The following is a 112,212-nucleotide window of genomic DNA, read 5'->3' on the forward strand; positions in this document are numbered from 1 at the left end:
CGATGTCGTGCCCTCGACCCTTCTGGCGTTTGCCGGCGGGGCGAGCCCGTTTGCGGTGTCGGGGGTGCCGGTGGACCGGGATGCGCTGGTGGCGGAAGCGGGGCTTTCCTGGCAGGCGAGCCGGAGCGTGAGCCTGGGGGCGAGCTATGCCGGCCAGATCGGCGCGAGGGCACAGGAGCATTCCCTCAAGGGCAACCTCACCTGGACCTTCGATACGCGATAAGGGGACGGCGTCAGGACGCCGCCTCCTCCGTCCGGCTGATCAGCTCTCCGGCAACGTCGCCGATCTTCGGCGCTTCCTCCTTGATGAAAGGCAGCGGACGGCAGACCGAGAGGGCAGCGAGGCCGAAGCGGGCGGTCATGAGGCCGTTCAATACCCCTTCCCCGAGTTTCGCCGAAATGCGGGCCGCGAGGCCAAGCCCGAGAACCTGCTGCAGAACGCTGTCGCCCACCGCCATCCCGCCGGTGACCGCCAGGTGATTGAAGGCGGCTTTGGCCAACCGCAGGAAGCCGAAGAAGCCGGGTCTCCCGCCGTAGATGCGGGCAAGTGTCCGCAGCAGCCGCACGGCCGCGAAGATCACGAAGGCGACATCGACGATGGCGCGGGGGCTCACCGCAGTGACAAGGGAAACCTGCTTGGCCGCTCCTGCGATGGCGCGCTTTGCCTGAGCGTCGAGCGGCGCCAGAAGTTCGCGCTCCGCCATGGCCAAGCGATCATCGGCGTCGATGATCTCCTCCATGACGTTCATGAGCCGGGCGCTGCCCTGGACGGCGCCCGCCCGCCTTCCATAGAGGTTCAGAAGGTCCGATACGATTGCCTTGGCGCCCTTGTGATCCTTCACGGCGAGCGCATCGATGGCGGCTTCACGCAGGCGCTCGATGGCCTGTTCGCGCCAGATCCCCCTCACCTCCCGGCCGATCAGCGCCAGGAAGGCGAGTACGGCGAGAACCGCAAGGCCAAGGGCGATCCACCCGAGCCAGGGAGCGACCGCGTAAAGATCGACGATGAGCTTCTCGACAGCCAGCCCCAGACCGAGAACCAAGAGGCCCGACAACGCCGAAAGCAAGATGCCCAGCCATGGGGCACGACGCTTCTCGCCCATCGGCACGACGACGTGATCGGCGGCCTCGATGGCATCGAAGGGCTCATCCGTCACCACGACGGAGCCGTCGGCGACATTCGGATCGTCCAAACGGAAGGCGCGGGGTTGGCGGCTCATGCGAAGCGGTCTCCCAGCAGGAATTCGAGGGCCCGGTCGAGGCGGATATGCGGCAGCTTTCCCATCCGCCCGGCTGCGTCGACCGGGACCTTGGGGGGCCGGAAGCGAGGAAACCGGAGCGAACCGGGAGGCACCGCTCCCTGAAACACCGCCTCGGCGGCCTCGGGTAGTTCGCCAGGAAAGATCGCCGCCTCCGCTTCTCCGTCAAAGATCTCGTCACCGACCCGCTCGCCGGCCTCCGGTACTCCGGCGACCGCCCGCAGGGTCTCGCGCCCTTCCCGGATGGTCGTCTCGCGGGTGGCGCGTACGGAGGCCAGCGCCACCGTTCCGACCCTCGCTCCCGCGGCCTCGGTTCGCTTGGCGGCGCGATTGACCAGAAGACGGAGGATCGCGTCGAGCCGGTCGTGATCCGTGTGGTGAAGATGGTCGGCCTTTGTGGCGGCGAAGAGCACCCTGTCGGCCCGCGGCGAGAACAGCCGCGACAACAGCGTATTGCGCCCGATGCGGAAGGCCATGAGCACTTGGTCGAGCGCCTCCTCGAGCTCCGCAAGGGCAACGGGTCCCGCATCGATGGCGGCCAGGACGTCGACAAGGACGATCTGCCGGTCGATCCGCTGAAAATGCTCGCGGAAGAAAGGCTTGACCACATGCGCCTTGTAGGCCTCGAAGCGACGTTCCATCAAAGCCGCAAAGCTGCCGGGCGTAAGGGACTGACCCGCCGGCAGATCGAGCGGCGCGAAGGTCAGCGCAGGAGATCCTGCCAGATCGCCGGGCATCAAAAAGCGCCCGGGAGGCGTCGTCGCCACGGCCTCCTCGCTGGAGCGGAGAGACAGAAGATAGTTCTTGAATGCCTCGCTCGCCTTGGCCGCCTGCATTTCATCGGCGCTGCCCGCGGGGTCGAACTCCCGCAGAGCCGCATGCCAGGGCGCCGCAACCGCGCTGCGATCCCGCCGACGGCTGGCCTCCACCGTCTGGCGAGACCATTCCGCGTAATCCGCATCGAGGAGCGCCAGGTCGAGAAGCCACTCACCCGGGTAATCCACGATGTCGAGGGTGAGAGAGGCGGGTCCGGTGCGCCAGCCGGACTTGCGTTCATATTCCACATCGACCCGCAACTCGCTGATGCGATTGGTGGATTGGGGCCAGCGCCGGGCGTCCGTCAGCGCGGCCATGTGCTCCTCGAACGGGAAGCGCGGGATCGTATCGTCCGGCTGATGGGCCAGATGCGCCTGCCGGATCCGTCCTTCGGCGGAGGCCCGAAAGGCGGGAAGGTTCGTGCCGCGCGTCAGGTGATGCACGAGAGCCGTGGTGAAGACGGTCTTGCCGGAGCGGGCAAGGCCGGTCACCCCGAGCCGGAGGGAGGGTTGCACAAGCTGGCCCGAAGCCTCCCAGAGAGACTGCGCCGCCGATCCCGCCCGGGACGCGAAGTTGGTAAGCACTGACACGAAAGCCCGACCTTTGCTTTAGACGCCTATGAGATGGGTTCGGCCGTCCGAATTGCAAAGCGGACAGGGATCTTTTCATACAAGGGATGACAGAGCTTCAGCTTCGCCTAAGAAGGCCGGCAAATCGCCGGATCCTACATCGCCCAGGCAATTACTGGGGCAGGCCGTCCTCCGCTGCCGCACGCTTCGCCACTGCCTGCTCTCGGAGGCGGGCGACGGCTGCTTCAACGAGCTCGGGACTGGCGCGGAGCATCCCGAGTTCGACCGCCGACATGGCCAGCATGATCGCCGGCAGATTGGCGGATGGCATTCCGTCGGGCGAGAAGAGCTTCAGGTCGTCCGTCGGCCCCAGCCCGAGATCCGCCACCATGCGGGCCGCGTAGTTGCGCAGCCGCTGCTCATCGGGCGCGCAGGCGGTACTCGCTGCTTTCGGCGCGGCGGCCGCGGGCTTTGCCGCCTGTGGAGCGGATGCCGCCCTTTGCGGCGGCGGCTTCTGCTGAACCGATCGGACCAGCGGCTCCGGCTTGCGGGCGGGTTTTCCTCTTTCGCCCATTCCGGCGGCAATGTCCGGGACTCGGTATTCCGGCACGCGTGAGGGCGCGCTCTTCAGGGGAATGACGATGGAAACCCGGCCCGGCTTGCCGGCCTTGCCTTGCGCCGTCAGCTTGACGCCTCGATGGGATGCCAGCCAGCGGGCCCGCACCGTGCCGCCGATGCCCCGGACGGCGAGCACCGCGAGACCTCCGATTCCCGTCGCCACGTTGCATTCCGCGGGAGCCCAGCGCCGGACGATGTCGAGGGCGGATTTGCGGTTGAAATCCAGGTAATAGCGGCGCAGCAGCTGCGCCGCCGCATCCGCCCCCTGGTCGGCGGAGGCGAAACCCACATGGCCCTCGCTGTCCTTCCCGATCTCGCCGTTCCAACGGGCACTTTTGATGCACCAGTAATTGTTGAGCTTGACGCAGCGGGTCACGAGGGGCCTGTCGGCTTTCAGAAGGGCCGCGAGCACGGCCACCGGCTTGGGCTCCAAATCGTCAACGGTCTCTGTGCGCCAGTTCGTGACCTCGCGCGCTTCCGCAAGATACTGCGCCGCCACGTCCTGACGGCTGCCCGCAAGGCCGGCCAGCACCTCGCGGCCAATTTCCAGCTTTTCCGTCAAAACAGCGCTGCCTGCGAGGTACAGCGCCATCAAAGTGTGAGGCAACATGGTCCGGGCGGGCCCTATCGAGGTGGAAAATCACCTTGGGATACATGGTGCAGAACGACCTGAATCAAGGAAGGTTCAGTCGAACGCGGGCCCCGACGCCCGGCATTCCGCCAAGCGTCCTTTTCAGTCATCCTCGCCGGCGCCCAGGGATTTGGGCGTCACGAAGCGCTCGAGACAGCCGCCCCGTGCCTTCACCTGCTCCCAGTTGTCATCCTTGAAATCGATGACCGCCAGCCCGGCGGTGGGGTATTTTCCGGCCAATCGGTTGCAATGCTCCGGCGTTCCGTCGCCGATGAGCATCTTCGCCAGATCCTCGAAGCCCGGATTGTGGCCGATCATCAGAACGACGCGCATGTCCGGGTTGATCTCCTGGAGCACCGTGAGAAGGCGCCCCGCCGGCGCCTCATAGATGCGGGGTTCATGGCGGCATTCGATCGGGCCGAGGGCGGGCTGAACCAGATCCCACGTCTCTTCCGTCCGTCGCGCAGGCGAGATCAGCACGAGATCCGGAACCAACCCTTCTTCCTTGAGATAGTCCCCCATGAGCACGGCGGCCTTCCGCCCACGGGGCGAAAGGGGGCGTTCCACGTCGAGGACGCCTGCCGGCCAGGAAGATTTCGCGTGCCGGAGAAGCAGGAGGCGCCGCATCGCTCAGCGCCCTTCCCGGCGGGCCAGAAACGCCAGCTTTTCAAACAGACTGACATCCTGCTCGTTTTTCAGGAGCGCCCCGTGAAGAGGCGGGATGAGCTTGCGGGTATCCCGCTCCCGCAATTGCTCGGAACCGATGTCCTCCGACATCAGGAGCTTGAGCCAATCGAGGAGTTCCGAGGTCGAAGGCTTCTTCCGAAGGCCGGGGGTATCCCGAACGTCAAAGAAAATCCGCAACGCCTCCTCGGTGAGGCGGCGCTTGATGCCCGGGTAGTGAACCTCGACGATGCGGGCCATCGTATCCTCGTCCGGAAACCGGATGTAATGGAAGAAGCAGCGCCGCAGGAATGCGTCGGGCAATTCCTTCTCATTGTTGGACGTGATGATGACGATGGGCCGGCGATCCGCCCGTACCGTCTCCCCGGTCTCGTAGACATGGAACTCCATGCGATCGAGTTCGAGCAGGAGGTCGTTCGGAAACTCGATATCGGCCTTGTCGATTTCGTCGATCAGGAGCACCGGCCGGACGGCGGAGGTGAAAGCTTCCCAGAGCTTCCCGCGCTTGATGTAATGCCGGATGTCGGACACGCGCGGATCGCCGAGCTGGCTGTCGCGCAGGCGCGACACCGCATCATACTCATAGAGCCCCTGCTGGGCCTTGGTTGTCGACTTGATATGCCATGTGAGGAGCGGCGCTCTCAGGGATTTGGCGATCTCCTCGGCCAGGACCGATTTTCCCGTGCCCGGCTCTCCCTTCACCAGGAGCGGCCGTTCGAGCACGATGGCGGCGTTGACCGCAACAGTCAGATCCTCCGTCGCCACGTAGGTATCGGTGCCTGTGAAACGCGCCATATGCCTCCCCTGTCGTTGCCGGACCGGCCGTGAGACAGACCCTATGTCCTGACGTCACCTTTCGGCAACCGTCCTCATAGGGTAAGTCGAACACAAAGGAGAGGACTCACATCATGCCCTATAATCGTTACCACAAGGATCGCATCGGCAATCACAAGCTCAAGCCCGAGACCCTGATGCTCGGCTACGGCTACGATCCGAGCCTCTCCGAAGGTGCGGTGAAGCCGCCGGTCTTCCTGACCTCCACCTTCGTGTTCACCAGCGCTGAGCACGGCAAGGAGTTCTTCGATTACGTGGCCGGGCGCCGGGAGCCGCCGAAGGGTGAAGCCGCCGGTCTCGTATATTCTCGCTTCAACCATCCGAACTCGGAAATCGTGGAAGATCGCCTCGCCATTTTCGAGGAAACGGAAGCCGGCCTGCTCTTTTCATCCGGCATGTCGGCGATCTCCACCACGATCCTGGCTTTTGCCCGCCCCGGCGATGTGATCCTCCATTCGCAGCCCCTTTACGGCGGCACGGAGACACTGATCGCCAAAACGCTGGCGAATCTGGGGATCCACTCCGTCGGCTTCGGCGATGGCGTGGATGAGGCGAGCGTCCGGGCGGCCGCCGAGCAGGCGCAAGCCAAGGGACGCGTTTCGGTGATCCTGATCGAGTCGCCTTCGAACCCCCTCAACACGCTCGTGGACGTCGCTCTTATTCGGCGTGTCGCCGACGAGATCGCGGCAGCGCAGAACAACCACCGTCCAGTGATCCTCTGCGACAACACCCTCCTCGGGCCGCTCTACCAGAAGCCGATCCAGCACGGGGCCGATATCTCCCTGTATTCGCTCACGAAATATGTCGGCGGCCATTCCGATCTGATCGCCGGCGCCGCGCTCGGCTCCAAGGAGCTGATGAAGCCGGTGCGCCTCCTGCGCTCCGCCATAGGGACGCAGCTCGATCCGCATTCCTGCTGGATGATCGGCCGCTCCCTGGAGACTTTGGCCCTGCGGATGAACGCGGCGAACCGGAACGGGGAGATCGTGGCCAAGTTCCTGAGCGAGCATCCGAAGATCACGAAGGTCCATCATCTCGCCTATCTTCCGGAAACCTCCCCCGTGAAGCGCGTCTATGAGGCACAATGCACGGCGCCGGGCTCCACCTTCTCCTTCGACGTGGCAGGCGGAGAGGCGGAAGCCTTCAAGGTTCTCAACGCCCTTCAGGTCTTCAAGCTCGCCGTGAGCCTCGGCGGCACCGAATCGCTGATCTCCCATCCGGCCTCGACGACGCATTCCGGCGTGCCGAAGGAAACCCGCGATCGCCTCGGGGTCAGCGATGCGACGATTCGCGTCTCGATCGGTATCGAGCACCCGGATGATCTGGTGGCGGATCTGGCGCAGGCCCTCGCAACCCTCGGATAAGGCAGGACCCTTAATCCACGGGCAGAGGGCTGCCCTGAACAGGATGCGCGCAATTCGGACGCAACGTCCCGATGTGTGCGCATCTTTCCCTTGCGCAGAGACCACCCTTCCCACCATGATGCATGGAATCGGACGGAGATAATGGCAGCTGCGATAAATCTGCAATCTTATCAGGAACCTATCCTCTTCCTTGCAACGGCAGCTATCGTCGTCCCGCTCTTTCATCGGCTGAGGATCAGCCCCGTGCTCGGCTACCTGGCCGCGGGAGCGCTGCTGGGTCCGTTCGGGCTGGGGCGACTTGTCCCTGACCATCCTTGGATCAACTGGATCACCTTCACCAATCCGGAAGGCACGTCGCACATCGCCGAATTCGGCGTGGTGTTTCTTCTCTTCACCATCGGGATCGAGCTGTCCTGGCAACGCCTGCGCACCTTGCGGCGGCTCGTCTTCGGCTTTGGCTCCCTCCAGGTGATCCTGTGCGCGGCAATCCTCGGGATCCTGGCGCTGCACCTTGTGGAGACGATCAGCGGAGCGGTGTTGGTCGGCCTTGCCTTCGCCTTGTCTTCCACCGCCATCGTCATTCCGGTCATTGCGGAGCAGAAGCGCCTCAGCACGGTTGTCGGGCGCGCCAGCTTCTCGGCGCTGCTGTTCCAGGATCTTGCCGTCGCCCCGATCCTGTTCACTATCGCGGTTCTCGATACGGGAAAGCCGGAAGTCACCACGGCGTCTTTCGCCTGGGCTCTGCTGCAGACATTTCTGGCCCTTGGCGGCATCATCGGCCTCGGACGCCTCGTCCTGCGCCCTTTCTTCCAACTCGTGTCCGCGACGAAGAGCCCCGAACTTTTCATGGCCGCGAGCCTTCTGGTGGTTCTCGTGACCAGTCTCGTGGCGGCGGCCAGCGGATTGTCGATGGCCCTCGGGGCCTTTATCGCCGGCGTCCTTCTCTCGGAGACCGAATACCGCCGGGCCGTCGACGTGACGATCCAGCCGTTCAAAGGCCTCCTGCTCGGGGTCTTCTTCGTCTCGGTCGGGATGAGCCTCGACCCGCTCCGGCTCCTACAGGCCCCCATCCTGATCCTGACGGCCGCTGCCGTTACGGTGGTGGTGAAGAGCCTGATCATCACCGCGCTCGGGCGCCCGTTCGGCTTGAGCGCGTCCGATGCGGCGGAAACCGGTCTTCTTCTTGGTCCGAGCGGGGAATTCGGACTCGTCATTATCGGCAGCGCCGTCGGCGCGGGACTGCTTCCGCCGCTCATCGGCCAGAATCTCCTCGTCGCGACAACGCTGACGATGGTGGCCATTCCGCTTCTCGCCCGCCTCGGAAGACGGCTGAGCCGGCGCCTCGAACAGCGCCAGCCGGCGGACCCGTCCCTCGCCGTCATGCCGACCCAGGACGAGGTCGCCCGCGTGATCGTGGCCGGATACGGCCGGGTGGGACAGCTGGTCGGGGACATGCTCGAGCGGCACAAGGTGCCCTATCTGGCGATCGACATGGACCCGATGAGGGTCGCCACGGAGCGCCGCGCCGGGAAACCGGTCTATTTCGGGGACGGCTCCTATCCGGAGCTTCTTCGGGCCTGCGGCATCGAACGGGCGCGCGCTCTGGTGATCACCCTCGATACGCCAAGCGCGATCGAAGGGGTCGTGGCGGCTGCCCGGAAGGAGCGCGCGGACCTTACCATCGTGTCCCGCGCGCGGGATGCCAAGCACGCGGCGGAGCTCTACAAGCAGGGCGTCGATGACGCGGTTCCGGAAACCATCGAAGCCTCGCTGCAGTTGAGCGAAGCCGTGCTGACGGATATCGGTGTCCCGATGGGCCTCGTGATCGCCTCCATTCACCAGCGCCGGGACGAGTTCCGGGTCCTGCTCAAGGAGAGCAGCTCCAACCGGGCCTCGGACAGGAATGAATTTCGCGCTCGCAGAACGATCGGAAAGTCGGTTGTGCCGTCACCCAGAAGCAAGGCGGATGGCGAGGTCGAGCCGATGTCGAAGACCGGCTCCTGATCTGCCGGTGAACCCATGACGTCGCTGGCGCCCGCCGGAGATTGATCCAATGTTCCTGACCTTCTTTACCGAGCTGCGCGCCGCCAAGATCCCCGTTTCCTTGAGGGAATATCTCGGGTTTCTCGAAGCCCTCGAGCAGGATCTCGCCGACAAGAAGGTGGAGGAGTTCTACTACCTGTCCCGTGCCTGCCTGGTGAAGGATGAGCGCCATTTCGACCGGTTCGACCAGGTGTTCGGCCGTGTCTTCAAGGGACTAGAAACCCTCGGCCAGAGCGCCGAGGAGGTCGAGATCCCGGAGGAATGGCTCCGCAAGCTCGCGGAGCGCTATCTCACGGACGAGGAAAAACGCCAGATCGATGCTCTCGGGTGGGACAAGCTCTGGGAGACTCTTCAACAGCGCCTGCGGGAGCAGCGGGGCCGTCACCAGGGCGGCAACAAGTGGATCGGCACGGCCGGCACCTCTCCCTACGGCGCCTACGGTTACAATCCGGAAGGCATCCGCATCGGCCAGAAGGGGAACCGGAATTTCAGCGCCGTAAAGGTATGGGACAAGCGGGAGTTCAAGGATTTCGACGACGGCGTCGAACTCGGGGTCCGGAACATGCGCATCGCGCTGCGCCGCCTGCGCCGCTTCGCCCGCACGGGCGCCGTCGAGGAATTGGATCTCGATGAAACGATCCATGAGACCGCCCACAAGGGATACCTGGATGTGCGCCTGCGACCGGAGCGGCGCAACGCCGTCAAGGTCCTGCTCTTCCTCGATGTCGGCGGGTCCATGGACTGGCATATCGAGATTGCGGAAGAACTCTTCTCGGCGGCGAGGCTGGAGTTCAAGCACTTCGAGCACTTCTACTTCCACAACTGCGTCTACGAGGCGGTGTGGAAGGAGAACCGACGCCGCTTCGACGAAAAGATCGCGACCCTCGACATCATCCGAACCTATCCGTCCGATTATCGGGTCGTCTTTGTGGGCGATGCTTCCATGAGCCCCTATGAGATCAAGGTGGCGGGGGGCTCGGTGGAGCACTGGAACGAGGAGGCCGGACAGGTTTGGCTCGAACGGCTCCTTCACCACTTTCCCCGGGCGATCTGGCTGAATCCCGTGCCGCAATCGCGCTGGGGCTACACGCAATCCGTCACTCTCCTGCGCCAGATCTTTTCCGACCGCATGTATCCGCTGACTCTCGAAGGGATCGACCAGGCAATGCGGGAACTGGTACGCTGACCCATGACGAAAATTTACGAGCATAGCCCCCGGCCTGTAGGCGGGCCGATCATCTTCACCCTCAAGGGCGACAAACTGGTGGTGGATTCCGGCCGCAAGGTCCGCGAGGTCCAGCTGGGCGCGGTGGAGGCCGTTCGCATCACCTATGAGCCGGGGCGCTTCGCCCAGAAGGTTTTTCGGACCCGCATCCGGATGAAGGACGGAAAAACCTTCACGTTCTCATCCCTCACCTGGCGGAGCCTCGTGGAAGCGAAGGCTCAGCCGGAAGAATACCGGAATTTCGCCAGGACATTGTTCGCGGCCATCGCCGACGCCAACCCGAATGCGCGGTTTCTCGCCGGAAAGAGCCGGCCGGTCTGGCTCGCGACGGTCGGGCTGACAAGCGTCTCGCTCCTCGGGATGGCCTATCTGATCTGGCGCGCTCTTCAGATGAACGTGACAGGCGTTGCCCTGCTCGGCGGATTGCTGGCTCTTGTCGGCATCTGGCAGCTTGAGCCGATGATCCGGCTCAACAAGCCGAGGCCGTTCAGGCCCGATGCTCCGCCGGAGGAGCTGCTCCCCTCCACGCCTTGAGACCCTCTCGGGGCGCAATAGGATGGGCCCGGACGCAGGCAACGAGAGCGTCCGGGATTCGTCGTCCTTCAGGCTCTCACCACCAGAACCGAGCACTTGGCATGCCGCACGATCGTGGAGGCGTTGGAGCCGAGCAGGTACGTCGCCATGCTCGGACGATGAGAACCGATCACGATGAGGTCGGCTCCCGTATTCTCGGCCTCGTTCAGGACCTCGGCATAGGTGGAGCCGAGGCGAACGACCGCTGAAACCCGCTCGGCCGGCAGCTCCACGGTCGCCGCCAGGTCCGCGAGCTTCTTCTCCGCATCGCCCTGCTGCTCCTCGTCGAAGGTGGGCGGCATGAATTCCATATAGGTGACCGGAACAATCGACCGGATATAGACGAGTCGGATGGTGCCGCCGGAAACCGTTGCGATTTCAACGGCTTTGGCGATGGCCGGCTTCGCGGCATCGACTTCCGCGAGATCTACCGGAACGAGAATTGTCTTGTACATGGCTGTCCTCACATGCCGCGCGAATCCAGGGATTATCCCTCTTCACCAAACGTCATGACTGATAGGAATTCTTAGCCCAAGCTTCGCTGCGGCCAAAGGAGAACCTTGGCCGGGAGACGATGCTCTCTCTCAGCCCTGGCGCGTGGGCGTGCGCACCACGAGACCATCGAGTTCCGGCCGGACACGGATCTGGCAGGACAGGCGGGAATTAGGACGCACGTCATAGGCGAAATCGAGCATGTCCTCTTCCATCGGCTGCGGTGTGCCGGTCGCCTCCTCCCATTCCTCGTCCACATAGACGTGGCAGGTGGCGCAGGAGCAGGCCCCGCCGCACTCGGCCTCGATGCCCGGAATGCCGTTTCGAACCGCGGTCTCCATCACCGTGGAACCCTCTTCGGCATCGACGGTACGGGCGGTGCCCTCGAAATCGATGAACGTGATCTTCACCATTGCAGACCTCTGACTGACGGCGCATACTTAATCCAGCGTCAGAAGAAAAACGAGAGACCTGAACGGGAACCCTGCCGTTTTCCTGCCGCATTTGGCATGGCGTTGCTGGTTACCGAGCCGTTAACGACGTTCGCAAGAGGCAGGGGACATCGGGTTTCCATCCCCCGGCCCCGCCGCTAGACTTACTTGGTAAATGGCAGGTTACCGAACGTAAGACTCAAAAAGGGTTTTGCGGCTCGGACGAAGTCGGCTCGTGTGCGTTATCGACGTATTCCGGCGGCTTCAACGACCATCTGTTGCGTCACGAGGGCGATCATGGCGACCGAAAAGAAGAAGATTAAAGACCCGGCAGAGGCGGCTCTGTCCGCCGTCGAACAGGCATTGAACCTGGATGACGCGCTGCCGACGATGTCCTCATCATCGCCCCTGCCGGATCGGCGCGACGATACGGTCGCACAGGAGGAGCCCCGGCTTCCCGATATCGACGATCATGATTTCACGAAGGGTCCGTTCGCCAGCCTCGACGAGGAGACGGACGACCATACCGACACGCGTCACGCCCGGTTCGACGAGGCGGCCCGCTCCGGTTTCATCGCCCCCGACCGGAATGCCGTGGCCAACGACGATCGCCAGAATGTCGGCGTGATGCTGCAGGCCCTCCAGGTTCGGCCTTCCCGTCGCGCCTATGTGATCGCGACGCTCGCCTCGCTGCTCTGGCTCGGCGGAGCAGCCTACCTGGTTTACTCGCAGGGCATCACGACACCGGAACAGCTTCTGGCGACCTACAGCGTAGCGCAGTTGACGGTGGCCGGCATGGTGCTGGCTGCGCCCGTCATTCTTTTCTTCATCGCCGCCATGCTCACCGTCAGGTCTCAGGAGATGAAGCAGGTTGCCCGCGCCGTCGGCGAGGTCGCCGTGCGTCTCGCCCAGCCTGAAAGCTTCTCGACGGACGCCGTTCTCTCCGTGTCTCAGGCCGTCCGCCGCGAGGTCGCCGCCGTGGGCGACGGAGTCGAGCGCGCCCTTGCCCGGGCAGGCGAACTGGAAACCCTCGTGCGCAGCGAGATCTCGACCCTTGAGCGCGCCTATTCCGACAACGAGATCCGCATTCGCTCCTTGATCGATGAGCTGGTGACGCAGCGCGAAGCGATCGTGACCAACGCAGAGCGCGTCCGCAGCGCGATTACCGGCTCGCATCAGAACCTGACCCAGGATCTCGATGCCGCGGCCGAGCGTGTGGTCTCTTCCGTGAACGGCGCTGGCGAGCGCGTCACCTCCTCGCTCCAGGAGCGCGGCGAACAAATCACCCAGGCCCTTGGACGCGCCGGCGAGCGGGTCGTCGAGGAAATGGCCAACCGGGGCGTCGAACTGGTCGATCGCCTGTCCGGCACCAGCGAGGACATCAAGTCCGGCATCGCCGATGTCGGCTCGCGCATCACGGGCGCTTTGGAAAACAAGGCCCAGGACATCACCGGTGCCTTCGAGCGCACCGGCGACGTGCTGACACGCCATCTCCAGGAAGGCGCGAGCCAGGTGACCCGCACCCTCGCGGAGACCGGCCGCGGTGTGATCGAGGCGTTGGCCCAACAGGGCAACGATGTCCGCGAAGCCTTCGAGCAGACCGCCCGGACCCTGGAAGACAGCTTTGCCCAACGGGGCTCGGAGATCACCGAGAAACTGGCTGCGACCGGCGGCGTCATCGCCGACGACATCTCGGCCCGCACGGCGGACATGCGTGATCAGATCGCCTCGGCGGGAACGGCCGTCGGCGAGGAGATCGTCCTGCGCGGCAGCACGGTCCGTGACGAGCTGGCGTCCACGGGCGCGTCCATCGTCGAGCAGCTCGCCACGCACGGCTCCGCCCTGCGGACCGAATTCGCCACGACGGCGACGACCTTCCTCGAAGACATGGCCGCGCGGGGCCACACCTTGCGTGAGCAGCTGGCCTCCACCGGCACCGAAGTCGTGGATGAGATCGTCGTGCGCGGCAACGAGTTCCGCGAGCGTCTTGCGACGACGGCGGCGGATGTCACCCGCGAAATCTCCGTGCGCGGCGGCGAAGTCCGCGAGCAGCTCGAAGGGGCCGTACGGCTGGCCGACGAAGCCATCGGAACCCGCGTCGAGGATCTGGCCACCCGCCTCGAAGCGGCGAGCCTGCGCGTCAGCGAGACGGTCACCACCCACGGCGATACGTTGGAGACGACCCTCACGGCAACCGGCGAGCGCATCGCGGCGCTCATGGGCGAGCGCGTGGGCGCCTTCCAGTCCGAATTCGAGAACCGGGGACAGGAATTTTCGGGAATCCTCAGCCGCCATGCGGAAGAGGCGCAGACACGCCTTGCGGGAACCGGCAAGGACATCGTCCTCGCCATCGCCACGCAGGGCGCTCGCGTGAACGAGGCTTTGAACCGCACCGCCGAGACGCTGGCGCAGACCGTCGACGTCCGTGGGCGCGAGATGGAGGAGACCCTTGGCTCCCGCCTCGCCGCCTTCGAGGATGTGATGAGCCGCGGCGGCGACGTGGCCGAACGCATTTCCCGCGATGTGGGCAGCCTGACGGAAACGATCAGCGGCCGCTTCGAGGAGATGGATCGTCTCATCACCGTCCAGGGCAGGACGCTGGCGGAGTCCTTCTCCGAGCGCGCCCGCGAAGCGACCGGCAGCATCGAAGCGCAGCTCACTGCTCTCGAAGAGCATGCGGCACGCCGGACGACGGAAATCACGGCCAATTTCGACACCATCGTCGAGCGTGTGGACCAGACCCTCAGCGCCCGCTCGTCGGCTCTCAACGAGGCGCTGGTGGTGCGCACGGGCGAGATGGCCCGCGTCATGGCCGAAGGTGGCCGCGACGTCGCCAACGCCCTGCAGGCCCGCATGGACGAAATCGGTCAGGCGATCGCCGCCCGCAGCGGCGCCATTGCCGAAACGCTCACGAGCAAGGCCGACCAGATCAGCGAGGCTCTCGGCAACCGTACCGCCGAGATCAATGAGACCTTGGGCAGCCGCGCCGCCGAGATCAACGAAACCCTGGGCAGCCGTGCGATCGAGATCAACGAAACCCTCGGCACGCGTGCCGCGGAGATCGCCACGACCCTCGACGAGCGGGTGTCCGTCTTCGAGGAGCGCGTCGTCAACCGCCTCTCCGGCGTGGCGGAAGCCATCGAGGACAAGGGCGAAGCCGTCCTCGGGTCGCTCGGCAACCGTATCGGGGAGATCCGCGAAATCTTCGACACGCAAGGCACCTCGCTGGTCGAGAGCCTTGGCCAGCACGGCAGCACGATCGGCGGCGAAATCGCCGCGATCAGCCAGACGGCTCTGCGCGATCTCGAAGAACGCAGCAACACGGTTATCAACAGCCTGCAGGACCGCAGCTCCTCCATGCTGGCGGCCTTCCAAGAGCGCAGCATGGAGCTGACCTCGTCCTACATGCAGTCGACGGAGGCCATGAGAGCCGCCATCGACGAAGGGGCCGAGCGCGCCGTCACCACCCTCGTGGATACCAACGAGCGGCTGCGTGGCGACCTGTCGGACGTCCTTGCCCGACTGCAGGATACGAACCGTCTCTTGCAGCAAGTGGCGGCCAGCGCCAGCGGCAATCTCGGCGCCGTCGAGGACGGCCTTGCCGGCCGCATTCAGCAGATCGAAGGCCTCCTTTCCGAAATCGCGACTCAGACCGGACGTGCATCCGATCAGGTGGCCGATCAGGTCGATGCGCTCCGGTCGGTCTCGTCCGGCGCGATCCAGCAGGCGACCGAACTCGCCCACGCCCTCGAGGAACGTGGCCGCTCTCTCACGGAGGGTGTCCGCGAACAGCTTCAGACCATCAACGATGCAGCCTCGGCTCTGGAACGTGCGGAAGCCCGCATCAACTCCGCCCTCTCCGGCCGCGAGCAGACCCTCAACGATCTGCTCGAGCGCATCAGCGCCCGCTCCGGAGAGCTCGAAACCGTTACAAGCTCCTTCTCCAGCTTGGTGGAGGGTTCGCTTCGGACGGCGGAGGAGCGCGCTCGTCAGGTCGGTTCGGTTCTCGCCGAAACCGCCCAGTCGACCACCCGGGTCATCGGCGAGCAGTTCGAGCGCATTCGGACCTCCTCCGGTGCCGAAGGCGAGCGGACGGCTGCAGCCCTCCGGTCCGCTTACGAGCAGGCCGCCTCCGAAATGGCGGAGGCGCTCAACGCGGCCACCGCGAAATTCCGCGACACCATGGGTGAGCTTCGCGGCATGACGGGCCAAATCCAGCGTGAGCTCGAGACCACCCGAGCCGAATTGCGCCGCGGCGTCGTCGAGCTGCCGCAGGAGACCCAGGAAACCACGGCTCAGATGCGCCGGGTCGTTGCGGACCAGATCAAGGCTCTGAATGAGCTGTCGGCCCTGGTTTCGCGCTCGACCCGCGTGGTCGATGCGGCTCCGGCCGCGCAGCCCCGCCGCGTCAACGAAGCCTCTGTCGCCGCAATGGCAGCAGCGGTGGAGCAGCGTCCGACACCGGCTCCGGCCCCCACGCCGGCTCCGGCTCCGACTCCCACGGTTGCCCGCCAACCAGAACCGAAGCCTGCTCCGGCAGCGGCGGCGCCCCCGGCCCCATCGGCCGCGCCTCAGGCTGCGCCCGCTCCTCGCCCGGCCCAGCCCACGGCGGAGCGCCCCGTCCAGCGGGAAGCCGGCCGTGGCGGCGGATGGCTCTCGGACCTTCTCAACCGCGCGTCGCGGGATGACGAAGGGGCCGCTGCCCGTAACGGTCGCCCCGACCGCTCGCGGGTCAACAGCCTCGAATCCCTCGACTCGATCTCGGTTGATATCGCCCGGATGATCGATCACGACGCGGCGGTCGATTTGTGGGACCGTTATCGTCGGGGCGAGCACAACGTGTTCACCCGCAGGCTCTATACCATTCAGGGCCAGCAGACCTTCGACGAGATCCGCCGCAAGTACCAGCGCGACCCGGAATTCAAGCAGACCGTGGACCGGTATGTGGAGGAGTTCGAGCGCCTGCTCGCCGAGGTCTCGCGGGATGACCGCGACTCCATGCTGACCAAGACCTACCTCACGTCCGAAACCGGAAAGGTCTACACGATGCTGGCCCATGCCAGCGGCCGGTTCGGCTAACCGGCGCTTCCAGTTAGGATTGATGAAAACGCGGCCGATCCGGCCGCGTTTTTTATTGCCTGGACGGCCACCGAACCTGCCTTCCATGACCTCGGACGTAATCGACCCGGCCCTTGGGCTCCCGCAAGGTGGTCTCACCCAGTCGTTGGGATCGTCCATGAAGGAGACTGAAAATGACCGATACCGCCACCATCGCCGACCGCTACATTGCCGTCTGGAACGAGCTGGATCAGGGCCGCCGCCGTCAGCTCCTCACCCAGATCTGGACGGAGGACGGCAGCTACCGGGACCCTCTGATGGCAGGCAAGGGACATGACCAGATCGACACCCTGATCGCAGCGGTTCATGCCCAGTTCCCCGGCTTCCGGTTCTCGCTGCTGGGGCAACCCGACGGCTACGGCGACCAGATCCGCTTTTCGTGGGCGCTCGGACCTGCGGGTGCCGACGGGATCGTCAAGGGAACGGACTTTGCCACCCTCGAAGGCGGGCGCCTCAAGGCGGTGACGGGATTTCTCGATCAGGTTCCCGACGCCGTCCCGGCCTCGTGAGGATCGTGGCGGGGAGACGTTCCACCGGACGCCCCCCGCTTCGACCGTCATCTTTGCGGATGGCGGATCGGAGGAACACCGGGCAACCGAGGTCCCTGCATCGGGAGCCCGGGATGATCAGGCTGGAGGCTGATTGCCGTTCTGATTGGGCTCCTCGCGCCGGGGCAGCGGGCTGGCGCTGACCCAGCGGACGACGTCGAGCATCACACCGGACAAGGCCTCGTCCAGGGCGCGGGCGGCGTTCGGCGCATCGATGGCGGCGACCGGCGCCTGCCCCCGGAAAATACGGCCGAACAGAATGCGACCGGTCGCATCGTTCACGATCTTGACGGCGATTTCCACCACCGCCTGATTGTCGGGTGTCGCAACTTCGAACCTGCGGAGCTCGGATACGAGCTGCACATCCCCCACCGCACCACTGCTTGGCCGGGACACGCCCCGGAGCTGGGAGGCGTTCTCGAAGGTGTTGATCAGCTTCGTCTGGATGAGCCGCGGGAGGTTATCGGCCCACTGGCCGCCGTTCAGGAACGTAATCGCCCCGGACGCATCCTTCACGATGATCTGCTGGGTCGAAAGAGCCTGAAGGGCGGCAGGCTCGTTGACCAGAAGCTGAACGCCCGCGGCTCCCCGGATCCGGGATGTCGGCGCGGAAAGATCATAGGTCGTAGGGGCCGCTCCCGAGGAGCAGGCCGCAGTCAACCCTGCGAGAACCAGCGCCGGAGAAAGGCGCAGGAGCCGTCGGACCCGATCGGAAGAGGTGGGAAACACGGAGGACCTACACATACTGGTTCAGAGTTTAACGGCGGCCATTGTATTCGGGCAGATTGGAACGACCACCGAAGATAAACTGCTGTGGATTACGTTCGATGCTGCGGACGGCACGGCTGATATCGTTGAGCGTTCTCCGCCCTTCCACGGCCAGAGCCTCGTATTCCCGAAGGCCCGAATCGGTGAAGCGCCCGAGGCCGGACAGGACCCCGGTCGTGCGCTCGTTGAGATTGTCCGCCAGGACGCGCACGGAATTCGCGGCCTCCTTGATCGAGTCGAATGCGCTCTTGCCCTCTTCGCCGGAAGCGGAGCCGAGGAATTTCTGCGCTCCCTCGAGGACCGCATCGATCCGATCGGCCGACTTGTTGAGCTTCTCGGTGATGGAGCGGGCTTCCTGGATCGCCTTGTCGATATCGGGGCTGCGCTTGCTGAGCGTCTGGGTGAACACATCCACGTTGTCCACCGTGCGCCCGACCTTGGACGGATCGATCGCCTTCGTGAGCTTGGTGATGTCGTCGAGGGCCGTGTCCAGCTTCGGCGCGGCGTCGTTGAGCCGTGACACGAGGCTTGCGGCGTCCCTCAGGGCATCGTTGATGTCCTTGCGGCTGTCGGCCAGGCCTTGCGTGAAGTTGTCCACATTCTCGACGATCTTCGCGACGCGCTGCCGGTCGACCGCCTTCACGACCTCGTCGAGGTTCGTCGCCAGGGTTTCGAGCTTCTCGGCGAGAGGTCCGACCTTCTCGGCCGCCTGGCCGACCTGGGCCAGGAAGCGGTCGATCCCCTCCGCGTTCTCGCCCAGCGCCTGCGAGAAGCGTTCGACGTTCTGCACGGTCCGGTTGATCGACCCCTCGTTGTCCGAGATGACCCGGCCGACCCGCTCGAGCACATCGTCGGCGCGCCGGGCGATGTTGCGGGCGGTTTCGATCAGGTCCTGGAAGTCGGAGCGATCGGCGAAGATCGTCGGCAAGGGCTGCCCCGGCCCGGCCACGAGCTTGGGGGAATTGGGCTCGCCGCCCGACAAGGCGATGGTGGCGACGCCGGTGAGGCCCTGGTACTCCAGGCGGGCCCGGGTATCGGTGCGGACGGGCGTGTTGTTGTCGATCTGCGTGATGGCGACGACCCGGCGCGGATCTTCCGGCAGCAGGCTGATATCGGTGACCTCGCCCACCCTCAGGCCGTTGAAGGAGACCGTGGACCCCTTCGACAGGCCGGAGACCGAGCCGGAGAAGACGATCCGGATGGCCTGGCGTGTCTGTCCCCGGTCCCCACCGGAGAACCAGTAGACGAAGCCGAATCCCGCCGCGATCACCGCCAGCGTGAACAACCCGATCAATGCGTAATTCGCACGCGTTTCCATCACAAACCTTACGCGCCGCCGGCCATGACCGCGCGAGCCCGTTTCCCATGAAAATAGGCGCGGAGCCAAGGATGATCCGATGCAAGCATCGCCTCTATGGGTCCTTCCGCCAGGATTTTGCCGTCGCCGAGGGCTGCGATTCGGTCGCAGACCGTGTGAAGGCTGTCGAGATCATGGGTTACCATGAATACCGTAAGCCCTAAAGTGCGCTGTAACGTGGCAATGAGTTCATCGAACTCGCCGGCGCCGATGGGGTCGAGGCCGGAGGTCGGCTCATCGAGAAACACGATGTCCGGGTCGAGCGCGAGCGCCCGAGCCAGAGCCGCCCGCTTGATCATGCCGCCGGACAGCTCGGACGGGAGCTTGTCGGCCGCATCGGGCTTGAGACCCACCATTTCGATCTTGAGCATCGCAAGCTCGTCCAGAAGGCGGTCCGACAGGTTCAGGAACTCGCGCATCGGGACCTGGACGTTCTGCTTCACCGTGAGGGCGGAGAACAAGGCCCCCTGCTGAAACAGCACTCCCCAGCGCCGTTCCAGGAGCCGCCGTTCCGAGGGGGACAGCTCGTCGAGATTCTGCCCCAGCACCTCGATCGTCCCCGCCCGCTTCGGCACGAGACCGAGGATCGTGCGGGTCAGCACCGACTTGCCCTGTCCCGAAGCGCCGACGAAACCGAGGATTTCTCCCCGGTAGATGTCGAGATCCATATCCTTGAGAATGGTTTTCTCGCCGAAGCCGACCTCCACGTCGCGGACGCTGATGACCACTTCGCGGTTCTGGGCGGCGGGGTGGCGATTGTCGGACATCATCAGTACCTGATCGCCGCGAAGAACATGGCAAAAAGGCCATCGAGAACGATGACCATGAAGATCGCCTTCACGACCGAGGATGTCACATGCCGTCCGAGCGACTCGGCGGATCCCTCGACGGCGACGCCCTCCAGGGTGGCGATGATGCCGATCACCAGGGCCATGAAAGGCGCCTTGATGAGCCCCACGAAGAAGGTGTTCAGCGCAAGGGCGGCCTTCAGGCGGGATAGATAGACATCGGGGCTGATGTCGCCATAGATCCAGGCCGTGAGCCCGCCTCCGGACAAGGCCGCGATCGACGAGATGAAGGTCAGGAGCGGCAGCCCGATCACCAGGGCGAGGATGCGCGGGACGATCAGCACCTCGATCGGATCGAGGCCCATGACCCGCAGGGCGTCGATTTCCTCCCGCATCTTCATGGAGCCGATCTCGGCCGTGAACGCCGAGCCGGAGCGGCCCGCTACCATGATCGAGGTCAGGAGGACCCCAAGCTCACGCAGAACCAGGATTCCGATGAGATCGACGACGAAAGGCGTCGCGCCGAAACGCTGGAGCTGGAATATGCCCTGCTGGGAGATGATGCAGCCGACGAGGAACGAGATCAGGACGATGATCGGGACGCCCCGATAGGCGATCTGCTCCAACTGGTTGACGACCGCCGTGCCACGGAACCGCTTCGGGTTGAGAATGACGCGCAGGAGCGCCGAGACGAGTTCGCCCAGAAAGGCCACTCCGCCGACGAGATCACGCCCGGCCTCATGAACCGTTTTGCCCACATCGACCAGGAAATCGATGACCTTGGAGCGCTTGACGACCTTCTGCTCCTGGAACCCGCGATAGGCCACTTCGTCGAGAAGAATCTGCTGCTCGGGGGATGCATTGGCGAAATCGGCCGCGAGGCCGCGCTCGCCCAGCTCGTGCCGGGTGCGGTCCAAGACCCATGCCCCAAGGGTATCGAGGCGACCCACGCGGCCGAGATCGATGATCATGCGATGCTGATCCGCGCCGCCCGTGATTTCGGCGGCCAGCGATTCCACGCGCTCGGAGTTCTCGGCGATCCAGTGACCGGCGAGCCTCGCCGTCACCTTATCCCCAGCTCCCTCGATTTCCACTTGCGGCTCTTGAGCCAAGATGCTCTGCGCCACGACGATCCTTCCGGCATTGATTCCGTTTGGTGATAGCGTGTCGCCAAGGCACAAGTCGAGCCGAAGTTGTCAGAAGAGGCCAGAATGCGTCAGTTGACCGTCACCATCGACAGATTTCCCATCGCCGGAACGTTCACCATCGCCCGCGGATCGCGGACGGAAGCCGTCGTGGTCACCGCGACGATCCGGGAGGACGGCGCAACGGGACATGGAGAATGCGTGCCTTATGCGCGCTATGGGGAAACGGTCGAGGGCGTGGCCGAGGCCATTGCGGCGCTGGCCCCCCGGATCGCGGAGGGGCTGACCCGGGAAGCCCTTCAGGACGCCATGCCGCCCGGCGCGGCCCGGAACGCTCTCGATTGCGCCCTTTGGGATCTCGATGCCAAGCGCTCGGGCATCCGCGCCCACCTTACCGCAGGGGTCGATCGCTGGCCTCCGGCCACCACCGCGTACACGATCAGCCTCGGCACGCCGGATGTCATGGCCGAAGCGGCCGCGAAGGCTTCGGACCGGCCGATCCTGAAGGTGAAGTTCGGAGGCCCCGGGGGCGATCTGGAGCGGATTGCGGCAGTCCGCAGGGCCGCCCCTGACGCGACCCTGATCGCCGATGCCAATGAAGGTTGGACCGAGGACAACCTCGCTCAGCATTTCGCCGCCTGTGCGGAGGCGGGCTTTGCCCTGGTGGAGCAGCCATTGCCGGCCAAGAACGATGGCTTCCTCGGCAAAATCTCCCGTCCCGTGGCGATCTGTGCCGACGAGAGCGTTCATGATCGCGCAAGCCTCGACCGCCTCGTCGGGCTCTACGACGCCGTCAATATCAAGCTCGACAAGACCGGCGGCCTCACGGAGGCTCTTGCGCTCGCCGATGCGGCGGAAGCGCGAGGCTTTTCCCTCATGATCGGCTGCATGGTCGGGACGTCGCTGGCCATGGCGCCCGCCATGGTGCTGGCTCCCCGCGCCCGTTTCGTGGATCTCGACGGCCCGCTCCTGCTCGCGAAGGACCGGGAGCCGGGCCTTCGCTTCGACGGAAGCATCATTTATCCGCCCGAACCGGCCCTCTGGGGCTGAGACTTGAGCATCCGCCACGCAATGAAGGTGAGGATGAAGCCGGCGGCGCCTAAAGGCGCCATGGCGGCGAAGACGGCCGCTCCGGCTTCCTTGTAGATCACGCCGCTCGCGATGGTGGATGCCGCCGTAAAGAGGGCGGCGAGCGATCCGTAGATCCCCTGTGCCCTCCCCCTGGCATTGAGCGGCGCCAAAGCGGTGAGCGCCGCCATCGCCCCGATATGCGATGCCCCGAAGGTGAGGCTGTGGAGGGTTTGAAGCCCCAAAGTCACGGCCGCATTCGGATGAAGGGACAGCATGGTGAAGCGGAAAACCGCGGCGGACGAGCCGAGCAGGATCAACCCGAGGCCGGAGCCCCGGCCGACGGCGTTGCCGAGAACCATGAAAACCACGATTTCCGCGATCACGCCGGCGGCCCAGAAGTAGCCGATGACGGAGTCGGCGAAGCCCTGCGACTGCCAGTAGATGCTCGCAAAAGCATTGAGGGCCCCGTGGGTGCCCTGCGTCATGGCCGCGCCGATGAGGACGATCCACAGCACTGGCGGCAGTTTTTTCGATTGAGGGCCCGCATCCCCGGCTTTGAGCGGAAGGTCGGGTCCTTGCCGGGGCACGGCGATGAGCGTCGCCGAGATCCCGAGAACGGGGATCAGGGTCAGGGCCACGAGGACGATATTGGCGCCGAACGCGCCGACCAGATACCCGGCCACGATGTTGGCGATGAAAAACGAAATCGAGCCCCAGCCCCGGAGCCGGCCGTAGTGCAGCCGCGGATCGCGCTGGACGGCAGCGGTCGTGACAAGGTCGTTCCCCGGAATGACGGCCGCCTGGGCAACGGCCACCAAGCCGACCAAGGCGACGATAGCGATCTCGTTGGGAGCGAACATCAACAGGGGAAAGCCCACCATCTGGCCGACGTGGCTGGCCAGGAGCAACCTCCGTGGGCCGAAGGAGCGATCCGCAAGGCTCAGCAGCGGCGCGGTCGCGACGATCCTGACGATGATCGGAATAGCGACGACGATGCCGATGACCGCCGGACTGAGAGCCTTGCTCTGCAGCCAGATCGGAAAGAACGGCAGATAGAAGCCGTGACTGAAGAAGCTCGCCGCATGGAGAGCCGACAGCCGAATGGCGCTCGCCGATAAGGGAGACATCAGCGGGACGGGTCGGCAAGGATGCCGAAAAGGAAGGAAAAGGTCGCGGTCACGGCGTAAGGTCGTTGATAACGTTAGGGAAGGCCTTGAGCTGGCTCAAGCTTTCGAAACACTGGGTCCATCGGGAATCGGGGGCCTAGGGCACGATGAAATCCACCATGCCGGATGGCGAGGCGCACGTCACGTTCAGTTCTGTGGATTACGAGGCGATCGAGGCTGCCGTTCTGGAAACCTCCCGCGGCCGCTGGTTCCTGCGTGAGTACGCCCGGCGCAACCGGAATGCCGATACGCAGGCGGTTCTCGCCGCCATCGCCGGCCTCGAGAAGAGGATGGCGGACGAGCAAACCGCCCGCACGATGGATCAGATCCGGGCGAGCCTTCTCGACATGGCAGGGGCCATCGAGGACACTAAGGCCGAGATCGGTCCAGACCGGAATCCAGGTCCCGCCGCCGAGGCGCCGGATACAGGGGCTGCGGAGCGGCGGATCGCGCGCATCCTGGAGACCTTGCGCTATCTGGAACAACGCATTCAAGCCATGATGACCCTCTGCGAGCCGCCTTTGGAGGCGGGCCTCGGCCATCCCGGGCCCGATGGCGGAACCGGCATGACGCAGGCGGATCTTCGGCCCGGACTCCTTAATTGAAGATCGTCGGCCCGGCGGTCTATCTGGCAGGGCTTGCGTCGCAGGCTCCCTCGATATTCGAGAAGAACTGACGGGCGCTTTCCCGCCACGTGAAGGTTTCGCCATAGGCGCGGCATCGGTCCCGGGGAATATCGAGGGCGGCAAGCGCCGCCTCCCGCAGGTCGTGGCTCAGAACCCCGCACCCCGACGAGCCGACCACATCGAGAGGTCCCGTCACCGGATAGGCCGCGATCGGCAGGCCCGACGCCAGAGCCTCGAGCAGGACAATTCCAAACGTGTCTGTCAGGCTCGGAAAGACGAAGACGTCGGCCGACGCATAGATGCGGGCAAGAGCCTCCCCGGTGAGCGGACCGAGGAACCGCGCATCCGGGTAGGCCTGCTCCAGTTCTGTACGGGAAGGCCCGTCACCCACTACGACCTTGGTGCCCGGCAGCCGGAGCGACAGAAACGCCCCAAGATTCTTCTCGACGGCCACGCGCCCGACAAACAGGAAGATCGGCCCTTGGAAATCGAGAACCCGCTCCTTTCGCGGCCGGAAGAGCCGGGTATCCACCCCGCGCGTCCAACGGCGAATGTTCCGGAACCCGTGGCCCTTCAGTTCCGCCTCCAGGGAGGGGGTGCTGACCATGATGGCCCGACCGCTGTTGTGGAACCGGCGCAAGGCTCCGTAGACGAGACCGGGCGGAACGGGAAATCTCGCGCAGACATATTCCGGAAAGCGCGTGTGATAGCTGGTGGTGAACGCCCTTCCCTGCCGCCGGCAATACCCGTGGACGGCGAGCCCGATCGGCCCCTCGGTGGCGATATGAATATGAGTGGGGTTAGCCTGCTCCAGAAGGCTCGCCACGCGGCCCCGCCGCGCCACGGACAGGCGGATTTCCGGATAGGTCGGCATGGGAAAGGAACGGAAACTCTCCGGGGTCAGGAACGAGACCTCGGCTCCATGGGCCGGCGCCTCGGACGCCATGTATTCGAGAGAGCGAACGACGCCATTGATTTGAGGCTTCCAAGCATCCGTGGCGATGAGAAGGCGCATCAGGCCGCCCTGACGCGTAAGGAATCCGGCTCTGCGAACAGAGGAATATCCTGCTTCTGCAGCTCGGCCCAGCGGATCATCTGGAGCGATCCGTCATAATGCTCCACGATGGCGGTGCACGACTCGACCCAGTCCCCCGTATTCACGTAGCGCACGCCGTCGAGGTCATGCATGGCGGCATGGTGAATATGCCCGCAGATGACGCCGTCCGCCTCCTGCCGTTTGGCCTCCGCGGCCAGCAGCTCCTCGAACCGGCTGATATAGTTCACCGCATTCTTGACCTTCAGTTTGGCCCAGGAGGACAGCGACCAGTAGGTCAGCCCGAGCTTCCGGCGGGCGACGTTGAGATAGGTGTTCACCATCAGCGCCACCGTGTAGGCGCCATCGCCGAGAAGCGCGAGCCAGCGGGCGTGGCGCACCACGAGATCGAACTGGTCGCCGTGGATTACGAGAAAGCGCTTGCCGTCGGCGGTCTCGTGAAGCGCCGAGTCGGCAAGCTCGATGCCGCCGAGATGGACGCCCAGATAATCGCGCAGGAACTCGTCGTGGTTGCCGGGGATATAGACCAGGCGCGTCCCCTTCCGCACCTTGCGCAGGAGTTTCTGCACCACATCGTTGTGCGCCTGCGGCCAGTACCAGCCCGACTTCAGGCGCCAACCGTCGACGATGTCGCCCACGAGATAGATGGTATCGGCATCGTACATCTTCAGGAAGCCGAGCAGCTGTCCTGCCTGACAGCCCTTGGTGCCGAGATGAAGGTCCGACAAGAACAACGTCCGTACGCGGATGAGACCAAGGTCCTGGGCCATGCTGCACCCTTTCCGAAGGTTAGGGCACAGAGGAACGGATTCGCGTCTCAGCTCCATGACGGGCAGCTTGCAAAATTGTGACAGAGACCGGCCGAACCATGCATGCGGCGCAGGGATTTTCCGCACAAGAGGGGTTCACGCGGCCCGCCGCCCGTGATTGGTTGGCATTCTGCCGCAGCAACTCGAACTCATGAAGCCCCTCCCGCCGTGAAACCTCTCCTGGGGATTTCCCTCAAAATCCTCTCCGCTTTCGTCTTCACCCTCATGTCGGCAGGCCTGAAGACCCTATCGAGCGTCTACCCGGTCGGCGAGCTGGTTTTCTTCCGGTGCTTCTTTGCCCTTATCCCGCTTTTGACCTGGCTGGCCTGGCAGGGGGATCTGATCAACGCTGTCCGGACCGAGCACGTGGCGGGCCATTTCCTGCGCGGACTGATCGGGACGTCGAGCATGTATCTGGGCTTTGCGGCCCTCGCCTATCTGCCCCTGCACGATACCATCGCCATCGGATATGCCTCCCCGCTGATCGTGGTCATCCTCGCCGCCCTCCTCTTGAAGGAAAAGGTCCGCGCCTATCGCTGGACCGCCGTCGGAATCGGGTTCGTCGGGGTGCTGATCATGCTGTCTCCCTTTCTGAAGCTCGGCTCCTTTTCAGGAGGCCTCGGGGCCGGATCGAGCATCGGGGCCTTCTTCTCCCTCATGGGGGCCGTTTGTTCGGCGGGAGCCACGATCCAGGTCCGCCGTCTCACCCAGACGGAACGGACCGGCGCCATCGTGTTCTATTTCTTCATCCTCGCTTCCGGATTGTCGCTTCTCACCATCCCGCTCGGCTGGGTGGTCCCGTCCCTGTCCGATCTTCTGCTTTTCATCCTTGTGGGAATCCTCGGCGGGATCGGTCAGATTCTTCTCACCCAAAGCTACCGCTTCGCCGACACCTCCATCCTTGCGCCCTTCGAATACACCACAATGATCTGGGCGCTCCTGCTCGGATGGTTCGTGTTCGGAGACCTTCCGACGGCTGCGGTCATGTCCGGAGCGGCCATCGTCGCCGGAACCGGGCTTTTCATCGTGTGGCGGGAGCGAAAGCTCGGCCTCGAGCGCGCCAAGGCCCTCGAGACCGCCGCTCAGCGGCCGGGGGGCTAGGCCTGAAGCCAGAATGGTCGGGAAGCCCCGCGAAAAGCGGCCTTCGCGGTCCCCCACGCTTGACCCGTCCCTCATGTTCCCCCACAACCGTTTTGAGGAACGAACGTTCGATCTTTCAGAACTGAGGACGGGTTTAGATGGGCGTCGAAGGCAAGGAGCGTCACCGGGAGCTGGAAACCGGCGCACAGGTCATTTCCGGCCATTTGGGGAAGACGATCCAGCGGCTGCGCAAGGCGTACAACCTGTCTCTTTCGGAACTCGCCGAGCAATCCGGCGTGGCGAAATCCATCATCAGCCAGATCGAACGGAACGAGACGAACCCGACGCTGGCCACGATCTGGCGCCTGAGTCAGGCTCTCGACGTCTCGATCGAGCGCGTTCTGGCCACCAGCGACGAAGAGCCGTTCATCGAGAAATCGACCCGCGCCGACACCCCGATCCTCGTGTCCGAGGACGGGAAGGTGCGCCTTGCGATCATCGGCTGGCTCAAGACCATCGAGTGGCTGCAATGGTACGATGTGCAGGCCGAGCCCGGCGGCGTGCTCGACTCCGACGGTCACCAGCGCGGCTCGATCGAATGCCTTTCCGTAATCGACGGTGAATTCGAGGTTGAGGTCGGGGACGTGGTCCAGCGGGCGAAAGCGGGCGAAACCCTGCGCTATCGTTGCGACCGGCGTCACACGGTGCGAGCGGTCGGGAATACCCCCGCGCACGCCACGATGGTCTGCATCCTCAAGGCTGCCGTGATGGATTGACCCGGCCAGGGTCGCATCACCCCCACCAAGCGCTCACTGCGGCTTCTTGTAACCCACCTTCGGCGGCAGGGACAGGATGTACTCAGCCATGGCCCGGCGGTCGGCTTCCGGCAGCTGGGCCGTGTTGTGAACCACGGACGCCATCGGTCCGCTCACCGTGTCGAAGGTCGGCGTCTCGCCGGTCGTGAGAAGCGTGACGACCTCTTCGGGGGACCATCCGCCGATGCCCGTCGGGCCGGGCGTGATGTTGGGGACGATGCCCCTGCCCTCCGGATCGGGCCCACCGGCGAAGCGCCGCTCGGGAATGATGGCGCCCATCATGTTCCGCTCACTGTGGCATTCGGCGCAATGTCCGAGGCCCTCGACGAGATAGGCGCCCCGGTTCCATTCAACGGATCGGTCAGGGTCAGGCATGAAGACGTGCCCGTCGAGAAAAGCCAGCTTCCAAAGGCCGACACCGCGGCGGATATTGAAGGGAAACGGCAGGTCATGGGGAGACGCTTTGCCTTCGATGGCAGGCAGGGTTTGGAGAAACGCGAACAGATCTCCCAGATCGGCCGCCGTCATCCGCTGATAGGACGTGTAGGGAAAAGCCGGATAATAGTGCTGCCCGTCCGGCGACACACCTTCATGCATGGCGCGGACGAAATCGGCCTGGCTCCAGCTGCCGATGCCATCGCGCTTGTGCGGCGAGATATTCGGGACATGGAAGGTGCCGAAAGGCGACTTGAGGGCATAGCCGCCGCCAAGACGCATCTTGTCGTCCTGCCCAGGAGTGGCGTGGCAGGATGAACATCCTCCGGCGAAAAAGACGATACGGCCCTTCTCCGGGTCGGACTTTCGGGCAACTTCCGCCGACGCGTCCGAACCTGTCGCCAGCTCGCCGTGCACAACCTGCCATGCGGTCGGTGATGTGAGAGCCATGAATGCGACAAGCCCAAGCAGCAGGAGACCAAACAGCACGGCAAGCGCTTTGCGCATTCTCATCCACCCTCCGAAAAAACGGGCGGCCCGAACCGCCGCCCGCATTGTTCAGCTTAAATGTCTCCGTCCGCAAGGCAGACGGGGCGCGGTCCTAGCCGACCGGCTGGCGGAACGTCTTGTGGCAGGTGCCGCAGTTCTGAAGCACCTTCGGCATCTCCGCCTTGAAGGTGGCCTCGTCCTTGATGGTGGTGAGAGCCGTCTGCGAGTCCTGGTCGAACTTGGCGAAAAGCGCATCGAACTCGCTCTTCTTCTCCCAGACCGCCGGCGTGGCCTTGGTATTGCCGTCCTTGGAATTGGCCGGGAACAGGTCCGGCTCACCCTTGGCGCTGCGGGAGAAGGTTTGCAGGGCAGCCTGGACTTTGGCCAGATCGAAAGGCGCCTGGTCCTTCAGCATGGCGCCGATCCCGCGCGAGTGCTCGCCATTGTCCTTCATCAGCTTCTGCCGCTGCGCAATGACATCCGTCTGCGCAAGCGCCGCCGTCACCCCAAGCGCCAGGATGCTGGCCGCGATAAAACTACGCTTCATATGGAATTCCCTCTTGAGCCCGTGAACCGGTTCTTATGATTCCTCACCGGCCATGCGGCATTAGCGCATGGTCGGCGCCTGTCGGGCAACCGGGCGCAACAACACAACTCTGTGAGGAACAGCGAACCCGTTCGCCCTATTCGACAGGTTCTCCGGCGGTGATCCAGTCCTTGAATCCGCCTTTATAATGCTCCCGGAGATCCCGTCCCGCCGCCTGGGCGAACTCGATCGCCCGCAGGGACCGCACACCCGCCGCGCAGGAAAAAACGATTCTCTTGTCCGCAGGCAGGGACTCGGCGTCGAAGGTGGAGAGCGGATGAGACACCGCGCCCGGAATGTGCCCGGCCGCGAATTCCTGCGGCTCCCTCACATCCACAAGGAGGATGGAGCCGTCGCTCAATCCCTTCTTGATGTCATCCCGGTTCAAATCGATGACCGGCACCGGACCATTCATGCATAAGCCTCCGTGCTGCTGCCCGATCATACCGGCATCGCACGGAGGCAGGCAATCCGCCCGTCAGGCCAGGTCCGGAATGCGCAGAACCCAGCCCGGCTGGATCATGTCGGGGTCCTTCACGGGCGGCGAATTGGCCTTGACGATCTCCGTGTACTTGGCTCCCTTCCCCTTGCCGTAGTGCTTCTCGGCGATGGCCCAGAGGGTGTCGCCCTTCTGGACCGTGTACATGGTCGACTGCTTCGCCGGCTGCTGGACCTGAAGTTCGGACGTGTCGACTTCGGCCACCCCATAGGTGTTGCCGAGGGACAGGATGATCTTTTCGGCCTCTTCCTGGCTGACGGCCTGTCCCGAGACCTTCACCTTGTCGCCTTGAACGTCGATGCCGAGCTTGTCGGCGTCGAAGCCATGGCCCTGCACCTCCTTCTTGAGAGCCTCGGTCGTCGCCGCCTGGGCACTTCCGCCGAACAGCTTGGCGCCCGCCTCCTTGATGAATTTGAATAGACCCATGACACATCTCCTCCGCTGGTCGGCGTCGTCGCGCCGCCCCGGTTGAAAGACGCCGAAGCCCGCTTACGGTTCCGCTTAGGCCAGGGACGAGAACACATCGGCCAGGGACGGAAGCCGATCCTTCAGGCGCAGGAGCGCGATCCGCTCGATCTCGACGACCGCGGTGTCGAACTCCCGGTCCGCGTCATGATCGAGCCTTTCCTCGAAGGCTGCCAGGATCTCTTCCTTGGAGCGCCCCTTGACCGCCATGATGAACGGGAAGCCGAACATCTGCCTGTAACGGTCGTTCAGGGCCAGAAAGCGGTTCCGCTCCTCCTCGGTGAGGCTGTCGAGCCCCGCGGAGGCCTGCTCGCCGCGGGAATCCGAGGTCAGGTCGGCGAGCTTCAACCGCCCGGCGAGGTCGGGATGGGAGCGGATCAAGGCGAGCTTCTGCTCGCGGCTCGCCTGCGACAACACGTGAACCATCGTCGCGTGCAGCCCCTCCGCCGTATCCTGCGCAGGGGAAAATCCTTCGTCATAGGCCCGCTCGGCAATCCACGGGGAGTGCTCGAACACATCCCCGAAGAGCTGCACGAACATGGCCTTGGTCATGGTGCTGGGCCTGACATCCGCCGGCCGATGGTGGCGGATCCAATGCCGGGCGATGTCGACGCGCCGGGCAACCCAGACATCGTCATGGGAGAGAACATAATCGAGAAAGCGCTCCAGTGCCGCTGCTCGCCCCGGCCTGCCGGCAAGACGGCAATGAAGCCCGACGGACATCATCTTGGGCGCGGTTTCCCCTTCGGCATAAAGGGTATCGAACGTGTCCTTCAGGTAGGTGAAGAATTGATCACCGGAATTGAATCCCTGCGGGGTGGCGAAGCGCATGTCGTTGGCGTCGAGCGTGTAGGGCACGATCAGCAGCGGCCCTTTCGTCCCTTGTTCCCAATAGGGAAGATCGTCGGCATAGGAGTCCGCGCTGTAGAGGAAGCCGCCTTCTTCCGCCACGAGGCGGTTGGTATGCTCCGAAGTGCGTCCCGTGTACCAGCCGAGCGGTCGTTCGCCCGCGGCCTGCGTATGAATGCGGATGGCCTCGCGCATGTGGGCCCGCTCCTCGTCCGAGGAAAAATCCCGATAGTCGATCCACTTCAGGCCGTGACTGGCGATTTCCCAATCGGCCTCCTTCATGGCGGCGACGGCCTCCGGATTGCGCATCAGCGCAGTGGCGACCCCATAAACGGTCACCGGCAGGCCGCGCTCGGTGAAAAGGCGCCAAAGACGCCAGAAACCGGCCCGCGAGCCGTACTCGTAGATCGACTCCATGCTCATGTGCCGCTGTCCGGGCCAAGGCGCGGCGCCGACGATCTCGGACAGAAACGCCTCCGACGCCCTATCGCCATGGAGGATGTTGTTCTCCCCGCCCTCTTCATAGTTGACGACGAACTGAACGGCGATCCGCGCGCCGTTCGGCCAGCGGGGGTTCGGCGGATTTCGGCCATAGCCGACAAGGTCGCGGGGATAGGACGTCTCGGCCATGGTCAGCTGCCTCGGTAGGTGGAATAGCTCCAGGGCGAAACCAGGAGCGGCACATGGTAGTGGCCATCCGGCTCGGCAATCGCGAAGCGGATGGGAACGACATCGAGAAAGGGCGGATCGGCGGTTGCGGTCGCGAGAGCGCGGAAATACGGCCCCACGTGGAACACCAGCTCATAGGTGCCGATCCGGAAGGATTCGCCGAGGAGCAGGGGCTGATCGGTGCGGCCATCCGCATTGGTCAGCGTCCGCGCGACCGGATGGCGCGCGTCGCCTTCCAGCAAAAAGAGTTCCAAGGCGACGCCGCGCGCCGGGCGGCCGTTGGCGGTGTCGAGGACGTGGGTGGACAATCGTCCCATGAGAAGACCTTTTGACGAGGGCCGCGCCTGCGGCATCGGTGAATTGTCGGGCCCCGGGTGTCGGCGTCAAGCGCGAGGAACGGCGGACGCCTGCAGGTGCAGCGCCCCGCGCCCTCTTCCTGTTGAAAAAGCGGCCGGGCGGGCCTTTCGCAAATCCGGCCGCCGCCCTAGGCTACGGCCCGTGTCAGTATGAAGGGGCCGCATGATCGACCCGCAGATCTCCGAATGGATCAGCCAGCTTCTCCGCTGGGTCCACGTCATCACGGCCATCGCCTGGATCGGCTCGTCCTTCTACTTCATCCATCTGGATCTCAGCCTGAAGAAGCGCGACGGTCTGGCGCCCGGAGTCGGCGGCGAGGCATGGCAAGTCCATGGCGGCGGCTTCTACAACATGCGCAAGTATCTGGTCGCGCCGCCGGAGATGCCGAAGGAACTGACCTGGTTCAAATGGGAAAGCTATTCCACCTGGATCACCGGCTTTTTTCTGCTCGTCTGGGTCTATTACCTGCACGCGGATCTCTACACCGTGGATCCGGCCGTGCGGGCTCTTGCTTCCTGGCAGGTGCCTCTCATCGGCATCGGCGGCATCGCCTTGAGCTGGCTCGTCTATGAAGGCCTGTGCCGCTCGCCGCTCGGCCGAAACGACGTGGCGCTGGGATGTTTCCTCTTCCTCTACATCCTTGTCGCCGCGTTCGTGTTCAGACACCTTTTCAGCGGACGGGCGGCGTTTCTGCACACCGGTGCAATGATCGCGACATGGATGTCGGCGAGCGTCTTTTTCGTGATCATCCCCAACCAGAGAAAAGTCGTTGCCGATCTCCTGGCCGGGCGTTCGCCGGATCCCGCCCTCGGCAAACAGGCGAAGCAGCGCTCGACGCACAACAACTACCTGACGCTGCCCGTTCTGTTCCTGATGCTGTCGAACCACTATCCTCTCGCCTGGTCTTCGCGATATGCGGTCGGCATCGTCGGCTGCATCCTGATCGCCGGGGCGATCGTGCGCCACTTCTTCAATTCCCAGCATGCCGGCAAAGGGTCGCCCTGGTGGACCTGGGCCGTCGCCGCGGCCGCGATCGTTGTGGCGATCTGGCTCTCGATCATCGGCAAGCCCGGGAACGAGAACACGGCGGACATTCAGAACGGGGCGACTTCCGCGACCCTCGCCGCCGCCTTCGACGACGCCGTTCTGGCCGTTCAATCACGCTGTTCCATGTGCCATGCGGCGGAGCCCGCCTGGGACGGTATTTCCATCGCCCCGAAGGGCGTTCGCCTCGACACGCCGGAGAACATCCTGCGCCACGCCGATCTGATCCGCGTCCAGGCCGTGCTGACTCACGCCATGCCCCCGAACAACATCACGGAGATGACCCTCGAGGAGCGCAAGGTCGTGGCCACGTGGCTCGCGCAGAAGGACGCCGCCGTCCGTTAGGCGCGTCCGCACGACATCACGCCCGGGGCACCACCCTCGCCTTTGGGAAATGCTGTTCTATAACCTTCCAAAAATAGGAGAGGACGTGACCGAACTGACCCTCGAAATCGCGCAGTCCATCGTATCGGCCGCGCTCAAGACCGCCAGGGCGAAATCTTTCAAGCCTTTAGCCATTGTGGTGTATGATGAAAGAGGAGCCCTGAAGGCCCTTGCCTCCGAGGATGGGACAAGCCTCAAGCGCGCGGAGATCGCCATGGGCAAGGCCTACGGCGCTTTGGCCATGGGCGTAGGATCCAGGGCGCTGCACAAGATGGCGACGGACAGGCCCTATTTCGTGGCGGCCGCAAGTCACGTGGTGGGCGGCCAGCTCGTTCCGGTCCCCGGCGGGGTCTTGATCAAGGATTCCCAGGGGCGGGTCCTGGGAGCCGTCGGAGTGTCGGGAGACACGTCCGACAATGACGAAATTGCCGCCGCCGCAGGCATCGAGGCGACGGGCCTGACGTTCGACGCCGGGGCTTGAGGGCCTTAATCCTCCTCTAAGCCATTGTCCGGATTGAATATTTTTTTGCCTCTGGACAGAAATGGTTGATTGAACAACAAATGAGTCAAGGTCACTGTCCTAATTGACCGTGATCGAAGCCTTCAAAAACCCTGGAAACACCAGAAAGGGAACGCGTTCATGTTATGGATCAAACAAGCGGCGCTCGCCGCCGTTGCCACAGCCGCCCTGTTGGGACCGGCCTCCGCGGAAGTCGTCTACAACCGCGCCAATTCCGGCGAGCCGGAAACGCTCGACACGCACAAGACCTCCACCGTCCAGGAATCCCACATCCTGCGCGACATGCTGGAAGGCCTCGTGACCTACAGCGCCGAGGGCAAGGCCATTCCCGGTCAGGCAGCCAAATGGGAAGTCGGTGACGACGGCAAGACCTACCGCTTCACCCTGCGCGACGGCCTCAAGTGGTCGAACGGCGATCCGGTGAAGGCTGCGGACTTCGTGTATTCCTACCGCCGCATCATGAATCCGGAAACGGGCGCGAAATACGCGAACATTCTTTATCCGATCCTGAACGCCGAGAAGATCAACAAGGGTCAGGCGAAGATCGAGGAACTCGGCGTCAAGGCGATCGACGACAAGACGCTGGAAATCAGGCTCGAGCAGCCGACCCCCTATTTCATCGAGCTTCTGACGCACCAGACGAGCCTTCCGGTTCATCAGGCGTCGGTGGAGAAGTTCGGCAAGGACTTCGTGAAGCCCGGCAACATGGTGACGAACGGCGCCTACAAGCTCGCCGAGTTCGTCCCGAATTCGCACATCAAACTCGTCAAGAACGAGAACTACTACGACGCCAAGAACGTCAAGATCGACACCGTGATGTTCTATCCGACGCCCGACTTCGCCGCGATGGTGCGTCGCTACGAGGCCGGCGAGCTCGACACGACCGACGACGTGCCGGCCGACCAGATGAAGTCGCTCAAGGAGCGCTTCAAGGATCAGGTGAGGCTCGGGCCGTATCTCGGGACGTGGTTCCTGGTGGTGAATACGTCGAAGGCGCCGTTCAACGACGTGCGCGTCCGCCAGGCCCTTTCCATGATGGTCGACCGTGAATTCGTGGCCGAGCAGATCTGGGGCCAGACCATGCAGCCGGGCTATTCGTTCATGCCTCCGGGCGTGGGCAACTACGGCGAGCCGGCCTACATGGACTACAAGGACATGTCGCCGATCGACCGCGAGGAGAAGGCCAAGGCGCTCCTCAAGGAAGCGGGATTCGGTCCCGGCAAGCCGCTGAAGGTGGAAATCCGCTACAACACCACCGACAACAACCGGAATACGGTTGTGGCCATCGCCGAGCAGTTCAAGCCGGCCGGCATCGAAACGTCCTTCATCAACACCGATGGCAAGACGCACTTCGCCCACCTGCGTGACGGCGGCGATTTCGACCTTGCCCGCTACGGCTGGATTGCGGACTATTCGGACCCGAACAACTTCCTGTTCCTGCTCAAGAGCGACAACAAGGGCTTCAACTACGGAAAGTACAACAATCCGGAGTTCGACAAGCTTCTCGAGCAGGCCGCCGCCGAGATGGATCTCACCAAGCGCGCGGAAATCTTCAAGAAGGCCGAGGCCATCTTGATGAAGGATATGCCGTGGATCCCGATCATGTACTACGGCAAGAGCAACCTGATTTCGCCCAAGATTCATGGGTTTGTGCAGAACACGCGCGGCGTCTATCCGTCGCGCTTCCTGTCCAAGGATCAATAATTAAGGCGAGGGAGCGGTCCCATACGGGGCCGCTCCTTTTCTATTCTCAGGTTTCTCACCAGGAGAAAGCATCTTGCTCTCCTTTATCATGCGCCGTTTTCTGACGGCCATTCCGACCTTACTGGTCATCGTGACGATCTCGTTCTTCCTGATCCGGCTGGCTCCCGGCGGCCCGTTCGACCTCGAGCGCCCCCTCGAAGCCAAGGTGATGGAAAACCTCAACCGGATCTATCAGCTCGATAAGCCGCTGATTCAGCAGTACTGGCTGTACCTCTCCGCCGTCATGCACGGGGATTTCGGGCCCTCCTTCATCCTGCGCGATTTCTCGGTTGGTGAGCTCTTCGCCCGGGGCCTGCCCATTTCGATGACCCTCGGCGCCCTGGCGATCACGCTCGCGATCCTGGTGGGCGGCACCCTCGGAACGATCGCGGCCCTGCGTCAGAACAGCCTTGCCGATTATATCGTGACCGGCCTCGGCGCCATGGGCCTGACGATCCCGAACTTCGTGGTGGCGCCGGTTCTGCAGATCGTTCTCGGTCTTGCCCTTGCCTGGCTTCCCGTGGCCGGTTGGGCCGACGGGTCCCCGCGCAACCTCGTCATGCCGGTAATCGTGCTGGCCCTTCCGCAGATCGCGGTCGTGGCCCGCATGACCCGCGCGGCGATGATCGAGAACCTGCGCTCGAACCACATCCGGACCCTGCGCTCCCTCGGGCTGCCCTGGCACGTAATCGTAACCCATGCCCTGCGCGGCGCCTCGCTGCCCGTGATCTCCTATCTCGGGCCGGCGGCCGCGGCCCTGCTGACCGGTTCCGTCGTGGTCGAGACGATCTTCGGCCTTCCCGGCATCGGACGCTACTTCGTCGAGGGCGCGCTGAACCGCGACTACACGCTCGTCATGGGGACGGTCGTGGTCGTGGCCGTGTTCGTGCTCATCTTCAACCTCGTGGTCGACATTCTCTACGCCGTCGTCGATCCGCGCATTCGTTTTGATTGAGGGCCGTCATGGCTGAAGGCGCCGCACTTCCCATCGAAACCCTTGCCGATCCCGTATCCGGACGTTCCCTCTGGGTCGAAGCCAGGGGCCGTCTGCTCAACAACAAGGCCGCCGTGGCCAGCATCGTGCTGCTGGGGTTCATCGCCATCGCCTGCATCTTCGGGCCGCTCGTCACCGGGCACCCGTTCGATCAGGTCTATCCCGACTACGTGAAGGTTCCGGCAAGCCTGGAAGCCTATCCGAAGGCGGACCAGATCACGCCGCAGATCGAGCGCATCGGCGCCCGCGTCCGGGGCAAGCCCGAGAACATCCAGGTGAAGGGAGACAACGTCACCGTGACCCTGGTGGGGCAGCGGCCCATCGACGAGCGGCTTCTCGCCTATTTCGAGCGCTCCGACATGTTCGGCGCCGCCAAGATCGCCGAGAAGACGGATGAAGGCAAACGCATCGTCGTCGACGTGCCTTTGAAGAAAAAGTACTTCCTCTTCGGGACCGACACGAACGGCCGCGATCTTCTCACCCGCACGATGAAGGCCGGTCAGATCTCGCTGGCCATCGGTCTCCTCGCCACCTTCGTGGCCATCCTGATCGGCGTCGCCTACGGCGCGACCTCCGGCTATCTCGGAGGCCGGGCCGACCTGATCATGATGCGCGTGGTGGACGTGATCTACTCGCTCCCATTCATCTTCTTCGTGATCATGCTGGTCGTCTTCTTCGGCCGCAACTTCATCCTGATGTTCATCGCCGTCGGCGCGGTGGAATGGCTGGACATGGCGCGCATCGTCCGTGGCCAGACCCTTTCCATCAAACGCCAGGAATACGTGCAGGCGGCCGAAGCGCTGGGGGTCGAGACGAAGGGCATCATCCGCCGTCACGTCATCCCGAACACCCTCGGTCCCGTGGTCGTCTACATGACCCTTCTGGTTCCGAAGGTGATCCTCCTGGAGAGCTTCCTGTCCTTCCTGGGACTTGGCGTTCAGGAGCCCAACACCAGCCTCGGGGTGCTCATCTCGGAAGGCGCGAAGAACATCCAGGGCGCCACCTGGATGTTGCTCTATCCGTCCCTGACCCTGATCGCGATCCTGTTCTGCCTCAACTTCATCGGTGACGGCTTGCGCGACGCCCTCGACCCGAAGGATCGTTAAGATGGCTGATCCCGTTCTGACAGTTCGAAACCTGAATGTTCGCTTCCGGACCGGAGACGGCATTCTTCACGCCGTCAAGGGCATCGATCTCGACGTGAATGCGGGCGAGACCGTCGCCATCGTCGGAGAATCGGGTTCGGGCAAGAGCCAGACCATGATGTCCGTCATGGGCCTCCTCGCCTCGAACGGCTGGGCCGAAGGGTCCGTAAAGTACAGGGGCGACGAGCTCGTCGGGCTTTCTCCCGACAAGCTCAACCGGTACCGTGGCTCCAAGCTGACGATGATCTTTCAGGAGCCGATGACGTCGCTCGATCCGCTCTACCGGATCGGCGAACAGCTGGCCCTGCCGCTCACGACGCATGGCGGACTGAGCAAGGCGGAGGCCCGTCGTCGCGCCATCGAGCTTCTCGAACTCGTGCGGATCCCCGATCCGCAACGGCGCATCGACTCCTACCCCCATGAAATGTCCGGCGGCCAGCGCCAGCGCGTCATGATCGCCATGGCCCTCGCCAACAATCCGGACGTCCTGATCGCCGACGAGCCGACGACCGCTCTCGACGTGACGGTCCAGGCCCGGATCCTGGAGCTTCTGGCCGACCTGCAGAAGCGGCTGGGCATGTCGATCGTCTTCATCACCCATGACCTCGGCATCGTCCGCCGCTTCGCCGACCGCACTTATGTGATGAAGCGCGGCGAGGTCGTCGAAAGCGGCGCCACGTCGGACATCTTCGCGGCTCCGAAGCATCCCTATACGCAGATGCTGATCGATGCGGAGCCGAGGGGCACGAAGGAGCCTGCTCCGGCCGGGTCTCCCCTCGTTCTCGACGCAAGGGACGTGAAGGTTTCCTTCGTTCTGAAATCCAACCTGTTCGGCCAGCCCACCCACGTGCTCAACGCGGTTGACGGCGTGAGCCTCTCCGTACGTGCCGGCGAGACCGTCGGCGTGGTCGGCGAGTCGGGCTCCGGCAAGTCCACCCTGGGGCGTGCCGTGCTGCGGTTGCAGTCGGCCAGCGGCATGGTGCGGTTCGAGGACCGCAATCTGATGCCGCTCGACCGCGCGGGCATGCGTCCCTTGCGCCGTCACCTGCAGCTGGTGTTCCAGGATCCTTTCGGCTCCCTTTCCCCGCGCATGACGGCGGGCGAAATCGTGACCGAAGGACTTTTGGTCCACGAGCCCCGTATCTCCCGTCGGGATCGGGACCGGCGCGCCGCGCAGGCTTTCGAGGAGGTGCGGCTGGAGCCGGGGTGGCGCAACCGCTTCCCCCACGAATTCTCGGGCGGGCAGCGCCAGCGCATTGCCATCGCCCGCGCCATGATCCTGCATCCGAAGCTCGTCGTTCTGGACGAACCGACATCCGCTCTCGACCGGTCGGTGCAGAAGGAAATCGTCGAACTCCTGCGTGACCTGCAGAAGGCCCATGGCCTCGCCTACGTGTTCATCAGCCACGACCTCGCGGTCGTCCGGGCGCTTTCGGACGAAATCATGGTCATGAAGAACGGCAAGGTGGTCGAGCGGGGCTCCGCGGAGGAAATCTTCGAACGGCCTCGGGAGGATTATACCCGCGATCTCATCGCGGCCGCCTTCCTGAAGGAACGGGGTGTCGCCGCGCCTACCCCCGCGACACTGGCTTCCTGATATCGGAACCGGGACGCCATGGCGCGAATTGAATCTGCGCCATGGCAAAGCTCGCACCCTATCGCGCCAAGCGCGACTTCACCAAGACCTCCGAGCCGAAGGGAGGATCTTCCCGCCGGCACGGTTCGTCCTTCGTCATCCAGAAGCACGATGCTTCCCGCCTGCACTACGATTTCCGCCTGGAGATGGACGGGGTCCTGAAGAGCTGGGCGGTCGCCAAGGGACCAAGCTTCGTTCCCGGGGACAAGCGCCTTGCGGTGGAGGTCGAGGATCATCCCCTCGCCTACGGCGATTTCGAAGGCACGATCCCGGAAGGTCAGTATGGCGGCGGCACCGTCATGCTGTGGGATCGCGGAACCTGGGAGCCGGAAGGCGACCCGGCGGAAGGCTATGCCAAAGGTCGCCTCAGTTTCCGCCTCGACGGTCAAAAGCTGCACGGCACATGGCATCTGGTCCGCATGGCGAAGCGTCCGCGGGAAAAACAGCCTTCCTGGCTCCTGATCAAGGCCGATGACGGGTTCGCACGCAGTGCCGACGATCCCGACATCCTGGAGGAGGCTCCCTCATCCGTCAAAACGGGCCGCTCCCTTGACGAGATTGCCGGCAATAAGACGAAGGCCTCCGAGACAAAGTCTTCCAAGACAAAACCCGCCGCGACAAAATCCACCTCCGCCGCGAAGCCGGCGCCACGGGCGAAGGCCGCATCGAAGAAAGTCGCTGCGAAGGACACCGACCGGGTCGAAGTGGCCGGCGTCTCCCTGTCCCATCCCGACCGCGTATTGTGGGATGAACAGGGGGTCACGAAGCAGCAACTGGCTGAATTCTATGTCGGCATCTCAGAATGGTTGCTGCCCCACCTGGTGGATCGGCCGCTGACGCTGATCCGCTGCCCTTCGGGAGCACAGAAGAGCTGTTTCGTCCAACGCCACGCATGGCAGGGCCTATCGGATTTCATCGAGCGCCACAGCGTTCGCGACGACGGTGGCACGATGGAAATCTTGAGTGTGCATGACATTCAGGGTGTCGTAGCGCTGGTCCAGGCAGGCGTTCTCGAGATGCATGTGTGGAGCGCCACCTTGGCCGATCTGGAGCGCCCCGACCGGATCATTTTCGATCTCGATCCGGGCGAAGGCGTCGGCTGGCCCCTCGTGATCGAAGGGGCTCGCGCGATCCGGGACCGGTTGAAAGGTCTGGGCCTCGAGAGCTTCGTCAAGACGACCGGCGGCAAGGGTCTGCATGTGGTGGCGCCATTGACCCCGAAGGCATCCTGGAAAGACGCGATGACGTTCACCCGCGATCTTGCGCAGGCCATGGCGGCGGACGAACCCAAACGCTACACGACCACATCCGTGAAGCAGGAACGTGAAGGCAGGATCTTCATCGATTACCTTCGCAACAATCGCGAAGCGACTGCGGTCGCGCCCTATTCGACCCGATCGCGCCCGGGTGCTCCCGTCTCGACGCCCTTGGCCTGGGAGGAACTTTCCGCGAAAATCAAGCCCAATGGCTTTACCGTGCAGAACCTGGGCAAACGCCTCGCGGCACTCCGTCGGGATCCTTGGGCCGATATGGCCAAAGTCGACCAGATCCTCCCCGCTCCCACACGGAAGCGACGCTCACCCAGGCGGTAGAAGGGTCATATCAGGGGAGCCTTGAGCCCTTCGGCCTCGAACGTTTTTTGCACGGCCGGGCGCGCAAGCGCCCGTTCGGCCAAGGCCAGAAGGTTCGGCAGCGTCCGTGGCGGACGGGGCATGCCGCGGCCCCAGCGGATCAGCATCAGCAGGAACAAGTCTGCGGCGGAGAATTGATCGCCGAGAAGCCAGGTCTTGTCGCCCAGTTGAGCGGAGATCACGTCGAACATGTGATTCAGCCGCCGCTCGGCCGCGTGCTTGACGCTCGGGACAGCCGCCTCATCGTCCGCGTGTTCATAGGGATAGAACCAGGCGCGGTATTCCGCCTGCGGCGTGTTCGAAAGGTGGATCATCCACTTGTAGAATTGGGCCCGCTCCTTGGTGCCGACAGGCGGCGCCAATCCGGCCTGCGGAAACTTGTCGACCAGATGAAGCGCGATGGCGGCAGTCTCGAACAGCACCAGGTCGTCATCGACCAGAACCGGGATGCGGCCGTTGGGATTGAGCCGGAGATACTCCGCGCTCTTCTGCGCGTTCTCCTCCCTGTTCACGAGGCGCAGCTCGAACTCCACCCCGATTTCCCGCAACATCATGTGAGGAAGAAGGCTGGCATTGCCGGGAAAGTAGTAGAGCGCGAGCATCGAATTCGCCTTCCGTTCAAAGCTTGACCGCAAGCCTGATTAGTTTCCTTCCACGGGAGAGTAAAGCTGCAACCTTTCCATTCCGTTCGCCTGCTCTAAGGTCGTGTTCTGTCGCCGGTGCCTTTTGCAGGAGAAACAGACAACATGTCGGATCGGACTCATGCCTTGGTCGAAAAATACCGGGTCAAGCCGGGAAAGACCGTAAAGCTCAAGGATTTCGATCCGCGCGACAAGAGCGGTTTGGGCGATGAGGATCTCACCAAGGCGGAGACGGCGGAACTGGCGCGCGATATCGATGCGCTGCAGGACCGTCTCTACGCCGAAGGGGCGCGGTCTCTGCTCGTCATTCTCCAAGGAACCGATACGGCCGGAAAGGACGGGACGATCCGCGGCGTCTTCAATGAGACGGGACCGATCGGCGTCTCGGTGACGGCGTTTCGGGCGCCGACGGAAGCCGAACTGGCTCACGACTACCTCTGGCGCGCCCATCTGGCGGCTCCCAAACGCGGGATGATCGGCATTTTCAACAGGTCTCACTATGAGGACGTGCTGGTCGGAAAAGTGCGTGAGCTCGCGACCAAGAAAGCCATCGAGCAGCGCTACGAGCAGATCAATGCCTTTGAAAGGATGTTGACCGACAACGGCACCGTCATCCTCAAATTCATGCTCCACATCTCGAAGGACGAGCAAAAGGAGCGTCTGCAGGAACGCCTCGACGATCCCAAGAAGCACTGGAAGTTCAACCCCGGCGATCTGGAGGACCGGAAGCGGTGGGACGATTTCCAGGAGGCCTACGAGATCATGCTCAACCGTTGCTCGACCGACTGGGCGCCCTGGTACGTGATTCCGGCCGACCGGAAATGGGTCCGCAACGCGATCATCGCCCGTATCGTCAAGGCGACGCTTGAGGACATGGACCCGAAATACCCGAAACAATCGTGGGATCCCAAGGATTTTACAGTCGACTGATCCCAAGGGATGACTGGCCTTGGCCCCTCCTGGCCGTCAAGCTTGGCTTGAGGGGCTTGCCGAGAAGCCCCTTGAGCGCGACAATATCCCGTATGAAAAGCATTCTCGTTCCCATTGAAGATCACGGCGTGGCAGAGCCTGTTCTTGAAACAGCTCTGCATCTCGGCACCATGTTCGACAGCTACATGGAAGGCGTGGCGATCACTCCCGATTATCCGGTGGTTCTGCCCGTCGATATCGCCATCGGCGTTCCCTCGCCCATCACCCCCGAGAACCGGGCCGAGATGGCGAAATCCTGCCGGGAGCGCTTCGAGGCTTTCATGATCAAGAAGCAGATCCCTCGGGCAGCATCGGCCCTGGCCGGTCTCAGCTTCGGCTGGCGCCAGGACGGGCTGATGGAAGATGCCTTCCTCGGGGCCTATGGACGCGTTTTCGACATCACCGTCGTGGGCCGCCCGGACGGTGTCGACGGCCACACCCGTCTTTCAACCGTCGAAGCCGCTCTTTTCGAAACCGGACGGCCGGTTCTGATCGCACCGCCACAGCCCCCTTCGACGTTCGGGAACACCATCGTCATCGCCTGGAACCGCAGCACGGAAACGGCCCGGGCCGTCATGGGCGCCATGCCGCTTCTCGCCAGGGCCCGCCGCACCATCGTGCTCGAACTCGAGGATTGGGGCGTCCCGGGCCCCTCGGGATCCGAACTGGTTCGCTCTCTTCGCATGCACAACATCAACGCGGATGCCATCGTGGCCGCCGATCCCTCGAACCGCCCCGGTGAAGCGATCCTGTCGGAAGCGGCGGCCTTGAACTGCGATCTCCTGGTGAAGGGGGCTTATACCCAGAGCCGCCTGCGGCAGATGTTCTTCGGCGGAGCAACGAGCCACATCCTCGGAAACACGACCATCCCGGTCCTGATGGCCCATTAGAAAAACAAGGCTGAGCCCAGTCGTGAGGCCCCGTTGCCGGAATGTGACCTGTTCTGACGTCCGGAAAATCCCATGACGGAAAATCGCATGACGGCGAATACCGCACTTGTCCTCGATGAACGCTTCCGGCGGCTCGTGATCTCGTCCGCCCGGCTCGAAAAGCTCGCGGAGGGATTCCGCTGGGCGGAGGGACCGGCTTATTTCCCGGCCGGTCGCTATCTCGTTTGGAGCGATATCCCCAACGACCGGATGATGCGGCTCGATGAGACCTCCGGCCATGTCAGCGTGTTCCGGCAACCGGCGGCCTATTCCAACGGCAACACCGTCGACCGGCAGGGCCGCCTCGTCACCTGCGAGCACGGGAATCGCCGCGTGACCCGCACGGAGCATGACGGCTCGATCACTGTCCTCGCGAGTCATTACGGCGGCAAGCGCCTCAACAGCCCCAACGATGTGGTCGTGAGATCCGATGGCTCGATCTGGTTCAGCGATCCCGCCTACGGAATCGATTCAGATTACGAAGGGCATAAGGCGGAGAGCGAGATCGGTGCCTGCCATGTCTATCGCGTCGATCCGCAGACCGGCGCCGTCACGATCGCCGCAGACGATTTCGTGCGCCCGAACGGGATCGCTTTCTCGCCGGATGAAAAGCGCCTCTACGTCGCCGATACGGGCGCAACCCATGTGGAGGACGGGCCACGCCATATCCGGGTCTTCGACGTCGATCGGGACGGCAAGCTGACCGACGGGCGCGTCTTTGCCGTCTGCACGGCCGGGCTCTTCGACGGTTTTCGGCTCGATGAAGCGGGACGGATCTGGACCAGCGCCGGCGATGGGGTCCATTGCTACGATCCTGACGGAACATTGATCGGCAAGATCCTGGTGCCCGAGGTCGTCGCGAACGTGGCGTTCGGCGGCCCGAAGCGAAACCGCCTCTATATCTGCGCAACCACGTCGCTTTACGCGATCATGCTTCCGGTCAACGGCGCCAAGACCGTTTGAGGCAGAGCCATTTGAGGATGGCCATGCCCCGGGAACGGGGCATGAATGCCCGTTGAGCGCTTGTGAACCGGACTCGCTTCCCTCATGAAGGGCCGATCACGATTGCCTTTCGGCCTTTGCCTGGAAGAACGCAGGCGGCCAGATGAAGAGATTTGCCATGCCCCCCGACGATCCGGAACTCACCGCTGCCGGAGCTGATAGATGGACGGACCCGCGGCGATGAGCGTGACCTCGTCGGCGAAGATCCGCTCGGGAGCGGTGTATGGCATCGGCTTGATGCTTCTGGGCGTCTTCCTGTTCGCCATGAACGACGTCATGGGGAAATGGCTGGTCGCCACATATTCCGTTGGCCAGGTTCTGTTTCTGCGCAGCATCGCGGCCCTGGCCATCCTGCTGCCGCTCATGCGCCGCCAGAAAGTCCCGTTCAAGATCCCGCCGCAGCCGGGACTTCACCTCCTGCGGATCACGCTCTCGACCCTGGAGGTCGCCTGCTTCTATTGGGCCGTGACCTATCTGCCCCTTGCGGACGTGATGACGTACTATCTGGCGGGGCCGATCTATGTGGCGGCCTTCGCCGTGTTCATGCTCGGCGAAAAGCTCGACCTGCCACGGATCGCAGCCATTGCGGTCGGCTTCGTGGGCGTCCTCGTGGCGCTACGCCCCTCTCCGGCTACCCTGTCTCTGCCGGCCCTCATCGCCTTGACCGGAAGCGTGTTCTATTCACTGCTGATGATCACGACCCGGAAGCTGCGTGAGACCCATGACGCCACTCTGGTTCTCGGCCAGATTCTCGGCGCCCTGGTCTTCGGCTGCGCCACCGCGCCCTTCGCCTGGGTCACTCCCGGACCGATCGAGCTGGCAGCACTGTTTCTGCTCGGAATCGTCTCCATGGGCGGCCATGCCTGCGTCAACCGCTCGCTCAAGCTCGCCCCGGCATCGGTGGTTGCTCCCTATCAATACACGCTGATCGTCTGGGCGATCGTGCTGGGGTACCTGTTCTTCGGGGACGTCGTCGGATTCTGGACGCTCGTCGGAGCCGCGATCATCTGTGGCGCCGGCCTCATCCTCCTCGTGCTGGAACATCAGGCGGCACGGCGGGGGCGCATTGCCGAAGATGTCGAGGCGCCCGTCCTGCCGGAAGCCTGAGAAGCCCTTCGGCGGTTCCGACCCTGTGGTTCATCTTTGTGTCCAGCTTGACATCGCGGAACGCCGGACAGTCAATGGTTCCAACCACAACGGGGGGAACCCATGCGCCTCAGTTTATCCGTCGCTGCCGCAACCGCAGGCTTACTGCTCGCCTCTTCGGCATTGGCACAGGACATCAAGATCGCACTCATTGCCGGCAAGACCGGGCCTCTGGAGGCGTATGCCAAGCAGACCGAAGCCGGCTTCATGATGGGCCTCGAGTACCTGACCAAGGGCTCGATGGCCTTGAACGGCCGCAAGATCAACGTGATCGTCAAGGACGATCAGCTCAAGGCCGACCTCGCCAAGACCCTGCTGGAGCAGGCCTATAACGATGATCAGGTCGACATCGCGGTCGGCACGACCTCATCGGCCGCCGCCCTCGCCATGCTGCCCGTGGCGGAGGAAAACGGCAAGGTTCTGATCGTTGAGCCGGCCGTCGCCGATGCGATCACCGGAGAGAAGTGGAATCGCTTCATCTTCAGAACCTCCCGCAACTCCACGCAGGACGCTTACGGCGCGGCGGCGGCCGTTCCGGCAACGGGCGAAGTCACCATCGCGACGCTTGCCCAGGACTACGCCTTCGGCCGTGATGGCGTCGCGGCGCTCAAGAGCGCGCTCGCAGCAATCCGACCGAACGCCAAGGTCGTGTTCGAGGAATACGCACCCCAGAACGCCACGGACTTTACCGCCTCTGCTCAGCGCTTGTTCGATGCCTTGAAGGACAAGCCGGGAAAGAAGATCATCGAGATCATCTGGGCCGGTCAGCACCCACTGCCGAAGATCGCCGATCTCAAGCCAGAGCGCTTCGGCATAGAGATCGCTCCGGGCGGCAACATCCTGCCGGCGATGCAGATCTACAAGAACTATCCAGGCATGGAAGGCGCGATCTACTACTACTACGCGTTTCCGAAGAACCCCATGAACGACTGGCTCGTGACGGAGCACCAGAAGCGCTACGGCGCACCGCCGGACTTTTTCACCGCGGGCGGCTTTGCGGCCGCATCAGCGGCCCTCACGGCCATCGAGAAGGCTGGCGGGACAGATCCCGAGAAGCTCATCAAGGCCATGGAAGGCATGTCGTTCGAGACGCCGAAGGGACCGATGACGTTCCGGAAGGAAGACCATCAGGCGCTTCAGGTGATGTACCATTTCAAGGTGAAGGCCGACGGCAAGGACCAGAACGACCTGCTCGATCTTGTCGATACGATTCCGGCCGACAAGCTGCCGATCCCCGTTCGCAACAAGCGCTGATCCGTGGCCCCGACAATGCTCTCTCCGCCCGCGCTTGAAACGCGCGGGCTCACGATCCGGTTTGGCGGTCACGTGGCCGTCAACGACGTTTCGTGCCGCTTCATGAAGGGAAGGCTGACGGCCATTGTCGGGCCGAACGGAGCAGGCAAGACAACCTACTTCAACTTGATCTCCGGACAGCTGCACGCAAGCGCGGGAAAAGTGTTGATCGAAGGGTCCGACGTCACCGGCCTCGGACCCGCAGGTCGTGCGAAACGCGGCCTCGGGCGGGCATTCCAGCTCACCAATCTGTTCCCCGGACTGACAGCCTTGGAAAATGTGCGCCTTGCCGTGCAAAGTCGCGCCCAAGCAGGTTGGTCGCTCCTGTCCGTCTGGAACGATCGCCGTGATCTGATCGCAAGGGCCGAGACCATTCTTGAGCAGGTCCGGCTCTCCGACAAACGATATGTGACCCCGAGCGCGCTTTCCCATGGCGACCAGCGCAAGCTCGAAGTGGCGCTGCTGATTGCCATGGAGCCGAAGATCTTCATGTTCGATGAGCCCACCGCCGGGATGAGCGTCGACGAGGTCCCGACGGTTCTCGAGCTGATCCAGGACATCAAGGATCGCGGCAACGCGACGGTGCTGCTCGTGGAGCACAAGATGGATGTGGTGCGCTCACTCGCCGATCGCATCATCGTTCTTCACAACGGAAACCTCGTGGCCGATGGAGAGCCCGGGGCAGTCATAGCCTCGCCCGTCGTGCAGGAAGCGTATCTCGGCCTGGAGGCCTCATCCCATGGCTAAGGGCATCGATGAGCCGCTGCTCCGCCTGGAGGGTGTCCACACCCACATCGGCCCATACCACATTCTCCATGGTGTTTATTGCGAAGTGCCCAACGGTGAGCTGACCATGCTGCTGGGCCGCAACGGAGCCGGCAAGACCACGATGCTCCGAACGATCATGGGCCTCTGGCGCGCCTCCTCTGGGAGCATTCACTTCGACGGACGCGACATCACGGCCCTGCCGTCACCGGATATCGCCCGCTCGGGCATCGCGTATGTGCCCGAGGCCATGGCGATCTTCTCCGACCTCACCGTCCGCGAGAACATCGTGCTGGCGGCTCGCAACGGTCCCGTCCATAGCTCGCGTCTCGACTGGATGTTCGGCCTGTTTCCGGCCTTGAAGCGCTTCTGGAATCTGCCGGCGGGCCACCTTTCGGGCGGCCAGAAGCAGATGCTGGCGATCGCCCGGGCCATCGCCGAGCCACGACGGCTGCTGCTTGTCGACGAACCGACGAAAGGGCTCGCGCCGGTCATGATCCACAGCATGATCGAAGCCTTCCGGGCTCTCAAGGCTGCGGGGGAAACGATTCTCCTCGTCGAACAGAACTTTCACGCTGCCTCTCAGCTGGGCGACAACGTCATCGTCATGGACGACGGCCTCATCGTCCATTCCGGCGCCATGAGCGACCTCGTGGCCGATAAAGCCCTGCAGCAGCGCCTCCTCGGCCTCAGCCTGGATTCCCACCAATGAGCAATGCTGCCGCCGAACCCATTGAAACCTCCCTGCCCCGCGCCAGGATCGACTGGATCCCGTTGATTCTCGTTCCCGTCCTCGCCATCGCAACCCTGCCCCTGGTCGGGAATGTCTCCGCCTGGGTGACGTTGACCGTCGCGGGACTCGCCATGGGCATGATGATCTTCCTGATGGCTTCGGGTCTCACGCTCGTCTTCGGACTCATGGACATCATCAATTTCGGCCATGGCGTCTTCATCTCCCTGGGTGCCTACGCGACCCTCCTGGTGCTTGGCCCGCTCGCAGGCTGGGCAAGTGCGGACTCCATCGGCCTCAATCTGGCATTGCTGGTTCTCTGCATTGCCGCAGCCATGGGTCTCACAGCGGTGGTCGGCGTGGTCTTCGAGCGGGTGATCGTCCGCCCGGTCTACGGCAATCACCTCAAGCAGATCCTCGTGACCATGGGCGGACTGATCGTGGCCGAACAGGCGATCCACGCGATTTGGGGCGCATCGCCGATTCCGGTTCCCGTGCCCGAGACCCTGCGCGGCGCATTCGTGATCGGCGACATCGTGATGGAGCGCTACCGGGTCGTTGCCATCGGGATCGGTCTCTTGGTCTTTTTCGCCATGCAGGTGCTGCTGAACCGCACCCGGATCGGCCTCCTGATCCGGGCGGGCGTCGAAAATCCTGAAATGGTCGAAGCGCTCGGCTACCGTATCCGTCGCCTGTTCGTCAGCGTGTTCGTCGCCGGGTCCGCCCTTGCCGGGCTCGGGGGCGTCATGTGGGCCTTCTACCGCCAGACGCTGACCGCGGGCATGGGAATGGAGGTGATGGTGCTGGTCTTCATCGTCATCATCATCGGAGGCCTCGGATCCGTCGGCGGGTGCTTCGTCGGCTCGGTGCTGGTCGCGCTCATGGCCAATTATGTCGGGTTTCTCGCCCCCAAACTGGCTCTCGTGTCCAATATTCTCGTGATGGCGTTGGTGCTGATCTGGCGTCCCCAAGGCCTCTTTCCGGTGGCACGCCGATGACACGCTCCTCCGCCCCGGCCCGCTCATTCACCGAGACCCGCATTCGTCGTGGTCCGTCCTCATGGCTCCTGTCGTCCGACACGCCACGTTCCTGGGCCCTGTCCCTCATCCTGATCGTGATCGTCACCTGCCTGGCCGCAGCGCCGTTTCTTTTCTCAGGCAGCCAGCCCTTGAGCACGGCCGCGAAGATCTGCGTCTTCGTGCTTCTCGTGGCGAGCTATGATCTTCTTCTCGGATACACGGGCATCGTTTCCTTCGCCCATACGATGTTCTTCGGAATTGGCGGCTATGGAATCGCGATCGCCCTCGAGCGGCTCGGCCCTTCCTGGGAATCGGTCGCGGTCGGCCTCGTGGCGGCGCTGGCGCTTTCCGCCGTTCTTGCAGCCGTCATCGGGCTCCTCTCGTTGCGGGTACGGGCCATCTTCTTCTCGATGATCACCCTCGCGGTTGCGTCCGCCGTCGCCGTTCTGGCGTCTCAGCTATCGGCGATTACGGGCGGCGAGGACGGATTGTCCTTTCAGCTTCCCGCTGAATTGCGCCCGGCCTTCCGTCCTTTTGCAGAGCCGATCCTCGGCCTGGCCATCAACGGACGCATCCTGGCCTACTACATGATCTTCATCACGGCCGCCGTGCTCTTCCTGGTGCTTCTGCGGGTCGTCAACTCGCCCTTCGGACGTGTGCTGCAGGCCATTCGTGAGAATGAGTTTCGGGCCGAGGCCCTCGGCTACCGGGTCGTTGCCTATCGCACGGCCGCCTCGGTTATTTCAGCGATGGCCGCGACCGTCGCCGGGGCGCTCCTGGCCCTTTGGCTGCGCTATAACGGTCCCGACACGACCCTGTCGTTTTCGATCATGATCGACATCCTGCTGATGGTGGTGATCGGCGGCATGGGAACGCTCTACGGGGCCATTATCGGCGCCGCCCTGTTCGTCCTCGCCCAGAGCTATCTCCAAGTGCTCATGGGAGCCGGCAGCCAGACGCTGAGCGGGATCCCCATCCTGCCCGATCTGGTTCATCCTGATCGTTGGCTGCTGTGGCTGGGTCTTCTGTTCATCGTCAGCGTCTACGCCTTTCCAGGCGGGATCGTCGGCCACTTGCGCAAACGGGGACGGTCGCACGAGCTTGGCTGAACCAAGCCGGCTCAGAATCGTTTTCCTTAGGTAAAGTGGAGGGTTGCAGCGATGAGCCGTGCCTTTGTTCGGGAAGATGAAGGTGGCGAGGCCTTCGAGGACCTACCCGATCGCCCGCTCAGCCCGCACCAGAACCTTGTCACGCCCGAGGGCCTGACGCAGATCGATCGCATGATCGAGGATCTGCGGCATCGTCTCGCGCACGCTCATGAGGCGGACGATAAGGGCGAGATCGCAAGAGTATCCCGCGATCTCCGATATTGGTCCCACCGGAAATCGGCAGCCGAACTCGTCCCTCCTCCGACGGATCAAAGCCATGTCCGTTTCGGTTCCCGAGTCACCTTCGAGCGGGACGACGGGCGGACCCAGACCTACCGGATCGTCGGAGAGGATGAAGCCGATCCGGCCAAGGGGAGCATCTCGTACGTCTCCCCCCTCGCCCAGGCTCTGCTCGGAAAGCAGATCGGCGATACGATCGCTGTCGCCCATACGGAGGCGGAGATTACGCGGATCGAGTAAGCTTTCAGGATGCGGTTGAGGCTTTTGGGCCTTCCGCTTCGGACGCATCCTTGAGTGGGTAGACGTTTGAGCCCTCCGGCGCCGTCTCTCCCGTCTCGCTGGTTGTGGGTTCGATGGACGCGTCCCTGAGCATCAAATCGATATCCTGCTGAATGCGAAGAAATTCGTCCCAGCGTGCCGTCCTGATCAGGGCCTGAACTTCGGCCTTCGGCGTCTCCTCATGCACGTCGCGCAGCCGGACCTGCACGGAACCGGGTTCGATGTCGGGATGCCCCGTGACCAGATTGGCGATGTCCTCCACCTCGCGACGGATGGCGATACTGTCGGTCGCCTTCAGACCGACCGACCGGACATAGGGCATGCGATCCCGGTTGGTCAGGTTGATGATGTTCATGTTCACAAAGGTCGCGTTGGGGATCGTGATCAGGGACCGATCCAGCCCGCGAATACGGGTCGAGCGAATGCCGATCTCCTGCACACGCCCTTCAAGATTTCCAAAGCGGCAGAGATCTCCCACCCGAACAGGCCGGTCCGCATAAAGGATCAATCCGCCGATAAAATTCTCAAGGGTCGGCTTGGCGGCGAGCGCCACCGCAAGACCGCCCACGCCAAGACCTGCCAGCAATCCCGCGAGGGGGATCCCGAGATAGGAAGCCCCATAGATCAGCAGCACGATACCGACCACGATGCCGCCGATCCGCACCGCCGCACGGGCGAGATGCGCATCGATGCTTTCCGAACGGGAGAACGTGAGCTGACCGGCCAGACCGTTCGAAAACTTCAACACCGCCACGACCAATGCCACGTACGCAATACCCTGCCCGACCTGTCCGACGATGTCATTGACCCGGCCGGTGAGATTGATCTCGTAATCCGCGACAGCGACGGTAACGAGGCACGCCACCGCAATCGCTCCCGGCGCCACGATCGTCGCCAGCAGGGATGTCAGGCCGGTCCCGTGGTGTGCCGCCTTCTGAGCCAGCCGTCGGACACCCGCGACGGACCACGCCGAAAGACCGATCAGCAGGAAAAGACCGATCCACTGCCACAGGGCCTGCCCCTCGATCTCCACGCGGAAAGTCGCGGGCAGCTTCTCGATGAAAATATACCATTTCGGGGGCAGAAGATGGCCCGGAGATTGACTGAAGAAGTCATAGAAATCGGAATTGCCGCCTGCGATGTCGGGCTGATCACGGATAAGGCGGTACACATTGTCCAGTTGCTGGACCGTCTCGCTCGAGAACAGGTACTCACCCGCGTGTGCGCCCTCAGCGACCCTCGCAATGCGGATCTCGGTGCCCGGAATGTTCCAACTGGCGATCGGGCTCTTGCCGACCGTTTCGTCGCCCGGAATGGTACTGGCGTCGGGCAAAGGCAAACGGTCGAGGATCTCCTTCAGAAGCAAGGTGGCTTCCAGCCTCCGATGCTCAAGCTCCACCGGAGGCACCTCTCTCAAGTCGAGCGCCCGGGAAGCCCGCGCCAGAAGAGCCTCCGCCTCCTTGACCTTTTCCTTGACGCTGGGGCTCCAGAAAATGCCCGGCTCCTGGATATTCTCCTGATATGCGTCCATCAGGAGCGCCGTGGCGCGCCGAGAATTGTTGCGGAAATCCTCCAACGTTGTCCGCGGGCTCGATGTCTCGGCGGGAGCAAGAAGCCGAAGGCTTCCGAGGGCCGCTGGGGTTGCGAAGAATTGCACGCTCCCAAACAAGATCACCAGCATGAGGCAGATCAAAGGGATGGCAGCTTCCCGAACGTGGCGTCTGTGAGGGATCTTCATGTGTCTTACCGTGTTAAGCCTCGGTCATCTGGCGTGAGGAACTCTAGACCTGACTCACAACGGTTTCCACCGAAGATGACCGGTAAGGCAAGTACCGACAAAGGCATGATGTCTTATCGCAGACTGACAGGACCGATAGGCAGAGCCATGCCGCGATGCGCGTCCAGGTCATCGGCAAGCAAACTGATGTATCAGTTCAAGTAATGGTATTCACCTATTTACCCACTCAAGAATTCGTCGCAGAATAAATTGGGTCTCCATGAATCCGAGCATCAGGAATATTACCTCGCCTCCCAATCTTCTTGTTTCTTGTGACGCACATCCACTAACCAGCTGATGGGGAGCCCCCTTCGGCCTAGCCAGGAGCCGACGCCATGAATGATGAAGAGGTTGAAATCGTTGCGGCCGAACTGGCCAAGATCGGCGGTACCGCTTGGTATCCCGGGCGGGAAAAAGGCTCGGTGCTGAGGGTGGTGACGGAGCGATATCGGGACCGCGCTCGGGTGGCCATCGCAGCCCTCGACCGGTTTCGGGCCAGCCGGAACAATGCGCCGCAGCCAGAGCAACTGGACGCTGAAGACAAGTCTCCGTCCTTGGTTGCCACCGGCAAGGTGAAGAAGGGGGCAACGGTCGTCTATCGCCCACCAGGAGACCGGCGCGCCTATCCCTGCACGATTGAAAAGATCAGCGAAGACTTCGTTTATCTCGTACCGCAGATGAGAGAACCCATCGGCTGGGTTCCGGCGGCCGAGATCTGGACGAATCCGAATTTTCTCAGCGATCTAAAATTGGAAGAAGAAACCCGCCAGGACGCCCCACCCCATCTATGACAGGCTCGTCGCCTCCCACGATGCCGCAGTCGTCTTCCCCATTATAAGGCGTTTTCACCGCTTCTTCTGGGCCGGAGCCCGGCCTGCCGCCAAGGTTGTCTCGACCTTGTCGAGCTTATCCTCGATCTTGTCTAGTTTTGCCAGGATCTGAAACAGAAGATCCGGGACGACCCGAGAATACTCGACATTCTCGCGTGAAGCTTTGGCCGTCGCTTGAGCAGCTTCGATCAGCTCACGAAGTTCCGCTCGGCTGACCGGGGTGCCCTCAGGCACCGGAGCTGATTGGGCAGCTGCCTGGGTGATGAACCCCAGCATGAGGAAAGAAGCAAGGGCGGCACGACGCATGGCCATTCTCCTGGAACACATTCTTGTCTGTCTCCAGCAATCGTCCTGTCAGGTAAAGTTTCTCCTAAGAAGCAGTGACAAGACTGTGAAGATGCTTTCCGGGACCCTTCGCTCAAGAACTTCCCTCCGGAAGCCCCGGGAGCTTGGCCATTTCCATTACGGGCGGGGGCAGTGATACTGCCAGAAATCGGCAACGCGGTCTCTTAGGCAAGTATCCATAAGGAGATCCGCGATGTTAGAACCAAACCTCATCATCCTCTACGTGGCAGATCCAGGCACAAGTGCGGTATTTTATGAGCGCCTGCTTGGCCGGGAGCCTGACGCCTCGTTTCCTACCTATGTGGCCTTTAAGCTCTACAATGGTTTGACCTTGGGCTTATGGTCGCTTGCGGCCAAGAACTTCGTATCGTCTGGGACAGGTCATCGAACCGAGCTGGCCTTCATGGTCGAGAGCGACCATGTGGTCGATCAACTCTACGAAAAGTGGATCCGGGAAGAGGTTCGCATCGAGCAGGAGCCGGTGGTGGCCGTCTTCGGCCGCACCTTCGTGGCGCTTGATCCGGACGGCCATCGGATCCGCGTCTGCACACCGGGCTGATCTGGGCCGTCTTTTCCATCAAGCATGACCGTTCCGTCCCATTGATCTGAATCAATGTGTCCTTCCATGCCCGCCCCTAAACGGTGAAGTTGCGGGCGAAGCTTTTGCTCGCCTCTCTTCAGAACGGTCGAGGCTATGGCTCAAACGGCAACAAATCCCAAGGGAATGACCTTCGGCGAGGCAGGCTCCGCGCTTGCATTCGCCGCTTTGTCCTTCCTGAGCATCATCATTGCAGCGAAGGCATACACACCGGAATATGCCTTTCACGCGTATCTTTTCGCAGCGGCGGCGGGCGCGGCCGTATTCAAGATCGTCGACCGGTATTATGACCGCCCGGCCGAGTTGCCTCCGCTGACGATCAACGGAAAGCCCAATTACAATATGGGGCCGGTGAAATTCGCGACGATCGCCTCGGTATTCTGGGGCGTTGCAGGTTTTACGATCGGCCTTCTGATCGCGCTGCAACTTGCCTTTCCGGCGCTGAACTTCGATAGCGCCTGGCTCTCGTTCGGCCGGATGCGCCCGCTGCACACGTCCGCGGTTATTTTCGCGTTTGGCGGCAACGTGCTGATTGCCTCGTCGCTTTACGTCGTGCAGCGCACGTGCCGCGCGCGCCTTGTCGGTGATATCGCGCCATGGTTCGTGGTGCTGGGATACAACTTTTTCATCGTCATCGCCGGAACGGGCTATCTGCTCGGGATCACACAGGGCAAGGAATACGCTGAGCCCGAATGGTATGCGGATCTCTGGCTGACGGTCGTGTGGGTCGCGTACTTCCTGGTCTTCCTTGGCACAATCATGCGCCGCAAGGAGCCGCATATCTACGTGGCCAACTGGTTCTATCTCGCCTTCATCCTGACCATCGCGGTTCTGCATCTCGGCAACAACGCGACGATTCCCGTCTCGATCTTCTCCCCGAAGAGCTACATTGTCTGGTCGGGCGTTCAGGATGCGATGGTGCAATGGTGGTATGGCCATAACGCCGTAGGCTTCTTCCTCACCGCCGGCTTCCTGGCCATCATGTACTACTTCATCCCGAAGCGTGCCGAACGGCCGGTCTATTCCTATCGCCTGTCGATCATTCACTTCTGGGCGCTGATCTTCCTCTATATCTGGGCAGGTCCGCACCATCTTCACTACACCGCCCTGCCCGATTGGGCGCAGACCCTCGGCATGGTGTTCTCGATCATGCTGTGGATGCCTTCCTGGGGCGGCATGATCAACGGCCTCATGACGCTCTCCGGCGCATGGGACAAGCTGCGCACCGATCCGGTTCTGCGTCTGATGGTGGTGTCGGTCGCCTTCTATGGCATGTCGACCTTCGAAGGGCCGCTCATGTCGGTCAAGGCTGTGAACTCCCTGTCTCACTATACGGACTGGACGATCGGACACGTCCACTCGGGTGCGCTCGGCTGGGTCGCGTATGTTTCCTTCGGGGCGATCTACTGCCTGGTGCCATGGTTGTGGAACAAGGAGCGCCTGTATTCGATGAAGGCCGTTTCCTGGCACTTCTGGATTTCGACGCTCGGCATCGTTCTCTACATCTCGTCCATGTGGGTTGCAGGAATTCTGCAAGGCCTGATGTGGCGTGCCTACACGAGCCTAGGCTTCCTTGAATACTCCTTCATCGAGGTCGTGGAAGCGATGCAGCCCTTCTATGTCATCCGTGCGCTCGGCGGAGCCCTGTTCGTCGCCGGCAGCCTGATCATGGCCTGGAACATCTGGAAAACGATCACGGTCGGCGAGGAGGCCGCGGAAGCTCCCGCCCTGCAGCCATCGCTGATGGCCGCTGAATAAAGGAACCCACTATGTCTGTTTGGGCCCGTCATAAGATTTTCGAGACGAACTCGATCATCCTCATCATCGGCGTGCTGATCGTCATCGCGATCGGAGGTCTCGTCGAAATCGTGCCGCTCTTCTATCTGAAGAGCACCATCGAGAAGGTGGAGGGCGTTCGGCCCTACACCCCTCTCGAGCTCGCCGGCCGCAACATCTATGTCCGCGAAGGCTGCTATAACTGCCACAGCCAGATGATCCGCCCCCTGCGCGACGAAGTGGAGCGCTATGGACATTACTCACTCGCGGCTGAAAGCATGTACGATCGCCCGTTCCAATGGGGATCGAAGCGCACCGGCCCCGACCTGGCCCGTGTCGGAAACAAGTATTCCGACGACTGGCACCGGGATCACCTGGCCAATCCCCGAGCCGTCGTTCCCGGCTCCATCATGCCCTCTTACCCGTGGCTTGCTACCACCGAGCTCGATGCGGACCACGTTTCGGAAGACATGAAGGTCCAGGCTCACCTCGGCGTTCCCTATACGCCCGAGATGATCGACAAGGCCGGAAGCGACATCCGGATCCAAGCCACCACGGATGCTCCGAACGCCGACGATCTCGTCAAGCGCTATCCTGGCGCTCAGGTGCGCAATTTCGGCGGCAATCCGCAGAAGGTCACAGAGGCCGACGCACTGATCGCCTATCTGCAGATGCTCGGAACGCAGGTGGACTTCAAGCTCTATGACAACAAGGCCAACGTGCGCTGAGGACTAAGAACCATGCCCGCAACTTATAAATTCCTCGCCGAATTCGCCCAAACCTGGGGGCTTGCCTACTTCGTGGCCGTTTTCCTCGCAGTTCTGGTTTATGCCCTCGCCCCTTCGCGGAAAGGCCGCTTCGACGCGGCGGCCCGCATGCCTCTTCAGGAGGACTGAGTCATGGCCCACGACACACAGGGACCTGTCGACTCCGTCACAGGTGTCACCACCACGGGACACAGCTGGGACGAGATTCAGGAACTGAACAATCCACTTCCGCGCTGGTGGCTGTGGACGTTCTACGCGACGATCGTCTGGGCCGTGGCCTACTGCGTCGTCTATCCGGCCTGGCCGCTCATCTCGTCCTATTCCAAGGGCGTTTTCGGCTGGCAATCCCGAGATGCCATCGAGGTCGACCTCGCATCGCTCAAAAACCAGCGTGCAGGCATGACGGCGAAGCTCGCGGATACTCCCCTCGAACAGGTCAGCCAGGATCCGGAGCTTTTCGCGTTTGCCCGCGCTCAGGGTAAAGCCGCGTTCGGCGACAATTGCGCACCTTGCCACGGAGCCGGCGGCGCGGGCGCGAAGGGCTATCCCAATCTGAACGACGATGACTGGCTCTGGGGTGGTTCTCTCGCTCAGATCGAGCAGACGATCCAGTTTGGCGCCCGCTCCACCAACGAGCAGGGTCATCAGGGATCGATGCCGGCTTTCGGCAGGGACGGCATGCTCAAGCGCCAGGAAATCTCGCACGTGGCCGACTTCGTCCGTTCTCTTTCGGGGCTTTCGGTGGAACAGGGAGCGGATCTGGCCGCAGGAGCGAAGATCTTCGCGGATAATTGCGCCGCCTGCCATGGGGACAAGGGCCAGGGCAACCAGGACCTTGGAGCGCCCAACCTGTCGGACAAGATCTGGCTCTTCGGATCCTCCAAGGCCACCATCATGGAAGGCCTGACCAATGGTCGCGGCGGCGTGATGCCCACCTGGCATGGCCGCCTCGACGATACCACAATCAAGGCACTGGCCCTCTACGTGCACTCGCTGGGGGGCGGGCGTCCGCAGTGAGGGAGACCTTTGTCATGATGAGAGGCTGGCGGACAACCGCCAGCCTTTTTCTGCTTTGACCGAAATCAATGCGCGCGACCGCCAACGATCTAGGAAAAGGATGTTCCGATCGATAACGAGCAGGCATATCCATGGCTGACGCCCCCCTTGCCGGACAATTGACGCCTGAAGCCGAGGATCCGGCTGACGCACAGCCTCTTTATGCGCCGCGCAAGAAGATCTATCCCCAAGCCGTAAAAGGTCGCTTCCGCTCGATCAAATGGGCCGTGCTGCTCATCAGTCTCGGAATCTACTACTTCCTGCCGTTCCTGCGCTGGGACCGGGGACCGAATGCTCCGGACCAAGCCATCCTGGTCGATCTGGCCAATAGCCGGTTCTACTTCTTCTTCATCGAAATCTGGCCGCAGGAAGTCTATTATATTACGGGGCTTCTGATCCTCGCGGCGCTGACGCTTTTCTTGATGAACGCCGTAGCCGGGCGCATCTGGTGCGGCTATCTCTGCCCGCAGACGGTTTGGACCGACCTGTTCTACGCGGTCGAGCGCCTGATCGAAGGCGATCGGCGGGAACGGATGAAGCGGGCGAAGGAAAAGCCCACCCTCGAGATCATCACGCTGAAGATCCTGAAGCACTCCATTTGGCTTCTGATCGCCTGGTGGACCGGCGGAGCCTGGGTTCTGTACTTCGCCGACGCTCCGACCCTGGTCTGGCAGCTTCTCACCTTCCAGGCGCCGGCCCTCGCCTATATCTGGATCGGCATTCTCACCTTTACGACCTATACGCTCGCAGGCTTCATGCGTGAGCAGGTCTGCACCTACATGTGTCCGTGGCCTCGCATTCAGGCGGCCCTGACCGACGAATACGCGCTCAATGTCACCTATCGCTATGATCGGGGTGAGCCGCGCGGTTCGATGAAGAAGAACGAAGCGATCAAGCGGACGGGTGCCCCTGCGGGCGATTGCATCGACTGCGCCCAATGCGTGGCCGTGTGCCCCACCGGGATCGATATCCGGGACGGCCTCCAGCTTGACTGCATCCAGTGCGGGCTTTGCATCGATGCTTGCAATTCCGTCATGGAGAAGATCGGACGCCCGGTTGATCTGATCGCCTATGACACGGACATGAACGTCCAAGCCCGGATCGAGGGGCGGCCGGAAGTACGCCGCATCATACGTCCGAGAACGGTCCTGTACGCGGCGCTCATCGCAGTGGTGGCGGCGGTCATGGTGGTCGCGCTCGCTCTCCGCCACACGGTCGACCTCAGCGTGATGCACGACCGCAACCCCCTGTTCGTGCGCCTGTCCGATGGGTCGATCCGAAACGCCTTCACTGTCCGTGTCTCGAACAAAAATTTGGAAGAGCGTCGATATGTCGTGACCGTCGAGGGCCTGCGGAGCGCGAAGCTCGATGTGGTCGGAGGCCATATCGACCAGCAAGGACGATCCATCCTTGCCGTCGGCCCCGATCAGACCCTCGAAGCACGGGTTCTGGTCACCACCGGCGAAACTCAATCCGCCTCAACGGACCTCCACTTTACGCTCACCGATCTTTCGAGTGGCGAGACCGCTCGCACCAGCGACCATTTCATGGCGCCCTAAGGAACGTTCCACATGCCTGTGACGATTGCCGCACGCCGCACCCCTCGCCCGCTCACCGGAAAGATGGTTCTCGTCTATCTCCTGAGCTTCTTCGCCGTCGTCATCGGCGTTAACGTGATCATGGCCCGCGTCGCTGTTTCAAGCTTCAGCGGCGTGGAGACGGAAAGCGTCTACAAGGCGGGCCTCGCCTTCAAGAACGACGTAGCCGCCGCACAGGCCCAGGAAGCGCGCCACTGGGCTGTCGAAGCCCAGCTCCAACAAGCCGCGAATGCCACCCGCATCGTGGTGACCGCGCAGGATGCCGGTGCTCATGCGCTGGCGGGCCTTGTACCCAAGTTTCATCTCGCTCATCCCACGGATCGTCGCCGGGACGTCGCGCTTGAACCGGTGGAGGTCGGCTCAGGCCGTTTTGAAATGGAAACTCCCGTCCGTCATGGCCAATGGGACTTGATCATCACACTCGCGCGGGGCGGAGAAGTTGTTTTCCGCTCCAAGAGCCGCATCAGTCTTTGAGGGGATGGCCATGGCCGAGGCTCTCGATCTTTCCGTCTACGTGAAACGCCAGGATGACGGCACGGCACATTTGGACCTTGCCGTCGAGGGCATCGATTGCGCGGCCTGCATTACCGAGATCGAGGGCGGATTGTCCCATCTGCCGGGACTGCTTGCAGCACGCCTGAACTACACGACCCATCGGTTGATGTTGCAGTGGGAAGGATCGCTCGATCCTGCCACGTTCGTCCAGGAGCTCGACAGGCTCGGCTACCGCGCGCACCCGTTCCGGGCTCGCGCCCTGGAGGAGGAAGAGGCACGCCGGGCGCAATGGCTCCTCAAGTGCCTGGCGGTTGCCGGATTTGCGTCCATGAACATCATGCTGCTTGCGGTTTCCGTCTGGTCGGGCAATGTGAGCGACATCTCTCCCGAGACGCGCGACTTCTTTCACTGGCTGGCGGCTCTCATTTCCTTGCCCGCCGTCGCCTATGCGGGTCAGCCCTTCTTCCGAAGCGCCATTGGCGCCCTGAAGAATGGGCGCACCAACATGGATGTGCCGATTACGATCGGAATTCTGCTTGCCCTTCTGATGTCGGTGATCGAAACGATCAACCACGCGGAGCATACGTATTTCGACTCCGTCGTCATGCTGCTCTTCTTCCTGCTTTGTGGGCGCTACCTGGATCAAGCGATGCGGCGCAGGACACGGGCGGTCGCCGGCAACTTGGCCTCGCTCAGGGCGGAAGTCGCTCACCGGCTGGATCAACACGGCGAGCCGACCTTAGTCCCGACAGTTGCCCTCCGGCGGAACGACCGCGTGCTTGTACGGCCCGGCGAACGGATCCCCGTGGACGGCATTGTGATCGCCGGTGCGTCCGAGGTCGATGAAAGCCTGGTGACGGGCGAAACGTCGCTGCGTTCCTTGCAGGAAGGCGATACGGTTTATGCTGGCAGCTTCAATCATGCCGGCGCGCTTACGGTTCATGTCACGGCTGCCGGACAGGGCACCCTCCTCGACGAGGTTGAGCGGCTGCTCGAAAACGCCTCCGCCGCCAAATCACGTTATCGGCAGCTTGCCGACCGGGTCGCACGCGCCTATGCGCCGATTGTGCATGCTGCAGCGGCGTTGACCGCCCTCGTTTGGATCGCAACAGGATCATCGGTCCATGATGCCGTCATCACGGCTGTCGCGGTGCTGATCATTACCTGCCCATGCGCACTGGCCCTCGCCATTCCTGTCGTTCAGGTCGTCGCGTCCGGCACCTTGTTCAAAGCCAATGTTCTGCTCAACTCGGGCGATGCTCTGGAGCGTCTGGCCCATATCGATACGATCGTCTTTGACAAGACCGGTACGCTCACCCTGCCGGAGATGCGTGTCGCCAATACGGCTGCGATTGAACCCGAACTCTTGGAAACAGCCGCTCGCCTTGCCATGTCCAGCCACCACCCTCTGGCCGCTGCCGTCGCACGGGAGATCAGGTCCGCGAAGCCTTTTCCTGGGGTTGTCGAGGAGCCAGGTCGAGGCGTGCGCGCGATAGTCGACAACCGGGAGATCCGTCTCGGCAGTCCTTCCTTCTGCGGGGCAGAGGATCTCGCGGCGATCATGGCGGGAGAGAACGAGCAGGCATCCGTAATTGCCTTCTCCCGCGGGGAGGAGCGGGTCGTTCTGCTCGTTCGCCAGGCCCTTCGGCCCGATGCCTTGCATACCGTCAGGGCGCTGCAGGACCTCGGGCTGGATTGCCGGATCCTTTCGGGAGATCGTCCCGCAGCCGTCGGCCCCATCGCGCATGCGCTCGGGATCGCGTCCTGGCGTGGGGGCGCAAAGCCCGCCGACAAGATCGGCGAACTGAAGCTTCTGATGGCCAACGGCAAGAAGGTGCTCATGGTTGGCGACGGCCTCAATGACGCACCGGCGCTCGCGAGCGCCGATGTCTCGATGTCGCCGATCACCGCCTCTGATCTCACACAGGCTCAGGCGGATGCGGTTTTCTTAGGGGACAAGCTTGCTCCCGTCCTTGACGCGATCACGATTTCCCGACGGGCGCATGCGCTGATGCGGCAGAACCTCGTCCTTGCGCTGGTTTACAATCTCATCGCGGTGCCGCTGGCGTTTCTCGGCTACGTGACGCCCCTTGTGGCAGCGCTCGCCATGTCCGGCTCCTCGAGTCTCGTGACCTTGAATGCTCTGCGGGCGCGCGGCAAAAAGGTAGACCCAATGGCAAAGGCTTCGACCGGCCCTTCCCGCTTGACTGAAATTGCTTCCCAAGGAGCGTGAGCAATGAATGTGCTCCTCTTTCTCGTACCTATGGCGCTCCTGCTCGGCCTTTCGGGTCTCGCGGCATTTCTGTGGTCTCTTCGAAACGGCCAATACGACGACGTGCAAGGCGCAGCCCTGCGGGTCCTCAGTGACGAGGATTTGAAACCATGACGACCCTCACGGGTCTTCCCCGCGCGGGACAGCTGGACTGTGTCTGCGCCGTGGCGTCAGACGACAGCCCGGTGGCAGGCCGCAGTACATTTCTTTTGGCGACGGCCTTTTCCCTTTCGGTTTTGGCGCAGATTCTGATTTTAGGAATCTTGCCGCTCGCGGGCCTTTCCCTCGCCCCCGACCACACATGGACGTCACTCCCCTATGCGGCATTCTATGCCGGAGCAGCCGTCGCGAGCCTTCCGGCCTCCCTTCTTCTGGATGCGCTCGGCCGGCGAGCGGCATTTTCGCTTGGCGCCAGTCTTGGGATCGCGGGGGGGCTGGTGCTCGTCTGGGCTCTGGTCCACTGGCATTTCGGCGCTCTTGTCCTCAGCGCATTTTGGCTGGGCGTCGCCGGAGGCTTCAGTCTGTTCTATCGCCACGCCGCTGCGGGATTAAGCGGCCAAGGCCCGCGAGGAACCCTGCTGGTCTTTGGCGCGGCAACCCTTGTAGGCCTTGTCGCGCCGACTCTTGCCGGTCTGGCGGAGACCATGCTGTCGCCGCTCACCTTCGTGGGTGTGGCGATCCTGGCTGCCACGGCGCATATTGGCTCGCTCGTGGCGACGGCAGCTCTTCCCTATGGGCCTGAGCGCTCGTTCGCAGACGAGGGAGCAACCAGAACCTCCTTCAAGGACATTCGTCTCCCGACCCTCGTCGGGAGCCTGGCTTGGTTTCTCATGACCTTTCTGATGGGGGCCACTCCGCTTGCCATGGTCGGCTGCGGGCTCGCGGAAGCGGTTCCCGGAGCGATCGCCTGGCACGTGATCGCCATGTATGCCCCTACCCTAATCTTAGCGACCCTGCCTGGCCGCTTGGGCGCGGCGCGGATCCTCTCCGGCGGCTGCGCCGCACTTCTGGCTGGAACTCTCGCCTTTGTCTTGGCAGGAACAGTCGCCGGGTTCTCCATTTCCACCGCGCTCGTAGGAATAGGGTGGTCGCTGGTGACCTCCGGAGCGACTCTGTGGATTCATCGTAGCGGGTCGCCCTCTCGTTGGGCCCTGGGCCTGCATGATGGATCTCTCCTGGCTGGCGCCCTTCTCGGTGCTCTCGCAACAAGCCTGTTCGCTTAGGATCTTCGATCAACACACCTTTCGCAGTCCGGTGCCTTATCGGCTCTTTACGTTCGGAACCGATTGTCCCTCTCGGCAATAACCCCACGGACGATGGTTGTCGCAGCCGTTCTTACGGCCGGACCGTCCTTGGTGAGGAACTCGCCCCCCGGGCTGAGACGATGGTGATCGAATGGGCGAGCGACCAGCAAGGCTTGGGTTTCCGGTCAAGGTCATGGGCCGACCTGACCTGAAAAGTAACGACGCGCGGCGATCGGCCAGCAATCCGCACCTGAGAGTATCGCTGGAATATCTCGACGCGATCCTGGACTACCTGGATCACCACAATATCCACATGTACCGCATGTCGTCCGATCTCGCGCCCTACGCGACCCACCCGGACACGCCGCAATTCCATTCCATGATCCAGGAGAGCAGGAGCGAGTTGAAGGCGTTCGGAGACAAGGCAAAACGTCTGGACATCCGCCTGTCATTTCACCCTTCGCAGTTTATCGTTCTCAACAGCCAGGATACGAGCTTGGTCGAGAAGAGCATTTGGGATCTCTCGTCCCAAGCCGAAATGCTCGACCTGATGGAACTTGGCCCCGAAGCTGTCCTCGTGGTCCATGTGGGCGGCACCTATGGAGACCGAAAGTCAAGCGCCGCGCGCTGGGTCGAAACATGGCATACGCTGCCGGAGCCCGTTCGCAGGCGCCTTGTTCTGGAAAATGACGATCTTCGCTTCAGCGCGGCCGACGTCCTCTGGATCCATGAGCATACGGGCGTGCGGCTGATTTTCGACTATCAGCATTTCTGGTGCTTCAACCCCGAGAACCTCGCCTTGCGGCCGACCGTCGAGTCCTTTCTGAAAACCTGGCCCCACGACGTGCGGCCGAAAATCCATTTTTCCTCTCCGCGGACGGAACTTCGACAGATCAAGAGAAAAAGTCGGAAAACGGGAAAGAACGAGATCGTGAATATGGCTCCCATCTGGACGGGGCATGCGGATTTCTGCAATCCGTTCGAGTTCTCGACCTTCATGCGCGCGGTCGATGGCCTGGAATTCGACGTGATGTTGGAAGCGAAAGCCAAAGATCTCGCTCTGATCCGGCTGCGCCCCGATCTGTTGCGTTACGCGCCCGACGTCGCTGCCCGGTTCGGATTGTCGGAAAGCCAAATAGCGCTCCTCAGCGGGGCAGAAGACGAGGTGCTTGAAACCGAAGCGGAAGCGGGTGCCTAGCCCTCGACGACTCCCGGTCGACCATCGAGACATGCAAAGGTCGCGACACGAGAAACGGGCGAACCGGGCTCCTTCTCGTTTGCGACCGCTTCGAAACCGACCTCGCAACGGTCCTTCTTCAAGGACACGACGGCAAACCCGCGCTTGTCGTCTCTCGCATATTTGATGTGCGGGTTCTTGGCACGCACCGTCGCAAGCCCCTTGGCGCTAGGCCCTTCCGAGGTAATCGATGTTCCGCAGAACTCGGTGGCGACGACGCTGGATTTCTCATCGCGGAAATCGCTCTTGAGATCCGCCGCAAAGAACGCATGGACATCTCCGCCGATCACGACCGGATTTGGAGCGCGATGCTCCACGAGACTGTCGAGAAGGCGCCGCCGCCCGGCGGCGTAGCCATCCCAGCCGTCCATCCAGTAGCCGTGCCCCTCTCCCGGATCGAGATCACGCTCCGCCATGAGGGTTTGTTGGGCAATGATCGTCCAGCGCCCCTTGTCTCCCGCGAGGGTGCGATCAACCCACTTTTCCTGCCCGTCTCCCAACATCGTGCGGTCTTCCCGCAGCCGGTCAGCGCAATCCACCCGAGGGGATGCGCTACGCCCCGGGAGGCAGGCATGGTGGGATCGGTATTGGCGGTCATCGAGAAGAAGGAGGTTCGCCATGTCGCCGAAGCGGTATTGATCGTAGATAACCGCCTGCGGGCCCTGAGGGCGAGCGGAGACGGGCAAGGGCATATGCTCGTAATAGGCCTGATAAGCGGCGGCCCGCACCTTCAGGAACTGATCACGGTCGGCCATCAGAGACGAACGGTCGTCCGTGTAGTCGTTTGCAACCTCGTGATCGTCCCAGATCGAGAGCCAGGGGAACGCAGCGTGAGCCGACTGCAAGTCCGGATCGAGCTTGTAGAGCGCATAACGCTCGCGAAACTCCGGCAAAGTCGTCGGGATGCCCCCTGTATGCTTGCGGACGTGACGGGATCCCCACGAGGACTCGTAGATATAGTCCCCAAGGTGAACCACAAAGTCGAGCTCCCGTCGGGCTATTTCCGCGTAGGCTGAAAAGTAGCCCTGCTCATATTGTTGACAGGACGCATAAGCGAAGCGGAGATCGGGGGCGGCGCCGACGGCGGGCGCGGTGCGTGTCCGCCCGATGGGACTGACGGCTCGCCCCACCCTGAAACGATACCAGTACCACCGCCCCGGCTTCAATCCAGCGACCGTGACGTGCACGGCGTGGGCCGAAGCCTGCTCTGCGACGGCGCGACCTTTTCGAACGACCCGTCCGAAATTCTCATCCTCCGCCACCTGCCAGTCGACGGCGACCGGTTGAGCCGACATCCCTCCTCCCTCGAGGGGCTTGGGTGCCAGACGCGTCCAGATGACGACGCTGTTTGCCCGGGGAGCTCCCGACGCGACCCCAAGGGTAAAAGGATAGTCAGGAAGGAGCGGAGCGGCTTCCAGGATACCGAAGGGCCGAACCGCCAAGGTTGCGCCGATGGAGGCTTGGAGGAACCGCCTCCTGGGCAGAACAAGATCGCTCATCGTCTTCCAGATAACGGGTCAGGACAAGATTCGTGATTTCGGCATCGAGGCTAAGCCATATGTCTGAAATTGACAGGAAAAACTCTCCCAAAGGCGAGCTGGATCTGCGTCGTGCCGTTTATTTGGTCATTGACCTTCGCTAGATCATGCCTAGCCTCATGTGCTCTCATTGGAGGTCATTCAATGCGATACGGATTGCGCCTTTTGGCGATGACGGCATTTTCCCTCCTGGGAATGCTCGTTTCGGCCCAAGCTCAGCAGACGACTGTTCGGGTTGGCCATTTTCCGAATATTACCCACGTTCAAGCTCTGGTCGCCCGCGCATTGGAGCGACAGGGCAAAGGCTGGTTCAGCGAGCGTCTCGGGCCGAACGTCAAGATCGAGTGGTATGTCTACAATGCGGGTCCGAGCGCGATGGAGGCGATTTTCGCGAAATCGCTGGACCTTACTTATGTGGGTCCGAACCCGGCGCTCAATGCCTATGCACGCTCTCGTGGGGATGAGGTCCGTGTGGTTGCGGGGGCCGTCAATGGAGGTTCCGCGCTGGTCGTCCAGCAGGGATCGACACTTGAGAAGCCTGCCGATTTCAAAGGCAAGCGCATGGCAACTCCTCAATTCGGAAACACTCAGGATGTGGCCGCTCGCGCTTGGCTCATCGGAGGCGGATTGCGGATCACCCAAACCGGAGGCGATGCGCAGGTTCTCCCCACGAGCAATCCAGACCAATTGTCCCTTTTCCAGAGCAAGCAGATCGACGCCGTCTGGACCGTGGAGCCCTGGGTTTCAAGACTCGAGTCCGAAGCCGGAGGTAAAATCCTGGTCGAGGAAAAGGAAGCCATCACGACGGTGCTTGTTTCCAGTGCGGATTTCCTGGCTAAAAATCGTGATCTTGCCAAACGTTTTGTCTCTGCTCATCGAGAGCTGTCGGACTGGATTCAGAAGAATCCCGATGAGGCCCAGCGCTTGGCACGCGATGAGCTTCAGGCCTCCTTCAGGATTGACATGGGAGCGGAGCTGGTAGCGCGGGCCTGGAGCCGGATGACCATCACACCGGACGTGACGCGGGAAGCATTCCAATCCTTCGTCGCCAGTGCGCAGCGCGTGGGATTTTTGCGTGACACCCCGGATTTGGCACGGCTGGTCGAGAGTCCTTGATGGCATCCCCCTCGACATCCTTCCCGGGCGAGCATCCTGCGAAGCTCGTCATCAACGATGTTTCCAAGAGCTTTACCCCGTCGCGTGTGCTCGTCCAGGCCCTCGACAACGTATCCCTCACGGTTGCCGAAGGGGAATTCCTGTGCTTGATCGGTCCGAGTGGCTGCGGCAAGTCCACCCTGCTCGATATCATCGCCGGTTTGACAAGGCCCGACAGCGGTCGCGTTCTGGCCGACGGCAAGCTGGTGGAAGGGCCTGGACGGCAGCGTCTTGTGATGTTCCAGGAATCCGCTCTTTTTCCGTGGCTCGACGCATACGGAAATGTCATGTTCGGCCTGAAGCTCCGGCCCGATCTGACGAACCGTGAGCGGCACAAGATAGCGGATTACTATCTGGAGCTGGTAGGGCTGGAAAAGTTCAAGCACGCTCATGTGCATGAGCTCTCTGGCGGCATGAAGCAGCGGGTCGCCCTGGCGCGGGCCCTGGCGCCAGACCCGCAGGTTCTCCTGATGGACGAGCCTTTCGCCGCTTTGGACGCTCTCACGAGAGACCAGCTCTATGACGATATCCAACGTATTTGGATGGAAAGTCGCAAGACCATTGTGTTCGTCACACACAATGTGAGGGAAGCAGCATGTCTGGGCGATCGCGTCGTTCTTATGTCGCCGTCCCCGGGGCGGATCGCGGAGATCTTTGAAGTACCCCTCCCCCGCCCCCGTGACATCAACAGTCCGGACCTAGCCGGCTACGCCTATCGAATCGCAGCAGCGCTCAAAGGCACGCTTGTTGAAGGGGCGGTTTCCGAATGAAACGCCTGATCATTGCCGTTCTTTTCTTTGTGGTATTGTTCGCTGTCTGGGATCTGGCAGTCCGAAGTGGGCGTTGGTCCGCAATTCTTCTGCCGTCTCCCGTCGCAGTCGCGGATTATATTTGGTCAGCGCTATGGGACGGCACCCTCATCGATGCGGCGTGGGTCACCTTGAAGCGACTTTTCATCGGATATCTGGCAGGAGTGATCATCGGTCTCCCCTTGGGCCTTCTAACGAGCACCTCACAGATTTTGGAGGATACCGTCGGCGCACTTGCCCTCGGGCTTCAGACCCTCCCCAGCGTCTGCTGGGTTCCTCTGGCTCTGGTCTGGTTCGGGCAAACAGAAGGCGCGATGCTGTTTGTCGTCATCATGGGCACGGTGTGGTCCGTGATCATCGCAACCGACAACGGCACCCGCAACATCCCACCGATCTATGCGAGGGCGGCCAGGACCATGGGATCGGAAGGATTCCATAAATGGACCCGCGTCATTTTGCCGGCGTCCCTTCCGTTTCTCGTCAGCGGCATGAAGCAGGGCTGGGCCTTTGCCTGGCGATCTCTGATGGCCGCCGAAATCTACGTCACGATTCTGACCGGCTTTGGCCTTGGGCACCTTCTCCACTATGGGCGGGAGCTGAATGCCATGGAGCAGGTGATTGGCGTGATGATCGTCATCGTTCTGATCGGCTGGCTCGCGGACCGGTGCCTGTTCTCTCCTTGGGAGCGCTTTCTCCATCGGCGTTGGGGCACAAACGTCAAAGCGTCTTAGTCCGCCCTTCGACACCGCGGGCGGCCCGTACTCTGACGAATACGAGCCTGCCGCAGGGTTGTTACGGCTCAAGCGTTCGCAGACGCCTGAGCGGGAGCGGACGGCTCTCCAAGGGACAGCATCAGGCGATTGGCCCAATTGAAGAAAGCGGACCCGTTGATCACGTCAACGATCTCAAGATCGTCGAGCCCCGTTGCACGAAGCGCTTCCACATGCTTCTGCCCGAACCGGATGGGTGTTTCCGTCAGAGAAACGGACGCGTCGATAATGGCGTTCCAACGTGGATCAATATCCGCGGTAACGCCTTCGTCCAGCAGGCGCTGCACATCCGCCTTCCGCTTCGAGTACTGCGTCGCGAAGCGGGAATGGACGGAGGCGCAGTAAATGCAGCCGTTTAAACGCGATGTCGCCGTTGCGGCCAGTTCACGCTCCGCCCGTGGCAAACCGTCAGCCGTGTTGTAGAAAATGTCCTTGTCCGTCTTCGTTCTGGCTTGCAGCACGTCGGGATCCCGCGCCAGGAGAAGGAAATACGGTGACTTCGAGCGGGACGCATCGACGAGACCTGCCCAATGCCGCTCGGTCAATTGGTCCGCCGGATATGGCTCAAGCCAGGGGAGCCAGCCCAGTTCCTCCTGGGTGAAAATGACGGGCTCTGTGTTTTCAGGATGTGAAAGAATGCTTTCCGACATGGTTCTACTCCTCGTCAAATACCACCCGAAGCCAGGACAGTCGTAAAGACCGACGCTCTTTCGATCTCGACAACGGCTTGCTCATGCGCTGCGGCGAGCGTGCGCAGACCTGCAATGACGCGGACTTGAAATGACAAGAACGCGACGAGTTGAGACAGCGTTACCACATCCGTCGTCGACCAGCCGGCATCCAAGAGCTTCTGCAATGCCGCTGCGCTGGCATCCCGCGGGCGGAATACCAAGAGATGCGCATGTTCGAGGGCGGCAGACAGCCTCGGCCCGAGAATTGATCCGCTTTCCGCAGATACTCTGTAATCGGGTCCATTTTGATCTTCGGCCGTCAACGGCCCCTGAGGGTAGCGTCCATAGGGCCCTTCGGTGGAACCGTTGGCAACTTCTCTGTTTACAGCTCCCAAGATGCCTGCCTGGTCGAGCTTTCTCAAATTCCGCTCATAGAACTCGACAACGATCGGCTGGCGATGCAGACCTGCGACGAAAGTCGCGATCGCATATCTCTCGAGCGAGGTCACATTGCCGGGAACCTCCGGCTCGAAAAGTGCCTGGTAGCTCTTTTGCGCATTCTCCCGCGCCTGGGGCCTCTTGTCCCTGATTTCGGAGAGATACGTTCCGGGCGCGATGCCGGCGAGGAGATCAATGACGTCTACAGTTGCTGTGCTCATGATATCACCATGTGACGGAGACAGAGAAAGGGGACCCGTCCCGTTTCTGCTCCAATAAAATCGAGGGCTCGTTATGAGTGGGTCAGCGCACGAGAGCGACGCGCTTCTGTGGCTGGATGTCCTGGGGTTGCCATCCGAGGGCTGGAGCGACCTCCGTGGCAATCAGCTCGATCGAGCGCAGAATGGCGGAATGAGGCGGATCGACCGAGTGCACTTGGAAAACCAGATCCGTCACGCGAGGAAGGGTCGTGTCCGCCCTGAGCGAGGAAATAACATCATCCGGCGTTCCTGCATGCGTGTCGAGCGCGGCCATGATCTCCTGCAGGCTGTTGCCCGGAATGACGTGCCCCTTCGCGGCAAACTGATTGACAACCCGTCGCAGGCCTTGCTCCGCAAGATGAAGGGCTTCATCACGTTTGTCAGCCACAAAAAGCGTCCGCGACGCGACTATCCGAGGCTCGCGGCCATTTGGCAAAGCATCGAGGTAGGCATCGATAATCGGATGCTGGATCTCATCGAGAGACGCGTGCGGTTTCTCCGCCGGCCGAGGTTGCGTGCGGGATAGCATCAAGCCGTCGCCCGCCTTGCCGGCGCGGGTACCGCCCCATACGGAAAATGTTGCCTGCCAGATGCGTTCATTCAGGCTCGCCGCCGTGGGATAGAGCGTTTCACCTCCTTCGAGCGTTTCTCCCTTCCACGCGCCACGAACAGTCGCGAGGTGCCGTTCATAGATTTCCGATCGATTGGCGCTGTCGAGGCCGAATGCCGTAAATGAGGAAGGTGTGCCGCCAGTTCCGACGCCAATCTCGAGGCGGCCGCCTGAAAGAAGGTCGAGGACAGCCGCATCCTCGGCTACTCGAACCGGATTCTCCAACGGGAGGGTGATAATTCCTGTACCGAGACGAATGCGCGAGGTACGCGCCGCTACATGCGAAAGAAACACCAGAGGAGCCGGCAATCCTCCTTCAGCCTCATGGAAATGGTGCTGCGCGACCCACGCGGAGTCGAAGCCATATTGCTCGGCGTGAAGGATCTGTTCCGAGGCAAGCCGGTAACGCTCTCCTGCGCTTGTCTCGTCGAGCAAGCGCGTAAAAAAGCCAAGCCGTTTCGTTTGAGGACCTTTGGTCATGAGCTTGCTCCGAGCAGTGAAAGGGAAATGTCGGACCCCGCAGAGCCTCTTTGCCCAGGGATCGCCTTGATGAGTTCGCGCGTGTAATCGCTTTTGGGCCGCCTGAAGACCTCTTCAACGGTTCCGACATCCACTTGGCGTCCATTGTGAAGAACAGACACCGTGTCCGCTATTTGTCGAACAACAGCTAAATCGTGGGAGATAAACAGGTAAGTCAGGTCGAGGGCTTGCTGGAGCTCGTCGAGGAGCCGGAGAATTTGCGCCTGCACTGTGACGTCAAGCGCAGATACGGCTTCGTCGAGAATGATGACCTTGGGATTGAGGATCAGAGCTCGCGCGATGGCGACGCGCTGACGCTGCCCGCCGGACAAGGCACGGGGCTTACGCTCAAGCACGGCTTCGGGAAGACCGACGCGTTCAAGGATACGGCGGACTTTTTGAGCACGCTCTTCTCGCGGAATACGCTCGAAGTTGAGAAGTGGCTCCTCAATGATCTGAAAAACCGTTTGCAACGGATCCAGCGATCCGAACGGGTTCTGATAAACAAGCTGGATTGTTTGCCGGAACTGGCGCAATGCATCGCCACGAAGCGTCGTGACATCAACACCTTCGACCACGATGCGTCCGGATGTCGGCTTCTGAAATCCGACAACACTACGGGCTGTGGTCGTCTTTCCCGAGCCGGATTCCCCAACGATCGCATGCGTGGACCCGCGGCGCACTTTAAAGGAAACGCCATCGACTGCACGGAACGTCTCCTGCGTACCCCCTCTGACCGAAAAGTCCTGGATCAGATTTTCGACGACAATCGCATCGCCTTGTTCTTCATGTCGTACGCCTCCGCCTCTGGAGAGACGCTGAGCGCCGCGAAGGGATGGAGCGTCCGCAAGAAGCTGGCGGGTGTATTCGCTTTTCGGAGACGCGAGTATTTCCTCGGTTGGCCCCTGCTCCTGAACCCGCCCGTCCTTCATCACAATGAGACGGTTTGCCCGGTCCGCCGCCACACCCAGATCGTGGGTCACAAGCAAGACAGCCGTTCCGTTCTCCCGGCGCAACTCGTCGATCAGATCGAGGATACGTTTCTGCACCGTTACGTCGAGAGCGCTTGTCGGCTCATCGGCGATAATGAGAGCCGGCTGCAAGGCGACCGCGATCGCGATCAGCACGCGCTGCCGCATCCCACCTGAAAGCTCATGAGGATACTGCTTCGCGCGGAGTTCCGGCTGCGAGAGCCCGACGCGGGCGAGAAGTTCGAGGACGCGGGCGTCGATCTCCCGCTGATTTCCCCAGCGATGGATACGCAGGATCTCCCCGACCTGATCGCCGATTGTCTTCACCGGATTGAGGGAGCTCACCGGATCTTGAGGAATAAGGCTGATCTTGCCACCTCGAATGGTGTCAAGCTGTCTCTGCGACCAGCCGGAGATATCGGTCCCATTGAGTTTGACGAAACCGGAATCGACGCTCCCGTTCTCGGCCAATAGCCCGATCACCGCCTGGGCGGTCGTGGTCTTTCCCGAGCCCGACTCTCCGACAATCGCCACGACCTCGCCTGGATGAACGTCAAAGGCGATGTTGTGAACGACCTTCTGAATGCCGCCATGACCCTTATAGGACACACAAAGGTTGCCGACCTCCAGGACAGGGATCCTCGCGGCTTCCAAGCTCGGGATGTGGTTGGTCGTGCTGCTCATAGGCGGATCTTTCCGAAGGATAGGCTGATCCGATTGGCAGCCAGCACGACGAGGATCAGCACTACGCCCGGAGCCGTCGTCAACCACCATGCGCGGGCAATGTAATTTCGCCCTTCTGCAATCAGGAGGCCCCACTCGGGTGTGGGCGGAGGCGCGCCATAGCCCAGGAAACCCAACGTCGAGATCGCGAGAATGGCTGCTCCGAACTGGAGAGCCGCCAGGCCGACAACCGAAGTCAATGAATTCGGCAACACATGCCGCAATAGGACCCGGCTGAAGGTGCCGCCACTGCCAAAGGCTGCCTCGACATAATCACTCGCTCTGACCCGCACCACTTCCGACCGAGCAAGGCGCGCAAAGCTGGCAATGGACGTAATACCGACCGCGATAGCAGCATTAACCGTGCCAAAACCCAACAGGATGACGATGCTCAAGGACAGGAGCAATTGCGGAATCGACAGCAGTACGTCGACCCCGCGCATAATGACGCTGTCGACTTTGCCACGCGCGGACCCCGCGACAAGGCCAAGCGCGGTTCCCACCACAAGACCGACTGCGACGGCGACAAGGGCTCCCGATAAGGAGTTTCCAGCACCATAAATGAGCCGTGCGAGCAGATCGCGGCCGAGGGCATCAGTTCCCAGCCAGTGTTCGGCGCTGGGCGCGCGTAGTTGCTGCCGTGCAACGCCGACGGTTCCGCTGTAGCTCGTGAACCAAGCGGGAAATATCGCCCAGAGTATGACTGTTGCAATCACGAGCCAAGACAAGACAAGTCCAGCTGAGACGCGCCGCAAGGCGCGCCACCGCAGTAAAGCAGAGTGCAGGAGGGCATGATCAGAACGCCGCAGCGTGGAGGATAAGTCCTGAAGAGCAGGTCCTTCGGTTCGGACGGTCGAGTTTAATCCAGTCATGCGAGGGCACCTCCTTTATGTCTGAGGCGTGGATCAAAGACCGGGTAAAGAAGATCCACCACGAGATTGATGACGACGAAGGCAGCCGCGGAGAACACAACCAGCGCCTGGAGAACAGCGATGTCCTGATTGCCCACGGCGCGCTGAGTGACCCCGCCAATTCCGTTAAGCCCGAAAACGGCTTCGGTCACGACTGCGCCTGCGAGAAGCTCGCCGAACAGAATGCCGGCAATTGTCAAAGTCGGCAGAACCGCGTTTTTAGCCACATGCTTCCATAAGACCCAGCTGCGTGAAGCACCCTTCGCACGGGCTACGGCGATGAAAGGCTCAGTCAATACATCGTCGATGTTCCGCATCAGGATCTGCGCAAGCGGCGCGGAGATCGGTATTGCGAGTGTCAGAACCGGTAGGACAAGGGCCTGCCATGGTCCTGGATTGATGACAGGAATGAGTTTCAACTGGAAAGAAAAGATTTGAATTAAGAGAATCCCCAGCCAAAAGACGGGTGTTGAAACAAAGAGCGACGGCACGGATCGCATCGCAGAGCGTAGCCAGGAAAACGGACCCAGTACCGACACGACGGAAAGCGTGACAGCGACAATCACAGCCAGCAAAAATCCCAGCGTTGCCAACCATACGGTCGGGGGCAAATTAGCGATCAAGACATCGCTGACCGGAACGCCGGCCTGCACCGAATAGCCGAAGTTCCCCGAGAGAAAATTTGCAACAGCATGGAGGTATTGGGTCAGAATCGGGGAGTCTGCGGCATATGACGCGCGAATGTCGGCAATCTGCTCAGGCCCGAGACCAAGCTCTGGGTTCAGAAACTTGATGAGGATTGCGTCGCCCGGAAGGGCCTGAAGCAAGACGAATGAAACTGTGAAAGCTGCCCAAAGAACAACCGCAGCCTGCCCGATCCGACCGATCATATACTTCGACATGAGTTTATTCGCTTCGAACTGGAGGATCAGTGGGATGGGCCGGAAGCTGCAAGAAGTCCTTGGTGGCTTCCGGCCATTGCGATCACCTCACGAACGAGGTGCGATCCAGACGCTGTAGAAACTCGGGCGTCCGACCGCTTCAAATGCGATTCCGTTTACATAGGGCGCCGATGCGAAGGCTTGCGGCTCTTCGAAGATCGGAATGGCATAGGCCTGATCGATCACATAAGTCTGGATATCTCCTGCAATGGAAAGGCGCTTTGCCTGGTTGGGCTCGGACGCCAAGTTTTCGAGGAGACCATTGAGTTTCTCGTCAACGAAAGACTTAACCTTGTCGCTGTTGCCGCCTTTCTGCAGCAGGACGTTGCGATTGGTCGGGTAATACTGGCTCTTGATCACGTCGGGATCCGCGCGCCCAACCATAGCAGGGGATACGGGAGCCTTGGACGGATCGAGGTTATTAATGGTTGCGGTCCCTGAATCTCCCGTAAGAACGTTGAGCTTCACGCCGACCTTTGCCCACTGCTGAGCAACGAGTTGCAGAGTTTCCTTGTTCTGCGGTTGCGGCAGCGACTCGTATGCCGTCAATTCGAGACTTTGGCCGTCTTTCTGTCGAAGGCCGTTCGAACCTGTCTTCCAGCCGGCTTCGTCCAAAAGAGTCCTGGCCTTATCGAGATTATAGATCAGGTTGGACGACAGATCTTTGTATCCGAGGGCCGTCTTGGCAATGATTGATGTGGCCTTGGGATAGTTATGAGAGAAGAGTGTCGAAACGATCTCGTCCGTATTCGTCGCGTGTAGCAACGCCCGACGCACTCGTACATCGGAGACGAGGGTATTATCGGGCCTGAAGACAACACTGTTGTTTACGCCTCGTGTAGAAGGCGCATAGATTCTATATCCCTCGTCTTCGACCTGCTTCTCGTCATAGGCCTGAATTTGACGGATGAAGTCGGCTTGTCCTGCGAGCAATGCACCGATACGGACACTATCTTCCGGTGTGACGATAAGTTTGATCGTGTCGAGATAGGCGCGCCCTTGGTGCGCGAGCCGCGCGGGCCCCCACTTGTAATCCTTGCGCGCGGTGAGGGTTAGCTCGCGCCCCAGCGTCTCGCTGGCAACCACAAACGGTCCGGATCCGATGATCTTTGTCGCGTCGCCCAGGGCTTCGTACGGTAGGGCTAGGGTCGCCGGCGAGACCAGGCCCGAACCGATGACGGAGGTTCCCTGCAAGAAGCCGGGCGACGGCCTCTTGAAATAGAATTTAACGGTGAGTGCGTCGATAATCTCGCTGCGATCGTAGTTATTGATGACCTCGGAGATGGGAAGCTTCAGCTCCTTGTTGCCACGCCCAAACGTGTCGTAGTTCTTGGCGACAGCGGCAGCATCGAGCGGGGTCCCGTCGGAGAAGGTGACGCCGGGCCGAATTTTGAAGGTATATTCCGTCGCATCCGCATTCACGGTCCAGGATTCTGCGATCCATGGCTCTATCTCGAGTGTCTGCGGATTCTGATAAGTGAGCTTATCGGTGATCTGGTTGAGAATGCCGCCGTTAGGATAGAAACCGCCTGCGGGCGGATAGAGATTCGTGTGGGCCTGCTGTTCAAGGTAGACGAGAGTTCCTCCCGTGGCCGGCGCCGGGCTCTGCTCGGCAGCAACGCTCTTGGTCCAACCGGAAGCAAGGAGCGAGACCCCTACCAGCGCCGCCAGACCAGCTTTATTCTTGAGGCTTCCTTTAAGCGACATGATGATCCCCTTCTTACAAACCCAAACGTTGAGCGACGGAGCAAATTATCCGGAGAAGATCAGCAAAGGGCAATTAGGACGTTCTTTTTTTAGAACGCTACTCGGTGATAGAACTTTCTACGATAGGCAACTTCCAGAGAAGAATTGTCTTTCTTCCACTTGAAAGCACATGATTGGATGAATGATCGGAGCATCGCAGAGCTCTAAAATCAATTTTTGTTCGTTTTATAGAACAATTGGCTGGCGCACTGCGCGTCGATACCTTTTTTGATTGAAAAATCCAGTACTGGAGGAAATTATGAGCGCCCTAGCGGCTTGTGCGAAATAAAATTCTCTGAATATATCTCTGGAATCACTTCCGTAGAATTATTTAGTTATTCTCAAAAACAAGCCGGCACTACTCAAATGGACGCTACCGATATCAAAATTCTGACCCTCCTTCAGGAAGATGCCAGCATCTCCATTGCCGAGCTCGCGCAGAAAGTTAACCTGTCCCAAACACCGTGTTGGAAGCGCATACAACGCTTGGAAGCATCCGGGATTATTCAAAAGCGTGTTGCGCTTGTTGATCCTGAAAAAGTTGGTTTGGGCCTCACAGTGTTCGTTTCGATCGAAACCAACGATCATTCCGGTTCCTGGTTGGAGAGCTTTGCGGAGTTTGTTTCGGAAATGCCGGAGGTCATGGAGTTTTACCGGATGGCAGGAGATGTCGATTACATGCTCCGCGTCGTGGTTTCTGACATGGCTGCCTATGACGGTTTCTACAAGCGGCTTATAGAGACCATTCCCCTCAAGAACGTAACGTCCCGCTTTGCCATGCAAAGGGTAAAGGCGACCACGGTCCTCGCGCTGAAGGCAAGCAAGTAAATCTGAAGAGCTTCATGCCGGGGAGAGATCGCGGATACGAACTCCTGTCTGCAACGCGTTGACGCTTTCCTGAACCAACTGGGACAAGCGTTCCTGGAGCAGAGGGTCTCGAATATAGCCGTCGCGATAGGCGCTGTCGGAAACAAAGACACCGGTCGGAAGGACTTGGGCGTTGAAGAATCCGAAGAGTGGGCGCAGCTGATGGTCGATCACCATCGCATGCCGGTCGCTTCCACCTGTCGCGATCAGGGCTACTGGCACTCTTAGCAACGATTTGTAATTGATGAGATCAATGAAGTGCTTGAAGAGGCCTGTATAGGATCCGTTATAGACAGGCGAGCCGACGATCAGCAGATCGGCTTGTTCGACATCGTGTAAGGCGTCGAGCAGTAAAGACGATGCATCGGCGCGCGATCGAATGGCGAGATCGGACACCAGCTCTGCGATATCAATAAGCCGCGCACTGCCTCCTGTCTCCTGCGCCACTCGGCTCAAAAGGTCTGAAACCAGTCGTCCTGTGCGGGAGTGAAGCGTAGGGCTGCCAGAAATGGCAACAATATGAGACATGGAATCCTGCTCGCTGAATGAGCGGGAAGCGTTCTTCGAAAATGGGCCGGAATCAATAGAACCGTTTTCCAAAGAAGAGACCGTTCAGAGAAGATGGATACCGCAGCCCGGGACGGATGCGGGGACTTCTTCTCCATCCCGGTAGGATACGATCTACGAGGCACCAACAGTGAGCCGTTGTAATTTCCGCTCATAACAGAAATAGAATATCATTTCTTTTGCTGACTGATACAGGGCCTAATCGGGTTCATTCCCATTTTCCCCCTCGGTTTCCAGCTGCCAAACCATGGCCCTCCTGCAGGCCAAGCTTAGCAGTAGATAAACGCATTGATGTTATGTATCTTGCCGCCTCATCGTTTCTGAGGGCCTCTCAATGAGATTTGCGATCCTCTGTGTTCTGTTTGTTGCTGCCATCGGCCTAGTCGGCGCGCTGATCCAATTTCCTTTTTCGCAGCTCAAAAAGGAATATGCCTGGATTGATAAGGCTCTCATTGAAGAAAGTGACACGATCGTCAAAGACAAATCGGGCGATACAGCCTTTTGCTACATCGGACCACAATCGTTCCCCGTCTCGACCGCAAGAGCTCAATTTCCCACATATTGGGTTGAACCGTTTGCTGGAGACCACCCTCTCGAAGGTTCAAGCAGCTGGACCTTAGCCATTGCGTCAAAGAGCAAGAACATCGTCGCGCTGCGAACGAGCATCACTTCGACAGGTCAACGTTTCCCCGATGTGGTTTCGTGCGGCCCCGGCATCACCCTCACCCCATCCGGAAAGGAGTGGGCCGTGAAGGCCGCGGCAAAATAAGCCACCGTTCTGCACGGAGCGGGTTTTAGAAAAGCCGCTGTCAGGGAACATGTAGAGAATCGTCAACTGCGCTTCAGGCAGATTTCCGATATGCCGTCGAAAGCAGCGGCCCATATATGCATAAGGATGACTGAGACCGAAAGGATGGCCGGGACCATTCAACACACGAACGGGCCACATCAGATCGCCTGCCGGCCACCAATCGATCGAGCTGCAATCGATCCCGCCCATCGCGAATGAGCGGGAGACCAAACAACAGCACCATCAATCGACATGATCGATGCCCACAAGGCCCACCCCTTCGTCATAGCACGGCCGAGCAGGCACTCGATCTCTTGATCGGTTTCCATTCTGACCACTCACTTCCATTGTCTTGAGCGCAGCCCAGCGGCGAAGTGATATGTGACCAGTATTGGCCTTGTACCCTGCCCTGAGCGAAAAACACGCCCTTAAACGTGCTAGGACGCCGCTGCGGCGCGTTCACGCACTTGCAACACCGTCAGGCGCTTCAATTCTCCCGTGCGCGTAGTCCAGTCGATCGACTGTCCGACAGGAAGTCCAATCAGCGCCGTTCCGATGGGTGTAAGCACCGAGATCCAACCCTTCGAAATGTCGGCCTCCTGTGGGAAAACAAGAGTTACCGTCTGCACTCGGCCAGTTTTGTCATCGCGAAAATCGACCTCGCATCCCATGCAAACGGTATCGGCTGGATAGCGTCCTCGAGGAAGTACGTGTGCACGGTCGAGTTCCTCTCCGAGTTCGGCAGCCATATCCGGTAGAGTGTTTGCGGCTGCATTGGCGAGAACCGAAAGCTTCTCATAATCTGCCGCGGTCAAGGTGATGCTGGGCTTGCTGCCGCCAGCCTTTTTCGTCTTCATGAAAAACTTTCCTGTCGCATTGAATTCGGTCGCGGATTTCATGCGGCCGATGGGCCGGGATCGTCATCGCCATCATGAGTCGTGGAAGGTTGAACCTGCTCTGGCGCTGGACGTCGTGGCATCAACCGGACGACCTTTGCCTGCGACTGATCGGGCTCCTGTGGTTCAGATGTCGGATCCACCTCGGGTGAAGGGTTCTGCATGGCACGGTCTCCTTGGTGTTGAGCAAGCGCCGCGCTGAGAATTTGTGCCAGGAACGCGGAGGTGAGATGCCCATCCTCGGGACGCTCTCCTCCTGCCGGCAAACCGCTCTGTGGGGACACTGGATCAACGGACTTTTGCTCCGTCAGGCGAAGCACGCGTTTGAGAAAATTCTGCAGCATATCGCAGCACCGGATGCTGGCGCATCCGACCTTACAAGATAGTGGAATTTGCAAGGATGTTGCGGCGCCCCGAACTCGGAGCGCGTATACGCGTCGAGCTCGGGGCTACTTGCCCGCGATAAAATTGCCTGCCCGAAGCAGGCCGCTACGATATTGTGCAAAGCTCAACATAATATCTCGATGCTGATCTACATCGTCCTGTTTGTCAAATCTCTCGGAGAGGTTGGATGGGCGCAAAAACGCGATCACTCGATCGTGCCGGACCATACGCTCAACGGAAGCCTGGTTTCAGGCGACAGGTGCACGGCTGGCGAGGTCAATCGGCAGGCACCCGAGAAACGGCGCTCTCACAACGGGAGAATCCGTCTGGAGGGTTTTCAACTCGGCCACCAACGAAAGGAAGAAGCCTGCCATCCTCAAATCCGGCTCATCTGGCTTGCGGCCTACGACAGAACCGCAAAACCTGCTCGCGTTAACCACCCCTCAACTATGTGCCCCACTTACTGATCTGAGGCCTAAAAAAAGCGGGCGGATCGGGGCTTTCGATGAAGATAAGAACAAAGATTTTTGCGCTGGTTGCGGTGCTGAGCTTAACTGCCATTGTCATGGCGGCCATCGGCATCAGCACTTTGCGCACCTATAACCAAGCTGTCGATGACGTAAAGGCCGCCGCAACGCGTTCACTTTATGGTGAGCGTCTCAATAGGCTCGTCACTCATGTCGTGATGGAGGCAAGGGGCATTTACGCCTCCCAAGATACAAAAGAAGCTCGAAAGTTTGGTGACGGCCTTCTGTCGGCGCTCAGTGACATTGACGGCCTCCTCAAGCAATGGGAGCCGCTTGTTCCGAGCGAGGACAAGGCGCTGTTCGATGCGGTGGTCAAGGATGCTGCCGAGTTCAAGGTATTCAGGAGAGAGACGGTCCGCCTCGGTGCCGAGGTCTCGCCGGAAGCAGCCAACACACAGGGCAACAACGAAACCAATCGCGCCAACAGGAAGAAATTCCAGATCAGCATTGATGCGCTGACCAAGCGCGGCAGCGAACAGGTTGAAACTGTCGGCAGATCGACGGAGGCGCTTTATAATCAGCGTCTGATGCTGCTTTCCGTCATCGCACTGGGCGGCACTCTCCTGGCGCTCCTGATCGGATGGTTTGTGGGCCACAGGCAGATTGCTCGTCCCCTCCAGGGCGTCACGGGCGCAATCCAGAAACTCGCTTCCGGCGATTACGACCTACCTCAGGTCAGCCACGGCAAGGACGAGATCGGCGACATCTGGAAGGCCACTCGGGTGTTTGCCGAGGCCATGCAGGAGACGCAACGCCTTCGGCAGGCACAGGCCGACACGGACAGACACATGGCCGAGCGGCGGCAGGCTGAGATGGCGGAACTGGCTCGCAAGTTCGAGAGCAGCGTCGGTGGCTTGGTCCAGCACCTTTCCGTCGCAGCTCAGCAGATGGAGGTGACCGCACGTTCCATGGCAAGCACCGCCGAGCAGACCAATCAGCAATCGAATTCGGTAGCGGCTGCAGCAGAGGAAACCTCAACCAATGTTCAGGCGGTCGCTGCGGCGACCGAAGAATTGGCAACCTCGTCCAGTGAGATCGGAGCGCAGGTGTCTCAAACCTCGAAGGCTGCCTCCAGAGCGGTCGAGAGTGCGCGCACGATGAACCTTCGGGTCGAGACGCTAGCTGCTGGCGCGCAGAAGATCGGTGACGTCGTTGCCCTTATTCACACCATCGCAAGCCAGACAAATCTGCTTGCGTTGAATGCAACGATCGAGGCCGCGCGGGCCGGAGAGGCAGGCAAGGGCTTCGCTGTCGTGGCGTCCGAGGTGAAAAAACTAGCAACTCAAACATCCAAGGCAACCGAAGAAATCTCGGCTCAGATCACACAAATTCAGGAGGCCACCAATGAAACGGTGGGGGCGATCCGCGAGATTGGTCTGACCATCGAGGAAGTGTATCAGATCGCCGCAAGTGTTGCTGCTGCCGTCGAGGAGCAGCAGGCCGCTGCGCAAGAGATTGCGCGTAATGTGAACGAAGCGGCGCGGGGCACGCAGGAGGTGACCGAGAACATCATCCAGGTTCAGGCGGCAGCGATCCATTCAGGTTCCGCCGCCTCGCAGGTACTCTCGGCGGCAGGAGAACTTGCGCGCAATTCGTCACATCTCAGTCGCGAGGTCGAGAACTTCCTCCAGGGGATCCAGGCCGCCTGACAACCCCGGCAGAGGCCCGCGCTATACCGGCGCAGGCCTTTGCCGGAGCAATGCACCGCAGCGCGGACGTTTGCCAGCCTCCAGGGCCTCATAAGAGCTACTCGCTTCTGGCCTTGAGATCCCAGAGATGCTCTGATCCGTGCCACGATCAGAGCGGGACGAAGCATGAGACCTCGCCGACTTACAGAAACTTGGAACGATCGAAAGCGAACGGCGGCCCTATAGCGTCGGGGCGCCATGATCATCGCCACGGTGAGCTTACCGTGGGTGGAGAAATTTGGTTTGCTCCCTATTTCGAAAGAGCGGCCGTAAAAGGGACCAAGGCACTGGCCTCAAGGCGAAGGGAACACATAATGGCGAAGAATACGATCTGCCTCTGGTACGATAAGGACGCCGAGGCTGCTGCCCGCTTCTATTCCGAGATCTTTCCCGACAGCGCCGTGGGCGCGGTGCACCGTGCTCCCGGTGACTACCCCGCCGGTCAAGAGGGCGATGTGCTAACGGTGGAATTCACAGTCGCGGGAATTTCCTGCCTCGGGCTCAACGGAGGCCCTGCATTCAAACACAACGAAGCCTTCTCGTTCCAGATCGCCACAGACGATCAGGAGGAGACCGACCGCTACTGGAATGCCATCGTCGACAACGGCGGTCAGGAAAGCGCGTGCGGCTGGTGCAAAGACAAGTGGGGCGTATCCTGGCAAATCACACCGCGCGTACTCATGGAGGCGATGGCGGCGGGGGGCGATCAGGCTAAACGCGCCTTTGATGCGATGATGGAGATGAAGAAGATCGACGTTGCCGCGATCGAGGCAGCGCGACGCGGTTGATACCCCGCTCGAAATTACGGCCGCGGCAACCTGCTCTCACACGGGACCGGTGCGCTCGTCGCCATAGGGTTTCGACAATCCCCTCCCCTATCGGTCTTGTGTCGGCGCAGTGAAACAAATCGGAAAGAGAAACAAGCTCAAGGCCCTAAGCGCTCGGCTCTGCTGGGCCCAGAATCGCCTTAAAGAGCGGTGCTCCTTGCCACGCCTTTTCGTTCGCTGAAACGCCCGTACCGGAAGGCTGTCAAATCCTGACGTGGGGTGCGGCCGAGCGCGAGGTCCGCCATGGCCTTGCCCATGCCGGGAGCAATGCCGAAGCCATGCCCGCTCATCCCCGTCGCAAGAATTAAGCCAGGCAGAGGCGTGTGATCGACCACCGGCAGGGCATCGGGCAATACATCGATCATGCCCGCCCAGGTTGAGGCTATGGTCGGCGTGCCGATGGCCGGGAAAGCGGCTTCGAAATGGGATTTCAGGCGTGCGAGTTCAGCGGCGTTGGGGCGTGGATTCAGAATGCGGCACCGCTCGAACGGGCTTTCATCGGTCCTGCTCCAGCGGCGCGGAGTGCCCCAGGCGTCCGGGTAGTCTTTGGGTGCCGCAGGACGGAAATGCGTGCTCGATAGGTCAGCGCGAATTTGGGGCAGGAAGGCTCGCAGGTTCCGGAATGCGTCCGGTCCGATGAAGAACTCATGAAACGACCATGGCGTCAGCGTATAACCACCATCGGCCCGGCGGCGGATGGCGAACCGATCGTCGCAGGCCGCTCCTTGGAAGAAATCGGGCATGGCGGTCGTGGCCGATACGCTGGAGAGGACCGACAGCTGCGGCAGCGTCAGGCCGTGGGCGCGCAGGAACAGTGCCGACCAGGCGCCCCCGGCGAGAATGGCCTGCGTGCAGCGCACGGTGCCAGCCTCGGTGACAATCGCAGAGAGGTGACCCGCCGAGGTTTCGAGCCCGCGCACGGCGCAGCCCTCGCGGATGATCACGCCCGCCTCCTCCGCTGCGCGAGCAAGGACCGGTACAGTGACAAAGGGCTCGGCCATTGCGTCGGAGGGCGTATGCAAAGCTCCGACCCATCCTGCGGCGTTGGGCAGGAGCGCCTCGGTTTCGCGGCGCGAAAGCAGGCGTGTGTCAACACCAAAGGGTTTGGCAAGGTCGAGCCAGTGGTCGAAGGCCTCCAAGCGCGCCTCGGTGCGTGCGAAATAGGTGATTCCCTGCTGGCGAAACCCAATGGCGGCCCGCAAAGCGTTCGGGAGATCCGCCCAAAGGCGAATTGCCTCCACCATGATTGGCAGTTCCGCGATATCGCGCCCCTGCTGGCGGATCCACCCCCAATTGCGGCCCGACTGCTCGCCTGCAAGCCGGCCCTTTTCGCAAAGCAGCACGCGCTTGCCTTCGGCTGCAAGCGCCCAGGCCCCCATAAGACCGATGATCCCACCGCCGATAACGGCAATGTCCACAGCCTCGGGGAGAGGACCGGTGAAAGCGGGAGGCGTGGCAAGTGTAATGGGGAAACCGGTCATCTCAGAACCGCGCAGCAAGGTAAGGTGTGGGATCGAAGGTGGCCGGCCGGCCGGCAAGAGCATCGGCCACCATGCGGGCTGTGACGGCCGAGAGTGTCAAGCCAAGGTGACCGTGGCCGTAAGCGTGAATCACTTCAGTGCCATGCACGGATGGTCCGATTACCGGCAGCGAGTCTGGGGTGGACGGGCGAAAGCCCATCCATTCGGTTGCGGGGGCAACCTCGCGCAGAGCCGGCAGAGCGCGGTAGGCCTGCGGGACCAGCGCTCGAATCCGTCGATAGTTCGGCGGCGCCGTCAATCCGGCGAGTTCGTCCCCGCTCACCAGCCGGATGCCGTCGTGCATGGGGGAGAGAACTAGCGACAACGCCGGGAAGACCACGGGGCCGCGCATCAGGGATGCAGTGCCGGAGCCAAAGGCGATGTGGTACCCGCGTTCCGTATCGAGGCTGACCCGGTCGCCGAGCATGCGGGCCAGAAGAGCCGACCAGGCTCCCGCGCAGATCACGAGACGGTCGAACTCCTTCGCACCGCCTTCCGCATGAACGGTCACGCCTCCAGGACGGCGGGACACGCTACGTACCTTCTGGCGCAGATGTAGCGCGCCGCGACGCGCCGCGGCGTCGAAATAGGCTTGGGCCAATCCCTGCGGGAAGCGAACGAAGCCGCTTTCGGGCTGATGGAGACCGATGGTGCAGAGCGCAGGATCAAGATTGGGCTCGAGATCGGTAACTTCCTTCCGGTCGAGAATCCGGTAGTTCACCCCGTGCCGATCCATCAGGTGACGATCGAGGGCTGTCGCGGCGAATTCGGCTTCGTTCGAATAGACCTTGAGCCAACCCTCCTGGGTAATCATCTCTTCGACCCCGGCGAGCGCCGCGAGCGCGCGATGGGCTTCGAGCGAGCGCGACACGAGGGGGCTGAGGGCCGCGGCAATGCGTTCCACCTCGGCGGGCGCTCCGGCGCGAATGAAGCGCAGGAGCCAGGGCACCACCCTGGGAGCATGCCGCAAGCGCAGCACGGCGGGCGAATTTCTGTCGAGGAGATAGGACGGCAGCGCCTTCAGCACCGCGGGTGTGGCGGTCGGTGTAACCGACCCGGTCACGATGGCACCGGCATTGCCCGATGAGGTGCCCGCACCGGGAGCATCCGGATCGAAAACCGTGACTTGGTGGCCTTCTGCCGCCAAAGTCAGCGCCATCGCACAGCCGACGATGCCGGCGCCGACAATGGCGACAGAAACGCCGCCTCGGTCTTTGGGGTGCTGTTCCAAGTCAACCATCCGTTCAGAAGTGCCGCGCCAGCCAAACGCCGTTGGCGGTCAGTGATGCAGCACCTTGCTCAGGAAGTCGCGCGAGCGCTCACTTTGCGGGTTGGTGAAGAAGCTCTCGGGATCCGCAGTCTCGACGATGGCGCCGCGATCCATGAAGATCACCCGGTCGGCCACTTTGCGTGCGAAGCCCATCTCGTGGGTGACCACCATCATGGTCATCCCCTCGCGGGCTAGGCTGACCATGACGTCGAGGACCTCGTTGATCATCTCAGGGTCGAGAGCCGAGGTAGGCTCGTCGAACAGCATGATCTTCGGCTGCATGCACAGCGAGCGGGCGATAGCCACCCGCTGCTGCTGGCCGCCGGAGAGCTGGTGAGGGTAACTCTGCATCCGGTCGGCCAAACCAACCTTTTCGAGCAGGGCGCGGCCGCGATCGTCGGCCTCTGCTTTCGACAGGCCGCGCACATGGATCGGCGCGAGCGTCACGTTTTCCAGGGCAGTTTTATGAGGGTAGAGATTGAAGCTCTGGAACACAAAACCGACCTCCATCCGCAGTTCTCGCAGCCGCACGGAGCTGCTGCCGAGATCGAAGCCGTCCACCACGAGCCTTCCCTTCTGGAACGGCTCCAGTCCGTTGATGCAACGGATGAGCGTGCTCTTTCCCGACCCGGAAGGACCGCAGACCACGACCACCTCACCTTTGGTGACAGCGAGGTCGATATCCTTCAGCACATGCAACGAGCCGAACCATTTGTTGAGGTTGGTGAATTCGATCATGGGTTAGTTTCCTTGGCCGGCGGCGAAGCGGCTGCCAGATTATAGGATCGGAGCCTGGCCATGCCGCTCCATGCGACGCGACAGCCAGATCAGCGGATAGCAGATGGCGAAGTAACCGATGCCGACGATCCCGAAGACCAGTAGTCCGTTCGGAACGCTCTGCACGATCATCCAGCCGGAGCGCGTCAGGTCGAGGAGTCCGATCGCCGAGACAACGGAGCTGTCCTTGATCAGGAGCACGAACTGCCCCACGAGCGAAGGCGTCACGACCCGAATGGCCTGCGGAAGCACGATCAGCCGCATCTGCTGCGCACGCGTGAAGCCCGAAGCAGCAGCGGCTTCGGTTTGCCCGGTGGGGACCGACTGAATACCCGCAGCAACGATTTCGCCGATGAAGCAGGCGGCGGCATTCGACAGAGCGACCACCCCCGCCGTGAAAGCGGACAGCTCGATTCCGATCTCCGGCAGGATGAAGAAGACGATGAAGACCTGCACAAGAAACGGTGTACCGCGGAAGAAGTCGACATAAAGTCCGACCACACGGGACAATGCCTTGTTTGGGCCGGCGCGCAGGATGCCGAAGGCGAAGCCGATCACGACGCCGATCAGCAAAGAAAGCGCCGAGAGCGCCAGCGTCATGCCGATGCCCTTCAGCAGCACGGGCCAGTAGCCGATGACGCGGTTGAGTTGCAGCCAGAACATACGCGTGCTCCCTCAGGCCCGGCCCGGCAGGCGGTTCTGGTGCGACCAGATTCCTGCGAGAAGTTTGAGCAGATAGTACAGCAGCAGATAGGCCAGTGCGGTAGCCACAAGCCCTTCGATCGGCATGAAGCGATCAATGGCGATCATCTGACCGGCCCGCGTCAGCTCCACCACGGAAATAAGCGACAGGAGCGAGCTGTCCTTGACCAATACGATCGCCTGCCCGATGAGGGGCGATATGGTCGGGCGCAGCGCCTGAGGCAGGATGATCAGCCGCATCCGCTGAAGGTATGTCATGCCCGAACTGATCGCCGCTTCGACCTGCCCTCGCGAGATCGCCAGAATTCCCGACCGGATGATCTCGGCCACGTAGGCGCCTGAATTCAGCGACAGGACGATGATGCCGATGAGAATCTCGGGCAGCACGATCCCCAGCCTCGGGAGACCGAAGTACAGGAAGTAAAGTTGCGCCAGCAGCGGCGTCGCACGGACCGCGTCGATATAAACGGTCGCAGGCGCCCGAAGCCAGCGCACAGGCTGAATGCTCAACGCGCACGCAATGATTCCCAGCGTCAACGCGCCTGCGAATCCCGTAGTCGACAGCATCAGCGTGGATAGAAAGCCCTGCCAGATATCCGGCAGGTATTCCAGCATCACGCGCGTGTTCAATGATCCCAGCATGGTGTTCCGCAGGGTTGCGACGTCTATCAAACGGCTCCGCGGGAGATTCCCGCGGAGCCTTCGGATCTTAGTGGTCGGCCTTCCACTTCGCCGAGGTCACCCAGTAATCGATGTTTGCCTGCAGGCTGCCGTCGAGCGTGGCGGTGTCGATGAACAGGTTGGCCCAGGTCAAGAGGTCCATCGAGTCATAGCGCACGGCGTAGGCCAGCGGCTCCTTCGTCAGCAGTTCCGGGAAGATGGTGATCGTGCCCGGATCGTAGGCAGCGGCCTGTGCCGCGACGGCCGAATTATCGTTCAGACCACAATCGGCCTGACCGGTCGCCACCGCATCCAGCAGCAGTGTGCCGCCGCCCTTGAAAGACTTGACCTTGCCTTGCGGGAATACGGTCGGCGCGAGCTTTTCACCGGAGGAGCCGAGCAGAACCGCAATGGTAGCACCGGGCTTCTTGCAGTCCTCGATCGATTTGATCGCGCCGCCGCCTTTGGCGAAGGCGACTGCGCTGACATACATGAACGGCTTGGTGAAGGCGACCTTCGTGGCGCGCGTCAGCGTTGGAGTCATGTCGGCGGCCAGGATGTCCGCCTTGCCCGACATCAGGGCCGGCAGCAGGCCATCCCAGTCGAAGTCGAGATACACGATCTTGACGCCCATTTTATCGGCCATCAGCTTCGCGAGCTCGACCGCTGAGCCCGAGCGAGCGCCGTTCTTATCCATGAACGAAAACGGAGGGCCCTGAGTCTGGACGGCCACGCGCAATTCGCCGCGCTTAAGAATTTCGTCCAGCGTGCCCGCCTCGACCTGTGCCGAGCTCGCAGCCTGACCCAGGACAGCCAGCGCAGCTGTCATGATGAAGGCACTGAATTTTCTCATTTCTTCACTCCCTTGGACATGTAGTGCCGGTATGTTCCGGCGGACGGTTTTCGTTGGAGCCGACCGTCACTCGCGGCTCGATCCGGCAGCCGCGGGGGCATCGCCGAAATCCTCATCCCAGACGCCTTTCGGTAAGCTCACCCATTTGTTGTGGGACCTCATCACCACGAACGTTTCGCTACCCTGGATCACCCCCGGCTCGGCGAGGCCCGGCAGCAGGGTGCTGGTGACATGATAGAGATCCTCCATGTCGCCCTCGAAAAGTACTTCGGCAATCAGATCGTAACGTCCGGTCACGATGCTGACTGAGGTTACAAAAGGCAGTTCGGCCATGCGTTTGGCAATCTCATCCAGCCTGCCGTGCCCATTGGCATGAATTCCGATAATAGCAATGATCAGCTCCGGCCGCTCGGCAACGTTGAGCACGCCGACGATCTTCAGAAGGTTCCGTTCGATCAGAGTTTTGAGGCGAGATCGGACGGTCGGTGCGCTGAGATCGAGCTGCGCAGCCAGATCGTTCACACCTTCCCTCCCCTCGCGAGACAGCAGCTTGGCCAGCCGCCGGTCTGCGCGGTTGAATTTTTCACGCATTGCCCATTTCCCCTGAGCAATTTTTATCTTTCAGAAAATTTTTGCAGTCAATGTCTTCGTATTGAGAAAAAAGACAAGACTTTCGTCGGGGGTGCCGTAGCTATTCCCGCTTCAGAACCCGAAAGCACTCCCTAAGGGCTAGCATCGGCAATCGCGCCCGTTGAAAAGGCGAATCTTGCAACCCGGGTTCTACGTCCTGATTTCCAATCGGAACACCCCCCAGCTCCAAGGATAGGGGTCCAGCCTGTCGAAAGCTCTTATACCGCGAGAATCCGCCAAGCCCATTTCCCGGCAATGGAGGTAGTCATTTCTCTGAGCTGGAACTGTTTGGACACGAGAAAGGTTCTGGTTCCGCAGCCAGGAGGTGTTCTAATGAGCCGCGGATTTCCATCGATGACAGCCCTGCTGGGCCTTCTCGCCATTGCAGGGTACCAAAATCGGGACAAGATCGGCGAGATGCTTCGAGGCCAGTCAACCGGAGCCGGTGCCCCCGACGCATCTGGTCAGCAGGCTCACCAGGGCGGGCTCGGCGGCCTCCTAAGCGGTCTTTCGAATACGGGTGCCGGCGGTTTGCTCGCCGGTGGCATCAATGAGTTGGCAAAGGTCTTCCAACAAAACGGCCACGGGCAAGCGATCGGCTCCTGGATCAGCCCGGGTCCGAACCAGGAGCTGCCCCCGAACCAACTTGAACAAGCCATCGGACCGGATGTCCTCGCAACGTTGGTTCAGCAAACCGGTCTTTCCCGTGAGGAGGTTCTCTCCCGCTTGTCCCGCGAGCTGCCGCGCGCCGTCGATCAGTATACTCCCGACGGCCGGATACCCACCGCGCAGGAGATGACGTAACACTCGCTGCCCACTTTCCATGCGCATTGGTACGGCAGGATGGAGCATCCCGAAGGAGTGTGCTTCGGCGTTCCCGGATGACGGATCCCATCTCGAGCGCTATTCCGCGATCTTTAATGCTGTCGAAATCAACTCATCCTTTTATCGTCCCCATCGCTCCAGCACCTATGAGCGCTGGGCGTCGGCGGTACCGGAGGAATTTCGCTTCGCCGTAAAGATCCCGAAGGTGATTACGCACGAGCGTCGATTGAAAGACACGGACGATCTCCTCATCCGGTTCCTGAACGACGTCACATGTTTGGGTGCCAAGCTCGGTCCACTGCTCCTGCAGCTGCCGCCGAGCCTGACTTTCGATCCCGAGATCGCAAGCAAGTTTCTTAAAACGCTACGCAAACATGCGCTCGTGTCGATCATATGCGAGCCGCGTCATGCTTCGTGGTTCACATCCGACGTCGACCGGCTGCTTGATGATTTGCAGATAGCCCGGGTCGCAGCGGACCCACCACCGATCCCGGCCGCCGGCAAACCAGGCGGCTGGACGGGTCTGCACTATTACCGCCTGCACGGATCGCCACGGATCTACTATTCGGCTTACAGCCAGGAGAGCCTTGCTACGATAGCCGAGGAACTCGCCAGCTCGACAGCCAGACAAATCGAGACCTGGTGCATTTTCGACAACACGGCTGCCTTCGCGGCTACAGGCAATGCCCTAACCACCAGAAGTTTGCTTCAGGTTCCAACTTGAGCCCATTCCTCGCTGGCAATGGAACTGCATAGGCCCCTCCCCGTTTGAATTTGGGTCATGGCCAAGTCGCGTCCATCAGCCCGCCGCAACGCCCCTTCCTCACAGGTTCGCCTGCCTCGAAAGATTCCCGTCGAACTGGCTGTTCTCGAGAAGCGTGCTCCTGAAGGGGACCAATGGTTCCACGAAGCCAAGTTCGATGGATATCGCATGCTTGCCCGGATCGAAGAGGGTAAGTCTTCTCTCGTGACGCGAACCGATCAAGTTTGGACCGATCGCTTCCCGGAGATCGCGGAAACCTTCGCAGGCTTTGCTCCTGACGGAACCGTCTTTGACGGCGAGATCTGCAAGCTGACCGACAAAGGCCTTAGCTCCTTTGCCGCCCTGCAGCAGGCTTTGTCGAATGAGGATACGAAAGATCTCGTCTATTATGCCTTCGATCTTCTCTTTCACGAGGGCGCCGATCTGCGTCAGCGCCCGCTCGAGGAGCGCAAACGCATGCTTGCCGAAGTCCTCGCAAGCGCTCCGCCGACCATCATCCTTAGTCAACACCAGATCGGCAACGGGCCAGCGATTTATGCCCGAGCCTGCTCGCTCCATATGGAAGGGATCGTTTCGAAGCACCGGGCATCGACCTACTCTGGAACCCGCAGTCCGTATTGGCTGAAAACAAAGTGCCTGAACACTGAAGAATTTGTCATCATAGGGTACACCGATCCCCAACGGTCCCGTATCGGGTTCGGAGCTCTTCTGGTGGGGTACTACGCTCCGTCCGGTGAGCTCGTATATGCAGGAAAGGTCGGAACCGGATTTACCGCAGACCTCCTCCTGTCCATGCACGAATCGCTCAAGGCTATCGAGCGGCAGGCTCCGACAGCTATACTTCCAAAAGGAACTTACATGCGCTCGCCCGTGCACTGGGTCGAGCCGTGGCTGGTGGCTCAGGTGGAATTCACGGAATGGACGCGAGACAATATCCTGCGCCATCCCAGTTTCCTCGGACTGAGAGAAGACAAACCCCCGACAGAGATCATCATCGAACGACCAAAGGCCTAGCGCTGAAAACTTCGGCCTGTCGATTTCGCTCGAATTGCTCTGCCTCGGCCAATCCTCACCCACGGCCAACCGGTCGTCAGCTTCTCTACAACGTCCGAAGCACCTGCCATCGCCAGGAATGTCGGCAGCCAGTCATAGTGCTGCACGATTCCGTTTGCCACACAGTCTGCCTCGATCCTGCTCGGCCAGCGCACTAGCATCGGTATGCGAAAAGCACCTTGCCAGTTGGTATTCTTCTCGCTACGGGACGGTATCGTGCCGCGGCCCGGCCAAGTGTTCCGATGCGATCCATTTTGTTGGTCGAATCCATGACGAAGGTATCGTCGGCGACGCCGATCTCTCAAGGTCGTTCAGGACGCTTGAGTGTCCATTCGCGATAAACCTCGTACCGTCGTCGACCTTGCCCTTCAACGGCCTGGTCATGGACGTCGCTATTCTAGCTCGAGCAGAGGTCATTCGGCCGGAGCGGCGGGTGCGATGCCGGTCACCTGCGCCGAGGGCTCCTCGCTGAGCCAACGGTAGAGAATGCCGCCGATAACTCCGCCGATCAGGGGAGCGACCCAGAACATCCAGAGCTGAGCCAGGGCCCATCCGCCGGCGAACAATGCCGGACCTGTGCTGCGGGCCGGGTTCACGGAGGTGTTGGTGATCGGGATGCCAACGAGGTGGATCAGTGTGAGGCCAAGGCCAATGGCGATGGGGGCGAAGCCGACGGGCGCCTTGCCGTGGGTCGCGCCCATGATGATGAACAGAAACATCATGGTCAGAACCACCTCGGCGATGAAGCCCGAGATCATGCTGTACTGGCCCGGTGAATGGGCGCCGTATCCGTTGGCGGCAAAGCCCTTGGCGAGGTCGAAGGTGGGAGATCCCGTGGCGATGGTATAGAGGGCAGCCGCTGCAATGATTGCACCGACGACCTGCGACACGACGTAGGGTAGGATATCCTGCTTCGGGAAGCGCCCGCCGGCTGCAAGCCCCACCGTCACGGCGGGGTTGAGATGGCAGCCCGAGATGTGACCGATGGCATAGGCCATGGTGAGTACCGATAGGCCGAAGGCAAGGGAGACGCCGAGCAATCCAATGCCGACCTCGGGAAAGGCGGCGGCGATCACAGCACTCCCGCAGCCGGCGAAGGTGAGCCAGAAGGTGCCGATTCCCTCGGCAACGCACCTATGAATATTCTGACTATTGTGCAGGTCCATGGGATCCTCCCCTGCGTCAGTGCCGGACCTTGAGGATTGCGGCCTTCGCAAGCCCGAATGGCTCTGGTTGTTCAGCCTTGAGGAAGCTTAGACTTGCCACGACAAACGGAAATCGGGTGAAGACCTGAGAAGTCTTCAGGAAAACCCTGATAAGGCGAGCTGCGCTGCGGCCAGGAAAGTCGAGGCACGCTCATGCGGTAAGTCGGGGATCTTAGGCAAATCCTCGATAGGAATCCTGGGGCCGGTAGGTTTAAATGGAAGGTGGAGAAGGTGGATGGCCATGAATGCTCGGCGCCCACATGTTCAATGGCTTCCAGCATTTGCTCGATGGGCCCTGCTGGCGCTTGTCATCGGATTTTACCCTGCCCCCGGTTCTGCCCAACCGGTCCCGGCGCAGGGCAGCCCGCCACCGCAAGTCCAGGAATTCGTCAAGCTCCTCGACGACCCCGCCATACGCTCCTGGCTGGAGCAGGTCCGGACCACGCCTCAGGGACCCACACCATCCGGAAGGATGGCCGACAGCGCCGAGATGGCGTCGCGGCTGTCGGAAGTACGAGCACACTTGGCGGCGGTCGCAGCGGCGCTGCCCCGTTTCCCGGGAGAACTGCGCCGTGCTTCAGGTCTCCTGCTGCAGGAACTGAACGACAGAGGCCTGTTCGCGGTTGTGGCCCTGATCGGCGTCTTCGTCGCCCTCGGTTACGGTTCCGAGCGCTTGTTCTGGCGGGCTACGATGCGCACGCGGATCTGGATCGGCCACCATCCCATGGCCACCGTGGCCGACCGCTTGCGCATGATCGGCATGCGACTTGGCTTCGGCTTGGCCCTCGTGGCGATCTTCGGCATCGGCAGCATCGGAGCCTTTCTCTTGTTCGACTGGCCGCCGCTGCTGCGGCAGGTGGTGATCGCTTATCTGGTTGCGGTAGTGCTCTTCCGCCTGGCTCTTGCTCTCGGCCGGATCCTGGTGGTGCCCGACGGCACCGGGCAACTGGGTGACCCGGAGAGGTTCCGGATCGTGCCGATGCCAACTGAACACGCCCTCTTCTGGCACCGCCGACTAGGTTTGTTCATAGGGTACTGGGCATTCGGGCGCGCCACCGTGGACCTTCTTGGCGTGTTCGGCTTCGGGCCGGACCTGCAGGAGGCGGCCGCCTATGTCCTCGGCCTGGGGCTGCTGGGCATTGGCCTGGAAGCGGTCTGGCGACGACCTCGCCCTGTCGGAGTGACGCTGCACCATGGCCGGGGCGCCACCGGATTCAGTATCCTCCTGACTGCCTATGGGGTGCTGCTCTGGCTGCTTTGGGTCGCCGGGCTCGGGCGCCTGTTCTGGCTCGGGGTGGTCGCCATGGTGCTTCCGAAGGCGATTGCGGTAGGCCAGCGGGCGGTGGCGCATCTACTCCGCCCCACGGTCGAGGAAGAAGCCCCTCGGAGAGGTGTCCTGGAGGTCATCGTTGAGCGGGGGCTGCGCACTCTCCTGATCGTGACTGCGGCCCTATTACTGGCGGACGTCTGGGGTATCGACCTCATCGAGATGACGTCGCGGGACACACTGGCGACCCGTCTGGTTCGTGGCGCGCTGACAAGCGTGGTGGTTCTGCTGCTGGCCGACTTCCTCTGGCAGGTGAGCAAGGCGGCCGTAGACGGCAAGTTGGCCGACACGACCGTTGCCTCTGAGCCGGACACGGTCGAAGCGGTTCGGCAAGCGCGGCTTCGGACGTTACTACCGATCTTCCGTAATATCCTGTTCGTGATCATTGCCGTGCTGGCGGGGCTCACAGCCCTGTCGGCACTCGGTGTCGAGATCGGTCCATTGATTGCAGGAGCGGGCGTGTTTGGCGTGGCGGTCGGCTTCGGCGCCCAGACCTTGGTCAAGGATGTGATCAGCGGGATCTTCTACCTCCTCGACGATGCCTTCCGGGTCGGCGAGTATATCCAGAGCGGATCCTACAAGGGTACGGTCGAGTCCTTCTCCTTGCGCTCGGTGAAGCTGAGACATCATCGCGGACCCGTCTATACGGTGCCGTTCGGCCAGCTCGGGGCGGTGCAAAATATGAGCCGCGACTGGGTCATCGACAAATTCCAGATCAACGTCACCTACGGTACGGACTTGGAAAAGGCGCGCAAACTGATCAAGAAGATCGGTCAGGATTTAGCTGAGGATCACGAGTTCGTCCGGCACATCATCGAACCGCTCAAGATGCAAGGCGTGGAGCAATTCGGGGACTATGCCGTTCAGATCCGATGCAAGATGACGACAAAGCCGGGCGAGCAGTTTGTGATCCGGCGCAAAGCGCTTGCGCGCATTAAGCAGGCGTTCGACGAGAACGGCATCCAATTCGCCACGCCGACAGTGCAGGTATCGGCTGGGGAGGAGAGCGGTCCAGCGGCCGCCCAGCACGTCATTGGACGTATCAGCTCCGAGAAACCTGCAGCAGAGTAGAGCTTTCGACGCAAAGACTATCCGCGTAAGCGCATTAATACGGAACCATTGCGCAAGGTCTCGCCAGAGAGATGTTGCGCGGTTTCCTGACGATGTGAAAAGCTCAGGGGCAAGCAGCCCGCGTCGAGCCTCGCCGCAACGCTTCCCCCGTGATGCTCGGCCGCGCGGAGCTGGAAACTATTCTTCCGGGCAGAGCGTTGGATGATCTTAGATGTTCTATGATCCAACACGACGTTTCATCAGGCCGTCCGATGCCGAAAGATCTTGAGCGCACCTCACCGACGGCTATGCAGGAACGAACGAGTTTCGTCCGCGTCCGCGGGGCTCGCGAGCACAATCTCAAGAATATCGATATCGAGATCCCTCGCGATGCTCTCGTTGTTTTCACAGGGGTTTCCGGCTCCGGAAAGTCTTCGCTGGCCTTCGGAACCCTTTATGCCGAGGCGCAGCGGCGATATCTCGAGTCGGTATCGCCTTATGCCAGACGGCTGTTCCATCAGATGCCGGTCCCCGATGTGGACGATGTCGATGGTCTGCCGCCCGCCGTCGCGCTTCAGCAGCAGCGCGGCTCACCGACCACACGCTCCTCCGTCGGCAGCGTCACGACCTTGTCCAACCTGCTGCGCATGCTTTACTCCCGGGCCGGCGACTATCCGCGCGGCCAAGCCATCCTCTATGCCGAGTCGTTCTCGCCCAATACGCCTGAGGGGGCCTGTCCCCGGTGCCATGGCCTTGGTCGGGTCTACGAGGTCACCGAGCGATCGATGGTGCCTGACGATACGCTGACCATTCGCGAGCGGGCGATCGCCGCCTGGCCGACTGCCTGGCATGGCCAGAACCTGCGCGACATCGCCACCACGCTCGGCTTCGACGTCGACCTACCCTGGCGGGAGCTGCCCAAGAAAGATCGGAACTGGCTTCTATTCACCGACGAGCAGCCCACCGTTCCGGTCTATCCTGGATATACGCAGCAGGAGGTTCAGCGCGCTCTCAAACGCAAGGAGGAGCCAGCTTATCAGGGAACGTTTACAAGCGCCAAACGCCATGTTCTGCACACGTTCGCCACCACGCAGAGCCCGATGATGAAGCGGCGCGCAGCGCAGTACATGGTGAGCACCGAGTGCCCGCTCTGCCACGGCAAGCGCCTCAGGCCCGAATCTCTGTCCGTCAAGTTTGCGGGGCTGGACATCGCCGACCTCTCCAATCTGCCACTCGTCCGTCTTGCCGATATCTTCCGCCCCTATGCGGACGGGACGGCCCCTCGGCTGACCAAGATCGAGGCGGAGCATCCGGAAAAGGCGGTGGTCACTCAGCGCATCGCGGAAGATCTCGTTGCTCGGCTCAGGGTCATGCTCGATCTCGGGCTTGGCTATCTCGCCATCGACCGCAGCACCCCGACGCTGTCGCCCGGCGAGCTCCAGCGGCTGCGGCTGGCCACGCAGGTGCGCTCCAATCTCTTCGGTGTGGTCTATGTGCTCGATGAGCCATCGGCTGGGCTTCATCCGGCAGATACGGAGGCGCTCCTGAATGCGCTCGGGCAACTGAAAGCGTCCGGGAATTCGCAGTTCGTGGTCGAGCACAATCTCGATGTCATCCGTCATGCCGATTGGATCGTCGATGTTGGCCCCGGCGCGGGAGAGCACGGTGGCCATGTGATCTACAGTGGCCCACCGGAGGGGCTTAGCCAGGTTGAGGCGTCGCAGACCCGGCGCTTCCTATTCGGTGAACGCTCTCTCCCGCCTCGGGACGTGCGCCCGCCAAAAGGCTGGCTGCGCCTCGCCGAGGTGACCCGCAACAACCTGCACGAGCTCGACGTCGCATTTCCCTTGGGCGTGCTCACGACCGTGACGGGCGTATCCGGCTCCGGCAAGTCGAGCCTGGTCAGCCAAGCCCTGGTCGAACTGGTGGCGGAGCATCTGGGCCACGATATCCTTGAGCCCGAAGAAGAGAGCGAGGAACTGGAGCAGGCAGCGGCAATAGCCAGCGAAGGCCGGATCGTCGGTGGCATGGAAGGGATCAAGCGCCTAGTGCGGGTCGATCAGAAGCCCATCGGGCGTACGCCGCGTTCGAACCTTGCAACCTATACCGGTCTTTTCGATCACGTTCGCAAGCTGTTTGCCGCGACTAAGCAGGCTCGCGCCCGCCGCTACGACGCGGGACGCTTCTCCTTTAACGTCGCGAAGGGCCGCTGTCCGCATTGCGAGGGCGAAGGCTTCGTGATGGTCGAGCTGCTGTTCCTGCCGAGCGTCTACGCTCCATGCCCGACCTGCCACGGGGCCCGGTACAATGCCGACACGCTTAAGATCAAATACCGGGACAAATCCATTGCCGACGTGCTCGGAATGACCGTCGATGCAGCATGGGAGTTTTTCGCGGACGAGCCGCCTTTACATCGCTCCCTCACGATCGTGCGCGAGGTGGGTCTCGGCTACCTCCGGCTTGGCCAACCCGCGACCGAGTTATCCGGAGGGGAAGCACAACGGATCAAGCTTGCGAGCGAGCTTCAAAGGATCCAACGCGGCGATACCCTCTACGTCCTCGACGAGCCGACCACCGGACTACATCCCGCCGATATTGAAAGGCTCGTGGCCCAGCTCGATGGGCTGGTCGAAGCTGGCAACACCGTTATCGTGGTCGAGCACGACATGCGCGTTGCCGCGAGAAGCGACTGGGTCATGGATCTAGGCCCGGATGCCGGCGACGAAGGCGGGCGGGTGATTGCCTCAGGTCCGCCGGTCGAGGTGGCCAGGGCGTCCGGCAGCCGTACGGCACCTTATCTGTCGCAAGTTCTTGCTTGATTCACCTCAATCCACCGGACGCCTTTAGAGCAACTTTCGGTAGAGTATGGTGCGGTTGACGGCAGCTCATGCAGTCTGCGTCGCCTTCGGGTTCCGAAGGTCCCACGACGATCAGTCCTGCAAATCCTGCCGGCACGCGCCACGGCACGCTGGCGAGGCGGCGGTAAGGATCCAAGTTTCTCTAGAGCCCGGTCGAGACATGTCCGACCCGATAGACCTGCGTGCCCGCGGCTGGGTCTATTACAGGCGGCGCGCTCCAAAGTCTGCAGCGGACACGAGACCAGGTTGTCGGCTCAAAGCCTGTGACGGAAGCGAGGGCAGCGCCGTTAAGCTCATGCTGGGCCACGTTGCTTTCGGATTTCTGGGTTCCGTCCAGCGCTTCATGGGAGCCTATCGGCATGATCTCGCGTGTCGCAAACTTTGCCGCCTTCACATCCGGCCCGATGGCGGCGCTCCATACGATCCAAGTATTGACGCTTGGCCGGCCGAAGTCCCGGATGATGGCTTGAAAGCCCGGACCGCACAGAAAGCTGCTCGCGCCCTCTGCCCCCTCCCAGAGGTAAAAAGGAGCATAAAGATTGTCGCGACTGCCCAGATCGCCCTTGGCCGCTCTAAGGTAGGCCTTGAACAGCAAGTTGGGATAGCCGTCGAGCAATGGTCCTTTGTCGCGAATGCGTCGATCGATGATCGACATATCATAGTCGGCGGGCAGAGTGAGGCTGTATTGCATCGCCATCATGACTGCGGCTCCACAGGTTCGAACCAATCCACGGAGCGTCCTTTCTCGGCTGCCTGGATACTGATGTAGCTGAAGGGTTTGTCGGGACTGGCACCATGCCAATGACGCTCGCCTGCTGCGAACCAGACCGAGTCCCCTTCACTGACGGACAGGATCGGACCGTCCTGCCGTTGGACAAGACCACAACCGGAAAGAACGTAAAGCAATTGGCCGCGTGGATGCGCATGCCAGTGGGTCTTGGTCCCCGGCTCGAGCATGGCGCGAATTGCGGTGTTTTCGCCATCGCGGCTGCTCTCCAGCAGCATCTCGACCTGGAAGGGCGCAGAGGAGATGCCGTCCGGCGAGGAAACGACCTGTTCTCCGGCACGCCGGACTCTCATCTGTCGGGGAGCGGCACCGGTCACGGCTGGCCTCCCGGAGAAAGCATGGGCGGTGTATTTTCCATTATCGATACCTCACCGTGGCCGAACGACCACTCGTCGGAATGGGTTGTTGTGATGATGATCATGACGTCTTCCGGGCGAATTCCAGGAGATCTCCCGAGGAGCTCGACCACACGCCGGTAGAATGCCTTCTTGACCTCGGTACCTCGCAACTTTCCAGCCGTGACCGCGATCACTACGAAATCATCCGAGCGAGGCCCTCCGAGATAGGCCCGGTCGAAGATGAGTTCACCTGGATCGTGCTGATGAATGGCCTGGAATCGATCATCCGCCGGCACATCGAAGGTCTCGGTCAGAGCACGGTGTACGTTCTCGGATAGTGCTTCCAAGTAGTCGTGCGGCTTGCCGCGCAAAAGCGAGATGCGAACAAATGGCATCGACATTATCCTGGTTGCTCAGCCATGGGTGGCCTTGACAGCAGGACAGTGGCACGCAACGATCATCCTGAAAATCAGAAATATATAAACTGATTATCCTGATATTTAGGACGATAAGCGTGCGCAGGACGATCTTCGATCTGGATGTGCTCCAGAGCTTTGTTACGGGCATCGAACTCGGCAGCTTTGCCAAAGCGGCTGAACGGTTGGGTCGTTCGACATCCGCCGTGAGCACGCATCTCCAGAAATTGGAGGACCAGGCCGGAATGCCGCTTCTGCGAAAGGCAGGGCGGGGATTGGTGTTGACTGACGCCGGCGAGACGATGCTCGCATATGCACGCCGGTTGCTGGACCTCAACGACGAAGCTGCCGTCGCGGTGCACGGCATTGAACTTGAGGGCTGGGTTCGCCTCGGTCTGCAGGAGGATTTCGGTGAGACGCTGCTACCAGAAGTGCTCGGGCGGTTCGCTCGTGCGCATCCGAAAGTCCGCATCGAGGCTCACGTCGTCCGGAATGCCGAGCTGATGGAACGGGTGGTCTCGGGTCGCCTCGACCTCGCCTTGGCCTGGAGCGATGGAACCAGGACCCCTCACTGCGAAGTCATCGCGGAAGTCCCCATGTGTTGGATCGGTGCCGCAGGCGAGCCCCATCTGCCGAACGGCGTCGATAACGATCCCATGCCGCTCGCTTCATTGGAGGCGCCGTGCTTGATGCGGAAAGTTGCCACGGAAGCCCTTGACCGTGCAGGGGTTTCCTGGCGACAGGCCTTCGTCAGTTCCAGCCTTTCGGGGCTGTGGGCGGCGACGGCTGCGGGCCTCGGCATCACGGTTCGCACTCCCATTGGTCTCTCTGCACGTGTCCGGCCACTCGCGTCGACCTCTCTCGGTCTGCCGGAGTTGCCGGCGCTTGAACTGGTCCTGCATCGCAGTGATGGGGAGCTTGGCCCCGCAGCAAGCCGTCTGGCAGAGATCGTGCTCCAGGCGGCTCGTGAGGAAATTCCAAGATCATCAGTTTAGTGGGAGCGGAAGCGGCGTCGTCACGTCGCCCGCAGCCGCTTGAACCGACTGTTGACGATGACCTCAAGGGTCCACGGCTGGCTTGCGACCACGGCATTCCCTTGCTCGACGTCATCAGGGCTATGCGCCTGCGCGCATGAGAAGGGCGATCAGGCTGCGCTGATGCCCGATAGGAAGGCTGCAACCTCCCGGCTCAGACCTTCCGAATGGCGAGCCATCTCCCGGGCCGCGTCGAATACCTGCGAAGCGGCGGTCCCGGTCTCTCCCGCACCCTCGCGGACGTCGGTGATCCCTCCGGTCACTGCCTCGGTGCCGCGAGCGGCCTCCTGCACGTTGCGGGCGATCTCGCCTGTCGCCGCCCCCTGCTCCTCCATGGCGGCCGAAATAGTGACCGAGATCTGCGCCATCTCCGCAATGGTGCGGGTGACCTCGTGGATGGCCCGGACGGCCTCCGCGGTCGCCTGTTGAACGGAACCGATCTGATCCGAGATTTCTTCAGTGGCCTTCGACGTCTGGTTGGCCAGCTCCTTGACCTCGCTTGCCACAACGGCAAAGCCGCGCCCGGCCTCACCGGCCCGAGCCGCCTCGATGGTCGCATTGAGCGCCAGGAGGTTGGTTTGGCCAGCTATCGTGCTGATCAAGGATACCACACTGCCGATCCGATCCGCCGTCTCCGAAAGCGTCCGCATGATGGCATTGGTTCGCTCGGCGTCGAGGACTGCTCGCCCGGCTATATGGGACGACTGGCTGACCTGCGTCGCGATCTCGCGAGTCGAGGTCGCCATCTCCTCGGTTGCAGCCGCCACGGCTCGGACGTTGGCGGAGGTCTGCTCCGCCGCAGAGGCGACGTGGACCGACTGCCCGGTCGTCCTATCGGCAACCTCCGTCATCGACATGGCCGTGGCCTCCATCTCGGTCGCGGCCGTCGCCAGGAACCGGATCAGCCTGCCGACCTTGCTCTCGAAGTCGTGCGCGAGTTCCGTCATCATCCGCTTCTTCTCGGCTTCCGCGCTGTCCTTCTGCGCCGCGGCATCCCGCTCCAGACGCTCCCGCTCGACGGCGTTCTGCTTGAAGACCTCAACGGCGCGCGCCATAGCGCCAATCTCATCGCTCCGGCCGGTATTATCGATGCGTGCGTCCAGACGGCCGGACGCAAGGTGTCCCATGACTTCAGTCAATGAGGTCACAGGCCGGGCTATCCTGTGGATTGCGATCCAGAGCCCGAACGCGGCGATCGCAAGGCTGAGGACGAGAACGGAGGCCGCCCAGGCAATCTCCCGCGTGGTCGCATCGTAGGCCGCGCTCACCGCTTGGCCCGCTGCCGAACCCAGCTCCCTCTTGAGAACGCGGATCGTATCAATGGCGCCCGTCGCCTTGCTGACCCACTCGTCCGCGCTCATCGGGTAGACGCCGCTCTCGGCACCCTTCAGGACATCTTCGCGGGTCACCTGGAAGGACCGGAAGTAGGTCTCGCTGACCACCTTGATCGCATTGAAAAGCGCGGGCGAAAGATCAACTCGCTGAGAGAGCGGTTCGATCCCCGCCCAGTCGGCCTCGACCCGCCCCCGCTGGCGCGATATCGCCTGCAGGGAATCGGCCCCGGCCGGTCTGCCGGACCCGATCCATCCGGCCAGTGCGGCCCGGTCGCGGCCTGCATACTCCGCCATGTCGCCTGCGAGCGCCCGGACCTGGACCAGCTTACCGACCGTTGCATCCCGAGACGGAGACAGTGTTTCGAGCGAGGTGCCGACCGATCGCACGGCGTCGATGAGCGTGGTGATCGCCGGAACGAAGTCCTGCGCCGCTCCCTCAGGACGATCAAGCATCCTCTGCGACACAGCCTGATTCACGCTTCCTCTGAATGACTTGAAGTCGCCATACTGCCGCTCGGCCCGCGCCAGCGTCTCCCGTGTCTCTGGCTGGACCGGGAAGGTGGCGAATCCGCCAATTGAATCCCGGAAGGCCTGGTCCGCCTTCGCACGTTGAGCGTCGATTGCCTGTTGCTGAACGGTACTGATCGGCTGGGGCGAGCCGAGCGCGTTGACAGTGAGGGCGCGCTCGACCGCGAGTTCTCCGGCCGTTTCCAGCAGACGCTCCTCGGCTTCGTTGATCTTGAAGAAAATTGCCGCGTCTTGGCGTCTCTGCCAGGCGTCGTGCGTTCTCATCCCAGCAACGGTCACGGAAAGTGCCGCCACCGACGCGAGGATCGTCGGCAGCAAGGTACGGATCTTCAAGAGGGCCCCCATCGTTCTCACAAAACGTTGGGCTACCGTTGCCGTGCTGACGCGCGTCCTCTTTGTCGTAGAGCAACCTCCAGTGAGAACGCCGTCACTCATCTCCAATATGGTTAAGGAAAGCTGTGACTACCGCCAGACTGGCGAGTAGTTCGGCGAGAGCGCTACGGGCAATCGCAGCACCGGCCGGGCTTGCTGCGCAGGGCTGAATTGCTCCGGACCTTTCGCCTGCAATTCGCAATTACGGGAATCTCTGCTTTGCCGCCCTGAACGTCAAATTTGAGCGTTCAGGGGCCATTACGCGGCGCAGCATCCCATCACGCCCTTTCCGCGAAGCCCCTACGGCGTGACAAGCTCAACATGCGGTGCGCTGTGGAGCTTGCGATAAAGCCCGAGGAATCGGCCCAAGAACAGACCTGCAGCCCCACCCGAACACCCTACACTGAGGAGCATGAACCACATTGCGTCTCGCGCCGCGGGATCAAGGGCAGCAGCAGCTTTCACCGCATATTGGACCCCAAACATCATCAGGATGACAATCAAGGTCATCGGACCACCCGGCAGCTCGATCAGCTTCCGTTCCCGGTCCACGCGGATGGGTGCTGCCGCGATGCGCAGATAGCCTGCCACCGTGCCAAGAGCGAAGCTCACCATCCACAAGACCAGACTGGTCGGACTGCTGCCGAAAGCGGTGGAGGTGCCCCAGATCCCCCATATGACGAAGATGGCCGGGATCACCGCAAGCTTGGGCAATGAGGTGACGCTTGTGCGCAGCGCTTTGAGACCTCGATAGATCAGATAGGCCAGGAGGGCCCAGACCCAAACCGGAGTCCCCTTGAGGACGGCGAGAACAAACGGCACAGTCGGCATGGTGCCCCCGAGAACGGCAGTTCCTGTCGAGCGTAAATATTGTGCCTCGCGTTCGCAATGGGCTTCCAGGTGGCCAGGGCGTAGATCATTCAAGCCAACCTGCTCACATTCGGCGATTGTCCTTGGCCAAGATGGTCTTACGGATGATCTCGGGACTTGGCCTGGTTTTCGATGAAAAACGCACGACCCGGTAGCCGCAAGATGCGAGAATCTGATCACGCTTGGCGTCCTTACGGACATCATGGGTGCGGTCATCAAGTTCTACAATGGCAACGACCTCGAGGTCCTGAACGATGACCCAATCGACCCGAGCGTTCGAAATTGCCCGAAACCCGCGCCAGAAGGTCCTGGAGCCCTCTTTGGCGTCTGGCCGGATGAGCGACAGGATCGGCACCTGAGGCCAAATCTGACAACCTGGGAATGCCGCCAGCAGCCGTCCGTAAAACTCGCGTTCGTTCGGCGTCATGACGGATTGCGGCCTGTATCGCGGCTTCCGGGTCAGGATGGCCAGTGCCAGGAGGCCAAGCACCAGTCCGAGGACGAGCGTAAAAGCCGGCCACGAGCCGAAACGGACAATTGATGAAGGGTCGTGCAAGCTCAAATTCGTGTCTTTGCGTTAGTCGACTTGGGATCGCGAAGCAAAAAAAGATATCGCGAAAACTGTGAATCGAAGGTTCGTTCGGCTTCGAGCAAGAAACCCTCTGCGGCGTCGTTTCATATTCTGCCGTTGTGCGATTTCGCTAGAGCGCTGGATCCATGATGATGGTTCGCTCGTGCTCGCAATTGCTCTAGACGCTCCACGGAAAGCCCGCAATTCCACCGCACCTGTTCGGCGAACACCACAATCCGACCAGCTTGTTGCATCCGGCGGCTAATCCGTATACGTCGGCATTGTCTTCATTGAAGGCCGTAAGCGTCTTACGTCAGGCAACGCATCACCCGGTCCTCGGCCGGGCAGCCGGTGTATCCGGCAGATGCCGTCAAAGCCGATGACCTTTTCTGAAGAACGCATATGCGACCTCATCCTTCTATCATCACCCCTCGCCGCCTCCCGGCTCGCTGCGCCGGGATTGTGACTCCGTTCGTGCTCTCTCTCCTGATGACCTTTGTGGTCTCGGCAGTTTCAACAGCGCGTGGCGTTGGATTCACACCCGGTTTTCTAAGTCTATGGATCTCCGCTTGGGGGTTGTCCTGGCTGATCGCTTTCCCGACTCTGTTGATGATGCTGCCGATCGTTCGGCGCATCACGGCGCTTATCGTCGAGCCCCCTACTCGTTAAGCCAGGAGGCGGCCTAAGGGCCGCCTCAGCCAGACACTTGGGCAATGGACGCCCTTCCAAGTTAGGAACTCTCTGTTTTCGAATGCGCCCGCTTAGAGCGCGAGCGCACATAGCCGATGATTGTAAAGGTCAGCCACGCGGCCTGAGTAATGAATGACGGCAGATTGAAGTCAAAGATCAGTGAATACAGAATGGCGATGGCGCCAACTCCGTTAAGCAGCGCATAACGATCATCCTCGACCTTCAGCACACCGAATTGCAGCAGGCCATAGGCCGACAGATAGGCCGCAACCCCGATCAGCCCAATGAAATCGGCTGTGCTCATGAATGTCCCCGTTCGGTCCGCTGAGGACCATACTTCGTTGAGGTCCGTTCCTTAAAGGAGACTATCGAAAATACGCCGCTGTTGGCAGCGGCATGCTGAATCGACGTATGCCATAGCCCTCAAGACAGAGCCTTAAGGATCTGACGTTGAACGCAGTTCTGAACGCCCTTGGCTGGTTGCTCGAGGTCTTAGGATGGACCGGCCTCACCTCGGCATTCGGCTCGCAGATCAGAAAGCTGTAGAGCCGACGCCCGCCCTCCACGGCTCAGCCTTGGTGCTGCGCGTACCGGTCCACGGCTGCCGGATCCCAGCGAAGGCGGCGAGCGTCCGCTCTTCGGACAAGGCGAACCAGGTCGGTGTCTGCTTCGGCCTGGTGTCTTCGTACTCACAGAAGCTTGTGAGCGGCAGCGGGACTGCGGCTTGAGCCAAGTCGGCCAAGGCTCCCGCGGTCAATGCACCTTCCCGCCATAGTGAGACGATGCACGATGAGACTTTCCTTGGAAGTGCGTGCGATCACCCGTGAGCAGCTCGGCCATGTCATCAATACGGCTGATGAGATCATTGGCCGTGAGCTTGTCAGGCGTGCCAAGTGGGAAGGGAGCAACACTCAGCTTCCGCCTTGCCACCTCGAGAGCCTTGAGGATCTCGGGTCCTTCGATCTTCCGGAAAAGCGCGACAGAAAGGCTCTTACGCAGGCGGCTCATGCTGCTCTCCAAAAATAGAACATAATGAGAACATTTGACGCAAGGAGAGTCAAGATGCCACCCGACTTACTGCTCGCCCTATCTACAGGCCACAATCCGTAGCTTGTTGACCCGCCCACGTTGCCAGTGTGAAGGGCTGCATGGGCGGGCTCTATCATCGTCATTCTAAAGAGGCGGAGGTATCCGCCACCATTCTTCTATGCGCGACGACGGCGGGCGCTCGATGCCGATGTCACGCAACAGATGGTCGTTGAGACGTGCCAGCGATTCTGCTTGTGACTGCAGCATCCGCGCAGCAAGCCATCGGTGGGCACGCTCTATCCATGAACCCGCCTCCGCCAAAAGCGGCCGATGATATTCGCCTAACCGAGCGATTTTAGAGAAAGGTGCGATTGTCTTCATATGTGCTCTCCATGCAAAAGCCGAGGAGAGCAGAAGCACAGGACCCTACCCGCCTCGGGAGGGTCCGCTGAATGATCACATGCGCATCAGCGCAGCACTAATCCAGCGCGCCCTCTCGGGAGCACGTACAGATTGGAACCGCGCATGGTTGAACATGTGATCATGGTGAAAGGGTAGCTTGAGTTCGGCAGGAAGAAAAGCCGATCGAAACTCGCAGCAGGTGAAGAGGGTACGAGTGTGACTGTTCAGCCACGGCCTCGTGCGCGGCCCGCCTGATGATCGGCGTCATCGAGATCTTCCGAAATCGGAGGCGCTCAAGCAGCGTTTGTGTCGTGCTCGTCTGGTCGGAACTCCAGAATATCGCCGGGCTGGCAGTTCAGGACCGCGCAGATCCTCTCAAGTGTGTCGAAGCGGATGCCCTTAACCTTGCCCGACTTCAGCAACGACACGTTCTGTTCGGTGATGCCGATCCGCTCAGCAAGTTCCCGCGACCGCATCTTGCGACGAGCGAGCATGACGTCGAGATTAACGATGATTGCCATGGCGACCTCAGATGAAGCTGGCGTTTTCTTCAGCCAAGCGGGTGGCTTCGCGCATGGCGTAGGTCACAGCCCACAGAACGCCCCCGATGACGATTGCCATATAGTCCTGCGCTGACAGGGTTACGGCAACAAAGCGCTGTCCGGGAGGATTGGCGAGGGAGAAGACGAGCGACAGGCCAATCACACTGAGCGGCCCCAAAAGAGCCTGCGCGAATACCGTGATTGCGAAAGCCTGAAGTCGATCGGCGCTCTTCAAGCTGAAGACCTCGCCCTGAGCGATACTGTCGAAGAGGCAGCGAACCTGCCACAGGCCGAACATAAGGACGCAGGCCGGCACTGCCATCACCAAGCCACCGAGCAATCCCGTCGTTCGACTAACGACGAGAGGCTGATCGATCTGGCCAACCCGCGCGAGCAGCAGGTCACGCGTCCACTCCGGAATGAGGATGAGCAGGACGTTCGCAAAGACGATCCCAACGAGACCCGCCATCGTAACAAGCGACATGGATCGCGAGAACTGAACCAGTCGGCCGGAGGGAAACGAAACCGGGAGAGCCATGGGTATCCTGCGAATTGACGACGATTTACTTAATGTATAACGATAAAATTTATAAGTCAAACGTTGGAGTCGAGATGGCTGTCTTCCGTCTTACACCTCTCATAGTGGTCCCCATCATGGTTGCCTGCAGTCATGTTCCCTTGGGGTCGATGCTGTCTCTCTCTCTCGAATTAACTTCGCGACGACGGATCCGAGCGCGCTGCGTGCGGCCGTCCTCATGCCCTCGGCCCTGCGTCCGGAACGGGTCGTGCTGCGGTTCACCGGCCGGATCAACAAGGGACGAGACCAACGGGAAGACTTCGTGCTCGCCCGTTTCGATGATTCGATGATCAGTGAGGCACTTCCGGACCCAACATCGGGCCGGTCTCTCACGGCCTATCGGCTCACCCCAAGCGATGCCGACCGCTTGGCCTCATTCCGCGCCTCCCTGTTCCGGCAGAAGGCGACGCAGGGGGGCCACGGGGAGCTGGAGATGACGATTCATCCCGAGGCTTGCCTCGTCGGCGCCGCGCCGTCAGGGCCGGTTCTGGCGACGACGTATCTCAGAACTTCGGAAACGGAAGGCTATGTGGCGCTGGTTCGGGATTTCGACCTGCGGACGGTTGATCCAGAGCGAGACCTGGTAGCAACGGCCCCCGCCTGTGTGGGAGAGACGACGAAGGGCTGACTTGGTAACCACAGCGAGAAGGGCTACGCAGCCACGCCTCGAAATTCGGTTATGAGAATTCAGCATTGACGAGCATAATTTATCGTATTACGATAAAAATATCTTGTAGAAGATAGACGGATATTTCCATGTTCAAACTTGTTTCCAGCCTGGCCTCGGCCGGGATCGCCCTCGCTTGCGCTCAAGCGAACGCCGCCGACCTGTCAGGGCGGGGCTATCCGGTGCAATACGACCCGGTGGCGCAGCCGCCCGCCTTTACTTGGCAAGGGTTCTACGCCGGCGCCCATGGGAGCTTCCTGCGAAAGCTGCATTCTGGCACTGCGGACAAGGCTATCGATCTCGTCGGCGGCATTCAGGTTGGCTACAACCACGCGGTAGTGGGAAGTACGCTGTCGGCGGTATTCGGCGCAGAGCTCGAGGGGACCTATACCGGAGGCGCGTCGGCAAAGGAGCAGACGCTCGGTTCACCCAATCAGCGTTGGCTCGCAGCCGCCAAGTTGCGCTACGGTCTCGTCTTCGACCGTGCCCTGCTCTTTGTTACGGGCGGCTTCGCAACGACCCAGCTCTCAAGTCACGGCTATGAACGCGATAGCTGGAAGCCTGGTTATCTGCTCGGCGGCGGCATCGAATATGCCCTGACAGACCACCTATCCCTTAAGGCCGAATATAATTATCTCCGTTTTGGAGATTGGAAGGGATCCGGCCTGCCGGGCTTTCTCGAAAAGGGCGACCTAACCAACCATATCGGGAAGGCGGGCCTGAATTATCGCTTCTGACGTGGTCTCTTCATGGCAGACAGGTCTGTGGATTCTAATGGCTGCCGCGACTGTCTCCGTGGAGAGTTCTATCGTTTTGATCGCATGAATCAGGACAAAGGAACGCGACCGCCATCGGATGCGGCTTGAGTAGCCCACCCTGCTTCCTCAACAAATGCTTCAGCACAATAGCCAGCGGTCTCGGCATCGAGCCGCTGGAGACTGCCGACGCAGGAGCAACCTAAGATCTGCGCCCACTGCGTGTGGAATTCAGCCCTCTTCGTTTAGAGAGTTGAGCCCGTATCTTCATTGCTTCAATCTTCCACTCAGACTGCATAAATAGCATAACCTTCGATGTCTATGAGATCGCGGTAATAGCAAGTACTTTAATTCACATCCTGATGCGAAAGTAATAAGCACAGGATCAGCACTTAGATTAGCTCAGGGGAAATAATGATATTACCCGACATCTTAGCCCCCGATATTCTATTTTCTCGCGATGTCAAACATTCGATGCTATCGGGCAGATTCTGCGTCGAAGCACAAAATACATCTTATGAAGGTGAACTAATTTTTCTTTCCTTCTACAGCGGCCTCAGCCAAAGGATCGGTTTTACACCCAAACAAGGTCTACAGCTCATTTCAGCTATATCGGAGGCCAACAGATATTGTCAGGGACAGGGCTCAACTGCTCGTCCCAGCTGGAAATCTCTAAGCATAGGACGCAAATCGATCTATCTTGCCCAGATTATTGCTTATTATATATTTCCAAACGTCATTTTTAAGAAGGAAATTCCAAGTTCTTTCGAGAATGGGCGCGTTTTCATACAAGTTGAAGAGAACTTCTTTGGAAAGATACATTTGGTGTTTGCTTTAATTACCGGAGTATCTGGCATTCCTAAGATTCATTTCCCCCCTGCGGCGATCAGTAGTTTCGTTGAAGCGCTGGAAGAAGCATTACGGCGCTGCGAGCGCAAGAATGGCCGGCAATGACCGACAACGCAGCTCATTGAATTTCGATGGCGACATCATCGATGGGACTCTGAACAGCAACATCATGCATTCCCCATGCAGCCTGTCGCGGACCTACAGTTCCTGCAAGGATGCGACAAACGTTCGTTGATCATCCACGTGCGACCCATGTCCCTGCTCCCGACAATACAGTTCGTCTCCAACCACAGCCATGTACGCGAAAAAGCGCTCGTGGAACTTCCTCCCGGATCGGCACATCTGGAAATTCTCACGCGAGAATTCTTCGGTGACAATCCATATGACGGGAAGAGGCTTTTCGGACTTCGGGCAACCCTGCCGGCTGACGACTTTGAATTCTGCGAGGCCTTATTCACGGGTGCGCAGATTAGCCAGCTTGCTGCGGCCATAACGACGTTCACCTCGATAGTCCGAGCAGAATACTCAGCAACGCAGCGAACGCTGAAGAATCCGTTTGGAGCCGGGTGGTTCGGGAAGTTTTGGAACGACGCTTTCGTCCGTTACAAAGCCGTAAAAGCGACAGTCATTCAATATACCCAAGTCGAATTTGAGTTTGGTGTCGACAATGTACGCCTCGACATCCGACACAATCAAAAATGGGACGAAGTTTTCCTCGTCCTGACGTTTGAATACGCGTCATTCAGCAGCGCAATTCGCATTCTCACTACAGAGCAAGCTGAGCGCTTCGTAACGCTTCTTCAAAAACAGCACAACTAAAGCGAGATGAAAGATGGCGAGATGAGTCGAAATACGTTCATCTTC

The 112,212-nt window shown here is 61.4% G+C and carries 113 protein-coding genes; 60 read left to right on the forward strand and 53 right to left on the reverse strand.

Annotated features, from left to right (window positions below):
* Positions 1-223: autotransporter domain-containing protein (locus tag LJD17_RS11440; RefSeq protein WP_227383684.1), on the forward strand; the 223-nt coding region annotated here is incomplete at its 5' end.
* A 10-nt stretch (positions 224-233) separates the two neighbouring features.
* Here LJD17_RS11440 and LJD17_RS11445 read toward each other — a convergent pair.
* The 5 genes from LJD17_RS11445 to LJD17_RS11465 form a co-directional block, all read right to left on the reverse strand.
* Positions 234-1,220 carry a YcjF family protein gene (locus LJD17_RS11445; RefSeq protein WP_227384324.1) on the reverse strand — a complete coding sequence of 329 codons (987 nt, stop codon included), beginning with the start codon at positions 1,218-1,220 and terminating at the stop codon, positions 234-236.
* On the reverse strand, positions 1,217-2,665 hold the full coding sequence (locus LJD17_RS11450) for a YcjX family GTP-binding protein (protein ID WP_227384325.1): 1,449 nt from the start codon (positions 2,663-2,665) through the stop codon (positions 1,217-1,219). The genes LJD17_RS11445 and LJD17_RS11450 overlap by 4 nt, the downstream gene beginning before the upstream one ends.
* Before the next feature lie 151 nt (positions 2,666-2,816).
* The gene (locus LJD17_RS11455) at positions 2,817-3,872 is read right to left on the reverse strand and encodes a hypothetical protein (RefSeq protein WP_227384326.1); all 1,056 of its coding nucleotides are present in this window, start codon (positions 3,870-3,872) and stop codon (positions 2,817-2,819) included.
* A gap of 123 nt (positions 3,873-3,995) precedes the next feature.
* Positions 3,996-4,520 (reverse strand): SixA phosphatase family protein, encoded by a 525-nt coding sequence (locus LJD17_RS11460; protein WP_227384327.1) that lies wholly within the window; start codon positions 4,518-4,520, stop codon positions 3,996-3,998.
* Positions 4,521-4,523: 3 nt separating this feature from the next.
* On the reverse strand, positions 4,524-5,372 hold the full coding sequence (locus LJD17_RS11465) for an AAA family ATPase (RefSeq protein WP_227384328.1): 849 nt from the start codon (positions 5,370-5,372) through the stop codon (positions 4,524-4,526).
* A gap of 113 nt (positions 5,373-5,485) precedes the next feature.
* Between LJD17_RS11465 and LJD17_RS11470 the strand changes: the two genes are divergently transcribed.
* The 4 genes from LJD17_RS11470 to LJD17_RS11485 all read left to right on the forward strand — a co-directional run bounded on the left by LJD17_RS11470 (position 5,486) and on the right by LJD17_RS11485 (position 10,577).
* Entirely contained in the window at positions 5,486-6,775 is a 1,290-nt protein-coding gene (locus LJD17_RS11470; protein WP_227384329.1) for a cystathionine gamma-synthase family protein, read from the forward strand.
* 141 nt (positions 6,776-6,916) lie between these two features.
* A complete protein-coding gene (locus LJD17_RS11475; RefSeq protein WP_227384330.1) occupies positions 6,917-8,779 on the forward strand; it encodes a cation:proton antiporter domain-containing protein in 1,863 nt (620 codons plus the stop codon).
* A 49-nt stretch (positions 8,780-8,828) separates the two neighbouring features.
* The gene (locus LJD17_RS11480; protein ID WP_227384331.1) at positions 8,829-10,004 is read left to right on the forward strand and encodes a vWA domain-containing protein; all 1,176 of its coding nucleotides are present in this window, start codon (positions 8,829-8,831) and stop codon (positions 10,002-10,004) included.
* A 3-nt stretch (positions 10,005-10,007) separates the two neighbouring features.
* Positions 10,008-10,577, forward strand: coding sequence for a hypothetical protein (locus LJD17_RS11485; RefSeq protein ID WP_227384332.1), 570 nt, complete (start codon positions 10,008-10,010; stop codon positions 10,575-10,577).
* Positions 10,578-10,645: 68 nt separating this feature from the next.
* Here the strand turns inward: LJD17_RS11485 and LJD17_RS11490 are convergent, their stop codons facing one another.
* Both LJD17_RS11490 and LJD17_RS11495 read right to left on the reverse strand, forming a co-directional pair.
* Entirely contained in the window at positions 10,646-11,071 is a 426-nt protein-coding gene (locus LJD17_RS11490) for a universal stress protein (protein WP_227384333.1), read from the reverse strand.
* Positions 11,072-11,200: 129 nt separating this feature from the next.
* A complete protein-coding gene (locus LJD17_RS11495; protein ID WP_227384334.1) occupies positions 11,201-11,521 on the reverse strand; it encodes a 2Fe-2S iron-sulfur cluster-binding protein in 321 nt (106 codons plus the stop codon).
* A 315-nt stretch (positions 11,522-11,836) separates the two neighbouring features.
* Here LJD17_RS11495 and LJD17_RS11500 point away from each other — a divergent pair, with 315 nt between their 5' ends.
* Positions 11,837-16,618, forward strand: a complete 4,782-nt coding sequence (locus LJD17_RS11500; RefSeq protein ID WP_227384335.1) for an apolipoprotein A-IV repeat region-like domain-containing protein — start codon at positions 11,837-11,839, stop codon at positions 16,616-16,618.
* 173 nt (positions 16,619-16,791) lie between these two features.
* The gene (locus LJD17_RS11505; protein WP_227384336.1) at positions 16,792-17,166 is read left to right on the forward strand and encodes a nuclear transport factor 2 family protein; all 375 of its coding nucleotides are present in this window, start codon (positions 16,792-16,794) and stop codon (positions 17,164-17,166) included.
* Between the two features lie 117 nt (positions 17,167-17,283).
* Here LJD17_RS11505 and LJD17_RS11510 read toward each other — a convergent pair whose 3' ends face one another.
* Genes LJD17_RS11510 through LJD17_RS11525 form a run of 4 tightly spaced genes read right to left on the reverse strand, consistent with a single transcriptional unit; the run spans position 17,284 to position 21,245 of the window.
* Positions 17,284-17,949 (reverse strand): ABC-type transport auxiliary lipoprotein family protein, encoded by a 666-nt coding sequence (locus LJD17_RS11510; RefSeq protein WP_227384337.1) that lies wholly within the window; start codon positions 17,947-17,949, stop codon positions 17,284-17,286.
* Between the two features lie 13 nt (positions 17,950-17,962).
* On the reverse strand, positions 17,963-19,291 hold the full coding sequence (locus LJD17_RS11515) for an MlaD family protein (protein WP_227384338.1): 1,329 nt from the start codon (positions 19,289-19,291) through the stop codon (positions 17,963-17,965).
* Positions 19,292-19,299: 8 nt separating this feature from the next.
* Positions 19,300-20,097 carry an ABC transporter ATP-binding protein gene (locus LJD17_RS11520; protein ID WP_227384772.1) on the reverse strand — a complete coding sequence of 266 codons (798 nt, stop codon included), beginning with the start codon at positions 20,095-20,097 and terminating at the stop codon, positions 19,300-19,302.
* Between the two features lie 2 nt (positions 20,098-20,099).
* Entirely contained in the window at positions 20,100-21,245 is a 1,146-nt protein-coding gene (locus tag LJD17_RS11525) for an ABC transporter permease (protein WP_406600796.1), read from the reverse strand.
* 84 nt (positions 21,246-21,329) lie between these two features.
* Between LJD17_RS11525 and dgcA the strand changes: the two genes are divergently transcribed.
* Positions 21,330-22,313, forward strand: a complete 984-nt coding sequence (dgcA, locus tag LJD17_RS11530) for an N-acetyl-D-Glu racemase DgcA (protein ID WP_227384339.1) — start codon at positions 21,330-21,332, stop codon at positions 22,311-22,313.
* On the opposite strand, the gene LJD17_RS11535 is transcribed toward dgcA, so the two are convergent.
* Positions 22,283-23,461, reverse strand: a complete 1,179-nt coding sequence (locus LJD17_RS11535; RefSeq protein WP_227384340.1) for an MFS transporter — start codon at positions 23,459-23,461, stop codon at positions 22,283-22,285. The two genes, dgcA and LJD17_RS11535, sit on opposite strands and share 31 nt — an antisense overlap.
* 146 nt (positions 23,462-23,607) lie before the next feature.
* Between LJD17_RS11535 and LJD17_RS11540 the strand changes: the two genes are divergently transcribed.
* Positions 23,608-24,105 carry an FUSC family protein gene (locus LJD17_RS11540; protein WP_227384341.1) on the forward strand — a complete coding sequence of 166 codons (498 nt, stop codon included), beginning with the start codon at positions 23,608-23,610 and terminating at the stop codon, positions 24,103-24,105.
* Between the two features lie 19 nt (positions 24,106-24,124).
* Here LJD17_RS11540 and LJD17_RS11545 read toward each other — a convergent pair whose 3' ends face one another.
* Together LJD17_RS11545 and LJD17_RS11550 are read right to left on the reverse strand one after the other, a co-directional pair.
* Positions 24,125-25,141, reverse strand: coding sequence for a glycosyltransferase family 4 protein (locus tag LJD17_RS11545; protein WP_319799697.1), 1,017 nt, complete (start codon positions 25,139-25,141; stop codon positions 24,125-24,127).
* Positions 25,141-25,950 (reverse strand): UDP-2,3-diacylglucosamine diphosphatase, encoded by an 810-nt coding sequence (locus tag LJD17_RS11550; RefSeq protein ID WP_227384342.1) that lies wholly within the window; start codon positions 25,948-25,950, stop codon positions 25,141-25,143. Before LJD17_RS11550 ends, LJD17_RS11545 begins: the two co-directional genes overlap by 1 nt.
* A 207-nt stretch (positions 25,951-26,157) precedes the next feature.
* Here LJD17_RS11550 and LJD17_RS11555 point away from each other — a divergent pair, with 207 nt between their 5' ends.
* Together LJD17_RS11555 and LJD17_RS11560 are read left to right on the forward strand one after the other, a co-directional pair.
* Complete coding sequence (locus tag LJD17_RS11555) at positions 26,158-27,090, forward strand: DMT family transporter (protein ID WP_227384343.1); 933 nt, start codon at positions 26,158-26,160, stop codon at positions 27,088-27,090.
* 137 nt (positions 27,091-27,227) lie between these two features.
* Positions 27,228-27,845 carry a helix-turn-helix domain-containing protein gene (locus tag LJD17_RS11560; protein ID WP_227384344.1) on the forward strand — a complete coding sequence of 206 codons (618 nt, stop codon included), beginning with the start codon at positions 27,228-27,230 and terminating at the stop codon, positions 27,843-27,845.
* A gap of 33 nt (positions 27,846-27,878) precedes the next feature.
* Here LJD17_RS11560 and LJD17_RS11565 read toward each other — a convergent pair whose 3' ends face one another.
* The 6 genes from LJD17_RS11565 to uraH all read right to left on the reverse strand — a co-directional run bounded on the left by LJD17_RS11565 (position 27,879) and on the right by uraH (position 32,193).
* Complete coding sequence (locus tag LJD17_RS11565; protein WP_227384775.1) at positions 27,879-28,826, reverse strand: c-type cytochrome; 948 nt, start codon at positions 28,824-28,826, stop codon at positions 27,879-27,881.
* A 94-nt stretch (positions 28,827-28,920) separates the two neighbouring features.
* A complete protein-coding gene (locus LJD17_RS11570; RefSeq protein ID WP_227384345.1) occupies positions 28,921-29,355 on the reverse strand; it encodes a c-type cytochrome in 435 nt (144 codons plus the stop codon).
* 136 nt (positions 29,356-29,491) lie between these two features.
* The gene (locus tag LJD17_RS11575) at positions 29,492-29,809 is read right to left on the reverse strand and encodes a rhodanese-like domain-containing protein (RefSeq protein ID WP_264478379.1); all 318 of its coding nucleotides are present in this window, start codon (positions 29,807-29,809) and stop codon (positions 29,492-29,494) included.
* 63 nt (positions 29,810-29,872) lie between these two features.
* Positions 29,873-30,319: a peptidoglycan-binding protein LysM gene (gene lysM / locus LJD17_RS11580; protein WP_227384346.1), complete on the reverse strand. Its 447-nt coding sequence runs from the start codon at positions 30,317-30,319 to the stop codon at positions 29,873-29,875.
* Positions 30,320-30,394: 75 nt separating this feature from the next.
* On the reverse strand, positions 30,395-31,837 hold the full coding sequence (gene puuE, locus LJD17_RS11585) for an allantoinase PuuE (protein WP_227384347.1): 1,443 nt from the start codon (positions 31,835-31,837) through the stop codon (positions 30,395-30,397).
* 2 nt (positions 31,838-31,839) lie between these two features.
* Entirely contained in the window at positions 31,840-32,193 is a 354-nt protein-coding gene (gene uraH, locus LJD17_RS11590; protein WP_227384348.1) for a hydroxyisourate hydrolase, read from the reverse strand.
* Between the two features lie 202 nt (positions 32,194-32,395).
* On the opposite strand from uraH, the gene LJD17_RS11595 reads away from it, so the two are divergent.
* The 7 genes from LJD17_RS11595 to ligD (LJD17_RS11625) all read left to right on the forward strand — a co-directional run bounded on the left by LJD17_RS11595 (position 32,396) and on the right by ligD (LJD17_RS11625) (position 41,291).
* Positions 32,396-33,622: a urate hydroxylase PuuD gene (locus tag LJD17_RS11595; protein ID WP_227384349.1), complete on the forward strand. Its 1,227-nt coding sequence runs from the start codon at positions 32,396-32,398 to the stop codon at positions 33,620-33,622.
* An 85-nt stretch (positions 33,623-33,707) separates the two neighbouring features.
* Entirely contained in the window at positions 33,708-34,142 is a 435-nt protein-coding gene (locus LJD17_RS11600) for a GlcG/HbpS family heme-binding protein (RefSeq protein WP_227384350.1), read from the forward strand.
* 159 nt (positions 34,143-34,301) lie between these two features.
* The gene (locus LJD17_RS11605; RefSeq protein ID WP_227384351.1) at positions 34,302-35,885 is read left to right on the forward strand and encodes a peptide ABC transporter substrate-binding protein; all 1,584 of its coding nucleotides are present in this window, start codon (positions 34,302-34,304) and stop codon (positions 35,883-35,885) included.
* A gap of 73 nt (positions 35,886-35,958) precedes the next feature.
* Positions 35,959-36,879 (forward strand): ABC transporter permease subunit, encoded by a 921-nt coding sequence (locus tag LJD17_RS11610; protein WP_227384352.1) that lies wholly within the window; start codon positions 35,959-35,961, stop codon positions 36,877-36,879.
* An 8-nt stretch (positions 36,880-36,887) separates the two neighbouring features.
* Complete coding sequence (locus LJD17_RS11615; RefSeq protein WP_227384353.1) at positions 36,888-38,024, forward strand: ABC transporter permease; 1,137 nt, start codon at positions 36,888-36,890, stop codon at positions 38,022-38,024.
* A 1-nt stretch (position 38,025) separates the two neighbouring features.
* On the forward strand, positions 38,026-39,660 hold the full coding sequence (locus LJD17_RS11620; protein WP_227384354.1) for an ABC transporter ATP-binding protein: 1,635 nt from the start codon (positions 38,026-38,028) through the stop codon (positions 39,658-39,660).
* A 41-nt stretch (positions 39,661-39,701) separates the two neighbouring features.
* Entirely contained in the window at positions 39,702-41,291 is a 1,590-nt protein-coding gene (gene ligD, locus LJD17_RS11625) for a non-homologous end-joining DNA ligase (RefSeq protein ID WP_227384355.1), read from the forward strand.
* Between the two features lie 5 nt (positions 41,292-41,296).
* Here ligD (LJD17_RS11625) and LJD17_RS11630 read toward each other — a convergent pair whose 3' ends face one another.
* Complete coding sequence (locus tag LJD17_RS11630) at positions 41,297-41,932, reverse strand: glutathione S-transferase family protein (protein ID WP_227384356.1); 636 nt, start codon at positions 41,930-41,932, stop codon at positions 41,297-41,299.
* Positions 41,933-42,076: 144 nt separating this feature from the next.
* Between LJD17_RS11630 and LJD17_RS11635 the strand changes: the two genes are divergently transcribed.
* The 10 genes from LJD17_RS11635 to greA all read left to right on the forward strand — a co-directional run bounded on the left by LJD17_RS11635 (position 42,077) and on the right by greA (position 51,452).
* On the forward strand, positions 42,077-42,901 hold the full coding sequence (locus tag LJD17_RS11635; protein ID WP_227384357.1) for a polyphosphate kinase 2 family protein: 825 nt from the start codon (positions 42,077-42,079) through the stop codon (positions 42,899-42,901).
* Positions 42,902-43,029: 128 nt separating this feature from the next.
* Positions 43,030-43,830 (forward strand): universal stress protein, encoded by an 801-nt coding sequence (locus tag LJD17_RS24250; protein ID WP_227384358.1) that lies wholly within the window; start codon positions 43,030-43,032, stop codon positions 43,828-43,830.
* Between the two features lie 87 nt (positions 43,831-43,917).
* Positions 43,918-44,832, forward strand: a complete 915-nt coding sequence (locus tag LJD17_RS11645; protein WP_227384777.1) for an SMP-30/gluconolactonase/LRE family protein — start codon at positions 43,918-43,920, stop codon at positions 44,830-44,832.
* Positions 44,833-45,033: 201 nt separating this feature from the next.
* Positions 45,034-45,978: a DMT family transporter gene (locus tag LJD17_RS11650; RefSeq protein ID WP_227384359.1), complete on the forward strand. Its 945-nt coding sequence runs from the start codon at positions 45,034-45,036 to the stop codon at positions 45,976-45,978.
* A gap of 102 nt (positions 45,979-46,080) precedes the next feature.
* Positions 46,081-47,271: a substrate-binding domain-containing protein gene (locus tag LJD17_RS11655; protein ID WP_227384360.1), complete on the forward strand. Its 1,191-nt coding sequence runs from the start codon at positions 46,081-46,083 to the stop codon at positions 47,269-47,271.
* A 15-nt stretch (positions 47,272-47,286) separates the two neighbouring features.
* Entirely contained in the window at positions 47,287-48,057 is a 771-nt protein-coding gene (locus LJD17_RS11660; protein WP_227384778.1) for an ABC transporter ATP-binding protein, read from the forward strand.
* On the forward strand, positions 48,050-48,787 hold the full coding sequence (locus tag LJD17_RS11665) for an ABC transporter ATP-binding protein (RefSeq protein WP_227384361.1): 738 nt from the start codon (positions 48,050-48,052) through the stop codon (positions 48,785-48,787). The genes LJD17_RS11660 and LJD17_RS11665 overlap by 8 nt, the downstream gene beginning before the upstream one ends.
* Complete coding sequence (locus LJD17_RS11670) at positions 48,784-49,803, forward strand: branched-chain amino acid ABC transporter permease (protein ID WP_227384362.1); 1,020 nt, start codon at positions 48,784-48,786, stop codon at positions 49,801-49,803. Before LJD17_RS11665 ends, LJD17_RS11670 begins: the two co-directional genes overlap by 4 nt.
* Entirely contained in the window at positions 49,800-50,933 is a 1,134-nt protein-coding gene (locus tag LJD17_RS11675; RefSeq protein WP_227384363.1) for a branched-chain amino acid ABC transporter permease, read from the forward strand. The genes LJD17_RS11670 and LJD17_RS11675 overlap by 4 nt, the downstream gene beginning before the upstream one ends.
* 51 nt (positions 50,934-50,984) lie before the next feature.
* The gene (gene greA, locus LJD17_RS11680) at positions 50,985-51,452 is read left to right on the forward strand and encodes a transcription elongation factor GreA (RefSeq protein WP_227384364.1); all 468 of its coding nucleotides are present in this window, start codon (positions 50,985-50,987) and stop codon (positions 51,450-51,452) included.
* 4 nt (positions 51,453-51,456) lie between these two features.
* On the opposite strand, the gene LJD17_RS11685 is transcribed toward greA, so the two are convergent.
* Entirely contained in the window at positions 51,457-53,172 is a 1,716-nt protein-coding gene (locus tag LJD17_RS11685) for a mechanosensitive ion channel family protein (protein ID WP_227384365.1), read from the reverse strand.
* A gap of 431 nt (positions 53,173-53,603) precedes the next feature.
* On the opposite strand from LJD17_RS11685, the gene LJD17_RS11690 reads away from it, so the two are divergent.
* Positions 53,604-54,059, forward strand: a complete 456-nt coding sequence (locus tag LJD17_RS11690; RefSeq protein WP_227384366.1) for a hypothetical protein — start codon at positions 53,604-53,606, stop codon at positions 54,057-54,059.
* Positions 54,060-54,113: 54 nt separating this feature from the next.
* On the opposite strand, the gene LJD17_RS11695 is transcribed toward LJD17_RS11690, so the two are convergent.
* On the reverse strand, positions 54,114-54,404 hold the full coding sequence (locus LJD17_RS11695; protein ID WP_227384367.1) for a hypothetical protein: 291 nt from the start codon (positions 54,402-54,404) through the stop codon (positions 54,114-54,116).
* A gap of 232 nt (positions 54,405-54,636) precedes the next feature.
* On the opposite strand from LJD17_RS11695, the gene LJD17_RS11700 reads away from it, so the two are divergent.
* From LJD17_RS11700 to uvsE, 11 genes are all read left to right on the forward strand, one after another.
* The gene (locus LJD17_RS11700) at positions 54,637-55,002 is read left to right on the forward strand and encodes a VOC family protein (protein WP_227384368.1); all 366 of its coding nucleotides are present in this window, start codon (positions 54,637-54,639) and stop codon (positions 55,000-55,002) included.
* Between the two features lie 165 nt (positions 55,003-55,167).
* The gene (gene ccoN / locus LJD17_RS11705) at positions 55,168-56,799 is read left to right on the forward strand and encodes a cytochrome-c oxidase, cbb3-type subunit I (protein WP_406600806.1); all 1,632 of its coding nucleotides are present in this window, start codon (positions 55,168-55,170) and stop codon (positions 56,797-56,799) included.
* A gap of 11 nt (positions 56,800-56,810) precedes the next feature.
* Positions 56,811-57,545, forward strand: a complete 735-nt coding sequence (gene ccoO, locus LJD17_RS11710) for a cytochrome-c oxidase, cbb3-type subunit II (RefSeq protein ID WP_227384370.1) — start codon at positions 56,811-56,813, stop codon at positions 57,543-57,545.
* 12 nt (positions 57,546-57,557) lie between these two features.
* Positions 57,558-57,713 (forward strand): cbb3-type cytochrome c oxidase subunit 3, encoded by a 156-nt coding sequence (locus tag LJD17_RS11715; protein WP_227384371.1) that lies wholly within the window; start codon positions 57,558-57,560, stop codon positions 57,711-57,713.
* A 3-nt stretch (positions 57,714-57,716) separates the two neighbouring features.
* Positions 57,717-58,601, forward strand: coding sequence for a cytochrome-c oxidase, cbb3-type subunit III (gene ccoP / locus LJD17_RS11720; RefSeq protein ID WP_227384372.1), 885 nt, complete (start codon positions 57,717-57,719; stop codon positions 58,599-58,601).
* 131 nt (positions 58,602-58,732) lie between these two features.
* Positions 58,733-60,199 carry a cytochrome c oxidase accessory protein CcoG gene (gene ccoG / locus LJD17_RS11725; protein WP_227384373.1) on the forward strand — a complete coding sequence of 489 codons (1,467 nt, stop codon included), beginning with the start codon at positions 58,733-58,735 and terminating at the stop codon, positions 60,197-60,199.
* A gap of 12 nt (positions 60,200-60,211) precedes the next feature.
* Positions 60,212-60,712, forward strand: coding sequence for a FixH family protein (locus tag LJD17_RS11730; RefSeq protein WP_227384374.1), 501 nt, complete (start codon positions 60,212-60,214; stop codon positions 60,710-60,712).
* Between the two features lie 10 nt (positions 60,713-60,722).
* Positions 60,723-62,966 (forward strand): heavy metal translocating P-type ATPase, encoded by a 2,244-nt coding sequence (locus LJD17_RS11735; protein ID WP_227384375.1) that lies wholly within the window; start codon positions 60,723-60,725, stop codon positions 62,964-62,966.
* 3 nt (positions 62,967-62,969) lie between these two features.
* Positions 62,970-63,119: a cbb3-type cytochrome oxidase assembly protein CcoS gene (ccoS, locus tag LJD17_RS11740; RefSeq protein WP_227384376.1), complete on the forward strand. Its 150-nt coding sequence runs from the start codon at positions 62,970-62,972 to the stop codon at positions 63,117-63,119.
* On the forward strand, positions 63,116-64,228 hold the full coding sequence (locus LJD17_RS11745; RefSeq protein ID WP_227384377.1) for a hypothetical protein: 1,113 nt from the start codon (positions 63,116-63,118) through the stop codon (positions 64,226-64,228). The genes ccoS and LJD17_RS11745 overlap by 4 nt, the downstream gene beginning before the upstream one ends.
* 172 nt (positions 64,229-64,400) lie before the next feature.
* Positions 64,401-65,447, forward strand: coding sequence for a UV DNA damage repair endonuclease UvsE (gene uvsE / locus LJD17_RS11750; protein WP_227384378.1), 1,047 nt, complete (start codon positions 64,401-64,403; stop codon positions 65,445-65,447).
* Here the strand turns inward: uvsE and LJD17_RS11755 are convergent.
* Positions 65,444-66,985 (reverse strand): alkaline phosphatase D family protein, encoded by a 1,542-nt coding sequence (locus LJD17_RS11755; protein ID WP_227384379.1) that lies wholly within the window; start codon positions 66,983-66,985, stop codon positions 65,444-65,446. The genes uvsE and LJD17_RS11755 overlap by 4 nt on opposite strands.
* A 183-nt stretch (positions 66,986-67,168) precedes the next feature.
* Between LJD17_RS11755 and LJD17_RS11760 the strand changes: the two genes are divergently transcribed.
* The 3 genes from LJD17_RS11760 to LJD17_RS11770 are packed head-to-tail and all read left to right on the forward strand — an operon-like array spanning position 67,169 to position 69,719.
* Complete coding sequence (locus tag LJD17_RS11760; RefSeq protein ID WP_227384380.1) at positions 67,169-68,140, forward strand: ABC transporter substrate-binding protein; 972 nt, start codon at positions 67,169-67,171, stop codon at positions 68,138-68,140.
* Entirely contained in the window at positions 68,140-68,949 is an 810-nt protein-coding gene (locus LJD17_RS11765) for an ABC transporter ATP-binding protein (RefSeq protein ID WP_227384381.1), read from the forward strand. The genes LJD17_RS11760 and LJD17_RS11765 overlap by 1 nt, the downstream gene beginning before the upstream one ends.
* Positions 68,946-69,719 carry an ABC transporter permease gene (locus LJD17_RS11770; protein WP_227384382.1) on the forward strand — a complete coding sequence of 258 codons (774 nt, stop codon included), beginning with the start codon at positions 68,946-68,948 and terminating at the stop codon, positions 69,717-69,719. Before LJD17_RS11765 ends, LJD17_RS11770 begins: the two co-directional genes overlap by 4 nt.
* Before the next feature lie 68 nt (positions 69,720-69,787).
* Here the strand turns inward: LJD17_RS11770 and LJD17_RS11775 are convergent, their stop codons facing one another.
* From LJD17_RS11775 to LJD17_RS11805, 7 genes are all read right to left on the reverse strand, one after another.
* Complete coding sequence (locus LJD17_RS11775; RefSeq protein ID WP_227384383.1) at positions 69,788-70,408, reverse strand: alkylhydroperoxidase domain protein; 621 nt, start codon at positions 70,406-70,408, stop codon at positions 69,788-69,790.
* Positions 70,409-70,422: 14 nt separating this feature from the next.
* Positions 70,423-71,088: a CMD domain protein gene (locus tag LJD17_RS11780; RefSeq protein ID WP_227384384.1), complete on the reverse strand. Its 666-nt coding sequence runs from the start codon at positions 71,086-71,088 to the stop codon at positions 70,423-70,425.
* 82 nt (positions 71,089-71,170) lie between these two features.
* On the reverse strand, positions 71,171-72,217 hold the full coding sequence (locus LJD17_RS11785) for a putative FMN-dependent luciferase-like monooxygenase (protein WP_227384385.1): 1,047 nt from the start codon (positions 72,215-72,217) through the stop codon (positions 71,171-71,173).
* Positions 72,214-73,911: a dipeptide ABC transporter ATP-binding protein gene (locus LJD17_RS11790; RefSeq protein WP_227384386.1), complete on the reverse strand. Its 1,698-nt coding sequence runs from the start codon at positions 73,909-73,911 to the stop codon at positions 72,214-72,216. Before LJD17_RS11790 ends, LJD17_RS11785 begins: the two co-directional genes overlap by 4 nt.
* The gene (locus LJD17_RS11795) at positions 73,908-74,822 is read right to left on the reverse strand and encodes an ABC transporter permease (RefSeq protein WP_227384387.1); all 915 of its coding nucleotides are present in this window, start codon (positions 74,820-74,822) and stop codon (positions 73,908-73,910) included. The genes LJD17_RS11790 and LJD17_RS11795 overlap by 4 nt, the downstream gene beginning before the upstream one ends.
* Complete coding sequence (locus LJD17_RS11800; protein WP_227384388.1) at positions 74,819-75,763, reverse strand: ABC transporter permease; 945 nt, start codon at positions 75,761-75,763, stop codon at positions 74,819-74,821. Before LJD17_RS11800 ends, LJD17_RS11795 begins: the two co-directional genes overlap by 4 nt.
* 87 nt (positions 75,764-75,850) lie before the next feature.
* Positions 75,851-77,509: a TIGR04028 family ABC transporter substrate-binding protein gene (locus LJD17_RS11805; RefSeq protein ID WP_227384389.1), complete on the reverse strand. Its 1,659-nt coding sequence runs from the start codon at positions 77,507-77,509 to the stop codon at positions 75,851-75,853.
* A 405-nt stretch (positions 77,510-77,914) separates the two neighbouring features.
* Here LJD17_RS11805 and LJD17_RS11810 point away from each other — a divergent pair, with 405 nt between their 5' ends.
* Entirely contained in the window at positions 77,915-78,376 is a 462-nt protein-coding gene (locus LJD17_RS11810; RefSeq protein ID WP_227384779.1) for an Lrp/AsnC family transcriptional regulator, read from the forward strand.
* Between the two features lie 12 nt (positions 78,377-78,388).
* On the opposite strand, the gene LJD17_RS11815 is transcribed toward LJD17_RS11810, so the two are convergent.
* Positions 78,389-78,943, reverse strand: a complete 555-nt coding sequence (locus tag LJD17_RS11815) for an NAD(P)H-dependent oxidoreductase (RefSeq protein ID WP_227384390.1) — start codon at positions 78,941-78,943, stop codon at positions 78,389-78,391.
* A 373-nt stretch (positions 78,944-79,316) separates the two neighbouring features.
* Between LJD17_RS11815 and LJD17_RS11820 the strand changes: the two genes are divergently transcribed.
* Positions 79,317-79,751 (forward strand): hypothetical protein, encoded by a 435-nt coding sequence (locus LJD17_RS11820; protein WP_227384391.1) that lies wholly within the window; start codon positions 79,317-79,319, stop codon positions 79,749-79,751.
* Positions 79,752-80,209: 458 nt separating this feature from the next.
* Here LJD17_RS11820 and rnk read toward each other — a convergent pair whose 3' ends face one another.
* Entirely contained in the window at positions 80,210-80,629 is a 420-nt protein-coding gene (gene rnk / locus LJD17_RS11825; protein WP_227384392.1) for a nucleoside diphosphate kinase regulator, read from the reverse strand.
* Between the two features lie 563 nt (positions 80,630-81,192).
* Between rnk and LJD17_RS11830 the strand changes: the two genes are divergently transcribed.
* The 3 genes from LJD17_RS11830 to LJD17_RS11840 all read left to right on the forward strand — a co-directional run bounded on the left by LJD17_RS11830 (position 81,193) and on the right by LJD17_RS11840 (position 84,055).
* A complete protein-coding gene (locus tag LJD17_RS11830) occupies positions 81,193-81,519 on the forward strand; it encodes a hypothetical protein (protein ID WP_227384393.1) in 327 nt (108 codons plus the stop codon).
* A 38-nt stretch (positions 81,520-81,557) separates the two neighbouring features.
* Complete coding sequence (locus LJD17_RS11835; RefSeq protein ID WP_227384394.1) at positions 81,558-83,228, forward strand: methyl-accepting chemotaxis protein; 1,671 nt, start codon at positions 81,558-81,560, stop codon at positions 83,226-83,228.
* 353 nt (positions 83,229-83,581) lie between these two features.
* The gene (locus tag LJD17_RS11840; RefSeq protein ID WP_227384395.1) at positions 83,582-84,055 is read left to right on the forward strand and encodes a VOC family protein; all 474 of its coding nucleotides are present in this window, start codon (positions 83,582-83,584) and stop codon (positions 84,053-84,055) included.
* Between the two features lie 179 nt (positions 84,056-84,234).
* Here the strand turns inward: LJD17_RS11840 and LJD17_RS11845 are convergent, their stop codons facing one another.
* The 7 genes from LJD17_RS11845 to LJD17_RS11875 form a co-directional block, all read right to left on the reverse strand.
* Positions 84,235-85,575, reverse strand: coding sequence for an NAD(P)/FAD-dependent oxidoreductase (locus tag LJD17_RS11845; protein WP_227384396.1), 1,341 nt, complete (start codon positions 85,573-85,575; stop codon positions 84,235-84,237).
* Position 85,576: 1 nt separating this feature from the next.
* Positions 85,577-86,845: an NAD(P)/FAD-dependent oxidoreductase gene (locus LJD17_RS11850; RefSeq protein ID WP_227384397.1), complete on the reverse strand. Its 1,269-nt coding sequence runs from the start codon at positions 86,843-86,845 to the stop codon at positions 85,577-85,579.
* Positions 86,846-86,893: 48 nt separating this feature from the next.
* Positions 86,894-87,622: an amino acid ABC transporter ATP-binding protein gene (locus tag LJD17_RS11855; RefSeq protein ID WP_227384398.1), complete on the reverse strand. Its 729-nt coding sequence runs from the start codon at positions 87,620-87,622 to the stop codon at positions 86,894-86,896.
* Positions 87,623-87,661: 39 nt separating this feature from the next.
* Positions 87,662-88,324 (reverse strand): amino acid ABC transporter permease, encoded by a 663-nt coding sequence (locus LJD17_RS11860; RefSeq protein ID WP_227384399.1) that lies wholly within the window; start codon positions 88,322-88,324, stop codon positions 87,662-87,664.
* Positions 88,325-88,336: 12 nt separating this feature from the next.
* Positions 88,337-89,005 (reverse strand): amino acid ABC transporter permease, encoded by a 669-nt coding sequence (locus LJD17_RS11865; protein WP_227384400.1) that lies wholly within the window; start codon positions 89,003-89,005, stop codon positions 88,337-88,339.
* 67 nt (positions 89,006-89,072) lie between these two features.
* Entirely contained in the window at positions 89,073-89,876 is an 804-nt protein-coding gene (locus LJD17_RS11870; RefSeq protein ID WP_227384401.1) for an ABC transporter substrate-binding protein, read from the reverse strand.
* A 66-nt stretch (positions 89,877-89,942) separates the two neighbouring features.
* Positions 89,943-90,467, reverse strand: a complete 525-nt coding sequence (locus tag LJD17_RS11875; protein WP_227384402.1) for an Lrp/AsnC family transcriptional regulator — start codon at positions 90,465-90,467, stop codon at positions 89,943-89,945.
* A gap of 372 nt (positions 90,468-90,839) precedes the next feature.
* Here LJD17_RS11875 and LJD17_RS11880 point away from each other — a divergent pair, with 372 nt between their 5' ends.
* The 3 genes from LJD17_RS11880 to ligD (LJD17_RS11890) are packed head-to-tail and all read left to right on the forward strand — an operon-like array spanning position 90,840 to position 93,108.
* Positions 90,840-91,310 carry a YidB family protein gene (locus tag LJD17_RS11880; protein WP_227384403.1) on the forward strand — a complete coding sequence of 157 codons (471 nt, stop codon included), beginning with the start codon at positions 90,840-90,842 and terminating at the stop codon, positions 91,308-91,310.
* Between the two features lie 19 nt (positions 91,311-91,329).
* On the forward strand, positions 91,330-92,055 hold the full coding sequence (locus tag LJD17_RS11885) for a DUF72 domain-containing protein (protein WP_227384404.1): 726 nt from the start codon (positions 91,330-91,332) through the stop codon (positions 92,053-92,055).
* A 57-nt stretch (positions 92,056-92,112) separates the two neighbouring features.
* Positions 92,113-93,108 (forward strand): non-homologous end-joining DNA ligase, encoded by a 996-nt coding sequence (ligD, locus tag LJD17_RS11890; RefSeq protein ID WP_227384405.1) that lies wholly within the window; start codon positions 92,113-92,115, stop codon positions 93,106-93,108.
* On the opposite strand, the gene LJD17_RS24360 is transcribed toward ligD (LJD17_RS11890), so the two are convergent.
* Together LJD17_RS24360 and aqpZ are read right to left on the reverse strand one after the other, a co-directional pair.
* The gene (locus LJD17_RS24360; protein ID WP_406600797.1) at positions 93,105-93,308 is read right to left on the reverse strand and encodes a hypothetical protein; all 204 of its coding nucleotides are present in this window, start codon (positions 93,306-93,308) and stop codon (positions 93,105-93,107) included. The genes ligD (LJD17_RS11890) and LJD17_RS24360 overlap by 4 nt on opposite strands.
* Positions 93,309-93,560: 252 nt before the next feature.
* On the reverse strand, positions 93,561-94,313 hold the full coding sequence (aqpZ, locus tag LJD17_RS11900) for an aquaporin Z (RefSeq protein ID WP_227384407.1): 753 nt from the start codon (positions 94,311-94,313) through the stop codon (positions 93,561-93,563).
* Between the two features lie 274 nt (positions 94,314-94,587).
* On the opposite strand from aqpZ, the gene LJD17_RS11905 reads away from it, so the two are divergent.
* Positions 94,588-96,750: a mechanosensitive ion channel family protein gene (locus tag LJD17_RS11905; protein ID WP_227384408.1), complete on the forward strand. Its 2,163-nt coding sequence runs from the start codon at positions 94,588-94,590 to the stop codon at positions 96,748-96,750.
* A gap of 251 nt (positions 96,751-97,001) precedes the next feature.
* Entirely contained in the window at positions 97,002-99,548 is a 2,547-nt protein-coding gene (gene uvrA / locus LJD17_RS11910) for an excinuclease ABC subunit UvrA (RefSeq protein WP_227384409.1), read from the forward strand.
* A 181-nt stretch (positions 99,549-99,729) separates the two neighbouring features.
* Here uvrA and LJD17_RS11915 read toward each other — a convergent pair whose 3' ends face one another.
* From LJD17_RS11915 to LJD17_RS11925, 3 genes are read right to left on the reverse strand one after another with little or no spacing between them, the layout of a single operon-like run.
* The gene (locus tag LJD17_RS11915) at positions 99,730-100,287 is read right to left on the reverse strand and encodes a DUF4865 family protein (protein WP_227384410.1); all 558 of its coding nucleotides are present in this window, start codon (positions 100,285-100,287) and stop codon (positions 99,730-99,732) included.
* On the reverse strand, positions 100,284-100,691 hold the full coding sequence (locus LJD17_RS11920; protein ID WP_227384411.1) for a cupin domain-containing protein: 408 nt from the start codon (positions 100,689-100,691) through the stop codon (positions 100,284-100,286). Before LJD17_RS11920 ends, LJD17_RS11915 begins: the two co-directional genes overlap by 4 nt.
* Positions 100,688-101,107: a tautomerase family protein gene (locus LJD17_RS11925; protein WP_227384412.1), complete on the reverse strand. Its 420-nt coding sequence runs from the start codon at positions 101,105-101,107 to the stop codon at positions 100,688-100,690. The genes LJD17_RS11920 and LJD17_RS11925 overlap by 4 nt, the downstream gene beginning before the upstream one ends.
* Positions 101,108-101,226: 119 nt before the next feature.
* Between LJD17_RS11925 and LJD17_RS11930 the strand changes: the two genes are divergently transcribed.
* Positions 101,227-102,123: a LysR substrate-binding domain-containing protein gene (locus LJD17_RS11930; protein WP_227384413.1), complete on the forward strand. Its 897-nt coding sequence runs from the start codon at positions 101,227-101,229 to the stop codon at positions 102,121-102,123.
* 149 nt (positions 102,124-102,272) lie between these two features.
* On the opposite strand, the gene LJD17_RS11935 is transcribed toward LJD17_RS11930, so the two are convergent.
* The 3 genes from LJD17_RS11935 to LJD17_RS11945 form a co-directional block, all read right to left on the reverse strand.
* Complete coding sequence (locus LJD17_RS11935; RefSeq protein WP_227384414.1) at positions 102,273-104,357, reverse strand: methyl-accepting chemotaxis protein; 2,085 nt, start codon at positions 104,355-104,357, stop codon at positions 102,273-102,275.
* Between the two features lie 339 nt (positions 104,358-104,696).
* On the reverse strand, positions 104,697-105,227 hold the full coding sequence (locus LJD17_RS11940) for a DUF6622 family protein (RefSeq protein ID WP_227384415.1): 531 nt from the start codon (positions 105,225-105,227) through the stop codon (positions 104,697-104,699).
* Between the two features lie 103 nt (positions 105,228-105,330).
* Entirely contained in the window at positions 105,331-105,828 is a 498-nt protein-coding gene (locus LJD17_RS11945) for a DUF2726 domain-containing protein (protein ID WP_227384416.1), read from the reverse strand.
* A gap of 429 nt (positions 105,829-106,257) precedes the next feature.
* On the opposite strand from LJD17_RS11945, the gene LJD17_RS11950 reads away from it, so the two are divergent.
* Positions 106,258-106,506 (forward strand): DUF2798 domain-containing protein, encoded by a 249-nt coding sequence (locus LJD17_RS11950; protein WP_406600807.1) that lies wholly within the window; start codon positions 106,258-106,260, stop codon positions 106,504-106,506.
* Positions 106,507-106,567: 61 nt separating this feature from the next.
* Here the strand turns inward: LJD17_RS11950 and LJD17_RS11955 are convergent, their stop codons facing one another.
* Complete coding sequence (locus tag LJD17_RS11955) at positions 106,568-106,831, reverse strand: CBU_0592 family membrane protein (RefSeq protein ID WP_227384418.1); 264 nt, start codon at positions 106,829-106,831, stop codon at positions 106,568-106,570.
* A gap of 193 nt (positions 106,832-107,024) precedes the next feature.
* On the opposite strand from LJD17_RS11955, the gene LJD17_RS24255 reads away from it, so the two are divergent.
* Positions 107,025-107,255, forward strand: coding sequence for a hypothetical protein (locus LJD17_RS24255; protein WP_319799699.1), 231 nt, complete (start codon positions 107,025-107,027; stop codon positions 107,253-107,255).
* Positions 107,256-107,280: 25 nt separating this feature from the next.
* On the opposite strand, the gene LJD17_RS11965 is transcribed toward LJD17_RS24255, so the two are convergent.
* The 4 genes from LJD17_RS11965 to LJD17_RS11980 all read right to left on the reverse strand — a co-directional run bounded on the left by LJD17_RS11965 (position 107,281) and on the right by LJD17_RS11980 (position 109,038).
* The gene (locus tag LJD17_RS11965; RefSeq protein WP_227384419.1) at positions 107,281-107,535 is read right to left on the reverse strand and encodes a hypothetical protein; all 255 of its coding nucleotides are present in this window, start codon (positions 107,533-107,535) and stop codon (positions 107,281-107,283) included.
* A gap of 165 nt (positions 107,536-107,700) precedes the next feature.
* Entirely contained in the window at positions 107,701-107,937 is a 237-nt protein-coding gene (locus tag LJD17_RS11970; protein ID WP_227384420.1) for a DUF1127 domain-containing protein, read from the reverse strand.
* A 314-nt stretch (positions 107,938-108,251) separates the two neighbouring features.
* A complete protein-coding gene (locus tag LJD17_RS11975; protein ID WP_227384421.1) occupies positions 108,252-108,479 on the reverse strand; it encodes a helix-turn-helix domain-containing protein in 228 nt (75 codons plus the stop codon).
* Positions 108,480-108,486: 7 nt separating this feature from the next.
* Entirely contained in the window at positions 108,487-109,038 is a 552-nt protein-coding gene (locus LJD17_RS11980) for a DUF2975 domain-containing protein (RefSeq protein ID WP_227384422.1), read from the reverse strand.
* A 217-nt stretch (positions 109,039-109,255) separates the two neighbouring features.
* On the opposite strand from LJD17_RS11980, the gene LJD17_RS11985 reads away from it, so the two are divergent.
* The 4 genes from LJD17_RS11985 (at position 109,256) to LJD17_RS12000 (ending at position 112,167) form a co-directional block, all read left to right on the forward strand.
* Entirely contained in the window at positions 109,256-109,705 is a 450-nt protein-coding gene (locus LJD17_RS11985) for a hypothetical protein (protein ID WP_227384423.1), read from the forward strand.
* A gap of 128 nt (positions 109,706-109,833) precedes the next feature.
* Entirely contained in the window at positions 109,834-110,481 is a 648-nt protein-coding gene (locus LJD17_RS11990; protein WP_227384424.1) for an outer membrane protein, read from the forward strand.
* A 432-nt stretch (positions 110,482-110,913) separates the two neighbouring features.
* Positions 110,914-111,453 carry a hypothetical protein gene (locus LJD17_RS11995; RefSeq protein ID WP_227384425.1) on the forward strand — a complete coding sequence of 180 codons (540 nt, stop codon included), beginning with the start codon at positions 110,914-110,916 and terminating at the stop codon, positions 111,451-111,453.
* A 147-nt stretch (positions 111,454-111,600) separates the two neighbouring features.
* Positions 111,601-112,167 (forward strand): hypothetical protein, encoded by a 567-nt coding sequence (locus LJD17_RS12000; RefSeq protein WP_227384426.1) that lies wholly within the window; start codon positions 111,601-111,603, stop codon positions 112,165-112,167.
* The last annotated feature ends 45 nt before the right edge of the window (positions 112,168-112,212 follow it).

Origin of the sequence: Microvirga rosea (assembly GCF_020595095.1) — a bacterium.
GTDB lineage: Bacteria > Pseudomonadota > Alphaproteobacteria > Rhizobiales > Beijerinckiaceae > Microvirga > Microvirga rosea.

Excerpts from the sequence above, each read along its gene's own strand:
- LJD17_RS11445 (WP_227384324.1), bottom strand. The coding sequence starts at position 1,220 with ATGAGCCGCCAACCCCGCGCCTTCCGTTTGGACGATCCGAATGTCGCC.
- LJD17_RS11455 (WP_227384326.1), bottom strand. The coding sequence starts at position 3,872 with ATGTTGCCTCACACTTTGATGGCGCTGTACCTCGCAGGCAGCGCTGTT.
- LJD17_RS11460 (WP_227384327.1), bottom strand. The coding sequence starts at position 4,520 with ATGCGGCGCCTCCTGCTTCTCCGGCACGCGAAATCTTCCTGGCCGGCA.
- LJD17_RS11465 (WP_227384328.1), bottom strand. The coding sequence starts at position 5,372 with ATGGCGCGTTTCACAGGCACCGATACCTACGTGGCGACGGAGGATCTG.
- LJD17_RS11470 (WP_227384329.1), top strand. The coding sequence starts at position 5,486 with ATGCCCTATAATCGTTACCACAAGGATCGCATCGGCAATCACAAGCTC.
- LJD17_RS11475 (WP_227384330.1), top strand. The coding sequence starts at position 6,917 with ATGGCAGCTGCGATAAATCTGCAATCTTATCAGGAACCTATCCTCTTC.
- LJD17_RS11480 (WP_227384331.1), top strand. The coding sequence starts at position 8,829 with ATGTTCCTGACCTTCTTTACCGAGCTGCGCGCCGCCAAGATCCCCGTT.
- LJD17_RS11485 (WP_227384332.1), top strand. The coding sequence starts at position 10,008 with ATGACGAAAATTTACGAGCATAGCCCCCGGCCTGTAGGCGGGCCGATC.
- LJD17_RS11490 (WP_227384333.1), bottom strand. The coding sequence starts at position 11,071 with ATGTACAAGACAATTCTCGTTCCGGTAGATCTCGCGGAAGTCGATGCC.
- LJD17_RS11495 (WP_227384334.1), bottom strand. The coding sequence starts at position 11,521 with ATGGTGAAGATCACGTTCATCGATTTCGAGGGCACCGCCCGTACCGTC.
- LJD17_RS11500 (WP_227384335.1), top strand. The coding sequence starts at position 11,837 with ATGGCGACCGAAAAGAAGAAGATTAAAGACCCGGCAGAGGCGGCTCTG.
- LJD17_RS11505 (WP_227384336.1), top strand. The coding sequence starts at position 16,792 with ATGACCGATACCGCCACCATCGCCGACCGCTACATTGCCGTCTGGAAC.
- LJD17_RS11510 (WP_227384337.1), bottom strand. The coding sequence starts at position 17,949 with ATGTGTAGGTCCTCCGTGTTTCCCACCTCTTCCGATCGGGTCCGACGG.
- LJD17_RS11515 (WP_227384338.1), bottom strand. The coding sequence starts at position 19,291 with ATGGAAACGCGTGCGAATTACGCATTGATCGGGTTGTTCACGCTGGCG.
- LJD17_RS11520 (WP_227384772.1), bottom strand. The coding sequence starts at position 20,097 with ATGTCCGACAATCGCCACCCCGCCGCCCAGAACCGCGAAGTGGTCATC.
- dgcA (WP_227384339.1), top strand. The coding sequence starts at position 21,330 with ATGCGTCAGTTGACCGTCACCATCGACAGATTTCCCATCGCCGGAACG.
- LJD17_RS11535 (WP_227384340.1), bottom strand. The coding sequence starts at position 23,461 with ATGTCTCCCTTATCGGCGAGCGCCATTCGGCTGTCGGCTCTCCATGCG.
- LJD17_RS11540 (WP_227384341.1), top strand. The coding sequence starts at position 23,608 with ATGAAATCCACCATGCCGGATGGCGAGGCGCACGTCACGTTCAGTTCT.
- LJD17_RS11545 (WP_319799697.1), bottom strand. The coding sequence starts at position 25,141 with ATGCGCCTTCTCATCGCCACGGATGCTTGGAAGCCTCAAATCAATGGC.
- LJD17_RS11550 (WP_227384342.1), bottom strand. The coding sequence starts at position 25,950 with ATGGCCCAGGACCTTGGTCTCATCCGCGTACGGACGTTGTTCTTGTCG.
- LJD17_RS11560 (WP_227384344.1), top strand. The coding sequence starts at position 27,228 with ATGGGCGTCGAAGGCAAGGAGCGTCACCGGGAGCTGGAAACCGGCGCA.
- LJD17_RS11565 (WP_227384775.1), bottom strand. The coding sequence starts at position 28,826 with ATGCGCAAAGCGCTTGCCGTGCTGTTTGGTCTCCTGCTGCTTGGGCTT.
- LJD17_RS11570 (WP_227384345.1), bottom strand. The coding sequence starts at position 29,355 with ATGAAGCGTAGTTTTATCGCGGCCAGCATCCTGGCGCTTGGGGTGACG.
- LJD17_RS11575 (WP_264478379.1), bottom strand. The coding sequence starts at position 29,809 with ATGAATGGTCCGGTGCCGGTCATCGATTTGAACCGGGATGACATCAAG.
- lysM (WP_227384346.1), bottom strand. The coding sequence starts at position 30,319 with ATGGGTCTATTCAAATTCATCAAGGAGGCGGGCGCCAAGCTGTTCGGC.
- puuE (WP_227384347.1), bottom strand. The coding sequence starts at position 31,837 with ATGGCCGAGACGTCCTATCCCCGCGACCTTGTCGGCTATGGCCGAAAT.
- uraH (WP_227384348.1), bottom strand. The coding sequence starts at position 32,193 with ATGGGACGATTGTCCACCCACGTCCTCGACACCGCCAACGGCCGCCCG.
- LJD17_RS11595 (WP_227384349.1), top strand. The coding sequence starts at position 32,396 with ATGATCGACCCGCAGATCTCCGAATGGATCAGCCAGCTTCTCCGCTGG.
- LJD17_RS11605 (WP_227384351.1), top strand. The coding sequence starts at position 34,302 with ATGTTATGGATCAAACAAGCGGCGCTCGCCGCCGTTGCCACAGCCGCC.
- LJD17_RS11615 (WP_227384353.1), top strand. The coding sequence starts at position 36,888 with ATGGCTGAAGGCGCCGCACTTCCCATCGAAACCCTTGCCGATCCCGTA.
- LJD17_RS11620 (WP_227384354.1), top strand. The coding sequence starts at position 38,026 with ATGGCTGATCCCGTTCTGACAGTTCGAAACCTGAATGTTCGCTTCCGG.
- ligD (WP_227384355.1), top strand. The coding sequence starts at position 39,702 with ATGGCAAAGCTCGCACCCTATCGCGCCAAGCGCGACTTCACCAAGACC.
- LJD17_RS11630 (WP_227384356.1), bottom strand. The coding sequence starts at position 41,932 with ATGCTCGCGCTCTACTACTTTCCCGGCAATGCCAGCCTTCTTCCTCAC.
- LJD17_RS11635 (WP_227384357.1), top strand. The coding sequence starts at position 42,077 with ATGTCGGATCGGACTCATGCCTTGGTCGAAAAATACCGGGTCAAGCCG.
- LJD17_RS11645 (WP_227384777.1), top strand. The coding sequence starts at position 43,918 with ATGACGGCGAATACCGCACTTGTCCTCGATGAACGCTTCCGGCGGCTC.
- LJD17_RS11650 (WP_227384359.1), top strand. The coding sequence starts at position 45,034 with ATGGACGGACCCGCGGCGATGAGCGTGACCTCGTCGGCGAAGATCCGC.
- LJD17_RS11655 (WP_227384360.1), top strand. The coding sequence starts at position 46,081 with ATGCGCCTCAGTTTATCCGTCGCTGCCGCAACCGCAGGCTTACTGCTC.
- LJD17_RS11660 (WP_227384778.1), top strand. The coding sequence starts at position 47,287 with ATGCTCTCTCCGCCCGCGCTTGAAACGCGCGGGCTCACGATCCGGTTT.
- LJD17_RS11665 (WP_227384361.1), top strand. The coding sequence starts at position 48,050 with ATGGCTAAGGGCATCGATGAGCCGCTGCTCCGCCTGGAGGGTGTCCAC.
- LJD17_RS11670 (WP_227384362.1), top strand. The coding sequence starts at position 48,784 with ATGAGCAATGCTGCCGCCGAACCCATTGAAACCTCCCTGCCCCGCGCC.
- LJD17_RS11675 (WP_227384363.1), top strand. The coding sequence starts at position 49,800 with ATGACACGCTCCTCCGCCCCGGCCCGCTCATTCACCGAGACCCGCATT.
- greA (WP_227384364.1), top strand. The coding sequence starts at position 50,985 with ATGAGCCGTGCCTTTGTTCGGGAAGATGAAGGTGGCGAGGCCTTCGAG.
- LJD17_RS11685 (WP_227384365.1), bottom strand. The coding sequence starts at position 53,172 with ATGCTGGTGATCTTGTTTGGGAGCGTGCAATTCTTCGCAACCCCAGCG.
- LJD17_RS11690 (WP_227384366.1), top strand. The coding sequence starts at position 53,604 with ATGAATGATGAAGAGGTTGAAATCGTTGCGGCCGAACTGGCCAAGATC.
- LJD17_RS11695 (WP_227384367.1), bottom strand. The coding sequence starts at position 54,404 with ATGCGTCGTGCCGCCCTTGCTTCTTTCCTCATGCTGGGGTTCATCACC.
- LJD17_RS11700 (WP_227384368.1), top strand. The coding sequence starts at position 54,637 with ATGTTAGAACCAAACCTCATCATCCTCTACGTGGCAGATCCAGGCACA.
- ccoN (WP_406600806.1), top strand. The coding sequence starts at position 55,168 with ATGACCTTCGGCGAGGCAGGCTCCGCGCTTGCATTCGCCGCTTTGTCC.
- ccoO (WP_227384370.1), top strand. The coding sequence starts at position 56,811 with ATGTCTGTTTGGGCCCGTCATAAGATTTTCGAGACGAACTCGATCATC.
- LJD17_RS11715 (WP_227384371.1), top strand. The coding sequence starts at position 57,558 with ATGCCCGCAACTTATAAATTCCTCGCCGAATTCGCCCAAACCTGGGGG.
- ccoP (WP_227384372.1), top strand. The coding sequence starts at position 57,717 with ATGGCCCACGACACACAGGGACCTGTCGACTCCGTCACAGGTGTCACC.
- ccoG (WP_227384373.1), top strand. The coding sequence starts at position 58,733 with ATGGCTGACGCCCCCCTTGCCGGACAATTGACGCCTGAAGCCGAGGAT.
- LJD17_RS11730 (WP_227384374.1), top strand. The coding sequence starts at position 60,212 with ATGCCTGTGACGATTGCCGCACGCCGCACCCCTCGCCCGCTCACCGGA.
- LJD17_RS11735 (WP_227384375.1), top strand. The coding sequence starts at position 60,723 with ATGGCCGAGGCTCTCGATCTTTCCGTCTACGTGAAACGCCAGGATGAC.
- ccoS (WP_227384376.1), top strand. The coding sequence starts at position 62,970 with ATGAATGTGCTCCTCTTTCTCGTACCTATGGCGCTCCTGCTCGGCCTT.
- LJD17_RS11745 (WP_227384377.1), top strand. The coding sequence starts at position 63,116 with ATGACGACCCTCACGGGTCTTCCCCGCGCGGGACAGCTGGACTGTGTC.
- uvsE (WP_227384378.1), top strand. The coding sequence starts at position 64,401 with ATGGGCGAGCGACCAGCAAGGCTTGGGTTTCCGGTCAAGGTCATGGGC.
- LJD17_RS11755 (WP_227384379.1), bottom strand. The coding sequence starts at position 66,985 with ATGAGCGATCTTGTTCTGCCCAGGAGGCGGTTCCTCCAAGCCTCCATC.
- LJD17_RS11760 (WP_227384380.1), top strand. The coding sequence starts at position 67,169 with ATGCGATACGGATTGCGCCTTTTGGCGATGACGGCATTTTCCCTCCTG.
- LJD17_RS11765 (WP_227384381.1), top strand. The coding sequence starts at position 68,140 with ATGGCATCCCCCTCGACATCCTTCCCGGGCGAGCATCCTGCGAAGCTC.
- LJD17_RS11770 (WP_227384382.1), top strand. The coding sequence starts at position 68,946 with ATGAAACGCCTGATCATTGCCGTTCTTTTCTTTGTGGTATTGTTCGCT.
- LJD17_RS11775 (WP_227384383.1), bottom strand. The coding sequence starts at position 70,408 with ATGTCGGAAAGCATTCTTTCACATCCTGAAAACACAGAGCCCGTCATT.
- LJD17_RS11780 (WP_227384384.1), bottom strand. The coding sequence starts at position 71,088 with ATGAGCACAGCAACTGTAGACGTCATTGATCTCCTCGCCGGCATCGCG.
- LJD17_RS11785 (WP_227384385.1), bottom strand. The coding sequence starts at position 72,217 with ATGACCAAAGGTCCTCAAACGAAACGGCTTGGCTTTTTTACGCGCTTG.
- LJD17_RS11790 (WP_227384386.1), bottom strand. The coding sequence starts at position 73,911 with ATGAGCAGCACGACCAACCACATCCCGAGCTTGGAAGCCGCGAGGATC.
- LJD17_RS11795 (WP_227384387.1), bottom strand. The coding sequence starts at position 74,822 with ATGACTGGATTAAACTCGACCGTCCGAACCGAAGGACCTGCTCTTCAG.
- LJD17_RS11800 (WP_227384388.1), bottom strand. The coding sequence starts at position 75,763 with ATGTCGAAGTATATGATCGGTCGGATCGGGCAGGCTGCGGTTGTTCTT.
- LJD17_RS11805 (WP_227384389.1), bottom strand. The coding sequence starts at position 77,509 with ATGTCGCTTAAAGGAAGCCTCAAGAATAAAGCTGGTCTGGCGGCGCTG.
- LJD17_RS11810 (WP_227384779.1), top strand. The coding sequence starts at position 77,915 with ATGGACGCTACCGATATCAAAATTCTGACCCTCCTTCAGGAAGATGCC.
- LJD17_RS11815 (WP_227384390.1), bottom strand. The coding sequence starts at position 78,943 with ATGTCTCATATTGTTGCCATTTCTGGCAGCCCTACGCTTCACTCCCGC.
- LJD17_RS11820 (WP_227384391.1), top strand. The coding sequence starts at position 79,317 with ATGAGATTTGCGATCCTCTGTGTTCTGTTTGTTGCTGCCATCGGCCTA.
- rnk (WP_227384392.1), bottom strand. The coding sequence starts at position 80,629 with ATGAAGACGAAAAAGGCTGGCGGCAGCAAGCCCAGCATCACCTTGACC.
- LJD17_RS11830 (WP_227384393.1), top strand. The coding sequence starts at position 81,193 with ATGCTGATCTACATCGTCCTGTTTGTCAAATCTCTCGGAGAGGTTGGA.
- LJD17_RS11835 (WP_227384394.1), top strand. The coding sequence starts at position 81,558 with ATGAAGATAAGAACAAAGATTTTTGCGCTGGTTGCGGTGCTGAGCTTA.
- LJD17_RS11840 (WP_227384395.1), top strand. The coding sequence starts at position 83,582 with ATGGCGAAGAATACGATCTGCCTCTGGTACGATAAGGACGCCGAGGCT.
- LJD17_RS11845 (WP_227384396.1), bottom strand. The coding sequence starts at position 85,575 with ATGACCGGTTTCCCCATTACACTTGCCACGCCTCCCGCTTTCACCGGT.
- LJD17_RS11855 (WP_227384398.1), bottom strand. The coding sequence starts at position 87,622 with ATGATCGAATTCACCAACCTCAACAAATGGTTCGGCTCGTTGCATGTG.
- LJD17_RS11860 (WP_227384399.1), bottom strand. The coding sequence starts at position 88,324 with ATGTTCTGGCTGCAACTCAACCGCGTCATCGGCTACTGGCCCGTGCTG.
- LJD17_RS11865 (WP_227384400.1), bottom strand. The coding sequence starts at position 89,005 with ATGCTGGGATCATTGAACACGCGCGTGATGCTGGAATACCTGCCGGAT.
- LJD17_RS11870 (WP_227384401.1), bottom strand. The coding sequence starts at position 89,876 with ATGAGAAAATTCAGTGCCTTCATCATGACAGCTGCGCTGGCTGTCCTG.
- LJD17_RS11875 (WP_227384402.1), bottom strand. The coding sequence starts at position 90,467 with ATGCGTGAAAAATTCAACCGCGCAGACCGGCGGCTGGCCAAGCTGCTG.
- LJD17_RS11880 (WP_227384403.1), top strand. The coding sequence starts at position 90,840 with ATGAGCCGCGGATTTCCATCGATGACAGCCCTGCTGGGCCTTCTCGCC.
- LJD17_RS11885 (WP_227384404.1), top strand. The coding sequence starts at position 91,330 with ATGCGCATTGGTACGGCAGGATGGAGCATCCCGAAGGAGTGTGCTTCG.
- ligD (WP_227384405.1), top strand. The coding sequence starts at position 92,113 with ATGGCCAAGTCGCGTCCATCAGCCCGCCGCAACGCCCCTTCCTCACAG.
- LJD17_RS24360 (WP_406600797.1), bottom strand. The coding sequence starts at position 93,308 with ATGCTAGTGCGCTGGCCGAGCAGGATCGAGGCAGACTGTGTGGCAAAC.
- aqpZ (WP_227384407.1), bottom strand. The coding sequence starts at position 94,313 with ATGGACCTGCACAATAGTCAGAATATTCATAGGTGCGTTGCCGAGGGA.
- LJD17_RS11905 (WP_227384408.1), top strand. The coding sequence starts at position 94,588 with ATGGCCATGAATGCTCGGCGCCCACATGTTCAATGGCTTCCAGCATTT.
- uvrA (WP_227384409.1), top strand. The coding sequence starts at position 97,002 with ATGCCGAAAGATCTTGAGCGCACCTCACCGACGGCTATGCAGGAACGA.
- LJD17_RS11915 (WP_227384410.1), bottom strand. The coding sequence starts at position 100,287 with ATGATGGCGATGCAATACAGCCTCACTCTGCCCGCCGACTATGATATG.
- LJD17_RS11925 (WP_227384412.1), bottom strand. The coding sequence starts at position 101,107 with ATGCCATTTGTTCGCATCTCGCTTTTGCGCGGCAAGCCGCACGACTAC.
- LJD17_RS11940 (WP_227384415.1), bottom strand. The coding sequence starts at position 105,227 with ATGCCGACTGTGCCGTTTGTTCTCGCCGTCCTCAAGGGGACTCCGGTT.
- LJD17_RS11955 (WP_227384418.1), bottom strand. The coding sequence starts at position 106,831 with ATGAGCACAGCCGATTTCATTGGGCTGATCGGGGTTGCGGCCTATCTG.
- LJD17_RS24255 (WP_319799699.1), top strand. The coding sequence starts at position 107,025 with ATGGACCGGCCTCACCTCGGCATTCGGCTCGCAGATCAGAAAGCTGTA.
- LJD17_RS11965 (WP_227384419.1), bottom strand. The coding sequence starts at position 107,535 with ATGAGCCGCCTGCGTAAGAGCCTTTCTGTCGCGCTTTTCCGGAAGATC.
- LJD17_RS11970 (WP_227384420.1), bottom strand. The coding sequence starts at position 107,937 with ATGAAGACAATCGCACCTTTCTCTAAAATCGCTCGGTTAGGCGAATAT.
- LJD17_RS11975 (WP_227384421.1), bottom strand. The coding sequence starts at position 108,479 with ATGGCAATCATCGTTAATCTCGACGTCATGCTCGCTCGTCGCAAGATG.
- LJD17_RS11980 (WP_227384422.1), bottom strand. The coding sequence starts at position 109,038 with ATGGCTCTCCCGGTTTCGTTTCCCTCCGGCCGACTGGTTCAGTTCTCG.
- LJD17_RS11985 (WP_227384423.1), top strand. The coding sequence starts at position 109,256 with ATGCCCTCGGCCCTGCGTCCGGAACGGGTCGTGCTGCGGTTCACCGGC.
- LJD17_RS11990 (WP_227384424.1), top strand. The coding sequence starts at position 109,834 with ATGTTCAAACTTGTTTCCAGCCTGGCCTCGGCCGGGATCGCCCTCGCT.
- LJD17_RS11995 (WP_227384425.1), top strand. The coding sequence starts at position 110,914 with ATGATATTACCCGACATCTTAGCCCCCGATATTCTATTTTCTCGCGAT.
- LJD17_RS12000 (WP_227384426.1), top strand. The coding sequence starts at position 111,601 with ATGTCCCTGCTCCCGACAATACAGTTCGTCTCCAACCACAGCCATGTA.